The 115,343-nt window shown below is 45.1% G+C and carries 87 protein-coding genes and 1 riboswitch (1 of these 88 running past the window's edge); of the genes, 42 read left to right on the forward strand and 45 right to left on the reverse strand.

Annotated elements, in window-relative coordinates; translation table 11 throughout:
- Positions 1 to 196: 196 nt before the first annotated feature.
- Both FW774_RS15175 and FW774_RS15180 read right to left on the reverse strand, forming a co-directional pair.
- The gene (locus FW774_RS15175; protein WP_149349062.1) at positions 197 to 1,681 is read right to left on the reverse strand and encodes a DUF4270 domain-containing protein; all 1,485 of its coding nucleotides are present in this window, start codon (positions 1,679 to 1,681) and stop codon (positions 197 to 199) included.
- A 15-nt stretch (positions 1,682 to 1,696) separates the two neighbouring features.
- Positions 1,697 to 2,524 (reverse strand): glycogen/starch synthase, encoded by an 828-nt coding sequence (locus FW774_RS15180; protein ID WP_149349063.1) that lies wholly within the window; start codon positions 2,522 to 2,524, stop codon positions 1,697 to 1,699.
- 148 nt (positions 2,525 to 2,672) lie between these two features.
- Here FW774_RS15180 and panC point away from each other — a divergent pair, with 148 nt between their 5' ends.
- From panC to rfaE2, 3 genes are read left to right on the forward strand one after another with little or no spacing between them, the layout of a single operon-like run.
- On the forward strand, positions 2,673 to 3,515 hold the full coding sequence (gene panC, locus FW774_RS15185) for a pantoate--beta-alanine ligase (RefSeq protein ID WP_149349064.1): 843 nt from the start codon (positions 2,673 to 2,675) through the stop codon (positions 3,513 to 3,515).
- Positions 3,516 to 3,565: 50 nt separating this feature from the next.
- Entirely contained in the window at positions 3,566 to 3,916 is a 351-nt protein-coding gene (gene panD / locus FW774_RS15190) for an aspartate 1-decarboxylase (protein ID WP_149349065.1), read from the forward strand.
- A gap of 36 nt (positions 3,917 to 3,952) precedes the next feature.
- Positions 3,953 to 4,453: a D-glycero-beta-D-manno-heptose 1-phosphate adenylyltransferase gene (rfaE2, locus tag FW774_RS15195; protein WP_149349066.1), complete on the forward strand. Its 501-nt coding sequence runs from the start codon at positions 3,953 to 3,955 to the stop codon at positions 4,451 to 4,453.
- A gap of 147 nt (positions 4,454 to 4,600) precedes the next feature.
- Here rfaE2 and FW774_RS15200 read toward each other — a convergent pair whose 3' ends face one another.
- Positions 4,601 to 5,110: a hypothetical protein gene (locus FW774_RS15200; protein ID WP_149349067.1), complete on the reverse strand. Its 510-nt coding sequence runs from the start codon at positions 5,108 to 5,110 to the stop codon at positions 4,601 to 4,603.
- A 141-nt stretch (positions 5,111 to 5,251) separates the two neighbouring features.
- Between FW774_RS15200 and FW774_RS15205 the strand changes: the two genes are divergently transcribed.
- Positions 5,252 to 6,031 carry an SDR family NAD(P)-dependent oxidoreductase gene (locus tag FW774_RS15205; RefSeq protein WP_149349068.1) on the forward strand — a complete coding sequence of 260 codons (780 nt, stop codon included), beginning with the start codon at positions 5,252 to 5,254 and terminating at the stop codon, positions 6,029 to 6,031.
- A 7-nt stretch (positions 6,032 to 6,038) separates the two neighbouring features.
- Here the strand turns inward: FW774_RS15205 and FW774_RS15210 are convergent, their stop codons facing one another.
- The 6 genes from FW774_RS15210 to FW774_RS15235 all read right to left on the reverse strand — a co-directional run bounded on the left by FW774_RS15210 (position 6,039) and on the right by FW774_RS15235 (position 12,915).
- A complete protein-coding gene (locus FW774_RS15210) occupies positions 6,039 to 6,533 on the reverse strand; it encodes a GNAT family N-acetyltransferase (RefSeq protein ID WP_149349069.1) in 495 nt (164 codons plus the stop codon).
- A gap of 2 nt (positions 6,534 to 6,535) precedes the next feature.
- On the reverse strand, positions 6,536 to 7,102 hold the full coding sequence (locus FW774_RS15215) for a thiamine pyrophosphokinase (protein ID WP_149349070.1): 567 nt from the start codon (positions 7,100 to 7,102) through the stop codon (positions 6,536 to 6,538).
- A 177-nt stretch (positions 7,103 to 7,279) separates the two neighbouring features.
- Complete coding sequence (locus FW774_RS15220; protein ID WP_149349071.1) at positions 7,280 to 8,386, reverse strand: acyl-CoA dehydrogenase; 1,107 nt, start codon at positions 8,384 to 8,386, stop codon at positions 7,280 to 7,282.
- A 94-nt stretch (positions 8,387 to 8,480) separates the two neighbouring features.
- On the reverse strand, positions 8,481 to 9,095 hold the full coding sequence (gene pnuC, locus FW774_RS15225) for a nicotinamide riboside transporter PnuC (RefSeq protein ID WP_149349072.1): 615 nt from the start codon (positions 9,093 to 9,095) through the stop codon (positions 8,481 to 8,483).
- Positions 9,096 to 9,097: 2 nt separating this feature from the next.
- Positions 9,098 to 11,560, reverse strand: a complete 2,463-nt coding sequence (locus tag FW774_RS15230) for a TonB-dependent receptor (protein ID WP_317132766.1) — start codon at positions 11,558 to 11,560, stop codon at positions 9,098 to 9,100.
- 49 nt (positions 11,561 to 11,609) lie between these two features.
- A riboswitch (TPP riboswitch) is annotated at positions 11,610 to 11,806 on the reverse strand.
- A gap of 233 nt (positions 11,807 to 12,039) precedes the next feature.
- On the reverse strand, positions 12,040 to 12,915 hold the full coding sequence (locus FW774_RS15235; protein WP_149349073.1) for a DUF4886 domain-containing protein: 876 nt from the start codon (positions 12,913 to 12,915) through the stop codon (positions 12,040 to 12,042).
- 239 nt (positions 12,916 to 13,154) lie between these two features.
- Here FW774_RS15235 and FW774_RS15240 point away from each other — a divergent pair, with 239 nt between their 5' ends.
- The 5 genes from FW774_RS15240 to FW774_RS15260 all read left to right on the forward strand — a co-directional run bounded on the left by FW774_RS15240 (position 13,155) and on the right by FW774_RS15260 (position 17,538).
- Complete coding sequence (locus tag FW774_RS15240) at positions 13,155 to 13,694, forward strand: AAA family ATPase (protein ID WP_149349074.1); 540 nt, start codon at positions 13,155 to 13,157, stop codon at positions 13,692 to 13,694.
- A 69-nt stretch (positions 13,695 to 13,763) separates the two neighbouring features.
- Positions 13,764 to 15,065, forward strand: a complete 1,302-nt coding sequence (locus tag FW774_RS15245) for a UDP-N-acetylmuramoyl-tripeptide--D-alanyl-D-alanine ligase (protein ID WP_149349075.1) — start codon at positions 13,764 to 13,766, stop codon at positions 15,063 to 15,065.
- 60 nt (positions 15,066 to 15,125) lie between these two features.
- The gene (gene rlmD / locus FW774_RS15250; protein ID WP_149349076.1) at positions 15,126 to 16,547 is read left to right on the forward strand and encodes a 23S rRNA (uracil(1939)-C(5))-methyltransferase RlmD; all 1,422 of its coding nucleotides are present in this window, start codon (positions 15,126 to 15,128) and stop codon (positions 16,545 to 16,547) included.
- A gap of 1 nt (position 16,548) precedes the next feature.
- On the forward strand, positions 16,549 to 16,944 hold the full coding sequence (locus tag FW774_RS15255; RefSeq protein ID WP_149349343.1) for a hypothetical protein: 396 nt from the start codon (positions 16,549 to 16,551) through the stop codon (positions 16,942 to 16,944).
- 84 nt (positions 16,945 to 17,028) lie between these two features.
- Positions 17,029 to 17,538: a phosphoribosyltransferase family protein gene (locus tag FW774_RS15260; RefSeq protein ID WP_149349077.1), complete on the forward strand. Its 510-nt coding sequence runs from the start codon at positions 17,029 to 17,031 to the stop codon at positions 17,536 to 17,538.
- A gap of 21 nt (positions 17,539 to 17,559) precedes the next feature.
- Here FW774_RS15260 and FW774_RS15265 read toward each other — a convergent pair whose 3' ends face one another.
- Entirely contained in the window at positions 17,560 to 20,142 is a 2,583-nt protein-coding gene (locus tag FW774_RS15265) for an NACHT domain-containing protein (protein ID WP_149349078.1), read from the reverse strand.
- A 410-nt stretch (positions 20,143 to 20,552) separates the two neighbouring features.
- On the opposite strand from FW774_RS15265, the gene FW774_RS15270 reads away from it, so the two are divergent.
- From FW774_RS15270 to FW774_RS15310, 10 genes are all read left to right on the forward strand, one after another.
- Positions 20,553 to 25,685 carry a gliding motility-associated C-terminal domain-containing protein gene (locus FW774_RS15270; protein WP_187774917.1) on the forward strand — a complete coding sequence of 1,711 codons (5,133 nt, stop codon included), beginning with the start codon at positions 20,553 to 20,555 and terminating at the stop codon, positions 25,683 to 25,685.
- Between the two features lie 195 nt (positions 25,686 to 25,880).
- The gene (locus FW774_RS15275; protein WP_149349080.1) at positions 25,881 to 26,873 is read left to right on the forward strand and encodes a PorP/SprF family type IX secretion system membrane protein; all 993 of its coding nucleotides are present in this window, start codon (positions 25,881 to 25,883) and stop codon (positions 26,871 to 26,873) included.
- Between the two features lie 69 nt (positions 26,874 to 26,942).
- On the forward strand, positions 26,943 to 28,943 hold the full coding sequence (locus FW774_RS15280; protein ID WP_149349081.1) for an OmpA family protein: 2,001 nt from the start codon (positions 26,943 to 26,945) through the stop codon (positions 28,941 to 28,943).
- Positions 28,944 to 28,946: 3 nt separating this feature from the next.
- Complete coding sequence (locus FW774_RS20460; protein ID WP_187774918.1) at positions 28,947 to 29,096, forward strand: hypothetical protein; 150 nt, start codon at positions 28,947 to 28,949, stop codon at positions 29,094 to 29,096.
- Entirely contained in the window at positions 29,097 to 29,426 is a 330-nt protein-coding gene (locus FW774_RS15285) for a hypothetical protein (RefSeq protein ID WP_149349082.1), read from the forward strand.
- Positions 29,426 to 31,273, forward strand: a complete 1,848-nt coding sequence (locus FW774_RS15290) for a hypothetical protein (RefSeq protein ID WP_149349083.1) — start codon at positions 29,426 to 29,428, stop codon at positions 31,271 to 31,273. The genes FW774_RS15285 and FW774_RS15290 overlap by 1 nt, the downstream gene beginning before the upstream one ends.
- Positions 31,274 to 31,290: 17 nt before the next feature.
- On the forward strand, positions 31,291 to 32,034 hold the full coding sequence (locus tag FW774_RS15295; RefSeq protein ID WP_149349084.1) for a hypothetical protein: 744 nt from the start codon (positions 31,291 to 31,293) through the stop codon (positions 32,032 to 32,034).
- Between the two features lie 98 nt (positions 32,035 to 32,132).
- Complete coding sequence (locus FW774_RS15300) at positions 32,133 to 33,002, forward strand: gliding motility-associated C-terminal domain-containing protein (protein ID WP_242457854.1); 870 nt, start codon at positions 32,133 to 32,135, stop codon at positions 33,000 to 33,002.
- Between the two features lie 11 nt (positions 33,003 to 33,013).
- A complete protein-coding gene (locus FW774_RS15305; protein WP_149349086.1) occupies positions 33,014 to 33,985 on the forward strand; it encodes a type IX secretion system membrane protein PorP/SprF in 972 nt (323 codons plus the stop codon).
- A gap of 61 nt (positions 33,986 to 34,046) precedes the next feature.
- A complete protein-coding gene (locus tag FW774_RS15310) occupies positions 34,047 to 37,310 on the forward strand; it encodes a UvrD-helicase domain-containing protein (RefSeq protein ID WP_149349087.1) in 3,264 nt (1,087 codons plus the stop codon).
- 166 nt (positions 37,311 to 37,476) lie between these two features.
- Here the strand turns inward: FW774_RS15310 and FW774_RS15315 are convergent, their stop codons facing one another.
- From FW774_RS15315 to FW774_RS15355, 9 genes are all read right to left on the reverse strand, one after another.
- Positions 37,477 to 38,574: a mandelate racemase/muconate lactonizing enzyme family protein gene (locus FW774_RS15315; RefSeq protein WP_149349088.1), complete on the reverse strand. Its 1,098-nt coding sequence runs from the start codon at positions 38,572 to 38,574 to the stop codon at positions 37,477 to 37,479.
- A 297-nt stretch (positions 38,575 to 38,871) separates the two neighbouring features.
- Entirely contained in the window at positions 38,872 to 39,840 is a 969-nt protein-coding gene (locus FW774_RS15320; RefSeq protein ID WP_149349344.1) for a type IX secretion system membrane protein PorP/SprF, read from the reverse strand.
- Between the two features lie 4 nt (positions 39,841 to 39,844).
- Complete coding sequence (locus FW774_RS15325; protein WP_149349089.1) at positions 39,845 to 45,691, reverse strand: PKD domain-containing protein; 5,847 nt, start codon at positions 45,689 to 45,691, stop codon at positions 39,845 to 39,847.
- A gap of 123 nt (positions 45,692 to 45,814) precedes the next feature.
- Positions 45,815 to 47,779, reverse strand: a complete 1,965-nt coding sequence (locus FW774_RS15330; RefSeq protein WP_187774919.1) for an OmpA family protein — start codon at positions 47,777 to 47,779, stop codon at positions 45,815 to 45,817.
- Between the two features lie 31 nt (positions 47,780 to 47,810).
- Positions 47,811 to 48,809, reverse strand: a complete 999-nt coding sequence (locus tag FW774_RS15335) for a PorP/SprF family type IX secretion system membrane protein (protein ID WP_149349091.1) — start codon at positions 48,807 to 48,809, stop codon at positions 47,811 to 47,813.
- 3 nt (positions 48,810 to 48,812) lie between these two features.
- Positions 48,813 to 53,465 carry a PKD domain-containing protein gene (locus FW774_RS20465; protein ID WP_187774920.1) on the reverse strand — a complete coding sequence of 1,551 codons (4,653 nt, stop codon included), beginning with the start codon at positions 53,463 to 53,465 and terminating at the stop codon, positions 48,813 to 48,815.
- 330 nt (positions 53,466 to 53,795) lie between these two features.
- Positions 53,796 to 55,076 carry a T9SS type A sorting domain-containing protein gene (locus FW774_RS15345; RefSeq protein WP_149349092.1) on the reverse strand — a complete coding sequence of 427 codons (1,281 nt, stop codon included), beginning with the start codon at positions 55,074 to 55,076 and terminating at the stop codon, positions 53,796 to 53,798.
- Between the two features lie 82 nt (positions 55,077 to 55,158).
- The gene (locus FW774_RS15350) at positions 55,159 to 56,241 is read right to left on the reverse strand and encodes a T9SS type A sorting domain-containing protein (protein WP_149349093.1); all 1,083 of its coding nucleotides are present in this window, start codon (positions 56,239 to 56,241) and stop codon (positions 55,159 to 55,161) included.
- A 19-nt stretch (positions 56,242 to 56,260) separates the two neighbouring features.
- The gene (locus FW774_RS15355; RefSeq protein ID WP_149349094.1) at positions 56,261 to 58,207 is read right to left on the reverse strand and encodes a T9SS type A sorting domain-containing protein; all 1,947 of its coding nucleotides are present in this window, start codon (positions 58,205 to 58,207) and stop codon (positions 56,261 to 56,263) included.
- 668 nt (positions 58,208 to 58,875) lie between these two features.
- On the opposite strand from FW774_RS15355, the gene purH reads away from it, so the two are divergent.
- The 7 genes from purH to FW774_RS15390 all read left to right on the forward strand — a co-directional run bounded on the left by purH (position 58,876) and on the right by FW774_RS15390 (position 67,513).
- Positions 58,876 to 60,402, forward strand: a complete 1,527-nt coding sequence (gene purH / locus FW774_RS15360) for a bifunctional phosphoribosylaminoimidazolecarboxamide formyltransferase/IMP cyclohydrolase (protein ID WP_149349095.1) — start codon at positions 58,876 to 58,878, stop codon at positions 60,400 to 60,402.
- A 105-nt stretch (positions 60,403 to 60,507) separates the two neighbouring features.
- The gene (locus FW774_RS15365) at positions 60,508 to 61,530 is read left to right on the forward strand and encodes a rod shape-determining protein (RefSeq protein ID WP_149349096.1); all 1,023 of its coding nucleotides are present in this window, start codon (positions 60,508 to 60,510) and stop codon (positions 61,528 to 61,530) included.
- Between the two features lie 89 nt (positions 61,531 to 61,619).
- Positions 61,620 to 62,456 (forward strand): rod shape-determining protein MreC, encoded by an 837-nt coding sequence (mreC, locus tag FW774_RS15370; RefSeq protein WP_149349097.1) that lies wholly within the window; start codon positions 61,620 to 61,622, stop codon positions 62,454 to 62,456.
- Complete coding sequence (locus tag FW774_RS15375; protein ID WP_149349098.1) at positions 62,449 to 62,964, forward strand: rod shape-determining protein MreD; 516 nt, start codon at positions 62,449 to 62,451, stop codon at positions 62,962 to 62,964. The genes mreC and FW774_RS15375 overlap by 8 nt, the downstream gene beginning before the upstream one ends.
- Positions 62,965 to 62,970: 6 nt before the next feature.
- Entirely contained in the window at positions 62,971 to 64,908 is a 1,938-nt protein-coding gene (mrdA, locus tag FW774_RS15380; RefSeq protein ID WP_149349099.1) for a penicillin-binding protein 2, read from the forward strand.
- Positions 64,905 to 66,164 (forward strand): rod shape-determining protein RodA, encoded by a 1,260-nt coding sequence (gene rodA / locus FW774_RS15385; protein ID WP_149349100.1) that lies wholly within the window; start codon positions 64,905 to 64,907, stop codon positions 66,162 to 66,164. The genes mrdA and rodA overlap by 4 nt, the downstream gene beginning before the upstream one ends.
- A gap of 128 nt (positions 66,165 to 66,292) precedes the next feature.
- Positions 66,293 to 67,513: a serpin family protein gene (locus FW774_RS15390; protein ID WP_149349101.1), complete on the forward strand. Its 1,221-nt coding sequence runs from the start codon at positions 66,293 to 66,295 to the stop codon at positions 67,511 to 67,513.
- Between the two features lie 148 nt (positions 67,514 to 67,661).
- On the opposite strand, the gene FW774_RS15395 is transcribed toward FW774_RS15390, so the two are convergent.
- The 4 genes from FW774_RS15395 to FW774_RS15410 form a co-directional block, all read right to left on the reverse strand.
- Positions 67,662 to 67,862 (reverse strand): hypothetical protein, encoded by a 201-nt coding sequence (locus tag FW774_RS15395; protein WP_149349102.1) that lies wholly within the window; start codon positions 67,860 to 67,862, stop codon positions 67,662 to 67,664.
- 9 nt (positions 67,863 to 67,871) lie between these two features.
- Complete coding sequence (locus FW774_RS15400; protein ID WP_149349103.1) at positions 67,872 to 68,744, reverse strand: SDH family Clp fold serine proteinase; 873 nt, start codon at positions 68,742 to 68,744, stop codon at positions 67,872 to 67,874.
- Positions 68,745 to 68,893: 149 nt separating this feature from the next.
- Complete coding sequence (locus FW774_RS15405) at positions 68,894 to 70,432, reverse strand: YifB family Mg chelatase-like AAA ATPase (protein ID WP_149349104.1); 1,539 nt, start codon at positions 70,430 to 70,432, stop codon at positions 68,894 to 68,896.
- A gap of 44 nt (positions 70,433 to 70,476) precedes the next feature.
- On the reverse strand, positions 70,477 to 71,250 hold the full coding sequence (locus tag FW774_RS15410) for a hypothetical protein (RefSeq protein ID WP_149349105.1): 774 nt from the start codon (positions 71,248 to 71,250) through the stop codon (positions 70,477 to 70,479).
- Between the two features lie 347 nt (positions 71,251 to 71,597).
- Between FW774_RS15410 and carB the strand changes: the two genes are divergently transcribed.
- From carB to FW774_RS15425, 3 genes are all read left to right on the forward strand, one after another.
- Positions 71,598 to 74,414, forward strand: coding sequence for a carbamoyl-phosphate synthase large subunit (gene carB / locus FW774_RS15415; RefSeq protein WP_149349106.1), 2,817 nt, complete (start codon positions 71,598 to 71,600; stop codon positions 74,412 to 74,414).
- 294 nt (positions 74,415 to 74,708) lie between these two features.
- Positions 74,709 to 75,182, forward strand: a complete 474-nt coding sequence (greA, locus tag FW774_RS15420) for a transcription elongation factor GreA (protein WP_149349107.1) — start codon at positions 74,709 to 74,711, stop codon at positions 75,180 to 75,182.
- 202 nt (positions 75,183 to 75,384) lie between these two features.
- Positions 75,385 to 75,663: a (2Fe-2S) ferredoxin domain-containing protein gene (locus FW774_RS15425; protein WP_149349108.1), complete on the forward strand. Its 279-nt coding sequence runs from the start codon at positions 75,385 to 75,387 to the stop codon at positions 75,661 to 75,663.
- A 40-nt stretch (positions 75,664 to 75,703) separates the two neighbouring features.
- On the opposite strand, the gene FW774_RS15430 is transcribed toward FW774_RS15425, so the two are convergent.
- Positions 75,704 to 77,596: a chloride channel protein gene (locus FW774_RS15430; RefSeq protein ID WP_242457855.1), complete on the reverse strand. Its 1,893-nt coding sequence runs from the start codon at positions 77,594 to 77,596 to the stop codon at positions 75,704 to 75,706.
- Between the two features lie 289 nt (positions 77,597 to 77,885).
- On the opposite strand from FW774_RS15430, the gene FW774_RS15435 reads away from it, so the two are divergent.
- Positions 77,886 to 78,581 carry a Crp/Fnr family transcriptional regulator gene (locus tag FW774_RS15435; RefSeq protein ID WP_149349109.1) on the forward strand — a complete coding sequence of 232 codons (696 nt, stop codon included), beginning with the start codon at positions 77,886 to 77,888 and terminating at the stop codon, positions 78,579 to 78,581.
- Between the two features lie 104 nt (positions 78,582 to 78,685).
- Positions 78,686 to 78,886 carry a YwbE family protein gene (locus FW774_RS15440; protein WP_149349110.1) on the forward strand — a complete coding sequence of 67 codons (201 nt, stop codon included), beginning with the start codon at positions 78,686 to 78,688 and terminating at the stop codon, positions 78,884 to 78,886.
- Positions 78,887 to 79,324: 438 nt separating this feature from the next.
- Here FW774_RS15440 and FW774_RS15445 read toward each other — a convergent pair whose 3' ends face one another.
- The 3 genes from FW774_RS15445 to FW774_RS15455 all read right to left on the reverse strand — a co-directional run bounded on the left by FW774_RS15445 (position 79,325) and on the right by FW774_RS15455 (position 80,423).
- Positions 79,325 to 79,540 (reverse strand): helix-turn-helix domain-containing protein, encoded by a 216-nt coding sequence (locus tag FW774_RS15445; protein ID WP_149349111.1) that lies wholly within the window; start codon positions 79,538 to 79,540, stop codon positions 79,325 to 79,327.
- Between the two features lie 3 nt (positions 79,541 to 79,543).
- A complete protein-coding gene (locus FW774_RS15450) occupies positions 79,544 to 80,023 on the reverse strand; it encodes a DUF2975 domain-containing protein (RefSeq protein WP_149349112.1) in 480 nt (159 codons plus the stop codon).
- Between the two features lie 118 nt (positions 80,024 to 80,141).
- Complete coding sequence (locus tag FW774_RS15455; protein WP_242457863.1) at positions 80,142 to 80,423, reverse strand: helix-turn-helix domain-containing protein; 282 nt, start codon at positions 80,421 to 80,423, stop codon at positions 80,142 to 80,144.
- Here FW774_RS15455 and FW774_RS15460 point away from each other — a divergent pair.
- The 3 genes from FW774_RS15460 to FW774_RS15470 all read left to right on the forward strand — a co-directional run bounded on the left by FW774_RS15460 (position 80,383) and on the right by FW774_RS15470 (position 84,510).
- Entirely contained in the window at positions 80,383 to 80,571 is a 189-nt protein-coding gene (locus FW774_RS15460) for a glycoside hydrolase domain-containing protein (RefSeq protein WP_149349114.1), read from the forward strand. The genes FW774_RS15455 and FW774_RS15460 overlap by 41 nt on opposite strands.
- A 55-nt stretch (positions 80,572 to 80,626) precedes the next feature.
- Positions 80,627 to 82,708, forward strand: coding sequence for a T9SS type A sorting domain-containing protein (locus FW774_RS15465; RefSeq protein ID WP_149349115.1), 2,082 nt, complete (start codon positions 80,627 to 80,629; stop codon positions 82,706 to 82,708).
- Between the two features lie 284 nt (positions 82,709 to 82,992).
- Positions 82,993 to 84,510 carry a glycoside hydrolase family 32 protein gene (locus FW774_RS15470; protein WP_149349116.1) on the forward strand — a complete coding sequence of 506 codons (1,518 nt, stop codon included), beginning with the start codon at positions 82,993 to 82,995 and terminating at the stop codon, positions 84,508 to 84,510.
- Between the two features lie 55 nt (positions 84,511 to 84,565).
- Here FW774_RS15470 and FW774_RS15475 read toward each other — a convergent pair whose 3' ends face one another.
- On the reverse strand, positions 84,566 to 84,880 hold the full coding sequence (locus FW774_RS15475) for a DUF3175 domain-containing protein (protein WP_149349117.1): 315 nt from the start codon (positions 84,878 to 84,880) through the stop codon (positions 84,566 to 84,568).
- 158 nt (positions 84,881 to 85,038) lie between these two features.
- Positions 85,039 to 85,680, reverse strand: a complete 642-nt coding sequence (locus FW774_RS15480; protein WP_149349118.1) for a porin family protein — start codon at positions 85,678 to 85,680, stop codon at positions 85,039 to 85,041.
- Between the two features lie 213 nt (positions 85,681 to 85,893).
- On the opposite strand from FW774_RS15480, the gene FW774_RS15485 reads away from it, so the two are divergent.
- Positions 85,894 to 86,916 (forward strand): aldose epimerase family protein, encoded by a 1,023-nt coding sequence (locus FW774_RS15485; protein ID WP_149349119.1) that lies wholly within the window; start codon positions 85,894 to 85,896, stop codon positions 86,914 to 86,916.
- 92 nt (positions 86,917 to 87,008) lie between these two features.
- On the opposite strand, the gene FW774_RS15490 is transcribed toward FW774_RS15485, so the two are convergent.
- The 3 genes from FW774_RS15490 to FW774_RS15500 form a co-directional block, all read right to left on the reverse strand.
- Positions 87,009 to 90,458 carry a hypothetical protein gene (locus FW774_RS15490; protein ID WP_149349120.1) on the reverse strand — a complete coding sequence of 1,150 codons (3,450 nt, stop codon included), beginning with the start codon at positions 90,456 to 90,458 and terminating at the stop codon, positions 87,009 to 87,011.
- A complete protein-coding gene (locus FW774_RS15495; protein WP_149349121.1) occupies positions 90,458 to 94,159 on the reverse strand; it encodes a sensor histidine kinase in 3,702 nt (1,233 codons plus the stop codon). The genes FW774_RS15490 and FW774_RS15495 overlap by 1 nt, the downstream gene beginning before the upstream one ends.
- Positions 94,160 to 94,373: 214 nt before the next feature.
- On the reverse strand, positions 94,374 to 95,099 hold the full coding sequence (locus FW774_RS15500) for a pyridoxine 5'-phosphate synthase (protein WP_149349122.1): 726 nt from the start codon (positions 95,097 to 95,099) through the stop codon (positions 94,374 to 94,376).
- A gap of 142 nt (positions 95,100 to 95,241) precedes the next feature.
- Here FW774_RS15500 and FW774_RS15505 point away from each other — a divergent pair, with 142 nt between their 5' ends.
- From FW774_RS15505 to FW774_RS15515, 3 genes are read left to right on the forward strand one after another with little or no spacing between them, the layout of a single operon-like run.
- Positions 95,242 to 96,720, forward strand: coding sequence for a glycine--tRNA ligase (locus FW774_RS15505; RefSeq protein WP_149349123.1), 1,479 nt, complete (start codon positions 95,242 to 95,244; stop codon positions 96,718 to 96,720).
- 33 nt (positions 96,721 to 96,753) lie between these two features.
- Positions 96,754 to 97,326, forward strand: coding sequence for a nicotinate (nicotinamide) nucleotide adenylyltransferase (gene nadD / locus FW774_RS15510; protein WP_149349124.1), 573 nt, complete (start codon positions 96,754 to 96,756; stop codon positions 97,324 to 97,326).
- Between the two features lie 18 nt (positions 97,327 to 97,344).
- Positions 97,345 to 97,944, forward strand: coding sequence for a tRNA-(ms[2]io[6]A)-hydroxylase (locus FW774_RS15515; RefSeq protein WP_242457856.1), 600 nt, complete (start codon positions 97,345 to 97,347; stop codon positions 97,942 to 97,944).
- A 327-nt stretch (positions 97,945 to 98,271) separates the two neighbouring features.
- On the opposite strand, the gene FW774_RS15520 is transcribed toward FW774_RS15515, so the two are convergent.
- Positions 98,272 to 98,979: an SAM-dependent methyltransferase gene (locus FW774_RS15520; protein ID WP_149349125.1), complete on the reverse strand. Its 708-nt coding sequence runs from the start codon at positions 98,977 to 98,979 to the stop codon at positions 98,272 to 98,274.
- Between the two features lie 212 nt (positions 98,980 to 99,191).
- Here FW774_RS15520 and FW774_RS15525 point away from each other — a divergent pair, with 212 nt between their 5' ends.
- Complete coding sequence (locus tag FW774_RS15525) at positions 99,192 to 100,610, forward strand: T9SS type A sorting domain-containing protein (protein ID WP_149349126.1); 1,419 nt, start codon at positions 99,192 to 99,194, stop codon at positions 100,608 to 100,610.
- Between the two features lie 48 nt (positions 100,611 to 100,658).
- Here the strand turns inward: FW774_RS15525 and FW774_RS15530 are convergent, their stop codons facing one another.
- Both FW774_RS15530 and FW774_RS15535 read right to left on the reverse strand, forming a co-directional pair.
- Positions 100,659 to 101,168 (reverse strand): glutathione peroxidase, encoded by a 510-nt coding sequence (locus FW774_RS15530; protein ID WP_149349127.1) that lies wholly within the window; start codon positions 101,166 to 101,168, stop codon positions 100,659 to 100,661.
- 14 nt (positions 101,169 to 101,182) lie between these two features.
- Entirely contained in the window at positions 101,183 to 102,571 is a 1,389-nt protein-coding gene (locus FW774_RS15535; RefSeq protein ID WP_149349128.1) for a LutB/LldF family L-lactate oxidation iron-sulfur protein, read from the reverse strand.
- A gap of 283 nt (positions 102,572 to 102,854) precedes the next feature.
- Between FW774_RS15535 and FW774_RS15540 the strand changes: the two genes are divergently transcribed.
- The 3 genes from FW774_RS15540 to ybeY are packed head-to-tail and all read left to right on the forward strand — an operon-like array spanning position 102,855 to position 107,049.
- On the forward strand, positions 102,855 to 106,181 hold the full coding sequence (locus FW774_RS15540; RefSeq protein WP_149349129.1) for a hypothetical protein: 3,327 nt from the start codon (positions 102,855 to 102,857) through the stop codon (positions 106,179 to 106,181).
- A gap of 2 nt (positions 106,182 to 106,183) precedes the next feature.
- The gene (locus tag FW774_RS15545) at positions 106,184 to 106,618 is read left to right on the forward strand and encodes an ATP-binding protein (protein ID WP_149349130.1); all 435 of its coding nucleotides are present in this window, start codon (positions 106,184 to 106,186) and stop codon (positions 106,616 to 106,618) included.
- Positions 106,618 to 107,049: an rRNA maturation RNase YbeY gene (gene ybeY, locus FW774_RS15550; protein WP_149349131.1), complete on the forward strand. Its 432-nt coding sequence runs from the start codon at positions 106,618 to 106,620 to the stop codon at positions 107,047 to 107,049. The genes FW774_RS15545 and ybeY overlap by 1 nt, the downstream gene beginning before the upstream one ends.
- A gap of 101 nt (positions 107,050 to 107,150) precedes the next feature.
- Here the strand turns inward: ybeY and FW774_RS15555 are convergent, their stop codons facing one another.
- The 10 genes from FW774_RS15555 to hemC all read right to left on the reverse strand — a co-directional run.
- Positions 107,151 to 108,071 (reverse strand): lysylphosphatidylglycerol synthase transmembrane domain-containing protein, encoded by a 921-nt coding sequence (locus tag FW774_RS15555; protein WP_149349132.1) that lies wholly within the window; start codon positions 108,069 to 108,071, stop codon positions 107,151 to 107,153.
- Between the two features lie 124 nt (positions 108,072 to 108,195).
- Positions 108,196 to 108,738 carry a protoporphyrinogen oxidase HemJ gene (gene hemJ, locus FW774_RS15560; protein WP_149349133.1) on the reverse strand — a complete coding sequence of 181 codons (543 nt, stop codon included), beginning with the start codon at positions 108,736 to 108,738 and terminating at the stop codon, positions 108,196 to 108,198.
- Positions 108,739 to 109,003: 265 nt separating this feature from the next.
- A complete protein-coding gene (locus FW774_RS15565; RefSeq protein WP_149349134.1) occupies positions 109,004 to 109,186 on the reverse strand; it encodes a hypothetical protein in 183 nt (60 codons plus the stop codon).
- Between the two features lie 219 nt (positions 109,187 to 109,405).
- A complete protein-coding gene (gene hemE, locus FW774_RS15570) occupies positions 109,406 to 110,476 on the reverse strand; it encodes a uroporphyrinogen decarboxylase (RefSeq protein ID WP_149349135.1) in 1,071 nt (356 codons plus the stop codon).
- Positions 110,473 to 110,985: a hypothetical protein gene (locus FW774_RS15575; RefSeq protein ID WP_149349136.1), complete on the reverse strand. Its 513-nt coding sequence runs from the start codon at positions 110,983 to 110,985 to the stop codon at positions 110,473 to 110,475. The genes hemE and FW774_RS15575 overlap by 4 nt, the downstream gene beginning before the upstream one ends.
- A gap of 12 nt (positions 110,986 to 110,997) precedes the next feature.
- Positions 110,998 to 111,702 carry a response regulator transcription factor gene (locus tag FW774_RS15580; RefSeq protein ID WP_149349137.1) on the reverse strand — a complete coding sequence of 235 codons (705 nt, stop codon included), beginning with the start codon at positions 111,700 to 111,702 and terminating at the stop codon, positions 110,998 to 111,000.
- Positions 111,671 to 112,570, reverse strand: a complete 900-nt coding sequence (locus FW774_RS15585) for a sensor histidine kinase (protein WP_149349138.1) — start codon at positions 112,568 to 112,570, stop codon at positions 111,671 to 111,673. Before FW774_RS15585 ends, FW774_RS15580 begins: the two co-directional genes overlap by 32 nt.
- Positions 112,571 to 112,576: 6 nt before the next feature.
- Positions 112,577 to 113,947, reverse strand: coding sequence for a glutamate-1-semialdehyde 2,1-aminomutase (gene hemL / locus FW774_RS15590; protein WP_149349139.1), 1,371 nt, complete (start codon positions 113,945 to 113,947; stop codon positions 112,577 to 112,579).
- An 89-nt stretch (positions 113,948 to 114,036) separates the two neighbouring features.
- A complete protein-coding gene (hemB, locus tag FW774_RS15595) occupies positions 114,037 to 115,005 on the reverse strand; it encodes a porphobilinogen synthase (RefSeq protein WP_149349140.1) in 969 nt (322 codons plus the stop codon).
- A gap of 109 nt (positions 115,006 to 115,114) precedes the next feature.
- Positions 115,115 to 115,343, reverse strand: partial view of a hydroxymethylbilane synthase gene (gene hemC / locus FW774_RS15600; RefSeq protein ID WP_149349141.1) — the 3' portion only. It continues 1,370 nt past the right edge of the window; only the last 229 of its 1,599 coding nucleotides appear in the window; its start codon lies beyond the right edge, outside the window; the stop codon is at positions 115,115 to 115,117.

A 115,343-nucleotide genomic window follows, 5' to 3' on the forward strand; every position in this document is an offset into this window, starting at 1 on the left:
TTGATAACTACTTCCCAGGCATTACGGTTTCCTATATAGCCTACTATTCCACACATAGTGTTAAGTCAAAATTAAAAATTCAAAACGACTAACGTACTAAAAACCACCAACATAAAAACATATTATAAAGACAATCTATAATTGACCTGACAGTAGTTTGGTTGGTTTTTGCAGGCTAAATTAGCAAAAGCTACGGTTAATTCAACTTGGTATAGATAATATTAAGCCGTATTTTATAATTACCGCTGTTGCCACCCAGTATAGCAGGAGCTGCTGTTGTTACTGATGGAAGTATATCTGTTTTGGAGCCGGCAGAACGCAAAAGTCCGCTTTTTACAGGGGCTATGTACGCGTTATACTGCGTTGATCTTCCGTCAAGCAGATCCTGCAGATAAGATGTAATGATAAATACATAGCGCTGATGCGTAAAATCGCCCGCATCTTTTTTATACGATTGCAACAATCCGCCGTAAGAGCCATCCGGCAACGCTCGTATATCGCCATAAGAATTGGTCTGACCGCCGTTGTTGTCAGGTATGGGTTGACGCTGTCCGGCAATATCGGTACAATAAAAACCGAGTCGTGGCGCCGGTTTAAGCGATGTAGGGATATCCTGGTTTATTTCTACTACCAGCTCGGCTTTATTGATGGTGAAATTTCCAAGTTCTTTTAATTTCTTAATGTATGGGAAGTTTACCAAGGTCCGCAAACCACCCAGAGGCTGTACATATAAAGTATCGTGCAATGGCAAAGGTGGATTCGTTGGAAAAACACCGTTCTTAATACTCTTATTCGCTTGAACCTGCTCTTGGATTTTGGGGCCTAACTGTGTCGAATAATCATGTTTAATGCTGGCCGCTGCATTTGAGCTGCTCAGGCTAAATGTGGTCATGATGGTATCTTTTGTGGTACCATCATCTGTACGGTAATAGATCTCTAAACGGCTGCTGTCGGCAGTGGCCAGGTCAAAAAATACAACACCTCCCTTACCCGAAGACTGTGATTTATTGATGGTCAGGTACAGTCCTTTAATAAAATTATTGAAAGCGGTAGTTGTAGCAAATTTATCTGAACCGGCATTCAGGAAATTGTTATTGATAAAGCTGCTGCTGATAGGAATACGCAGTTGCGGGTACCGCACACGGGCAGTATCAGGCTTACCGGATACGATATCGGTAATCAGCACGCTGTCCTGCAATGCGAAGTTATTTACCGTTTTGCTGCCAATAACGGTAGAATTATAATTCCATTGTTTGGTATTGTAATAATTGGCGGTTAGGTTAAACGTTTCGTTTAGCTGATGGACATTAACGGCATAGGTGGAATTATCCGCATCGCCGTAAAATGTATCACCATATTTTAGCACCAGCACCGCCGAGTCTAAAACCGGTGAAGTGCCGAAGGTTAATCCGGTTTGAGGCAGGGTGAGTGCCATTGCGAGATTGGCTTCGGTGGTGCCGAATTCGTCCTGCAGGTAACCCAGGGGCGACTGGCTTTGTCCACGGGTGATTACCGAATCTTCTTTTACGGTATAGGCTCGTACGGTTACCGTATCCGTGGCACTTGCATCAATTTGTTTATCCGGCGATATTTCTAAGCCAATACCATCTGGTTTTTTACAGGCATTTAAAAGAAAAAGACTTATCAACAGGGTTAATAAGTCTAATTTTATGTATCTCATTCTGATAATTCCTTATTAAGCTAAAGAAACGATTTCTTCGTTTGCAATTTCTTCGTAAAGGTTATAATAATTTTCGAAATCTGAAGCGGAATCTAATTCCAATATGTGTTTATTGGCGTTTTTAACATAATTTAACACATCAGCGCTAACGTTATCTTCGGCTGAATAAACAACTGCATCCGAAAAATTAATAGCTCCGAAATGCAGCGCATCGCATGTTCCGGGCGTAAATACTTCGGTGTGCTCTTTGTTAATACCATTTAAAGTGGCTTTGCGGGCAAAATCATCATTAAGTGTTTCGCTGAATCCATCTTCGTACAAAGAATATACAACCTTGGAATTTTTAAAGGTCGGGTCATCCTTATATATGGTTTTTAAATAAGCCGGTACCAATGCGCTCATCCATCCGTGGCAGTGTACCACATCGGGCGCCCATCCTAATTTTTTTACGGTCTCTAACGCACCTTTGCAGAAAAAGATCATGCGTTCATCGTTGTCTTCGTAAAACTTGTCATTAGCATCCCTGAATACGTGCTTGCGATGAAAATATTCGTCGTTATCCAGAAAATATACCTGCATACGTGCTGCGGGGATAGATGCAACCTTAATGATCAACGGATTATCATTATCATCAATAATAATATTCATTCCCGAGAGCCGTATCACTTCGTGTAAGCGATTACGCCGTTCATTGATATTGCCAAACCTGGGCATCAGAATACGAATTTCAAAGCCCTTATCCTGCATGGCCTGGGGAAGTTGACGGGTTATTTCAGAAATTTTTGTTAACTCGAGGAAAGGCGACATCTCGTGGGTAATATACAATAGCTTCGTTTTTGCCATCTCCAACTTTTAAATTTTTTGATTTAAGAATAGAAATTCGGAATGCAAATATAAGCATTATCTTAGGATATATCAACCAATTATGCAAATAAGGCTTGCTATTTCTTAAACAAATGCCAACCTTTGCCGGTTAAAATCCAACCGGAACTTGAATATAGCTACTACTAAGGCGGCCTTGCGGGATCATCTGGAGCCGCTGAGACAACAGCATAAAAGCATTGGTTTTGTTCCTACGATGGGTGCTTTGCACCAGGGGCATATCGCCCTGATTGAAAGATCACAGGAGCAGGCCGATGTAACTGTATGCAGCATTTTTGTAAATCCTACCCAGTTTAATGATCCGGAAGATTTGAAAAAATACCCGAAACCGGTAGCGCAGGATATTCACAAATTAGAGCAGGCCGGTTGCGATGTGCTTTTTTTACCCTCGGTAGAAGAGATGTACCCGCCGGGCGAACCGGACTGGCATATTGATCTGGGCGATCTGGAAACCCGTTTGGAGGGCGCTTTCAGACCCGGGCATTACCAGGGAGTTACCCAGATTGTAAAGAAGTTGTTTGATGTAGTACAGCCGGATATGGCTTTTTTCGGGCAAAAAGATTATCAGCAGATACTGGTTGTAGCTGAAATGGTTAAACAGTTCGGTATTCCCGTAACCATTGTTACCTGTCCGACTGTGCGGGAAGACAACGGCCTGGCTATGAGTTCGCGAAATGCCCGCCTGTCGGATGAAGAAAAGCAACACGCCCTGGTATTGTCAAGAGCCTTGTTTGAACTAAGGAAGGATTTTGGCCATAAACCGCTGGAGTGGCTTAAACAACGTGCGGTAGCTACCATTAACCATACAACGGGCGTAAATCTTGAGTATTTTGAGATATGCGATGGCACGACACTAAAGCCGGTAAAAACTGAAAACCATGAGCGTATTGTAGCTCTTACCGCTGCTTTTGTGGGCTCTACCCGCCTGATTGATAATATAATTCTGAAGTAATATTGTTTAACCGGAACTTGCGTTTTTAAAGTTTTAACTAACTTTGCACTATGATTATTGAGGTTCTCAAATCAAAAATCCATCGTGTTAGGGTAACGCAGGCGGAGCTGAATTATGTGGGCAGTATCACGATAGATGAAGATCTGATAGACGCTGCCAACATGATACCGAACGAGAAGGTTCAGGTAGTGAATAACAATAATGGCGCCCGTTTTGAAACTTATATTATTAAAGGCGAGCGTGGCTCAGGTATGATTTGTCTTAACGGTTCGTGTGCCAGGTTAGCCCAGGTAGGTGATATTCTTATTATCATGTCGTATGCGCACATGCCTATGGATGAAGCACGGGCTTATGAACCTATATTGGTTTTCCCGGATGATAATAACCGGTTGCTGAAATAATGAAATAAGTCAAAACCCAAAAAAGCAAACGGAGTAATGCACAAGCTGGAAGTTATAGAAAAGAAAATTATGACGGTGGAACAACTGGTTCCGCAGCTTAATATCTGGCGATTTCTGGGCAAAAAAATTGTGTTTACCAACGGTTGTTTTGACCTGCTGCATCTGGGGCATATCGATTACCTGGCTAAGGCGGCAGATATGGGCGATTGCCTGGTTGTCGGGTTAAATTCCGATAGTTCCACATCTGCTCTTAAAGGCCCCAACCGGCCCATAACCGATCAAAAATCGCGATCGCATATACTGGCTTCACTGTTTTTTGTAAGCGCTGTTGTTTTGTTCGATGAAAGTACTCCTTATGAATTGATTAAGGCCGTTAAGCCGGATGTGCTGGTTAAAGGCGCCGATTACACCATTGACCAGATTGTAGGTGCGGATATCGTGCAGGCCAACGGTGGTTCTGTACAAACCATTCAGTATATTGACGGGTATTCTACCTCTGCCATCGAAGCAAAAATCAGGAAGTCCGATCAAATTTGACAACTTTCTAAAAGTTGTCAAATTTTAGAAAGAATTAATCATCCTCAATTAAAAGCTTATTGTTGAAGTAATATTTATTATTCATTTGATCATGAAAATGGATATAGGCTTCAGTATTACCAAACCAGTTTATTACTTCTTCTCTCATTAGCTTACTAGCTGGATTATAAAGAATACGGTTGAACTCCAGTGCCATTCTCTAAAATTACCTATTAAGCCGTGTTTCTGTGGATTAGCATGTATATAATAAACCAGTTGAGTGAAATAATATTCATCGCTTATTAAAGCTCGTTTAAACGGTGTTTGGAATAGTGTTCCAACACGATTTTGCTGCTTATTGAAAGCCATTGCATACGATTGAAAAAATTTGCGAAACTGGCGACTGATGATTTCATGGGTTGATTGCGGATTGGTTGACCTTCTAAATGCTTTTAAGTCTAAATCTGATTTTACCCGAATCAATAAATGAAAATGATTATTCAATAAGCAATATGTATAGGTGTTAATAACGGGTGAAAGGTATTTATCGTATTTTTTCAAAAAGAACGAATAATTATTATCAGTGCGGAATAAGAGCTCTTGATTGACAGTACGATTATATACATGATAATATTGGCCTTCCTCAAACTTAGTATAATAATGTGCTGTGTGAGCCATAATCAAATATATCGATTTTAGCCGGCAATGATGAGAAAGTTATTTTTGACAACTTTTTAAAAGTTGTCAAAAATAAAATCTTAAAGTTGCTAAAGTAGAACAAGCCTGCAAACATTTATATGCAGAGGCTGTTCTAAAACCGTGCATGTATTAAAAGGAAAAACAGCGCTCATTACCGGTTCTGATTCCGGCATTGGTCACGCAATTGCGATAGCATTTGCAAAAGAAGGCGCCAATATTGTTGTTTGTTATCATAGTAATAAGCAAAAAGCCGAAGAAACTGCCGCTGAAATTAAGTCCGCCGGGCAACATGTATTAACCGTACAAGTTGATGTAAGTTCTGAAAACGATGTGAAGCAATTGTTCGAGCGTGCAATTGGCGCTTTTAAAAAGATAGATATACTGGTTAATAGTGCGGCGGTAAATACCGCACACATAAACCTGGAAGATATGCCAACAGCAGTTTTTGACCGCACAATGCGTACAAACCTGTACAGTGTGTTTTTCTGTTGCCGCGAATTTCTTAATCTGCTGAAAGAAGAAAAGGTTTCTAATGCCAGAATCATCAATATCAGCTCTATTCACGAAGATGTTGTTGCGCCGGGCGGGGCTGGTTATAATGCTTCGAAGGGAGCTATTAAAAATTTAACCCGCACGCTGGCTCTCGAGGTGGCTAACCGTGGAATAACGGTAAATAACATTGCCCCGGGAATGATTCTTACACCAATGAACCAGCAGGCTATTGATAACAAATCGGTAAGAGATGAGGCCAGCAGTCATATTCCGTTACACCGGCCCGGAAATGCAGAAGAAGTTGCCAGAGTTGCTGTATTCCTGGCTTCGCCACAATCTGGTTATATAACGGGTTCTACCTATTTTATTGATGGAGGACTGTCTATTAACCTGGGTCAGGGAGCTTAGTGGATTTCTATTTCAAAAGGCTCATTTCCATCACATAATCGTTCATAAAAAACCGGTAATAAGGAATATCAACTTCAGCAACTATGTTAAAGCCTTGCTTTTGATAAAAGCTTAGCGCCGGATTATTGCGGTTTACATTTAGTTGAAGCGCAAGTCCATCCTGTTGCTTACAATGTTCTGCAATGTAAGTAATCAATGCTTTACCCGTACCCTTGCCCTGCTGCGAGGGAAGTACATATAATTTATGGATTTTGTACAGCTTGCGTTTGGGATCTATTAATGAAAATCCGGCGAACCCTACAGCGCTATTATTTTCTTCGGCTAATAAGAAGGTAATGCCTTCAAGCAATTGTTCTTTCAACGCTTCAACCGTATACATATTTTGCAGCATAAGCGCTATCTGTTCATCGGGAATAATATCCCGGTAGGAAGGCCACCAAATGGCTTCGGCCAGGCTACTGATAACGTCAACGTCGTTTAAGGTAGCTATGCGTATCGGCATGATTAAATGCTTTCGGCGATAAAGATAAATTCCTGCGAGAAGCACAGGCTGTAAAATCCGTCCTTAACAGTTTTATAGCAATGTCCGTCAATATGTTCTAATCCTGAAGTTTGTAAATGTGCCGGTTCGATGATAATTTCAATCGACTCGCCGGCTGTTTTCCATTTACTGAAACCGGAGCGTACCGGGAATATCTTTTTATGCGGTGTATAAACCACCAGATCGATATCGTGAACAAATAAAGCGTAATCCTTTACAGCGAATGTATTTGTAATAATATTAACCGAGGGATATTGTTCGCCAACAAAATATTTCAACCCGTCCGATAGCGGGTCGTCTTCGGTTGGCAAAACGAGGGTATGCGCCTGTGCAGGAAAGTGCTCATCAGGCGTAAGTACAGCATCGATTTTAACACCCAGCGAATCGGCATGTTCATACGCCTGATAAGATACCATAACGGTTGGGCTCCATTCCAGTAGCTGACCCAGATGCTCGTGGTTAAAATCCTCCAGGTCAATAATCAGCAAGGCTGGTTCCTGCTTTTCGCGTACAATGTGATGTGACGACATGCGATGCCAAAGTTAAACGTTATAGGTTGTAAGTTATAGGTTTTAGGTAAAAGGTTGGAAGGCGGAAGGCAATTAGTGATAAGTTTTAGGTTATACGTAGTACGTTTTAAGCTATAATAAAGACAAGAAGCACAGTCTTGCTCCCCTTTCCCTTGGAGAGGGGTTGGGGGTGAGGCTTCACTCTGAAAAAGTGAGCAGGCTATGCTGGCTGGCTGTATGAATATCCCGCCATACCCGGTTTATTTCGGATGCCGGGTTAGCAGCTATCAGTCCGCAAAAGGGATAAAGCTCGTCGGTACAGGTGATGGCATATCTTGCCAAAGCACGACTGCTCACACTGGTTGCCTGTAGTATTTGCTGAGGGATAGACTCGTTTTTGTTGCAAAACTGCCAGGAACGCTCAATATACTGGTAAAAGGAAACACGTAATTCGCTGATATGGTCTTTAACCTGGCGAAGTTTGCCGTTCAGCAGTTGTTTTTGCTTGTCGGTGAGTTTTTTGCTGTGCATACGTTGTTCAAAAAACTGTTCGCACAAATCCATAAAATGGATGGCCATACCGCTAATGTTTGCAGCCAGCGTAGTTTCAGCCAGCTGCAAAAACGGGTAACGATGAACAGGATTGTCTATTACTGTATTCTCCGCATCAATTTTAAAGCACCTGCTTGTGGGTACATGCAGTTTTTTTATAGCAAATGAATGACTGCCGGTTGCTACCATCCCGATGCTGCTCCAAGCAGGCACTAATTCTACTTCATCTTTTTTAAAAATGAATGATAAAATCAGCGGGCTGCCATCGGCATTGAGCACGGGCGTATTCTCTTCGGTAATTACACAGTTTGCCGTAAACCATGTGGTGTGTGGGGCTCCGGTGGCATATTTCCATTGTCCGTTAATCTCATATCCAGTGGAGGTAATGTTAGCCGTGCCGGTGGGCGCTCCGCTGCCTCCCAGGCATACATCGCGGTCGGCAAAAATCTTTTCGGCGATATCCGGCGATAAGAAACCTCCGAACCAGCCGGCCCCGCAGCATAAGGTTACCGTCCAGCCAAAGCTACCATCGGCCCAGCTCATACCTTCTTCCAGTTTAATGGCATCGGGTAAATTAAATTGCAGCCCACCATATACGTTGGGTACAAACAATTTAAACCATTGCTGCCGGTAAATCAATTCCAATTGTTTAGAATGCAGACTTCCGCGTTGCTCGGCCTGAGCCGCATACTGACGGATAATTGCTGTCCATTCAGTATTCAGAAAAGATGAAGGGTGCGGTGTTTGATGCATAGTGTTGCGGGTTACCTGTTATGAGTTGTGTGTTACCGTTACCTTATGAGCTGTACAAAATTTTCTCCGTAACAGGTAACCCACAACACGTAACTCATATTGTGCGTTCCTGCCGGTATAATTTCTTCCATTCACGATATCCTAAAATAGCTATAATGAACAGGAAAATAGTTAATAAAGCGAAAAGCGGCAACTTTTTATGAAACAGCAGCGGCACGGCAAAAAAGTTGGATATATTCAGTAAAATCCAGTTTTCCATTTTACGCCGGGCCAGCAGCCACATACCTGCCCATGCGGCTGATGATACCCAGGCATCTATCAGCGGCACATCAGAATCGGTAAAATGTTTCAATGCCAGGTACAAGATGACCCATCCGCCAAAAACAATAGCCAGCGTAATTAACCATTCCTGCCGGGTGGAGTAACTTATTTTTACCGGCGGCTCATTTTTTTTGCGATACCAGTATATCCAGCCGTAAACGCTCATCACCACATAGTACACATTCAGCAGGCATTCGGCGTACAGGCGGGCCTCAACCAGCAAAACCATAGAAAGCAGGATGCCGGCTATCCCGGTAGGGTATAGCCAAACATTATTCACCCGGGCCAGCAGTACTTCGGCCACGCCTAAAGAAACAGCTATCCATTGCAGGATAGTTGTTTCTTTAAGCTGTTCGGCCAGCAAATGATACCAGTTTTGCCACTCCATACTTAAAATTTTACGTTCAGCGCCAGCAGGAAATTGCGTGTTGCCTGCGGGAAGTAGAAGTTCTCGGTAATCATGCGATGGTCTACAACCGAGCTGTAGGTATAACCATTGCTTTCATACCGCTCGCTGAACAGGTTATTTACCATCAGGGTTAGCCCGATATTTTTAATCCCCGTGAAAGCGGTTTGATAATGCAGGCGTAAGTCATTTACAAAAAACGGGTCGAGCTGCCGTTTGCCGTTGGATGTGTTATCCAGGTATTGCCGTCCCACATACTTAGATAACAAGGCAATTTCAGCATTTTTTACCGGCTGCCAGCTCAGCTCGCTGGATGCGATAAAGTTTGGTGAAAAGGCAATATCCGGTTTGTCGTAACTGTTAACGATGGTATTGACCAGGTCATAATTGGCATCGTACTCATAAATCACTTCGTCAAACTGTTTGATTTTGTTGCGGCTTAATGTTGCCGTTAATCCCCAGGTTAATGAGGGCACCAGCTTTGTCCGGGCATCCAGCTCCAGGCCCATACGTGAACTTATCGGCACATTTTGCCGGATGGATTCGCCGACATCATTTACAGCGCCGGTTAAAATCAGCTGGTCTTTATAAAACATGCCGTAGGCGTTCAGCCCGATATTAAACCCGGAAGTGGCGATACGGTAGCCGGCTTCCACATCCTGCAGGTTTTCTGATTTCGGACGGGTTGCCGGTGTGGAGTTTACATAATCGTCGCGGTTAGGCTCTTTGTTAGCCACAGCATACGAAATATAAATATTGCTGTTGTCTGTAAGCTGATGCATGATGCCCACTTTCGGGTTAAAAAAGTTGAGCCTATCATGCTGGTCCAGCGGACTGCGGTTTTTGTCTGTTCCGCTGATGGTGTAATCAATATTACGGTATTGTAAATCGCCATACAAACTGGTTTTACCCAACTGATAAGTGGCTTTTAGATACGTGTTAAAATCTTTTTTAACGCCTTTGCCATCGTAATAATGCTGATGAATATCGCCATCCGATGCATACTGCGCCCAGATTACCTCGCCAAAATGACGTCCATCGTATTCGTTATAAGCGCCGCCCCAGGTAAGATTGAACTTTAGCGATGGTTTATAGTCCAGCGAATAGGTGAGGCCGTAGAAATCATTATCCAGCCAGCGGCGGCGAACAAGGTCGGTTTTGCTTATGGTTTCTGAACCAATCAGGACATTATCTAACCCGTAATTGGCCAGCTTCTGGCTGTATTTGTACTCCTCGTAATACCCACGGCCATACGTATAATGCAAGGCGCCGTTAAATGTCAGCTGGTTTGAAAAATGGTGCGAATACAGCAGTTGGTAATGGTCTTGTGTATAATTATCCGTCTGGTCAGGATACAGGAACTGGCTGTATTTGCGGTTGTCTGCATTAAACAAATTGAGCGAATCGGCGGTGGTATTGTACAGGTAACCTACGTTATCGTAATAATGGCGGTACAGGCTGTCCATATTTCCGGTAAGCTTAGCTTCGGGCACACCATTCCACACCTGGAACGTGGTTTCCTTGCCGGACAGCACATTTACACGAAGCAAATCTTTTTTGCCGTAATATGCGCCGCTCAGGAAGAACGATTTTAAATCGGATGAGCCTCTATCCACATAACCGTTGGATTTAATCCGCGATAAGCGGCCATCAAAAGTAAATTTACCGTTAATGAGACCTGTGCCAACGTTTACGGTGTTTTTCCAGGTATTGTACGAACCGAATGTATTGTTCAGCTCGGCATAAGCGGAATCACGGCGGGTATTGGTCTGGATGTTCAGGCTGGCGCCAAACGCCCCGGCGCCGTTGGTTGAAGTGCCCACGCCACGCTGTACCTGGATATTGTCTACCGATGAGGCGAAATCAGGAAGGTCGATGAAAAAGCTGCCCTGGCTTTCCGCGTCGTTCAGCGGGATTCCGTTAATGGTTACGTTGGTCCGGGTCGGGTCGCTGCCGCGGATGCGGATTCCGGTGTAACCAATTCCTGCCCCGGCATCGGAGGAAACCACTACCGAAGGCGTTTGATTAAGCAGGTAAGGCAAATCCTGGCCTAAATTGTTTTTCTCGATTTCGGCTTTACTGATATTGCGGTACGTAGCGCCGGTATTGCTGGTGGCACGGGTAGCGCTTACCAATACCTCGTCAACAAGCTGGCTGACCGGAGCCAAAGTAATATTGTACGTTTGGTTGCCGGTAACCCGGATGGTGCGGCTTTGGGTTTGATAACCCAGAAAAGAAACCCGGATTAGGTGTTCTCCAGCTGTTACATCGTTAAATTGATACGTTCCGTCTGAACCGGACTGAGTAACCCGGTTGCCCAGGTAAACACTGGCTCCCGGCAAAGATTCGCCGGTAGAATTGCTGATTTTTCCGTTTACCACAAACTGCGCCATAGCTAACGCAGGCAACAGGATAACTGCCAGGGCAGTTAAAAAATGTTTTTTCACGTTTCTGAATAATTTTTAGTTAAACAATGCTGCATGCAGGGGAACGTGCAGATACGTTAACTTACCTCCCTACGCCGGCATTACCCGGATCAGGTGCTTGAAAAAGTGAGGCTATGGCGCTGACACATTTCAGCGTTAACCTTCAGCTTTTTCAATGGGTATAATCTCAGCCTGTTTTTGTGTTTGAGCGTGGTTTAGCTAGCATGTTGCCACATCATCACAAACAAGGCACCCCTATTAATGAGGCAAAGGTATAAAAATTGTTTGGTTTGGTAGGACAAACGCATCTAAAAAAATGGTGGCGTCATTGTCCCCAGGTTTCGGGAAAGGGCGGGATTGCGGGTAGAGTGAAGCAATCTCGTTGTTAATTGCAAGATTGCTTCGGCTCACACGGCCCCACGCAGCCTCGCAATGACGTGAACGTCTTGATGTATTTGCCCTGAGTTGTTTAGTTGTTGGGCTCTTATAATTACCTATGACTATGGTTTCTTGCCGGTATTGATTTTAGTTACTTTAAACGGATGCCGTATAGCGGCGTGTGCGGCTTGTTTGGCTACTTCGGCAGCTTCCGGGCTTACTTTTTCAGGACGATAACGTTCGGTGGGGGCTTCTTCACCAAACAAGGCCTCAAACCAGGTGCAGGCCGCGATAAACCGGCCAATATATAAATCTAAATGATGACCGTCACGGGTGAGGTTATTACCCAAAAAGGTGTTGCGGGCATTCTGAATGGCGGTGCCCGATGGTACGATCAGGTCAAAATGGAATTTTTTCCTGGCCTTGGCAGACGCTTCCATAATTTTACTGTACATCTGTAATTGGTTACTTCCGTAATCAGCATAACCTGCATGGGTAGAGTTGGGTGCGTAAGCCCAGGTTTGGTGCCAGATATATTTCACATGAGGGTCATTCACACTGTCTAAAAAATGTTTTATCCCTATGAGCGGTTCAATATACGTTTCAAACTTGCCTGATAATACGCTGGCCTGCTGGATGGAAACATAATCCCACGGCTCGTTCTTCAGGGCGGTGAGAATGCTCACATCGGCGGTTGTTGTTTTATGTCCGTCTGCGAAAATTTTCCGGTAGCTGTAGGCACTTTTATTACCCTGAATGTTTTGCCAGTGAAGCGATAGCGGTGCGCCGCCAATATACAGGTTCCCGATAACGATATGTTTGCCTGCCGCATCTGCCAATTCATGCAGGTACTGTTCTACAGCATCCTGAGAAAAACTGTTGCCGATAGCCAATACCCGGAGTGTATCGTTATTAGCCGGTTGGCCAAACATCACAGCTGGTGATGTAATCAATAATAGAATGAAAAATAACCGGGATATTTTCTTTGACAGGATCATTGGTTTCAAAATTATCTGATAGTTTGACTTCAAACTTAAGTAAAATGCCTGAAAGGAGAAAGGTTAAGGGTTGGATAAATACCCACGGAAGAAAATATTGCCGGAATAAATCAAAGGATCGTATATCTTCTGATTTTATCCTGTAAATTGCTTTTTACCTGTTCAGAGGTGTTTGCCCTGTGTAACTTGCGCTCATTTTAAGACTATAAGCAATAGTTTTAACTATCTTAGCCTCAAAAATGGATAGCCAGGAGGTCATTAAAATAGCCGTTGTAGGCCCTGAATCAACCGGTAAATCAACGCTTTCGGAGCAGCTGGCAGCACATTATCGTACCGTTTGGGTGCCCGAATATTCCCGCGAATATTGCAGTCGTTTAACGGGCGATTGCACCTGGGAAGATGAGATCAATATCTTTTACGGGCAGCTGGAATTAGAAAAGCGATGGCTACCCCGGGCCAATAAGTTACTGATATGCGACACTACGTTTATAACCGTTAAAGTCTGGAGCGAGCATGTATTCGGGCGGGCTCCGCAACAGGTGCTGGATGAGCTGCCCCGTCACCTTTACGATCTGTACCTGCTTATGGATATCGATCTGCCCTGGCAGGATGACCCTTTACGAAATTTCCCCGGCCTGAGGGCGCACTTTATGAACGTTTGGGAAAGCGAGCTCAGGCAACTCAATGCTTCCTACCAGCTCATATCCGGACTTGAAGAGCAACGTTTTCAGGCGGCTGTGCAAACCATAGATCGTTTCCTGGAGCAGTATGATAAATGACGTCATCCTACTTGTAACTTTCTGCCGTTAACTTTCTACTTTCAACCTGATATCTTTTATTTTCGCAGTATGACAATCGAACAGCTTTACGGCCTGTACACTCAATACCCGGTAATTTGCACCGACACCCGGAAAATTACTGAAGGATGCCTGTTTTTTGCCTTAAAAGGCGAAAATTTTGATGCCAACCAGTTTGCCGGTCAGGCCATAGCGTTGGGGGCAGCTTACGCGATCATTGACCGTGCTGAGTGCCAGGCCGGCGAACGTTTTATCTTAGCAGATGATGTGCTGACTACTTTACAGCAATTAGCACGATACCACCGCGACAGGCTGAATATCCCGGTAATCGGTATCACCGGCACAAATGGGAAAACCACAACCAAAGAGCTGATCAACGCAGTTTTAAGCCAGAAATATACCACCTATGCTACACAGGGCAACCTGAATAACCATATTGGTGTTCCGCTTACCTTGTTAGCTGTTGGCCGGGATATTGAAATAGCTGTTATCGAGATGGGGGCCAATCATCCCGGTGAAATTGAATTTCTTTGCAACATTGCCCGGCCAACACATGGCATTATTACCAATGTTGGCAAGGCGCACCTGGAAGGTTTTGGCGGATATGAAGGCGTGAAACGCACCAAAGGCGAATTATACAGGCATCTTGCCCAAACCCGCGGCATTGCCTTTATTAATCACGATAATACGGAGCTGATAGCCATGAGTAACCTTGCGGCATTGCAGAACAGGATTTACTACGGCACGGGTACGGATAATGTTGTAAGTGGCAGTTTTGATATTATTGATAATTTTCTACGGGTACATTGGAAGCATCCAGATGGTACGTTGCATGAAGCGCAGTCAAACCTTACGGGAACCTATAATTTTGAAAATGTGCTTGCCGCCATTTGCATCGGCAGTTTTTTTGAGCTTCCACCTGAGCAGGTTAACCGGGGAGTAGCGGCCTACCGGCCAACCAATAATCGCTCGCAGATTACCCAAACCGGGCATAATGTGTTGGTTTGCGACTATTACAACGCCAATCCCAGCAGCATGGCTGTAGCTCTGGAAAACCTGGCTGCCTTGAAGGCAGAACATAAGGCCGTAATTTTAGGCGATATGTTTGAGCTGGGCGCTGAGGCAGCGCAGGAGCACCAGGCTGTAGTGCAACGTGCGGCAAGCCTGGACTTAGATAAGCGCATTTTTGTTGGTAAGGAGTTTTATGAGCTACGCCATCGCTTTGCAGGAGATTTTTACCTGACCACGGCCGATGCTTATGCAGCCCTGAAGCAACATCCACTGGAAAATTACACCATTCTCTTAAAAGGTTCGCGAAGTATGAAGCTTGAGCAATTGGTTGAACTGCTGTAAAAAGGCAAGCCTTTAAAGCCAGTTTATAAATTCCCTAAAATTGGCGTATTTTTGCCATCCATGAGAAGAAACTGCGGTTCCGAAACGCTTATTCCTGACGTAGAGATTATTGATATTGCCGAAGAAGGTAAGGGCGTAGGTAAAGCCAGCGACCTGGTGCTGTTTATTGATAAGGGTGTTCCCGGCGATATGGTTGATGTATCGGTATATCGCAAGAAGAAGAACTTCGCGGAAGCAAAAATTACAGGCTTCAAACGATTATCGTCACACCGTACAGAGCCCTTTTGCCAGCATTTTGGCGTATGCGGTGGCTGCAAATGGCAGCACATGACTTACGGTGCACAGTTACAGTACAAGCAGAAAAGCGTAACCGATGCCTTGACCCGTTTAGCCAAAACAGACCTTACCGGGCTTGAACCGATTCTGCCGTCTGCCGAAACGCAATTCTATCGTAATAAGCTCGAATTTACATTCTCGAATAAGCGCTGGCTAACCGGTGCCGATGATATAACTCCGGATAGTATCGATATGAATGCGCTCGGTTTTCATGTGCCGCTGCGGTTCGATAAAATACTCGATATTGAGAAATGCTGGCTGCAGGCTGACCCTTCAAACGAAATCCGTAATAAAATAAGGCAATATGCGTTGGTTAATCAACTTTCGTTTTACGATTTGCGTAATCACGAAGGTGCGCTTCGCAACCTGATCATCCGCACCAGCTCAACCGGTGAGCTTATGGTGATCGTGGTTTTCGCTTATGCGGATGATGAACTGATCAACGACTTGATGGAGTATGTAAAACAGGAGTTTCCGCAAATTACCTCGTTGCTCTACATCTGCAACCAGAAAAAGAACGACACCATTTTTGACCAGGAAATTCATGTATATGCCGGTCGCGATCATATTTTTGAAGAAATGCAGGGGCTGCGGTTTAAGATCGGGCCTAAGTCATTTTATCAAACCAATTCCCGGCAGGCGCATGAGCTGTACAAAATAGCCCATGATTTTGCCGGCTTTACCGGTAACGAACTGGTCTATGATTTGTACACCGGAGCCGGAACCATTGCCAACTTTGTAGCCCGGTCGGTAAAGAAAGTAATTGGGGTAGAGTACGTTCCAAGCGCTATCGAAGACGCCAAAATCAACTCGACTATTAATCATATCGACAATACCGAATTTTATGCCGGGGATATGAAAGATGTGCTTACCGCCGGGTTTATGAATCAGCACGGTAAACCCGACGTAGTTATTACCGACCCGCCGCGGGCCGGTATGCATGCCGATGTGGTTAGCCGTTTGCTGGAAATGGAAGCGCCAAAGATAGTTTACGTAAGTTGCAATGCTGCTACGCAGGCCCGCGATATTGCGTTGCTGAAAGAAAAATACGACGTAAAACGCATTCGCCCTGTAGATATGTTTCCGCATACCCAGCACGTAGAAAATGTAGTATTGTTAACTTTGCGGATGGTTGAACAGAATTGAAATGGACTTACAGGATTTATTAAACCAGGAAAACAGCGGTGACGGACAACAGAAAGCAAGTCCGTTAAAAAGCCTTGAAACAGACCTGAAATTTTACAGCGACTCTATGAAAGAAGTGGCCGTAGAAATTATGGTCGAAGGCATTTCGGCATATCCCATTTTCATTGCTCACCAGCATGAAGTAAATATCGGTGAAGTTATTCTGGACAGAAACGAACTGAACACCGAGTGGACCATCCAGGTTTCAACCCTGGAGGAATTTGTAGAGCGCAATATTATACACGAGGATAAAAAAGAGCTCTTTATTAAACATTACAAAAGCGCCCACAAATACATGTGCCTATTTGTAATTGTACCCGAAGGCGCTAATTTTGTGTTTTACCCGTATACAGGTTAAAGTAAAAAGTCAAAATTAAAAATTAAAAAGCTGCAAAGCGCTCACCTTTTAAGGCTGACTTTGAATTAACAGTAATTTAGTAACATGGCCGATAAAAACGTACTCATACTCAATAACAAGCAGGTGCAGCAGCGTATAGACCGCATGGCCTACCAGATTTGGGAAGATAATCTTACTGAAAAAGAGCTGGTCATGGCCGGCATTGCCGATTGCGGTTATGTGCTGGCACAGCGGGTAACGCAGGTGCTCGAAAAAATTTCGGGTATCAGGGTTATCCTGATGAAAATAGAGCTTGATAAAGACAGTACTCATCTAAAGGCTAAAACAGATATTGATATTGAGCAATGCGCCAATAAGGTAGTGGTGCTGGCTGATGATGTGCTGAACAGCGGTCGTACGCTGGCTTACGGATTGGGCGTTTTCCTGGATATACCACTTAAAAAGCTGCGCACTATGGTTATGGTAGACCGTAGCCACCGTGTTTTCCCGGTAACCACCGATTTTACTGGTATTGCGCTGGCTACCGTTTTAAAAGAGCACGTGGATGTTTCGTTAGGAACAAAAACAGGTAAGGACTTTGTTTCGCTGCGGTAGACCCGTTAATCTTCCGTACAGTCACAAATTGGTATATATTTCTTTCTTTGTTCCCCGGTATGCAGGCGAAATAAGATAGTCCAGCGAGATATTTTCTTCTTCTGCCAGAAGCTGTAGCTGATACCGGCTTTCAGCCAGTTTATCATTATCGCCCAGCATGGTATAAATATCAATTAGCAGGTAATAGAGTATGATCTGGTTGAGAACAATCCCGTTTTCCTTAAAAATTTTAATACCCTCCAGCGCATCCTGAATGCTTTGGGTAAAGTTTTCCTTGTTCTTATTCAGTTCGGCCTTTAGTATCAGTAACATGGCTTTGGCATAATTGGTAAATGTGTACCCTTCGTAGTTGGTTCTGATGGCTGTAAGCGTTTTTGCAATTTTTTCGGCAGATTCATTCTGGTTAAGACGGGCGCATGCTATCCCCAGCAGGGTAAGCATATAAATAGAAAAGCTTGAACGCTTATAAAAAAGCTGCGGGTGAATCTCACGTATCGCCATGATAATATTTAATGCTGATGCTTTGTCTCCATAAAATATATTCACAAGTGTTATGAATACATAAGTAATAATCTGTTCAGGCGCAATATTATCGGTTGTCCGGGATGTAAATAATCCGGAAAATTCTTTTAATGTTTTGATGCTATCCGTTAATTCCCTATTAGAAACAGGTATATCAGAAATCTTGCGATAGATCAAACAAAGTGCTTTAAGCGGATAAGCCAGCCAGCTATCCTGAGGAGGTTTAACCTTGCTTAAATACTCAAATTCTGTTTCAATTTGCTTTTTATCGCATTCCAGAGTGGCAATGATCACCAAAATAAAATGGTAAATGATGGCTTCATCCTCATGTTCTGTAAGGCTGAGCAGCGAGTAAATGGCCTCTTTATAACAGGGATCCATAAAATCAAAGTGCACCAGCTCATTGATAAAAGCCTGATGTAACTGCCGTATGGTTGCTACCATTTCCGGCTTTTGCTTTATTTTATTGCTTTTCAGGGTTTCTGCAATAAAAAGTATGATGTAATTTTTTTCGTTCAGGGTAATATGAAGATTTAAGATCCCGGTAAGCGGTTTTAAATCATTATTCATTACCGTGTACCTGATGGCCCATTGCAGCAGATGGAGCCGTACCTGCGCCATCTCATATTCCATATTGATATAGTTAAATAATTGCGCATTAACCCTGCGGTCGAATTTTTCTAATATTTCTATGAACAAAAAATACTCGAATATATTGGGATGAATAAAGCGGATGATCTCCCGTGGGTGCGTGCTTTCAAAATGCTTTTCTTCCAGCAGGATGCCATCTACCAGCAACTGCTCATAAGCATTTTTCAGCATGGTTATTTCCTGCAAAATAGATTCCTTGTATATCAGGTTACCTTTTTTAGCATAGTCTGTGATCTGGATGATCCGCTTTAGCAGGATGAGCTTTTCAGTATAATTTTTAGACAGGTAGATTTTCTGTCGCACAAACCGTGATATGAGCTCATAATAGCTCAGATTTGCGTGGTAATCAAAATCGCGGTTCTCTTCTTTTAGCTGGTAATAAAGCTGGATATAAAAAGGATATTTAAACTGCGACCAAAGCTTGGGATTGATCTTATCCAATTCCACATGGTCAATTTTGGTAACGATCTGGGTGATCTCTTTATCTGTAAGAGGCGGAACGTTTGAAAAATCATCCAGCTGGAAGTAATTACCGCAAAACCACTGCGATTTTAGGTAGGCCGAATGCCGTATACGGTCGTAAAACGTTATCCAGGTAATAGACCGCATGCTCAGTATTATTTTTAACCATTTGTTACTATCGTTAGCGCAGATAAAATTGGTTAAGCTATCAAAAAGATGGCTGATCTGGTCTTTCCTGAACAAAATCTCATCAAACCCATCCATAATAAGTACAATTTTTCCGCGACATTCATCAGGATGCTGATTGAAATAATCGATAAAGCTTTGGTTTATGCTGAACCCGAGCTGTTCATTAATCCAGCTTTCAATATCCAGGGTTACATTATCGGCATTTGAAAGCATATTGGCATTTACAAACAGGATAATGGAATTTGCATGGGGAGCATCGTTGCCCCGAAACAGGTTTTCTACCAAATGGCTTAACAGGATGGTTTTTCCATAGCCCGGTTGTGATATAAAGCAGGTAAAACTATAGTTACTCTTTAAAAAATAATCGATATCACGTTCGGCAAACTGCCTGCTAACCGTTAAATTGTAAGGAATTCCCGAACGGTTCTGAATAGTTTTCAGGGTAAAATCAGTAATAGATTGCGCCCGTTGCTGTACCGCCTCCCATTTGCCAGGCTGTATGCTTACCGATGCTAAAGTTTCTGTTGTACAAAATTCTTCCCAGCTTTCCACATCTATAAATTCACATAGCACGGATATGGTAAAAACCGAGAACTGATGCTTTGCATCGGCAAAACCATACAGGCGTTTTATAGTGGTTTCGCTGATGCTCTTATGAACCTTTCTGCTTATTTCCATGGCGATGGTTTTGCAGTCGGCAGGTGTGACTATCTTAATTCCGGCTTTAAATTGTACTAATTTCTTTAATTGATCTAAGTGTGAAGGGCTAAGTTTCGGCATGGTAATTAACTATTAGGTCACTCGGTTTATTTTTTAAGGAAAATACGAATTAATAATACGGTAATGGCAATGAAAGGTTATGCAATGAACAAAATGAATAAACTGAACATGAAATAATAGATGGATTGACTAATTGGTTGTTAGGGTTTTATTTATATCGGTTGTTCACATAATAGGTTTTATGATAAACTCTTTAAATTAATTTTTGAATAAAATGAATGAAAAGTTGGACGGACACGTGCAACTGAATAAGTTGAATAACGTTTGAAGAAATACATATTAATAATATTGAGCAATAATTGTCTTTTAAGCTCAATTTATTTAATATGACATTAACCTATACTCCTGCGGAAAAACAAAAACGATGCCCCATTTTTAGTTTTAACTTATTACTATTAGCATTAACGTTTTTGTGTTTAACATCGTATGCGCAGCAACCTGTGCAACGCGTTTATGCCAATTCTGCCCAAAAAAGCGCAGACGATTATCTTCTGATCATTAAAGCCGGGTATGTTGAAAATGAAGGACAGGCCGTGGATGGTAATCCCCAAAATGCCGCTACGCTTAATTCAACGGTTGTAAATGTGCTCGGTGCAAATATTGGAGGTCAGGCAGCCCTACGTTTACGCTTTACCGGTGCCGATAAACCTTCGGCAGGTGTTCCACTTACCATAAAGCTGGGTATAGGCGGCAACGTGCTGTCAGCATTAGACGGTTTAACGGTGCAGGCCGTGAACGGCGCCGCTACCAGCAATAATGGCAATGGTAATGAGGTTGGGCCGGTTTACAAAGCATCCAGCCTGGTAAACCTGCTGGGCGGTGAAAACCAGGTAGAGTTTACCATTACGCCAACTGTTGCTTACGATGGTGTAAAAATAAAGCTCGGTGGAACCGGGGATATTTTATCCGCGGGAGTATTAGCATCAGCAAAAGTATACCATGCTTATTTTACCAAACCCGCTACCGGCGTGGTATGTAATGCCCCCATTGACCTGTTGTATGGCTCTACCGGTAACCTTGCCGGCAGCCTTAACCCGGTAGAAAATCCGGGTAATGCCATTGATGGAAATGAAAATTCTTCGGCATTGCTTCGTGCCAATGTCAGCGCTTTAAATAAAACCTTTCTTACAGCCGTATATCCCTCATTATCAAAAGCCGGCGATTCTATACGGTTGGTTATTCAGCCGCAAGGCACCGGTTTATTAGATGCTACCTTATTAGCCTCTAATTTTACCGTACGTACCTATAAAGACAATACCGATAACGGCGCCCTTGCATTGCAATCCTCATTTCTCCATTTAAGCCTGTTAGGCGGTTCGGGCAATAAATATGTATTGACCTATCCGGTAAATAAAGCCTTTAACAGGATACAACTATCGTTGGGCGAAGGCCTGGTCAATGCATTGAGCGGGTTATACGTGTACGAGATGGGCCGGATTGCACCCAGTCCCGTTATACAGGCGCCGGGCCTATCAGGTAATACCTTGACCGTATGCCAGGGTATAGCGCTCGATATATCCATAACCAACCCGGAGACCGACGCTGTCTATAAGTGGTTTGATGCCGAAACCGGTGGCAGTGAAGTAACCAACGGCGTTTCGGCAAATGGCACATTGTTTTCTCCCACCGGGCTGGCGGCAGGAAGTCATGATTTTTATGTTGCCGTATACAGAAACGGATGTACCGATCCCGCATCGGGCCGTACAAAGGTAACCATCATCGTTACCCCGGCAGCTACAGCAGCACAAATAACCGCTCCGGGAACAAGCGTTTGCCCGGGACAGACCGCCACGCTGGCAGCGCCTTCGCTAACAACAGCCGGAAGCATCAGTAATCCAGTATTCACCTGGTATTTTGACCAGGCTAAAACCTTGCCGGTAACCAGCGGCACTACAGACGGGGTAACCTATACCTTAAATGCCGACGGCTCGCTGAATATATCCGGCTTAACCGCCACCAAAAGCTACTATGTGAGCGTACAGGGCACAGGTGTTTGCGAGAATGTTGCCGGCGATCTGAAAGAAGTGACCGTAACGGTAAATACTACACCGCAGCCTGCACTAAACCTTTCGGGAACACAGATCATCGGCACCGGCGGAACCTTGCAGTTAGAGGCAACCTCGGCCGGAGCAACAGCCTTCCAATGGTATAAAGATGGCAATCCGCTTTCGGGCGAAACAGCAGCAACGTTAACCAGGAGTAATGTAACAAGCGCCGACGCCGGCGTATATACGGTAATTGCTTTTGGTGCCGGCGGATGTGCTTCTGTTGTCAGTGTGCCGGTTACCATACAGGTGGCAGGCTTTGGCAGCACCAAAACCGTTAGCGGCTTAAATGCCGATGGCAAGATCGAGGCCGGCTCAACGCTGACGTACACCATAACGGTAAGCAATACCGGTTCAACAACGTTAACGGGCATTACCATCAGCGACCAGATCCCGGCCGGAACCACGTATGTAGCTGCCTCGGCCGATAACGGCGGCGCTTTAACCGGCAGTACATTGAACTGGACGATTGATGTCCCTGCCGGAGATAACAAGGCCGTAAGCTTCCAGGTAAAAGTAACCGATGATCTGACCGGGCTGGCTGCCATTGGCAATACAGCTACCGTAACTAATCCGGCCGATCCCGGCAATCCGCAAAACCCGGAAGTTCCGCCAACGCCGACCGATCAGCAGCGGACATTTACCAGCACCAAAACCGTAAGCGGTTTAGATGCAAACGGTAAGATCACGGCCGGATCCGAATTAACCTATACCATCACCATACAAAATACCGGTAACGTTGCCCTTACGGGGATAACCGTAGCCGACCCGATCCCGGCGAATACTACGTATGTAGATGCATCGGCCGATAATGGCGGCACATTAACGGCCGGTGTGCTGAACTGGACAGTAGATGTTCCCGTAGGGCAGAGCAGATCGGTAAGCTTCCGGGTTACGGTTCCCGGCGATTTAACAGGTATTCCGTCTATCGGGAATAAAGCAACGATAACCGATCCGGCTGATCCGGGCAATCCGCAAAACCCGGAAGTACCGCCAACACCTACCGATCAGCAGCGGACATTTACCAGCACCAAAACCGTAAGCGGTTTGAATACCGATGGTAAGATCGATGCCGGTTCTGAGCTGACCTATACCATCACCATTCAAAATACCGGAAATGTTTCCTTAGCAGGTCTGTCGGTAACCGACCCGATCCCGGCCAACACCATTTATGTGGACGGATCGGCCGATAATGGCGGTGTGCTTACAGCCGGAGTTCTTTCCTGGACAGTGGATGTTCCGGTAGGACAAAGCAAATCGGTAAGTTTCCGGGTAACCGTGCCGGATGATTTAACGGGCATCCCATCCATTGGCAATAAAGCTACTATAACCGATCCGGCTGATCCGGGCAATCCACAGAATCCGGAAGTTCCGCCAACACCAACCGATCAGCAACGGAAATTTACCAGTACCAAAACCGTAAGTGGTTTGAATACCGATGGTAAGATTGAGGCCGGATCCGAACTAACCTACACCATTACAATACAAAATACGGGTAATGTTGCGCTTACCGGTATCGCTATCAGCGATCAGATACCGGCCGGAACTACATATATAGATGCCAGCGCCAATAACGGCGGGACATTAACTGCCGGAGTATTGAACTGGACGGTAGATGTTCCGGTAGGGCAAAGTCTGCCGGTAAGCTTCCGGGTTAAAGTAGCTGATGACCTGACTAATTTTGCTTCCATTGGCAATAAAGCTACCGTAACCGATCCGGACGATCCGGGCCATCCGCAGAATCCGGAAGTGCCGCCAACGCCAACCGATCAGAGATCTGATTTTACGGTAACCAGTTCGGTTGCATCAACCAACCCCGATGGTAAAGCACACCCGGATGATGTATTAACCTACACTATTACGGTAACCAATGCAGGAAATATGCAGCTTAGCAACATCAGTGTAACCGATCCTGTTCCTGCCAAAACCACCTTTGCGTCGGCAGAAAATGGCGGCTCGCTTGATGCCGGAACCAATACGGTGAACTTTACCATTCCATCGTTGGCGGTGGGAGCTTCCGCAACGGTAAGTTTTAAAGTTACTGTTCAGCATAACCTGGGCGGTACGTCGGTTATTTCCAACACGGCAACAATTACCTATAATACCATTCAAAAAACCACCCAGGCCGATATTGCCGTAGGCTGCGATGTAACCACAGTAGCCGATCTGATGGTGAACGGTGGCCCTGGCGGAGATATTTGCGTATCGTCAACCAGCGTACAGATCAGCACATCAGCAGCCGGGTTAACTAACCCGATATTTTACCTGTATAACGGAACCAACCTGGTTTCAAGCAATACAACAGGCGTATTTACGGTGGCTACCATTGCGGGTAACACCTACACCTATTCCGTAGGTGTAAGCGCCGATGGTTACTGCGAAACTCCCGAAGCAAACCGGAAAACCATCACATTTAAAGTAAACACGATACCTGGTACGCCGGCAGTTACCGCAGCATCTGTAGACGTGTGTTCCGGGTCGCAGGCAACATTGTCTGTGGCAAATCCGCAAAGCGATGTTACCTACAAATGGTACACCGTTGCTTCGGGTGGCACACCGGCAGGTGCAGGGGCAAGCTTTACAACCACGCCGGTTACGGCCAATACCTCCTTCTTTGTAGAAGCTGTTTCTGCATCATCATGCGTGAGCGGCAGAACAGAAGTAAAAGTTAATGTATTGGCTCCGCCGGTTGCGCCCGCTTCCGTTACCGTTGCAGACATTCCGTTATGCGGGGGAAGCAAAGCAACCTTATCGGTAGATAATCCCGGTGCATCGCTAACCTACCGCTGGTATGATGTTTCTTCGGGCGGTACGGCACTTGGCGAAGGCCCTGTATTTACTTCGGAAGCATTGCAGGCAACCACTACCTTCTACGTAGAAAGTGTATCGAAAACCGGGGGCTGCATCAGCGTTGCACGTACAGCCGCAACAGTTACCGTATTGCCGGAACTTGCTGCACCGGTAGTTACTGTACAAAGCGTAACGGCAGGCAGTGTAACCTTTGCATGGAATGCCATTGCCGGTGCAACAGCTTATGAGATCTCCATCGATAACGGCACAACCTGGCAGCAGCCGGATAGCGGGCCGGCCGGTTTATCTCACACGGTGAGTGGCTTAAAGCCCGATGTTGATGTGACCATACTGGTACGGGCCAAGGGACAGCTTGCCTGCCAAACCAGCCCGGCTTCTGCACCTGTAAAAGGTACATCGGCAAATCCGTTAGGTAACCAAATATTTGTTCCGAACACGTTTACGCCGAATAACGATGGAAAGAACGATATCCTGTATGTGTATGGCAATACCATTGCAAAGCAACGGTTCAGGATCTATAACCAGTGGGGACAATTGATCTACGAATCGCTGTCACAAGCCGATGGCTGGGATGGTACTTTCAAAGGTCAGGTACAACCCACCGGCGTGTATGTGTACTATGTTGAGGTAACCTTTAAGGATGGAACCAGCGGACTGAAAAAAGGTACAGTTACATTGATCCGCTAAAGCGAAGGAATAAACAAAAATGGCTCAGGAGAAGGTGTCTAAAAAGTCAGCAGCACTAGCAATTTATAGTCACGCTGACCCCGAATTCCCGGGGGAAGCGTTGTAGCCACAATGAACTAATCCTTCGACAGGCTCAGGATGACTATAGTAGACTTTTTAGATACCCTCATATAAAAAAACAAAAAAATTATACCAATGAAAATAGTCAGGATACTTATTGCGGCGATTGTTGTTCAGTGCATAGCCGTTCAGGTTAAGGCGCAGGTTGATCCGCATTTCTCACAATATTATGCTTACCCGATGTGGTTAAACCCTGCCCTTACCGGCGTTATCGATGGCGATTACCGCATTGCCGTGAATGCCAAGCAGCAATGGGGAACGGTAAATAATTCATATTTAACCGGAGGTGCATCATTTGATATGGCGCCCGTAAAGCAATTTGCATTTGGTGTTACCGTGCTTGACCAAACCGCCGGCGATGTGGATTACAATTACCTGAACGCTTTATTGTCGGGAGCCTACCGCATACGTTTTGGTAAGCAGGGATTGAATATGATCAACTTCGGTGTGCAGGCCGGCATACTGAATAAAAGTTTTGATGCCTCTAAAATCACCCTGGGCAGCCAGTATGATCCCGTTTCGGGCATTAATTCAGGATTGCCTATGGATGAAACGTTTGAATCGACATCCGCACTAATGCCCGATGTCGGAGCCGGTATCATGTACTTTGACGGAAATCCCGACCAGCGGGTTAACGCCTTTGCCGGTGTCAGCGCATCGCACCTTACGCGGCCGGTTGATAAATTTTTAGGTAATAACCAGCATACGCCCATACGCTACGCGGCACACGGCGGCGCCCGCGTACGTGTTTCGGATGTGCTTGATCTTACACCCAACGCCTTGTACCTGCGCCAGGGCAATGCCCATGAAGTAGCTGCGGGCGTGTACGCACAACTGATGCTTAATACAGAATCAGACTTGCTGTTTGGCTCGAATTACCGTTTTGACGATGCAGCCATCGCGTTTCTGGGCGTACATATCAAAAGCCTGGTAATTGGTTTAAGCTACGATGTAAACACATCATCCATACAACGTATCTCCAATAATAAGGGCGGGTTTGAATTATCGTTAACATTTACCAGCCGTCGCGGACTTATTGGCCCTAACTTTTTCTGCCCCAGGTTGTAAATGCTGGCAGGATTAGCCTTGCTTACGGAGATTATTCACAAGAACAGTTTTACAGACGACATAAACAGCATGAAAGCACTTAATATCTTCAGTATTTTAATATGTACCGCGGTAATGGCCAAGGCGCAATATGTGCCCAATTATAAACGTGCGGCCGATGTGTATTTTCAGAATAAGGAATATTATGCTGCCGCAGATTACTATAAAAAGGCATTGCAAATCTCCCCGGACAGCGTGGGCTTTGTTGTGCCTTATGGCTTTGAAAAGAGGCTCGGTGAGGATAAAAAAAACAGCGAAGACCGCAAGTACCTCGTGTTCCGGCTGGCTGAATCGCTGCGTTTATACCGCGATTTCCCCGATGCCGAAAAATGGTATGCCATAGCAAAGGATTTCCCTGAAAAGGAATATGCGCTGGCGCCTTTCTGGTATGCAGAAAGCCTGCGTGCAAACCAGAAATTTGAAGAAGCTATAACGGCTTTTACTGCTTTTATTGAAAAATATCGGGAACAGGATGAATACATGAAACAAGCCAGACAGGATAGGGAATCATGCCGTTTTGCGTTGAGAGAAATGCGGTATCCGCGTTTGGTTTTGTTAAGCAAGCTGCCAAAGGATGTTAACCTGGCAGGCTCAAACTATGCGTCGGTGCAAAGCAACGATGCCTTTTACTTTACATCGTCAAGGCCGGTTCCGGTTAGCGGTAAGAAATATGTGTTAGAAGGCAAGAACACCAATTACAAGGTAGCTCAGAAAGAAACGCCGTACGTCAACTCTATTTACTCCATAACAGGCGATCCGCTTTCTGAAAAGCATGAGTTGAAACGCATCAGCTTTGATAAGAATATGCAAACGGCTGCTCCGGCCATATCGGCATCCGGAAACACCATTTACTTTACAGGATGGACAGGCAAAGGCGATGAAAAGAACTACGCTATCTACTCGGCATCAAAAACGCAGGATGGCTGGTCTGAGCCCCAAATGCTGGGTATGCAGGTAAATATTAAAGGGTTTAACGCCATGCAGCCCAGTGTTTCCACCGATGGCCGGTACCTCATATTTTCATCCGACAGGCCGGGCGGTTTAGGTAAATTTGATCTCTGGTATTGCCCCATACGCAGCGACGGAACCGTAGGACAGGCGGTAAACATGGGTTCGGTAATTAATACACCTGCCGATGAGGAAGCCGCATTTTACAACAGCACGACCAAAAAGCTGTTGTTTAGTAGTAACGGTAGGGTTGGCCTTGGCGGATTTGATTTCTTTGAAAGCGAAGGCGATATGGCCGAATGGAGCGAGCCGCAAAATTTAGGATATCCGTTCAATTCATCACGTGACGATCTGTATTTTTCGCCGTTAAACAATGCCGCTTCGGAAGGTTACATCAGTTCAGACCGCGAATCGGCATGCTGCCTGGAGCTGTTCTATCTTAAAAAGGAATATATCCACATTAAAGGCACATTGATAGATTGCAATACGCACGAGCCGCTGAATGGCGCTACGATAACCCTGAGCGATTCATTGCATACCGAAAAGCAGGTAATTGATGCCAGCGGAGAATATCATTTCAAATTAACATCACGGCGGCCGGTAACCATCACGGCAGAGAAAGATAACTATTTTACAAAAGTTGTTCGCTACACTACAGAGCAGCTTACCAAAAGCGATACCCTGTTAAACCCTAACCTGTGCCTGGTAGCCTTTAAAATTGATAAGCCGATAGTAATTGAAGACATTTTTTACGATTACGACAGCGCAAACCTGAGAGATTCATCGAAGCTCGTTCTGGACGGTCTGGTTACCCTGATGAATGACAACCCGGCTATAGAAATTGAGCTTGGCGCACACACAGACAGTAAAGGAACGGAGGCGTATAATCTTGATCTGTCGCAGCGGCGGGCGCAAGCCTGTGTAGATTACCTGGTTTCAAAAGGTATTTCGCCGGCACGGTTAACCAGCAAAGGATATGGCGAAAGCCGCCCCATTGCCCCGAATACCCTGCCGAACGGTAAAGATAATCCCGAAGGCAGGCAGAAGAACAGGCGTACAGAATTTAAAGTGACTAAAAAATAACGAATGATAACCTGGCTGTTCTGGAAATATGCGGTAAGTCATCGCTGGCAACAAAAGGTCATCTGGGAATCAGTGTACATTAACCTGCTGATAGATGGCCTGGTGCTTATTGTCATTGCATCCAGGTTAGGCATTTTTCAGCTTGTTCAATAAATGATCAGGAATAATGCGATGATGGAGAATACAACTGTTCAGCAGGTATGTCGGTCACGCCGGTTTTCAGGTTTGTATATCGATATATTCCAGGAGATCATCCAATCGGCCAAAACCAATCGCGAAATAAGTGCAGCATTTGGGTACAGTGAAAAATCCGATGCTATTATCAGCCATTCCCGTAAGGTAATGCGTAAGCTGTTGTACCTTGAAAACTTACCGGTGCGCCAATACCAGCAACGTATTATTTACCCGCGGCAATACCGGTTCTGGTGGGCAGAGCTGTTTAATAAACATAAACCTTCCCTGTTGCTTTTTTGCCAGCATTAATGGAGCATGGATGTAACTATATTGGCTATTCAGGAGGCCGGTTAAAGGCTGTTTTTTCAGTTATTCTATTGCAGGATGAACGTTTGAAGCGCTTAAGGGAAATGCAGATGTTTCGTTTTGGGTATTATGTAATTGGGATAATTATGCTGGTTATCCCGGAAGGGATGTACGCACAGTGCATTAGCCGGTCACGTACCTATGCCAGCTTTCAGGGAGTATATCGTACAGGACTTGGTGCATTAGGGAAACCGGTATTTGGTGGTTCAATAACCCATGCTGAAAATGCGGTTAATAAAGATCCGGAGAACGCATCAACATTGACTGTTAATTTAGGCCTGGCAGGTTTGGCTTCCGTAACCCAATTCCTTGAATTTACCACCGATGGTACGCATGCTAACAAACGGCTTATTGCGGCTAACACACCGGTTACCGTGAAAATGTCGCTTCCGGTTAGTGCGTTAGATCTATTAGGTGGAATAGAGATTGGTACATTCACTAACCTAACATCCGTATCTGAAAGCTGGCCCTGGCTTCCGGGCAGCGGAAATTATTCAGGCTATAATTCGGGCAATAAAACGGTAGCCTATACCGGAACCAGCCTGGCCAGTGTATTAAATGGCGCCGGCGAAGCGGAGATCACCTTTACCCCGGCACAGGCTTACAACGGGGTTTATATAAAACTATCGGGCAATGCATTAAGTGTAGCATTGTCTGCCAGTATTTTTCATGCGTATATCCTGGAAGATAACCCTGATCCGGTAAGCTGCGGCGAAGCAATCGATGTTTTGAGCGGAGTAAAGGCGGGAGCTGTTGCCATTGCAAATGCAACCGGTTCGGTCACCAATCCGTGGAATGCTGTAGATGCAGATCCGTCAAATACTACGTTTGCACTGTTAAGTACCGGGGCACAGGTGCTCAGCAAAGTATATGAAACGGTGTTGTTCAGTAATTCATCCCAACCCGGCGATTCGGTGCGTATTGTATTGCAGGATCCGGGAGCGTCATTGCTTGATCTGTCGCTTTTAACAGGTTTCACCATACAACCGTATCTCGGGAACACAGCCGTGGGCCCGCCTTTAGACAAGAACAGTATTGGCCTGAACCTGCGTTTGCTGGCCGGCGCCGGGAATAAGTATGTGCTTGCAGCGCCGGTTACGGGGGCTTTTGACCGGGTTGAAATAGCTATGGGTGGGATCACCAACGCATTATCCGGGTTGCGCATCTACAATGTAAAACGGGTAATTCCCGATCCGGTTACCGGTATAAATGGTGTTGTCGCTACTGCTAAAGCTATCTGCGAGGGCGCTTCTGTAGCATTATCAGTAACAGGTACTCAAAGCTGTACCACTTACAGCTGGTACGATGCGGAGACGGGCGGAAATCTGCTGGCTACTACAACCACATACAATCCCGGCATACTAACTTCCGGCACTCATATTTTCTATGTTCAGGCTCAGCGGCAGAACTGTACAGATGCTGTCTCGGTTCGCACACCGGTGACTATCACGGTAGACCCATTGCCGGCAGTAGCATTAGCTGCCAATCCGGAAGTTTGCAGCGGAGCTACAGCAGCCACAATTTCCTATACAGGTGAGAGCGGATCACCTGTTACATACTCCATTAGCTGGGATCCGGCAGCGCAAGCGGCAGGGCTTAACGCGGTGAATGAAGCGGTTCTGACTGCCGGGGACATCGATATAATTATTCCTCCCGAAACACCATCCGGCAGCTATAGCGGAATATTAACTGTAAAAAATGCGGCTGGCTGCACAAGCCCGGGACAGCCTTTTACAATAACCGTAAATCCCAGGCCTACATCGCCTCACATCAGTTTAGCAACAAATTAAAATCCTAAATAAAAATCATGAAAAGAACAATTACAACATCGGTATTAGGCGTAATAGCTATTATGCTTTATTTTACAAATTTTGTTTCCGCCGCTATCTACCCGGTTTACGTATGTGGCGATGCAACAGTAACCTTAAAACCTGCATTTGCCGAAACGCTGGCGCCAGGCGATAAAGTGATCTGGTCTGAGGTTGGTGGCTCGGCTGTTGAAAAAACAAGCGCCGACCCGAACTTTACCACACCGGATAACCTGAGCGCCGGGGTTCATCAATATACCGTGCACGTTATTTCAGCCAGTCCCGCCGAATGTAAGGGCGATGTTTCAGACGTATATGAAATATACAAACTGCCGGAAACAACGTTGGCATTATCAAATCCCTCCAATGCAAAATATTGCGAGGAAAATTCCGGCAGCGGGTCTGCACCCGTAACCAGTTCGGTTATTACGGCAACAGCTACACCGGCCCAGGCACTGCCCGAAGGCGTAGGTTATATCTATACCTGGGCAGTTACGAAAGACGGATCTGCTGCTGCGATAGCGGGCGTAGGCGCTGACGATAGCGGTACAGGCACTACCAATGTATTCACCATGAATGCAACCGCTAAAGGCGTGTATGCATTTACCGCGAGCGCAAAATATTCAGTTCCTTCAGGATCGGTGCTTAAATCGGCTTCCGGCTCAGGATGCGAGGCAATATCCGGCTCAAAAACGGTAGAAGTTACACCTAAGCCAGGCAAACCGACCATTGCAATTGAGTAAAAAAGCCGGCTCTTTTTCGGTGGATGAAGGCTAAATGGCTCATCGTGCTAAGCCCCTTATTGTTTTTAATGATAAGGGGATCTTCTCAGACTCAAACAATGCCGCAGGTAACGATCCGGCAGGGCACTTCGGTAGTGCTTACTGCAAAATCAGGTAATGCAGTTGCTTTTCAATGGTTCAGGGATGGGAAACCTATTGACCAGGCTACCGGGCTGAAATATACTGCTCGTGCAGCCGGAGTTTACCAGGTAATATCATTCAATGATGAAGGATGCGATTCGGAGATATCCGATGGCGTGACTGTTGTGGTTGAACCCGTATTATCAGCAAGTGCAGATATTGAGGTTCAGAAACGATCAGAAACACGTCCGGTAGGCCTGTTTGAAACCTTTGAATACCTGCTAACCGTGCGTAATAAAGGTGCTGATAATGCTACTTCGGTCGTAGTAACCGATAGCCTGCCCGCCAGTCTTGAGCTCATTGAGGTGGTTAACCCGGTACAGGGTAGCGCCGTCTACAATGCTGCTACACGTATGGTTATATGGCAATTACCCACGCTGGATAACGGGCAGCAGGCCGGTCTGCGTGTTAAGGTAAAAGCTACATCAGCAGGTGTGATTACAAATTCGGCAACGGCTACTGCATTTGAAACCGACCCTGAGCCCGGCAATAATATTTCGGTAGATAAAAAAGAGATAGGCAATTTGCAGATCCCCAATGTGTTTACGCCTAATGGCGATGGTAAAAACGATGCTTTTGTCATTCCCGGGCTGGAGAATTATCCTGAAAATGAGCTTACCATTATTAACCGTTGGGGGAATCACGTTTACGAGCAGAAGAATTATCAGAATAGGTGGACAGGCGAAGGGTTAAACGAAGGGACATATTTCTATGTGTTGCGGGTAAAAGATACATCGGATAACTGGCAGGCATACAAAGGTTATGTCACGTTGCTGCGATCAAAATAATGGAGCGGATTATGAAGAAGATAATTTTGATAACCGGTTTGCTGATAGGCTCATTCAGGTTAGCGGCACAGCAGGATGCGCATTTCAGCCAGTACATATTTAACCTGATCTATGTAAACCCGGCCTATGCCGGATACAAGGAAGAGTGGTATTTACAAAGCTTTTACCGGTCGCAGTGGAGCGCTGTTCCGGGAGCGCCGCAAAGCTTTTCGGCCGCGGCAGATGGCACGGTGAATCATGATAATGTCGGCTTAGCCTTATTGCTGAGCCATGATAAGATCGGTGCGCAAAGTAACCTGGCAGGTTATGTCAATTATGCCTATAGAATACAAACCGGCGACTCTGAAAGCTCACGGCTGGCATTTGGTTTAGGTGTTGGATGCGTACAGTTGGGTATAGATGGCGATAAGCTGAATGCTGTTGATGCCGGCGATGCCTATGTCCCGGCAGGCAAACAAAGTACACTGTTGCCCGATGCCCGTGCCGGAATTTTTTACTCGGATGAACATGCTTTTGCCGGTTTCTCTGCCGATAACCTGCTTACCGGTTACATGGCAAAAAATAAAGACCATACGTTGATCACGGCTATCCCCAAACCTCATTTTTACCTGGCGGGCGGCGCCGTATTTCCGGTAAGCGACGGCGTAAAGCTAAAACCGACTTTTCTGCTCAAAGATGACCTGGCCGGCCCAACCAATCTCGACATCAACGGCTTTGTACTGTTAAATGAACGCTTATGGATCGGTGGCTTTTATCGCACAGCCGTTAAACTGTACCCTAAAAATAACCTCCAGCCGGATCTGCACCAACCCAGCGCTGCCGGCATTATCGCTGAGATCTTTGCCACTCCCTCCATCCGTATCGGCTATGCTTTCGATTACTCCTTAAACAAGCTCCGCGATTATAATTACGGTTCGCATGAGTTCTCTTTAGGTTTCTATCTTCACAAAGATAAGCGGGGCGAATTGAGGTGTTATTTCTAAGTTCGCTATGTTTTTGCGTTGGGTTTAATGTAACTTTGATACCACTCAAATCATGGTTAACATGCCAAACAAACCACTCAAATTGCTTCAGGCATCGGCGGGTTCCGGTAAAACGTTTAGTCTTACGGCACATTACCTTACGTTGCTGTTTTCGGGCGAGACCAAATACCGCGAAATTCTGGCGGTAACCTTTACCAACAAGGCTACCGAGGAAATGAAAACCCGCATCCTGGAAGTACTGAAAGAGCTGGCCAAAGGTAATGCCACCGATGGACTAATCAACGAAATGCGAAGGATTATCCTGGAAGCGCATCCCGAATTAAACCCGCAAACACTGCAATTACAGGCCGACAGGATCTATCGTCGTATTCTGCACGATTATGGTCGTTTTTCGGTAAGCACCATCGACGGTTTTGTACAGAAAGTAATACGGAGCTTCGCGTTTGAGCTGGGTTTGGATACCGGTTATGCGCTCGAAATGAACTTCGACAAAGTAAAAAACGAGTTGGCCGACCGGCTGGACAAGCAACTGGACACTAATCCCGGTTTATTGCAATGGATCATTAATCTGGCACAGGATCGCATACAAAATGATAAAAGCTGGAATTATCGCAGAGAGCTTACAGATCTTGCCGGCGAGATCTTTAAGGAGCGTTATCAGCCTTTTGAAAAGGCCATGGAACCCCTGATGAAAGCCGGGAAAATGGATGAGCTGTTCACCACGTACAGCGATCTGACCCGTCAGGCTATCCGGGAGTTCGAAGAGCAGGTACATCGTCTGGCTGTAGACGCCGCTAAAACCGCTGAGCTGGCAACCGCTAACATCGATTCACTGAAAGGCAAATCCCGGTCGCCATTGTTTAACCTGCAGAAAATTGCCGATGGCGATTTAGCCAAAACAGAAAGTCTCAGCCGCTTAATTGACCAGCCCGACGAATGGTTTAAGCCTGGAAGCGATACATCGGTATACGATACGCTGAACCCGCAGCTAAAGCAGCTGTATGAATATTACACCCAAAATCTTGCCGATTACCTGCTGGCCGTATCGGTTAACGAAAACCTGTATTTTTTACGGCTGATGCAGGAAATGGCGCACCTACTGGAAAGTTACCGTAAAGAAAGCGGAACCCTGCTTATCAGCGATGCGCAACGCATGCTGCAGGAAATCACCGCTTCGGAAGAAGGTAGTGGAAACCCCTCGTTTGTGTGGGAAAAAACCGGGAGCCGCTACCAGCATTTTTTATTCGATGAGTTTCAGGATACCTCTACCAGTCAGTGGGGAAACTTCAGGCCGCTGCTGCAAAATGCCATTGCATCGGCAAATGGCAAGCTCACCGACCACCTGGTGGTAGGCGATGTGAAGCAATCGATATATCGCTGGCGCAATGGCGACTGGAATATCCTGCACCAGAAAATAAAGGCCGATGTGGGCGAGGAGTACATTGTTGAAGAAAACCTGGAAGCCAATTATCGTAGCGCCGAAAATATCATCAACTTTAATAACCTGTTATTTCAATATGCGCCGCAGGCATTGCAAGATCAGCTGAACGCTATTATTGCGTCTGAGGCTGGCGAAGCGGCGGCAAAATGGTGGTATGAAAAAGGTTATCACGAGATCATTACCAATGTTTACCGGCATGCCCCGCAGCTCACGCATCCGCAAACCGCTAAAGGCGGACACGTTCATATTTCGGTTTTAACCGAGGATGAGACCGGTAAAAGCCTGCGAAATGAATCGTTCCGGCGGGTATCCGTTCAGAAAATGATAGCCGAAATACAGCTGATTACCGGCGAAAAGGGGTACAAGCCCGGCGATATCTGTGTGCTGGTACGCTCTAATAAAGAAGCTGTAACGGTTGTGGAAGCGCTCATGGAGCGGCATATTCCGGTAATTTCCGGCGAAGCCCTGATGATTGCCAATAACAATGCTGTAAAGCTGCTGGTCAATACCCTCAGGGTGCTTGCCGGCCCGGCCAACCAGACAGCGCTGTACAAAGCGAACTGCATCAGCCTGTACGCAAGCCTGCGACACAAAACGGTTCTGCCGCAGGAATGGTTTTACCTGCAAGGCAAAGACCTGAGTCGATTAAAGCAGGTATTGCCCGAAAGTCTTTGTAACAACTGGCGTACCTGGATGCAATTGCCGCTTACCGGATTGATAGAAGAGCTGATTGGCGCTTATGGGCTTAACCACGAAAATGACGGCAGCGGACATTTACCCTTTTTACTGGCTTTCAGGGATATGGTGGGCAGCTTTTCTGCCCATGGCGATAAAGGGATTCATGCCTTTTTGCAATGGTGGGATGAGGAGGGAAACACGAAAGCCCTGCCATCGGCCGAAGGCGTGGAAGCCGTTCAGGTAATTACCATCCATAAATCCAAAGGATTAGCCTTTAAAGCGGTGCTGATACCTTTCTGTAATTGGGATGTAGGTGGTATGCCGAACAGTATTTTCTGGGTGTCGAGCAATGAAACGGCCTATAAAAGCCTGCAAAGCATTCCCGTGAAATACAAAAAAAGTCTCGGTAAATCGGCTATAGCGCCCGCGTATTACGAGGAGCTGCTGAATAATAATATGGATGCGCTGAACATGTTATATGTTGCCACTACCCGTAGCCGCGAGTACCTTTCCATAACCGTTCTGGGTAAAAATAACCCAACCGATAAAATTACGCACACCGGCGACCTGATGGCGAATGTTATCGACAAATTTGAAGGTTTTGATACAGGCAGAAACGGATTGTATATCGATGAGCCTGTAATAAAAACGCAGAAAGAAATCACAGAAGAAATCCTACCCGAAAAGCTGGAGCTAACAAAATATCCTTTGTCAGAACGCTTGTCGGCTGTTTTTGACAGGGCGCTTCTGCATCCTGAATTTGAGCTTTTTGCCGGTGGAGAAGCCGGAAGGGAAGGCGCTATCCTGCATGCGGCGCTGGCAAAAATAAGTGAAATCGCTGCGGTTGACAAGGTGTTAAACGAGATGCTTTTACAGGGATATTTCAAAAATGACGAACTGGAGGCCATCAAATTACAGATAAGCCAGGTATTGCGGCATCCGCAATTGCAAAACCTGTTAAGCGGCAATTATGAGATTTTAAACGAGAGAAGCATCATTGCCGCCGACGGGAAAAGCTACCGGCCGGATAAAGTGCTGGTAAAGAACCAGGAAGCCATTGTGCTGGATTACAAATTTACGCACAGCGAGGAAGAACAGCATGTTCAGCAGGTAAGACGTTATAAAAGCCTGCTGCTCGATATGGGATATACTCAAGCTAAAGCATATTTGTTTTATGCCCAAAGCGGGGCATTGAAGCTGGTGTAAAGATGGTATGCCGGCCTGTCAGGGGACAGGCCGGGGGAAATATGTCTCCTATCCATACACGGTATTTCCACTACATCACAAAATTAGCAGCCTGCGGTTTTGAAACGGATTATAGAAATTGACGCATTCTTATCAAAAATTATCCAGTATCAAAAAGACGAAACCGCTAAATAGTCCATTTATCGCATTTTGCTAAAAAATCCTCGTCTATATCGGCCCCGATACCCGGTAAATCGGCAATATCCAGAAGATATCCCTTATAGGCTGCTCCATTTATAACCGGGTCTTCGAGGTGACCAAGCAGGCAGGTATCCAGATCATAAAATTGAACGTTGGGCGAGGCATACGCAAAATGCAGCTTGGCGCTTAATGCGAGACGACTTTCAAGCATACCGCCTATCATGCAGGGTATATTTTTAGACCGGGCAAGGTCATGTATTTGTATGGCTTCGGCTATTCCGCCGGATTTTACCAGCTTAATATTAATATAATCGCAGGCTCTGGCATTAATGAGCTTCCGTGCATCGTGATGACTGTAACAGCTTTCGTCGGCCATGATCTTTACGGGTGATTGCAGGCATAATGCGGGAAGCAGATCATCATACCAGGAACGCATGGGCTGTTCGCAAAACTGTATGTTCAAATCCTTCATGCCGTTCAGGGCCAGCAAGGCATCATCAAAGCTCCAGCCCTGGTTGGCATCAATACGTATCAGCATGTCTTCACCAGCTACTTCGCGTATTTTTTCTATCCGTTTTACATCCTCAGGGGCATTTTTACCGAGCTTCACCTTCAGCATTCTTGCTCCGCTGCTTTTATATTGCTGTGCTTTTTCGGCCATCTTCTCAACCGTATCTATGCCGATCGTAATATCAGTTTCTACCGTTCTTTTTTCTCCGCCGAGATACTGGTATAAGGGAAGCCCGGCATGTTTAGCAGCAATATCATAAAGCGCCATATCAAAAGCGCTTTTTATGGTGGTATTACCGGCAATGGATGTATTGATATCCTGCAAGCGTCCTGCTGTATCCAGGGCATCTTTCCTTTTAATTAACGCTGCAAAATCACGACCTACGCTGAGGCAGGTTTCCTGGGTTTCGCCAACAATGACCGGGAATGCAGAACATTCTCCCACGCCATAAATACCGGCGTCGGTATGTATCCGGATAAATACATTCTGTGCATAATGCATGGTCCCGGTAGCAATGGTAAAGGGCTCCATTTTAATGCTGAGCCGGTAAACATCGGTATGTGTAATCTTCATCTATGGTTAAGTAAAAAGTAAAAATTCAAAAGTAAAAATATATAACTTGCTAAAAATCAATTCTTATAATTACATACTCACAGATTTGATCTATAGTCAACTTAACAATATTGTTTCTGCGCTAAGGCTGATTCTATCAGGGCGGTATATACTTCGCTTAGCGATATCCCGGCAGCTTTTACCTGGGCCGGAATAAAGCAAAGAAAAGGATTTTGCTCTTGTCTTGGTTCCTGATCCGTTGCTCTTGTTTCTACCTCCGATCTTTCCCTACTTCCGGACTATATGCTAAACATCCAATCACCAGTTTTTTTGCGGGCAGGTAACCCGGTAACGATTGTTCAGCAACAAGCCTAGCACAATTTCATGCGTTCCATTGCTTACCGAACGCAGAGCAGAAGTTGTAAAATCGTACGAATAGCTCAGGTTAAATAAGGAGCTGATGTTAAACCCCGCCATGGCGGCAATGGCATCATCCTGCCGGTAGCTTCCACCTATCCAGAATTTATCCTTAAATGCCAGCTTCAGGTTTACATCAACAGATGTAGGCAAAGAAATCAGGTATTTAACCATAAACGACGGAATTGCCGCAACATTTTCGGCGAGAAATACTTTATACCCTGCTGTAGCAAACAAGTGTGCCACCTGCTGATCGCCCATTAAAGACTGGGCAGAAATACCTGCAAAATAGGTTGGCCCGTAAAGCCAGACACCGGCTCCCAGGTCAGGCTGAAACTGGCTCTTCTGGCTGGCTATAACGGGGTCGTTGCTATTCTGCACCGTTACTTTTGAAAGATCAACGCTTGTTCTCGAAAAACCGGCCGCAACACCCAGGCTCAGATTCAGCCGCTCAGTAATTCCTAAGTGATAAGCATACGTAACATCCACATCGCTGGTAGATATGGGTCCCGTTTTATCCATAACAGCATGAAAGCCAATGCCATGATGAGGCTCTGACGCCTGGTATGTTTGCACATAGCTGCGGTTCATCGGGTTATCTCCTGCTTCAGAAAACGAATTGGCATTACTGTACAGGTAATTTTTCCCGATAGGCGCATGCAAGGAAATAAACGAGGTTACAGGGGCTCCCTCCAGGCCCTGCCACTGCTTACGGTAGCCGGCTTTGACATCAATGTAATTTTCTATACCCGATATAGCCGGATTTAACAGGTAATTATTAAAAATATACTGTGTATATTGAGGCTTCTGCTGGGCAAAAACTCCGGTCACACACCCCACCAGGATCATTAAAAACACACACTTCCTCATACACTTATCGTAATATCGTAACAGACCCTGAAATAATGGCATGGCCGTTTTTAGGGTCGATCATATAGTAATACGTGCCGGCAGGCAGATCCTCACCATTATATTTGCCATCCCACTTTACAACGCCTGAGGAACTGAGCACTTTTTTCCCATACCGGTTAAATATTTCTACCGTTGCGCCGGGATAAGTATCCAGGTATTTTATCTCCCATAGATCGTTGATACCGTCGCCGTTCGGAGTAAACGTATTAGGCACTACCAGCTCACGTAAAATATTGACATTAAGCGTACTGCTTGCGTTGCACCCATTTTTTGTTTTTACGGTTAAGGTGTACGTCATATCATTACCCAGCCGGCATACGGGGTTTGGCGAATCCGGGTTATCCAGGTATGTTGCCGGCGACCAGGAATAGCTCAGATCATCGCCGGTAACGGCAGAGGCTTTCAATTGGGCTGATTTTCCTTCCGCGATATAAATGGTGCTTTGCGCAAATGTTACGGAAGGAGTGGGATAAACCACAATATCCTGTTCTTCATAACTCTGGCAACCGCTTGCCGTGGTGTACGTGTACCGGATGCGGTGTGTACCCGGACCGGCCAACTGCGGCGAAAATTGTGGACTTACTGTAATACCAGTACCGCTATAAACGCCATTTCCGGGAAGCGATAAGATAATACCACCTTGTGTTAAATTAAAAGGATCTGCTTCCTGGCAGACAGCCGGCAATGGAGCCAGGTGAGCTACCGGCATGGCATTCAGGGTAATTACTTTGGAAAAATCAGTATAGCAGCCGTTCTCATTATACGCCCGCAGCATAATGGTATAAGTGCGGGTCGCCGGACTTTCAAACGCCGGATACGAATGGGGATATGTACCGCCTGGGACAGGAGAATCATACGTTTCAGCCTCAGTCGGATTGTTCACATAATCCCAATAAACCGCTACTTTTTTTACCGAGCCAAAGCCGTTCACTACAGACTGGTCAGTAAGTGAAACCGGATCGCTGCTGCATAGCTTGTTTTCATTGGCAATACTGAATGATGCTGAAGGCGTATTGTAAATAGTTACCGGCTTACTCACCGAATCCATACAACCCTTATCGGTAACAGCAATTAGTTTTACTGTGTAAGTTCCCCCGGTGGTGTACTGGTGAACGGGCTGCTGGCCTGTACCCTGGCTGCCATCACCAAAATCCCATAACCATTGCGAAACTGTAGCCGCCGTGCTGCTGGCTGTAAACTGCGCTTTTCCATCCGGGATACACACATCCGGCACGGTAAAACCGGGTTTGGGAAGCGGATTAATGGTGATATCCTTCGATGCCGTATTGCTTATACAACCGGTGCTGCTTTTAACCCAAAGCCTGATCGTGTATGTCCCGCCGGATGTGTAAGTATGGTTTACCGGGTCGCCGGTGGTTTGAACCAGTGGGGCCGAACCATCACCGAAATCCCAGTTCCACTCCACCAGGCTGGCGTCGGGCGCATTAATAGCCGATGCATCTGTAAACGTAATGCTGTTGTTCTGGCAGGTAGTGGCAGGAAGGCTAAAATCTGCCGTTGGCAAGGGGTCAAGGATAATATCGTGTGTTGCCGTATTGGTAGCGCTGCAACCACCCGCTGATGTAGCTAACAGTGTGACCGTGTGTTTACCCGGCGTGAGCCATTTATGTTTGGGGTTTTGCAGGTTACTGGTCGTACCGTCGTCAAACGTCCAAAGCCACTGGCTGATAGTTCCGACACTAATGGTGCTGGCATCTTTATACGTTATGCTATCGCCGTCAAAACATACCCGTGCAGGGGCATCAATAGCCGATACCGGTGCAGCGTCTACCACAACGGTATCTGTGTAAGGATTCTGGCAGCCTGACGTAGTTTCCAGGATAAGCTTTACCGCATATTTGCCCGGTTTGGTATAGGTGTGCGATTGCGGCGGACAGGTGCTGCCATCTATCACTACGTTATCGCCTTCGCCAAAATTCCATATCCATTTAGCCGGTGTGCCGGATGTGGTTCCGGTTACCGAGGAGGCCGAAGGGTCAAAGCTGAGTGTTTCGCCGGCACAAATAGTATCTTTCGGCGCTATGCTGAACCGGGCATCTATTCCACCCGAAAAATCAACTTTTACACTATCTGTGGTTATTACACCCACACTATTGGTGGTTGTCAGCTTCACCATGTACACGGAACCTCCGCTTACATCATACGTATGAGGAGGCGGATCTTGTACCTCGGTGCTCGTGCCGTCGCCAAAATCCCAGGCCCATTTGGTTATGGTAGTGCCTGGCATGGCCGTGGTATGGTTGTCAAAGCTTACGGTTGGATTGCCGCAACTGGTGGTAAAATCGAAGTTGACATTGTCACGCCCGATAAGCACCAATATCTTTTCAATGTCTTCACCGCCACACTCGCTTGAAAACGTACCGGTTGCCTTGGCCGAGATCCGGTAAATACCATCCTGGCTAAAAGTATATTGAACCGGCGATGTATAGATATAAAAAGTGCGTCCCTCTACCTCTATCGTGCCATCGTACTTTGCCTTACCTGTTGTGGTATCTATTTCACCATTTTTTATACCGGCCGGGCTTACCCTGGTATCTGTGCCGGGATCCCAGGCAATATTATCTACCTGGAACGGATTGTAAGGCAACGCTATTTTCAGGGTAACCGGGTTATTTTTACCACCTTTTACCGATGTACTGGATGTATCTGATCCCGCCGGATTAACGGTCATTTTTATGGATGACAGGTTTTTAATGGCCGTACCGGCATTATAGCCGTAGCTTTCACCGTCGCCCATCCCATAAGCAATGGCATTAAAGGCATAGTCTGATGAAATCGTATGCGCCATTCCGGGGGCAACCTTAAAAACAGCATAATAATAGTTAGGGTCCAGAGGATGTACCTTAAAGGCATCCTTCATTAATACCAGAGAGGAACTATAAGCAGCGGTACCACCCACATCTACTTTTGTTGTGCTGTTAAAATCAATATTATCCAGCTTAAAGCTTTGCTTGTCTATCGCCCCTTTTTCAATAATTACATTTATATAATGGCCATTTGCACCGCCACCTGATTTTTTAATGGTTGCTGAATATACCGTTGCTTTATTAATGGCTTGCTGTACGGGGCTTAAAATGATCATTTCCGGATCGCCATCGCCGCCGCCACCGCATTTGCCTACCACTATAAACTGAATAACATTGATAGGCTTATCGCTCTCAATAACCATTGGCTGATTAGATTCTACTTCGTAATACAGGTTATTTACCAGCGTTGAGGGATTCAGTACCGTTCCATTCTTTTTTACAACAGTAGTTGGATCTTCAACAACTATACGAAACAGGTTATTGGGCATATTTTTAGTTGGAGCCGTTAAATAACGGGTGCCCCATGCTACGATGGGAAACATCTGCTGGATCAGGTGATCTGAACCTTCGGTATCTGAACAGCTTAATGTATTGACCAGCACACGACCGTTACCGCCAAATACGGCTATTTTTTTGTCGCAGGTGGTTTTTACTACCGTTCCTGTGAGATCCAACCCGTTAGCTGAATTCTTTCCTGAACCACTGATAAAACCCATCGCGTTAAATACCTGTCCCTTGTTTAGCGTAATTTTATAGGTAACCCCTTTTTTGTACAGCACATTTGCAGCTGTGTGACCGTCTGAAAAAATGGAGCTTTGATCGGCATTTACAATATCATTGGTTGGCGTAAATTCCACTTCGGTATTATCTTCACCGGCAATTACAAAAAAGAATGAATTGGGAATACCGGTATTGGTTTTACCTCCATAAGACTGTACCACGTATTGAGAGCTCCAGGTATTGGTTGGAAACAACATAGCGCCGGCAGCAGAATTGTTATCGGCATACGTATGCATCCAGACTGCAATTGGAGTTCCGTTTGTACTATATACATGTATGCCCTTATTACTGATACCGGTTGAATACAAACGTGTATCAGGGTAGCCCGCTGTATTATAATTGGTAGAATTATTGGGATCGCCGGTAGGGAAACCGGTTACTTCCACTACACTATTAGCTGCTACATTAATGGTTTTTGGAAAACCGGATGCTCCGGGAATACCGGGCAGATCTACTATTACCTGTGCAGGCTGGTCTGTAGCCGAAATGTAAACAGACAATTTAGCTTCCCCGGAATCTCCTGCCTTGGTCTTCATTTTTTCCTGATAGCCAAAGCCCAGCCAGAAATCTGTACCACGGTTGGTTACTTCGTCCGGAGATGAAACAATCGTTCCGGAAACTTTCACCACATCGGCATCAGCGGCAGCTACCCCGCCGCCACTCTGGATAACATTGCCTGAAAACGACCCATACGTAGTAACGGGTAACTGCACATATACCGGCGTGCCACTTATGGCGCCACCTGTATAGGGAACTGTTATCGAGGATGCAAAGCCATTGTTACCATTCAGGGATACCAGGAAACCGGCCGGAGCAGTAACGGTTATAGTACCTGCCGCCGGTGAAAGATTTTCGCCGGAGAGCGTATAGCTAATGGTTAAGGGAGTAGTGTTATAATAATTTTCGCCAAAATCAATGCTGCCGGGTACAGCCACCAGTACCGGCGCAGGTGCAGCCGTGGTAAATTCTACCTGATCTCCATAGGCGGTGCCCAGGGAATTAATGGCATAAGCTTTTACATAATATTTGGTATTGGGTGTTAAGCCTTTTATAAAATCGCTGAAAGACTGTGCACCGCTGCCTGCTACCCATTTACCGGTATTTGAGCTGGTGTTAGGATTCCCGGTGGTGTTCCATACCAGGCCTTTTTCGGTAATGGCCACGCCGCCGCTATCTGTAACTATTCCCCCTCCTGTAGCTTTATTTGAAAGTATGTTGGTAACGGGGTTAGTGGTGACTTCAGCAAGTGAAGCCGGATCAGTAGTAAAACTCATCTCGGCGCCGTAAAGGGTATCTAACTGGGTAATGATGTATGCTTTTGCATAATAGGTTGTGTTTACTGTCAGGCCGGTAAGCGTACTGCTGATGGTTCCGTTAGTTCCATCGGTAGTATATAATGCTGATCTGATGAATGGGTCAGGCGACTTACTCCACACCACGCCGCTCTGTTTTACCTGCTGATAACCCGAACCAAAGTCATAGGATCCTGTTACAATGCCGGCGTATTTTGGAGTCATGGGCGATTTAGTTGCCGAGAGCGTTTTCACTCCCGGTGCAACAGTAGGAGGTGAAGATGTTGTACCGGAGAATACCAGGTTGATAATCCGGAAGTTATCATTTTTATCGTTATTTACCGAACCATACAGGTAAAACCGTATGATATACGTATGCCCGCTAAAAAATGATTCGTCAATACCGTTAAACTGTACCGTAGTAGTGGTGCTGGAAACAGGCTGAGCCGGGGTTAAAGGGATCCATTGTCCATTATTATCGATCTGGATATAAGGCGCTATATAAATAATTGTCGAATTATCTTTATAAGACAGACTGTTAACATCTACCTGTATTTTGGTTAATTTCAAATCAAACCCATTTTTGGGCGATAGCGGAATATCAAATGAATAGTCATCGGTTGGCTGTGTTGGCCAGGTAACACTTTGCGTTTTTACCCGGTAACCTGAACTGTTGTGTGCGCCAGAGCCTGTTTGTACATTTATCCCGTATCCCATCGTACCTGCATTAACATTCGGACTTGTAGCTGCTGGTTGTGCTGTTCCGGCAGGAGGATTACCGCTGCCTGTGCGCAACGGATAGGTTGCCAGCGTTTGGCTGAATGTAACCTGTATAGCGCTGGCCAATAGTAAAATTAATACGATTCCCTTCTTAAATACAGGGCATTGCTGTATATCCCTTCTTTTCATAAATAATCACAGCTTATTATCGCATGTTATCCTTTTGTAACTGATGCCGGATTTTAAATCCGGAGTGATAGCCACCGGGATTTGTAATCCCGGTGAGCGGAGCTGAATAGGCTGACCTGTATCCTATTTATTTTTCAATAACAATATCCTGAACTCGACCCTTCTGTCTTTCGCATCATCACCCGTGGTACAACATTTACCTTTCCCTGTTGCCTGAAGCCGTGCCGCGGATATTCCTTTTTGAAGGAGATAGTCCTTACAGGCTTCTGCACGCTCTCCACTTAGCTTCAGGTTATATTTTACGCTTCCTGTTTTATCGGTATATCCGGTTATTTCCAGTCCCAGCATACGTTCACGGTTTAACAATGCCGCAATAGAATCCAACGCATCAACCGTTTCAGGAAGCAATTGGTATTTATTAAAATCAAAGTACACTTTCAGCTCTTCCGGGTTACCTGCGGACGGTTCGGCTAATACCAGGCTCAACGTACCGGCATAAAGCGTATCAGCCTCTGTATCTAATGGTTTGTTGATGCTTAATGTGCCTGTACGGTACGCATCTTTGGAAGCGCTTAACTGCAACGGTATGAACTCCTCCAATTCAAACAGGTATTTGCCGTCAGCACCGGTCCGCTTCGCGGTGCCGGGATTGCCGTTTCCGGTTAATTGAATCGATACGCCCTCCAGGGGCTGCTGTGTCCGGCTATCGGCGATAATGCCGGTTATGTATTTTTTCTCCTGTTTGCTCACAGAGAACAGCTCCAGGCAGCAGGCTGATGACCGGTCTGAACTGATCACCGCATCCTTCAGCAACGCCCTGTCTTCACTGTTGAAAAAGTACAGATCGTCCTTACTGGAGTTAACGGGGTAACCCAGGTTCTGAGGTTCCTGCCAGCCTGAATCAAAAGCGCCTTTGCTGCTGTAAAGATCGAAGCCGCCCATGCCTACCCGGCCGTTCGAGGCAAAAACCAGCGTGCCGGTTTTCTGCTGATAAAACGGCGATTGCTCATCTTCTGAGCTGTTGACATAACCGCCAAAATTTACAGCTTCTCCTGGTTCGCCACCGGCCGTTAACGGCACATACCACAGATCAAGCTTTCCCTTCCCTCCGGGCCTGTCAGACGAAAACAGCAGGTACTTTCCGTCATTTGTGATAAAAGGCTGCTGCGAGCTGTAGCCCTCAACATTTACCTGTTCGTTCAATTTCACAGGTTCTGTCCAGCTACTTTCTTTCTTTTCGCTGACGTAGATTGCCGCCAGATTATGTCCTTCTTTTTTTACCCAGCGGGTCAGGTATAGCCTGTTGCCATCGGCACTGATACAGGCTACGCCCTGTTCTGCCCCGGCAGCTGCCGGGATATCCAGTTTTTCAGGCTTACCGGGCATTTCACCGGTTTGTGCCGTATACAGTGCATTGCGAAAAGGGTTCGAGTTCTTACCGGATAAGCTATCGGGACGTGTTGATGTAAATAGCCAGGCATTATTATTCCATGAGGCAGCATAGCTTGCCCCCTCAGCATTTACCGGCGCAGGCATACGGCTTACCGTGTACAGGCGGGCATCACTACGCTTTAACTGCTGCATAATGAACCGGCAGTTATTCAACTCTTTTTCTGCCTGGGCCGCATACTGGCTTTTACCGGATTTCAGGTATTTTTCAAACTGCTGCTGTGCTACGGCATATTTGCCATTAGCACGTAGTGATACACCATACCAGTAAAGTGCATCGGGATACTCGTCTGCCCCTGTTTTCAATACTTCGGCATACCATTTCTCTGCATTCGGATAATCATTGAGCAAACGGTAGCATTCTGCCAGGCGATACGTAATTGCCAACGATGATTGCTGCGCTTTTTTTCCGGTTTCTTTCTGCACCACGTAGGGCTTCGCTGTGCGTCCCTGCAAAGGCTGATCTTTTCCGAGATATTTCTCATAATATGCCGCCGCAGAATAATAATCGCCTTTGGTAAAATAATTATCGGCGCTCTTTTTATAATCATACACATACTGTCCGTATGATGCTGTAGCGCTTATCATACAAATCAGGACGGTTAATAAGCTAATGTGATTAAAAGATAAGTTTCTCATGTTAAATTCGTTAATGTGTGCGCTCATCCTGTTAAAGTCTCGGACATATAAAATGCTTCTCGCCAAGTGTTTTTGACCGCCTGATGATGTACGATAATGACACTTCCATGCTGTTGGCATTCGAAATGTATTTTCTCAGATCTGAGTTATTGACATCATAGCTTACACCAATAACCAGGTTTTTGATGTTCAGTCCGGCAAATGGCACAATAGCGTCCTGGAAACGGTAGTTCGCTCCTAACAATATGTCGGTGTTGGCTGGTCCGTTCATTTCCACATAGCCTCCCACCATCTTTTCTTCGGCATTGCCCTGGCGCAGGTAGAGCGCATTGGGAACTATGCTTATAAATCCGGACAGATTCAGCTTTACCCCGCCATGCAACGTGTATCGTATGGGAAGCTTCTGTTTCGATGAACCGCTTGTAAAGCTGTCTTCGGGGCGGGTTAAGTGCGATGCTGAAAAGCCCAGGAACACATTGGCTTTTTTACCGGGATCAGCATCGTAATACACGGCGCCTGCACCAATATCCAGCATAGACGATGACAGATCCTGAAAACCATCCAGCGAGCCTGTAGTCGGATCATAACCAACGGCTGAATTCCACTGATCGCCGAACTGGAATTTGGATGAATCGAATTTACGGCTGATCACGCCGGCCTGGATTCCGAAAACCAGCCGTTTATACCCTTCGGCATCAAATTTTAAACCGGAATAGGATGCCGATGCGTTGGCGGTTAAGTAACGGTAACCTGTACCGGAGGTCTGCTGCATCACACCTACGCCAAAATTCAGGTTTTTGCTGGTTACCATATCGGCCGAAAGGCCTGCTGTTGAAAAACCGTCGGCAATGTTGTTCCACTGGTTACGGTACACGCCTGAAATACGGAAATCGCCATCGAAAGCACCCGTGAGTGCCGGGTTAAGCCACGAGGGATAAATGTAATATTGCGACAGGTGCGGGTCTATCTGTGCCGTTGCAGAAAAAATGCCGGCTACAAGAAAAACAATAATATAAGTGATCTTCTTCATGATTTAACGGATTAGGTTGACTGCGCCTTTTTTAGTGATTGTTTTTCCATCCTGCAGGGTTACCGACACTACGTAGATATATACTCCCACAGGCTGTTGCTCGCCCTTGTAGGTTCCATCCCATCCTTTATCTTTTTCGGTAGTGCTGAATATCATTTGTCCCCACTGGTTAAATACTTTCATGCTGATGCTTTGTATGTAATTGCTGTAAACTTTTAGCTCATCGTTTTTACCATCGCCATTGGGAGTAAAGGTGTTAGGCACATAGACATCCAGTTCGGGCAGGTCGGTTTTAGCCGTCAGCGGTTCTGACAAGCTTTGACACACGCCTTCGCCTGTAGCCTTCACGATCAGCGTTACTACCTGGTTGGTATTCAGTCCGGTTATGGTATGGGTGGTTGATGCCGGCCCTGAGCTTGGGTCTGTAAAGGTTACTCCATTATCGGTTGATACCTGGTAGCTGTTTGCTCCTGGCACAGCGTCCCACTTAAAGGTGATACTGTTGATGGTAGCTTCTGATGTAACTACCGGGGTTGGCAACACAGAAACAAGAATATGATCGGTAAACGTGCTCTGGCAGCCGGATGCGGTTTCGAGCGTGAGTTTAACTTCATAATTACCGGGCGTATTGTAAATATGCGATTGTACCGGACTGCTACTGCCGGTAATTATTACATCGTCGCCTTCGCCAAAATTCCAGGTCCATTTAACCGGTGCGCCTGCAGTAACGTTGGTTACTCTTGACGGTGATGCATTGAAGTTAACCGTTCCGCCAAAGCAGATAGCCTTACCCGGAGCATCAACGGCATATTCTGCCGTAACCTCGCCGGAGAAATCTACCTGTATACTTTTTGAAGAAACGATACCCGCACTGTTGGTGGTAGTTAACTTAACGGTATATACAGACCCGTTGCTTTTGTTGTAGGTATGTGCGGGCGGATTCTGCAGATCGGATGTGCTGTTATCGCCAAAATCCCATGCCCACTTTACAATGGAGGTGCCTGCCATAGCCTGCGTGGTGTTGGCAAAGTTTACAACAGGGTTGCCGCAGTTGGTGGCATAATCTAACTTGATATCGTCATGTCCGGCTACAATGGTTATTTTTTGCAGGTCTTCACCGGTACAGTCCCCGGCAAAGGTTCCTACCGCCTTGGCATTGATGGTATAGTTACCATCTTCGCTAAAAGTATATTTCACCGGCGAATTGTATACGTAAAATGTACGGCCGTCAATAACAACAGTTCCCTCGTATTTGGCTTTACCGGTGCCGTTGTCTATAGCACCGTTCTGAGCGCCTGCGGGACTGATTCGGGCATCGTTACCGGTATCCCAAACAATATTATCTACTAAAAACGGGTTATACGGAAGTGCTATCCGTAAGGTGGTCGGCGTACCCTTGGCCGCTTTTACTGATGCGCTCGAGGTATCGGACGCGGCAGCGTTAACCGCCATTTTTACCGACGACAGGTTTTTAATGGTTGTACCAGCATTGTAACCATAGCTTTCACCATCGCCTACGCCATATGCGATGGCATTAAATCCAACTGTTGATGACAGGGTGTGCTGTGCCCCGGTTTCTACCCAAAAGGTGGCAACTGCGTAACTGGCATCCTGCGGATGCGGCTTGAACGCCTCGCTCATGGGTATTAGGGTAGTGCTGGCAGAAAATGCGATACAATCGCGGTTACTACCATCCTGGGGACAGATATCGGTGCTTATAATACCAATATCGGCCACATCCTTACCGTCTAATTTAAAGCTGGCGACTCCCTCCTTGGGAATAACTACATTAATAAAACTGGCACAATTGCCTATAGTTCCGTCAGGCAGGGCAGGTTTTACTTTTGGCGAAGCGCTGGTACCTCTAAAACTGGCCGAATAAACGGTAGCATCGGTAATGGATTGCTGTACCGGGCTCAGGATGATCATTTCAGGATCGCCGTTGCCTACACTGCCCTGGGCTGTAGCACAGCTTGCCGCCGTGATAAACTGGCTCACATTGATCGGGCGGTCACTTTCAATCAGCAAGGGATCTTTTGATGAGTATTCGTAGTACAGGTTATTTACCAGCGTACCGGCATCCAATACGGTTCCGTTTACTTTTACCTGGGTAGCAGCATCCTGTATGTAAATGCGGAAATAATTATACTCCATGGTGCGGGTGGGCGCAGTAAGGTATTTTGTGCCCCAGGCCACCGACGGGAACATCTGCTGAATCAGGTGGTCTGAACCGGAGGAGGCGCTGCACCCTTCAGAGTTGACCAACACACGCCCGTTACCGCCAAATACGGCTATTTTTTTATCGCAGGTGGTTTTTACCACTGTGCCGCTCAGATCAAGCCCAAACTTACCCGGCCCATATCCTCCCATTGCATTGAATACCTCACCTTTATTCAGCATAACACTGTAGGTTCCGCCGGCAGTATAAGCCGTATTGGTTGAAGTGGTTGTATTTGAATTAAACAACGAAGCGCTGCTGGCATCCAGGATAGGCTGGGTGGGTGTAAAGGTTACCAGCGTATTATCTTCATTGGCAATAACAAAGAAAAATGAATTGGGATTACTGTTATTACTTGTACCGCCATAAGCCTGCACGGTATAGCTGGAACTCCAGGTATTGGTTGGAAAGATCATGGCTCCGGCAGCTGAGTTGGAGTTGGTATAGGTATGCAGGAAAACACTTACCGGGACCTCATTATCGCTGTATACATGAACAGCTTTTTTACTTACTCCTGTAGAGAACAGCCGTGAGTCGGGCATATTGGAAGGATTGGTGTTATTGGAAGGATCGCCTGTTGGGAAATCGGTAAATTCATGTACACTGTTTGCCGGAATGGTCACCGTTTGTGAATATCCTCCATTGGGCAGCTCGACATGAACGGTTGCTTCCTGGGCGCCTGTAGTTACATAAACCGACATTTTTGCCTCGCCGGAAGCACCTGCCTTCTCATTCATTTTTTCCTGGTAACCAAAGCCCAGCCAGAAATCAGTTCCTTTGTTTGAAAGCTCACTCTGCACCACACGCCCCAATAGCTTTATCTTATCTGCATCATCAGCGGCAACGCCTCCGCCTGTGTATGTTATTTCACCTGAAAACGCACCATACCTGCCGGTGGGTAACTGTACATAAACGGGTACATCCTCCACCTTACCGTTGGTGTAGGAAAGAGTTACAGACGGCGCAAAACCGCTATTAGGATCAGTTGATACTAAAAAGCCGCCTGATGCATTCACTGTAATCGTACCCGCAGCCGGCGAAAGGTTCAATCCTGCAGATGACAACGTATAGCTCATTACGGCCGGTTCAGCATTGTAATAATTTTCGCCAAAATCAAGGGTATCTTTGCTTACAAGCAAGATCGGAGCAGGGATTGCCGTAGTAAATTCTACCTCATTTCCATAGCTCGTACCGGTTGAGTTAATGGCGTAGGCCCTAACATAATATCTGGTATCGGGACTTAGACCGTTCATTAAACCGCTAAAGGATAGTAAATCATCATTTATAATGAGCTTACCGGTATTAGAACCCAGGCTGGGACTTCCAACCGTATTCCACACCAGGCCCTTTTCAGTTATCGGTAAACCGCCATCATCTGTTACGGTACCGCCACCGGTAGCTTTGGTCGAACGGATGTTGCTTATTGCCTGTGTAGTAATGGTTGGTTCGGCAAGCGCCTGTGTGGTTTGTGTATTGGGATTATTTGCAGCTGTTGATGTCAAAAACGAGGATTGATTATCAGGGCCATTGTATTCAAAAACCTGCACAGTATAGGTGGCAGATGGATTTAGATTAGTAAGTGTTACTGAATTGCCGGAACCTTTATACACACAATAATAACCGGATGTACCCAGTTGGGTTCCTGCAGGATTACCATTATTCCAATCGGCACTGGCGGTATACATTTCATTATCTGCAGGCCCGGTAGTTGTGCCTGTACCCTGTTTAACAAACACCGCCCGGTTACTGCCATTACCGTTCACCCAGTTTACCGTTAAGCCATACCGGCCCACATTGGTAAAGCTGACGTTGCTGGCTTGTATCGTTGGTACCGGATATACTGCCGGAGTTAATACAATAGAGGTAACATTAATATTTCCCGAAAACGTTAACCGCATATATGTTCCGGCCGATACAATAGCGGCCGGAGTTACAACTATTGCTCCACAATTGGCAGCGCCACCTGTACCTATACCTCCGGTAGCTGTGTAAGCCGCACTGGCATAACTTCCGTTAAGATTAGCAGAGGTGTTAATAGCAAATGCCGAGAATGTCCGGTTACTGCCTGTACCATTACCCCGTACGGTAATGGTTGCAATATCCATGTCGGCCTTAAAAATAAAAAGGCTGCTGCCCGTACCTGCCGATACATTAAATCCGTCACAATTGGCACTCCCGGTATCAAACGTCATAGTAGAACCGCTTGTACTCCGGTAATATGTTCCAATACCTGTTTTAGTATATCCTGTACCTGAAGGGGTTGCCGGTACTGCACTGACCCCGGAAAAATCAAAGGTGACCTGTGCCCATACCGGTTGGATAACCATACAGGCAACTATACTTAATACGAACCGGTATGGACGCTTTGTTGGCGCTTTGTAAATGGCAAACCTTCCGGAAAAAGATTTGAAAAAACAGCTTAAACGTTTCATTCTCATTTTTTTATGTATCCCTTAACGGATACGTTATTCTGCTTGTCGTAACTGGTATAAAAACATTGTTCAATTGACCCATTGAAATTCCATCCCGGCCGAAAGCTCCCCCACAGGCCGGCGCATTCAGTCCTGATACATTTCCCCTTGTTTCAGAAACCATGATGAAGACTAACCAATTTCTAAAGAATCATCATTTGTTCTGCGACAGCCAAAAGCTCCCGGTTTACGGGATGGAAGTTTCAATAGTTGAGAGCAGGCAACATGCCCGTCCCTGTATTGCTGCATTCGCTCAACTTAGTGCAGCAATTATTCCGTTCTGTTTATTGCGGCATATTATTTTTTATAAAACTTAACTGATGACTTTTCCCCGTTATTTTCAAACCGTACCAGGTACATACCGGGGTTTAAGGCTGTAATATCCAAAGCTGATTCGCTGGTTCCGGACTCAACTGCTGCTTTTAAAACCGTTGCCCCTTTCAGGCTGATAACCTTTAACACCGACCCGGCCGTTGCTGCAGCATGGCTTACCGTTAATTTACCCGAAGCTGGATTAGGATAGACTGTTAGTTGTGCCGCAGCCGATAGATTGTATTTTACCGGCACTGCGTTACTGTACTCCACGCTACCATCGGCATCAACCATTTTTAAACGGTAGTAATAGGTACCGTTTGCGGTTACGCCGTTATCTGTAGCCATATAGTTTAGAGTTTTGCTGCTATTGCCGGCAGCTTTTACTTCGCTTATTTTAACAAATGCACTGTTCTCTTCCCGGCGTTCTATCTCAAACCTGTCGGTATTTACTTCTGATGCCGTTGACCAGGCCAAACGAACACCTTGCGCCTGTGCTGAACCGGTAAAGGAGAGGAGCTTGATGGGAAGGGGATCACCATCATCAGGTGGCGGTGTGATCCAGGCGGCCATAGATGCTACCCTTAATGTCTGGCCAAGCCCCAATTGAACCCTGCCAGTTGATGATCCACTAGCTTCATCTGCTTTATTATTAGCCGCCCAATAATAAATCCTTCTGTACATTCTGAGGGACTTTGTTCCGGAAGGAGGCGTAAGATGAAGTTTTGTCCAGTTGCCATTAGTTGCAGGAAAAAAATCTGTTTCTTCTCCACCTATTACGCTGTTTAGATCAAACGGAAGCTTATCTGAATATACCACTCCCCCTTTTGCGGCATTAGCAGTCGTACTATTTGAGCTACCGGTAAACTCAATTTCAAGTGTGCCGCCTACACTATTATTTGTTAAATCAATTTCAATATATTTACCCGTACCACCTAATTCATAATGTGATATTTTGTTGTTAGAAGGGCTACAAATCTGCGCTTGCTTAGCAGCATCTCCATTATTTAGAAATATTACTTCTTTTGTTGTTCCGGAATTAAAAGTTGTAGCTGTTGTGGCCCATGCAAGAGGATAAGTATCAGTTTCATAATTATACCCCATAAAAGCATCCTGTGCATAAGCCGAGAGCATACACATAAGTAATCCACAACAATAAAACAGAAAGCATAACATCTTTTTTCCAATGCACATGTAGGTCAATAACTGTTTGTGCAGGTACACTTTTGCTTCAAAAGCACCAACATCGAGTAACATTCTTTTCATAATTTATTCGTTTTAGGTTACACAATTGGGTTAACAGGCAGACGAATAAGAGGGGCGCCGCACCACAGCGCCCGCTCAGGAACTACTGTTTGAGGAATTTAACAGAAGATTTTCCGTTGCCATTATCAAATACCAGCAGGTAATATCCCGGCGTCAGTCCCGCGGTACTTGTGGTTGCCTGGGCCGAGCCTTGCGCTACATTCAGCGTTGATACTGTTTTACCGTTTAAGGTAAGTACTTTCAGTTCGGCACCGGCGTTAGCTGTTGGATAGTTTACGGTGATATTTTCGCCGGCAGGGTTAGGATATACGGCCAGGCTGGCATCCGCCACATTATTTACCGACCTTATCTCCTTATAGTAGATATAGGCCCCGTCTTTATCGGTTTGTTTCAACCGGTAATAATTAACCCCCGCAGCCGGATTATTATCGGTATAGCTATATGTATGTATACCACTTGTATTTTGCGCAGGTACACTACCTGTAGCAGCAAAGCTTTTACCATCCAGGCTGCGTTCTATGGTAAAGTCTTTGGTATTTACCTCGTTGGTGGTAGACCAGCTCAATTTTACCTGTTTGGCAAAACCGGCGGTTAAAGCAGCATTGAATGACAGGAAGTCGAGGGGAAGCGGCGTCATACTGGTAACGCTCACATTATCAAGATAACCATCCGAAGTATGATCCATGGTTATTTTTATACGCTTTACGCTGGCGTTGTTAATAGCAACAGTTACTGTATTACCTGATGTTCCACAAGCTCCGGTTGATACCTGAGGAGTAGCCACCCAACTTGCGTCGCTGGCATCGGTAACATCCGATGTGGAGTAATATACTGTAAACTTCCTAGTTTGCCCCTTACCTTCAGTAAAGGTAACCGATGCAACTCCGTTTGAAAAATAGGGCAAAATAACATAACTACCTACTCCTTGCAACATCTTCAAAGCTTTAGGGTTAGTTGCTGCATCCGGACACGTAGCCCCTTGCCGGGACAATTGATAAACTATCCATGTTCCAGAGCTTGTTATATTCACCGGCGTCGCACTTGTATAAGTAGAACTACTAACATCGCTAGTGCCAAAATCTTCTGTAAAATAAGTGTCCTGTGCTTTTAGTTCCGTAATAAGACCTATTACAAGGGCTGCACAAAAAAGTAATTTAGTTTTCATAACATTTAATTTTAGGGGGTTAATTAATTTGTTGTTTTATAAATTGTATGGTTTGTTTTTCTGTTCCGGTGTACACCTGTAGGATATAGGTTCCGGCCGCCAGGGCAGAAACATCTATACTGGTTTGATGAGTACCCGCTGCAAGCGGTTGTACCCGTTGCACGCTACCGTTTACCGTCCTTATTTTTACAATGGCATTTTTACCTGCAATTGGGTAGTTTATGGTTAGCTGCCCGTTTACAGGATTTGGATAAACCAACAGCAGTGCTTTATTTTTAACGTTTGCCTCGATCACTTTACCGTAAATAAAGCTGCCATCGGTATCGGTTATTTTCAGGCGGTAATAGGCTGTTCCTGCCACCGGGTGACTATCGGTAAACTGGTAATGGTTTGTTCCTGCTGTATTTTGAGCCTGGATTTGTCCTATAGAAGTAAATTCCTTTCCATCGGCACTGCGTTCAACAGTAAAACGTTGTGTGTTACGTTCGGCGGCGGTGATCCATTTCAACGTAACGGCATCCTGCAAACCGTTGTTTACCGCAGCAGTAAACGAAACCAGGTTTAACGGAAGAATAGTATTATTGGGACCAATGGCATTCAGGTAAACTTCCAGCATGGTATAGCCGTCGACATTAATGGTATTCCGGTCGGCGGCATCATTGGGGTTTAAACCGTGGCTGATCTCCCAGTCATCGGGCATACCGTCATTATCGGTATCGGCCGGCGCCGCAGTACTGTTTAAAACCGGCCAGCCGCCCACATCGGTCTGACTGTCTATAAGGCCGGGTCTACCGGTAAGAGATCCATTAACGGTTACTGTTCCCGTTTCTACTTCGTTCATGATACGGGTATCCACGGCATCCCGTTTCGGATAAATGGCTCCGGCATTGGCCAATACCGAGGCATAAGCGTCCTGTGCTGTCTGAAGAGTTATGCCATCATTGGTAAAGGCGGTGTTAACTTTTACCTGGGCTTCGGTTGCACCGGTTTTATAGCTTACGCCTGCCCAGTTATTAGCTGTTACGGTTGTGCTTCCATCGATATAATTGCCGGCAATATAAAACTGCCCATACCCTGGCGCTGCCAGGCTATTATCAAAATAAACTTCCAGCAGACGTGATCTTTTACTGGAGGCTGTTCCCGGGCCGGCCTTGTAATAGTTATTCACCATATCGTAGTGCCCGTTTTCGCCGCCATAGCTACTGTTATCGCCCCAATTGTACACTACATTGTTGCTGTAATTAAGCAAATCGGCTCCAAAACCACTGGCTTCTATACCAGCCCGCGGGCCGCCATTAAACCGGGGCGACCTGCTTAGGTGACAGGCTAACAGATTATGGTGAAATGTTGCATTAGTACCGCCCCAGATAGCTCCGTAACCATGAATGCCTTTATCGTGGCCGGAATCGTTCAGGCTTTCGGCAAGTATGCACCACTGCATGGTAAAATTCTTGTTATTGTAAAATGATGATGTTTCATCTATAGACCAGCTCATAGAGCAATGATCAATAATGATATTCTGATGATCCCTGCCCCATAATGCATCTGATTGGTCATCATATTTGTCTCCAAGGCGAAAACGCATGTACCGGATAATGACATTATCGGCGGCTATATTCATTTCATAATCCTGGATACAGATGCCATCGCCGGGCGCTGTCTGACCTGCTATGGTCACGTTTCCATTCTTAATCTGAAGCTTTTTGGTTAATTTTATATTACCTGAAACCTCGAAAACAATGGTGCGTGTCCCGGTAGCCTCTATAGCTTTACGTAAGCTGCCATCGCCCGAATCGTTCAGGTTAGTTACTTTAATTACTGTTCCACCCCGGCCTCCGGTGGTGTTCTTTCCGAACCCTTCAGCTCCGGGAAAGGCAAGCTGCTGAGCTTTGCCGTTCAGACCCGGAATTAAGAGTAAGAACAGGGAAAGACTTCTCCTAATATAAAGCGTATAATTTCCAATCATACGATTGTGATCTATTTCGGATATAGGTATATTATACCTGACCCAGGTTTATAATTATTTTTTTTCCTGCCAGCACAAAGACATGTGGGGAAATCGTCTATGCAACAAGCAGGTTTTATCCGTATGGTTAGTCTAATCTTTAACCAATGTTATATAGTTTTTTATTAAAATTCCAGCATTTGCCCATATTTTTTTGTGCAATCGATGCCGGGAACGATTGCATAGAAACTATTACGGGAATAAAGTTTTTACCCACGCTCATTTTACCGTCATTGGCGACTGAATAATAAACTTACCAGGCATTTACGCAATCGATGCCGGGAACGATTGCGTGATTTTTTACAGGCTCAAAAAAGCCGACCTGGTGAAACCTCGATATTAAAATCTGAATTACTCAATTTGCTTCCGTCTTTGTTATTTGCTTTAAACCTTCTACTTTCCGCCTTTCCTGTTTCCAGCATCTGTGTTCCTGCTTGGCCACCCTCCAAAAGCGTCCCTCACCCAAAGGCAAAGGGTAGGATTTTGCTCTTGTCTTGGTTCCTGATCCGTTGCTCTTGTTTCTACTTCCGGTCTTTCCCCGCTTCCGGACTATACCTGTGAACTATCAACTATAAGCTAACAAACTTTTCCAAAAAACTGCTATCTTTGCGGCTTCAAAAATAAAATCCATGAGCCATCCCGTAAAGATAAAAAACGCCTTAATTTCAGTCTATTATAAAGACAACCTGGAACCACTAATTCATCAGTTGAACAGCCTCGGAGTTACTTTTTACTCTACCGGAGGAACAGAAAAGTTTATCCGCGAATTAGGTTATGAAGTTGTGGCCGTAGAAGACCTTACGGGATATCCCTCTATTTTGGGCGGCAGGGTAAAAACATTGCATCCCAAAGTATTCGGCGGTATTCTGTCACGCCGGGAACTGGCAGGCGATAAAGAGCAGACCGAACAGTACGAAATTCCCGAAATCGATTTGGTTATTGTGGATCTATACCCGTTTGAGGAAACCGTAAAATCTGGAGCCGGCGAAGCCGACATTATTGAGAAAATAGATATTGGCGGTATCTCCCTGATTCGTGCCGCAGCCAAAAACTTTAACGATGTGGTCATTGTCGCATCCAAAGATGATTATACCACGCTGCTGGATATCCTGAAAGAAAATTCAGGCTATACAACGCTGGATCAGCGCAGGGATTTTGCCCGCAAAGCTTTCAACATTTCATCACATTACGATACGGCCATCTTTAATTACTTTAACCAGGACGATGCCCTGCCGGTGTTCAAACAAAGCCAGCAACAGGTGCAGCCTTTACGTTATGGCGAAAATCCACACCAGAAAGGCTTTTTCTACGGCGATCTGGATAATATGTTTACCAAGCTGAACGGTAAAGAGCTCTCTTACAATAACCTGGTAGATGTTGATGCCGCCGTGGCGCTGATCGATGAGTTTACCGAACCAACGTTTGCTATACTGAAACATACCAATGCCTGTGGTGTGGCATCACGTACAAATTTATTGCAGGCATGGACAGATGCCCTGTCCTGCGACCCGGTTTCGGCTTTTGGCGGTGTAATTATCTGCAACGGCGAAATTGACGCCGCTACAGCAGCCGAGATCAACAAGCTGTTTTTTGAAGTGCTGATTGCACCATCATACTCGCAGGAAGCGCTCAGCATACTTACCGAAAAGAAAAACCGTATTATCCTGGTTCGCAAAGACGTAGAGCTGCCTAAAAAGCAATTCAAAACCCTGTTAAACGGCGTTATTGAGCAGGATAAAGACCATACTATCGAAGGTCCGGAACAAATGTCGGCAGTTACCAACCGCAAGCCCGATGAGCAGGAACTGGCCGATTTATACTTTGCCAATAAAATTGTAAAGCATACCAAATCAAACACCATCGTGCTGGTAAAAGGCGGTCAGCTGCTGGCCAGCGGAGTAGGGCAAACCTCGCGTGTTGACGCGTTGAAGCAAGCCATTATCAAGGCCAAAGAATTTGGTTTCAGCCTGCACGGTTCGGTCATGGCTTCCGATGCCTTTTTCCCGTTCCCCGATTGTGTTGAGATTGCAGCCGGGGCCGGTATTACAGCCGTATTGCAGCCGGGTGGCTCTATCAAAGACCAGCTTTCAATTGATAAGGCCAATGAAAAGGGCATCAGCATGGTAATGACGGGCGTGAGGCATTTTAAACATTAACAGATAGCGTCAAAAAATAAATACATTAAAGTTTTTCAGGCAGTAATACTATTGAAAAAAAGGCGTTAACTTTGCATACTTTTTAAAACACTTAATCACATTTTAATGGGTTTATTTAACTGGTTTACACAGGAAATAGCAATAGATTTGGGTACCGCAAACACCCTCATTATACATAACGATAAAGTAGTAGTTGACGAACCTTCGATAGTAGCCTTTGACCGTACCACCAACAAAGTAATTGCTATTGGCCGGCAAGCCATGCAGATGGAAGGCAAAACACACGAGAACATTCGTACCGTACGTCCGCTGAAAGACGGCGTAATTGCCGATTTTAATGCTGCCGAGCACATGATACGCGGCATGATCAAAATGATCAATAACGGTAAAGGCTGGTTTTTCCCATCGTTGCGGATGGTGATCTGCATACCGTCGGGCATTACCGAGGTTGAAAAACGTGCCGTACGCGATTCGGCCGAAATTGCCGGAGCCAAAGAAGTTTACCTGATCCATGAGCCGATGGCCGCCGCTGTAGGTATCGGTATAGATGTGGAAGAACCGATGGGTAACATGATCATCGATATCGGTGGCGGTACCACCGAAATTGCGGTTATCGCCTTGTCCGGTATCGTGTGTGATCAGTCTATCCGGGTTGCCGGCGATAACTTTGACAGCGATATTGTACAATATATCCGCCGTCAGCACAACATCATGATCGGTGAGCGTACCGCCGAAAAGATCAAAATTGAAGTAGGTGCGGCCCTGCCCGAACTTACCGATCCTCCGGCAGATTTTGCGGTTCAGGGACGGGATTTAATGACCGGTGTGCCTAAACAAATTACCGTATCGTACACAGAAATTGCCCATTGCCTGGATAAATCCATCTCAAAAATTGAAGAAGCTATTTTAAAGGCGCTGGAAATTACGCCTCCGGAGCTTTCGGCAGATATTTATCAAACCGGTATTTATTTAACCGGCGGCGGCGCCCTGTTACGCGGACTGGATAAACGGGTGGCAGCTAAAACAAAACTGCCGGTACACGTAGCCGAAGACCCGTTGCGGGCCGTGGTACGCGGAACTGGTATAGCCCTTAAAAATATAGGGAATTATAAATTTTTAATGCAGTAATTCAGGTGTTAGATATTAGATATCAGACATGAGATAATACTTATGAAGTCTCATATCTTACATCTTACATCTCATATCTCTCAAGAAATATGCGCAACCTATGGATATTCATCAGTAAGTACAACGCATTTTTTCTTTTTGTGATATTCTTTGTCACGGCGCTCATCCTCACCATAAAAAATAATTCATACCAGCGGGCAAGTGTTTTAAACTCATCCAACCAGGTTATCGGCGAAGCATACCGGAATGTGAATGCCTTTAAAAGCTATTTGAGGCTTGGTGCTGTTAACGATAGCCTGGCACGCGAAAATGCCCGGCTGCGCAACCAGCTAAAAAGCTCGTTTTATAACGATAGCATTGCCGGTAACAGCGTAAAAGACACCTTATACAAGCAGCAATACACCTACATTGTTGCCCGTGTGGTTAACAATTCCATTCACCAGAAAAATAATTACATTACTATTAACCGGGGCAAGCGGCAGGGCGTACAAAAAGGGATGGGTGTGATCTGTGGCACGGGCGTGGTTGGAATTGTGCTGAATGTATCCGATAATTTCGCGTCGGTGCGTACCATTTTGCACAGCGAAACAAAGATCAGCGCCAGCATTGCCGGTACGGGAGCTTTTGGTTCCCTGGTGTGGGGCGATAATAATTATGACCCGCAAAAAGCCGTTTTAGAAGATATCCCCAATCATATTACGGTAAAGCCCGGCGCTCAGATAGTAACGTCAGGATATTCGCTCTTCCCGGCGGGATTGCCCATTGGTAAAGTGATAAAAACCGGTGTAATTGGCGGTAATAATTTCCTGAATATCGAAGTAAAGCTCAGTACCGATTTTGCTACGCTGGAGTACGTGTATGTGGTTAATAATTTATTTTCTACTGAACAGGCTCAGTTAGAAGAAAGCAATAAAAAAGATGAGTAGAGTTATTTTAGCTAACCTGGTACGATTCTTCCTGTTGGTGTTCATACAGGTTTTCCTGCTCAAAAATATCGGGTATTACAACCTTGCTACTCCGTTTATATACATCTTGTTTATTATGCGGCTGCCGTTTGATACGCCGAACTGGCTGCTGTTTTTGCTGGCCTTTTGTACCGGGCTTACCGTCGACGCTTTTTACGATACAACCGGTATTAATGCGGCAGCCTGCTCTGTGCTGGCCTGGGTAAGGGTAATGTTTATCAGCGTAACCGTTCAGCGTGACGGCTTTGACAATGAGCCGGAGCCCAGCCTGGGCATTATGGGTTTCCGCTGGTTTTTTCTTTACACCATCATATTAGCGCTTTTTCATCATATAACCTTATTTTTATTAGAAACATTTCATGTTGATGAAATACAATACACACTCATGCGTATTCTGTTTAGCTGGTTGCTAACCGTGTTTTTAATAATGGTGTATGAATTTATATTTTATAAAAAGAAAGAGCGTTAACCGGATATGAATAGTTTTTTTGCCAGAAGATACGTTATCCAGGGAATTTTCATAGCTGTTGCGTTGGTTTTGCTGGCCCGTTTATTCTATATCCAGGTAGTTGACGACCGCTACTATCTTTCTGCCGAAAATAACGTACTTCGCCGCTTAATAATTTACCCTGCCCGCGGGCCAATTGTTGACCGTCACGGTAAAATACTGGTACAGAACGAGCCGGTTTACGATATTATGGTAATTCCGCGTGAAGTAAAACCCTTTGATACGCTGGAATTTTGCAACCTGTTAGGGATAGATAAAGCCGGCTTTGATAAGCGTTTCCATAAGGCGATGGTATATTCGCCCTACCGGGCATCTATTTTTGAAAAGCAGCTTTCGGCACGGATGTATGCCCGTTTACAGGAAAAGCTGTTTGAGTTTCCCGGTTTTTTCGTGCAGAACCGTACCGTACGTTCCTATCCCGATTCTACAGCCGCCCAGTTCTTAGGTTATATCGGCGAGGTTAACGATAAAATGATAGAAGAATCGGACGGGTATTACAAAGCCGGCGATTACATCGGGATTTCGGGTGTGGAAAAATCGTACGAAGAAGTATTGCGGGGACGTCGTGGCGTTCAGAACCTGATGGTAGATGCATTCAATCGCCCGAAAGGGCATTTTGCCGATGGTAAATACGATACCCTGGCCATAGCCGGCGAAAAGCTCGTTTCATCGTTAGACATGCGCATACAGAAGCTGGGCGAAAAGCTGATGAAAAATAAAGTGGGCAGTATTGTGGCTATTGAGCCGTCCAGCGGAGAAATACTGGCATTTGTAAGCAGTCCTACTTATGACCCTAACCTGATGGTTGGCCGGCAACGCGGTAATAACGTGGCCGCCATGTACAAAGATCCGTACAAACCATTCCTGATCAGGCCGATACAAGCCTATTATTCGCCGGGCTCATCGTTCAAGCCGGTTGATGCTTTGGTGGCCTTGCAGGAAAATTTAATTGCCCCCAATACCATATTTTACTGTCCCGGCGGATACCAGGCCGGTAATCATTGGGTGCGTTGTGAGCACGTAGATGGCCCTACCGATCTCACGAAAGCGATACGCATGTCGTGCAATACGTATTTTTGTTACACGTTCGATAAGCTGATCAGCAAAAGCGGGCCCAAATATACTACGGTGTCATTCAATGATTGGCGGCAGCATATCGGCTTGTTTGGCTTTGGAAACCGGCTGCATATCGATTTACCTAACGAGCGTCCCGGAAATGTGCCTACGCAAACACATTACGATAAGATCTTTGGTAAAAATCGCTGGCGCAGCAGCACCATTATCTCGCTGGCCATTGGGCAGGGTGAACTGCTGGCAACGCCTCTGCAACTGGCTAATATCGAATGTATCATAGCAAACCGGGGCTATTATTATACACCGCATCTCATCAAGGCTGTGGGTGAAAAGCAGGTGGTTAAGCCCGAGTTTAAGGTGCAGCACCGGGTTGGCGTTGACCCGAAATATTTTGAGCCCGTTATAGACGGCATGCAGCAGGTTGTTGAATATGGTACGGCCGCCGGAGCCCGCATTCCGGGTATTGTAATGTGCGGAAAAACCGGAACGGTACAAAATCCGCATGGTAAAAACCACTCGGTATTTGTAGCTTTTGCGCCCCGCGAAAATCCCAAGATCGCCATAGCGGTAGTGGTGGAAAATGCAGGCTACGGTTCATCGTGGGCTGCGCCGATAGCCAGCTACATGGTAGAAAAATATCTTACCGATTCTATCAGCCGGCCTAAGGCCCAGGTTGATTATATCATGAACGCCAACTTGCTGCCGGAACTTAATAAGCCCGCCAAAAAGGTGGTGCCCAAAACGGATTCGGTGAAAAAGGATTCGGCCGTATTGAAGCGTGCCGCGATAAGAAAAGAACAGTTGAACGCTAATAAATTGGCAGAACGATGAACCAGAGAAGCCTGTTTTTCAATGTGGACTGGGTGACCATTTTTATTTACCTGGCGCTGTGTATCATTGGTTGGTTTAACATTCACGCCGCTGTGTTTGATGTTAACCACGAGAGTATCCTGGATATGAGCACTAACTACGGAAAGCAATTCGTATTTATTGTCTCGGGTGTTATTCTGGGCATTGTTATTTTGCTGCTGGATTCCAAGTTCTTCAGCGCTTTTTCGCCTGTATTTTATGGAATAACCGTTTTACTGCTGGTGCTGGTGCTGCTTATTGGTCGTAATGTAGGCGGAAACCAGGCCTGGATTCCTATTGGCAGCTTCAGGCTTCAGCCGTCAGAATTTGCCAAATTTTCTACCTGTTTGCTGCTGGCACGCTACCTGAGCGCAACAACTACCAAGCTGCATGAGCTGCGAACTCAGCTTGCCTGTGCCGTTATTATACTGATACCCGTAGCCCTCATTATGCTGCAGCCTGATACCGGCTCGGCGATGACGTTTGTCTCGCTGGTATTTGTGCTGTACCGCGAGGGATTATCCGGTTATTTCCTGATTATCGGTGCTATTTTGATCACCCTGTTCGTACTGTCGTTATTGGTTAATAAATACCTGCTTATTGTAGGATTGGTAGCGATCTGCGGCCTGTTAATTTACCTGTTCAAGCGAAACAAGTCGCTTATTGCTACATTTTTAAGCGGATTGGTCATTTCGGTGGTTTTTGTATTTTCTGTTGATTTTGCGTATAACCATGTACTGAAATTGCACCAGCGTAATCGTATCGATGTGTTACTGGGCAAGGTACACGACCCACGCGGACAGGGATACAACGTAAATCAGTCCAAAATAGCTATAGGTTCCGGGAGATTGTGGGGAAAGGGCTATCTGCAGGGAACGCAAACCAAGTACAATTTTGTGCCCGAACAAAGCACCGATTTTATTTTCTGCACCGTTGGCGAGGAGTGGGGCTTTGCCGGTAGCTTTGTGGTGGTTGGTTTATATGTTTTCCTGCTGCTGCGTATCATCTTCCTGGCCGAGCGGCAGCGATCGTCGTTTACCCGTATTTATGGGTATGGTGTGGCGTCCATTATCTTCTTTCACTTCATGATCAATATCGGCATGACCATCGGCCTGGTTCCGGTTATTGGTATTCCATTGCCGTTTATCAGCTATGGCGGTTCCTCGCTGTGGAGCTTTACCATCTTACTGTTTATCCTGCTACGCCTGGATGCTAACCGTATGGGGTTTGTGGGATGATTTGTGTGGGTATTGCGAATATGGATTAAGCGAAGCGCTGGCTTTTAATTGAGACCTGCAATAGTGATATTTAGTGTAGCGTATTGCCCATATAATTCGTTACTTTATTAAACCAATTATTTTGAAGTATGAAAACGTTTTTAGTTGCTCTTGCTGTTTGTGTTGTTTTTGTTTCGTGCAAAAAGAGCAAAGAACCGTCGCCAGAGGGCAAGGATCTGGAGCTGACAGCCGCCGAAAAGCAAAATGTGAAAATTAATAACGAATTTACATTTAAGTTATTCGCTGATATTCTAAAAAACGAACCGGGAGATAAAAATCTCTTTACTTCGCCATTAAGTGCAGGTATTGTTCTCGGAATGACAAGTAACGGGAGTAATGGCACTACGTTAAACGCCATGCGTTCCACTTTAGGCTTTACCGATGTGGCAGAGCCTGATATGAACAGTTATTACAAAAAGCTGTCTGCCGGCCTTCCGCTGGTAGATCCCAAAGTATCATTAGATATTGCTAATTCTGTCTGGTACCGTAAGGGATTTGAGGTTTTACCCGAATTTAAGAATACAAACGCTACCTATTATCAGGCTGCTATTGAGGCATTGGATTTTAGCAGCCCGTCAGCAAGAGAAACCATTAACTCCTGGGTTAAAGAAAAAACTAAGAATAAGATACCATCTATTATTGACAGCCCTATCCCGGGTGATGTTGTGATGTACCTGATCAATGCCATTTATTTTAAGGGACAATGGAAGTATCAGTTTGATAAAAGCAAAACTAAAAAAGCACCCTTTTATGTCGATGAAGATCATCCGGTTCAGGCCGATTTTATGACCACTGATGCGGTTGTGAAAACCAGCACTATCGGCAATATCCGTACTGTGGAAATCCCTTATGGTAATGGCAAATTCAGTATGGTGATCCTGCAGTCATCGGGCAACATTAACCTGGCTAACTTTGCCTCGGATTTAAGCTCATCAGTGTGGGATGAAGCTGTTATGAATGCACACGAAACCAAAACTACCGTAATATTGCCTAAGTTTAAATTTGATTATGAAAAAGTGCTGAATCCTGAGCTGGCACAATTGGGAATGGGAATAGCGTTTAATGATGGTGCTGATTTTGCCCGGATAAACCCGGTTATTCAGCTAAAGATCAGTGTAGTGAAACAAAAGGCATTTGTAGAAGTAAATGAAGAGGGTACTGAAGCTGCTGCCGCTACATCTGTTGAGATAGTACCTACATCGATGCCATCAGACCCAACAATAACTATCAACCGCCCTTTTCTCTTTGTTATAAAAGAAAATAATACCGGGTTGATACTTTTTATGGGTAAGGTGAATAATCCTGTTTAAAATTGTTGAGCAAAAAAGGTTGGGCAGGGTTTCGGTTTCATTTGGTGGCTTTGTAGCCGCTGTTGATACAGCTTAAAGTTCTCGTTTCTATTCCCTATTGAGGAAATAGGATTTCGAAACACATACTTTAGTGTAGTATGACGATCTGTTATTTGCGTTTATTAATCGAAGAATAATAAGTCTTTCCTATGGTATCAACCTGGGGGAGATTGTAAACAGGATCTTTAATTAAACCAGCCTTTTTCATATCATTTAAGAGTTTGTCAAATTCTTTCTGTTGTTGTGCAGTAGAAGGCTTAGACAATTCTTTTGAAATTACCTGGGTAAGTTTTTTGGCTAATAATTTCATACAACAATATTAGATAAATTTTCTAGAATGTAAAAAAACTTCTGAACCACTTCTGAGGATATATTGACAAATCAGGTCATTGTATTGTCTTATTAAAGGCTTTAATACAGCGTCATTAGAGTAGTCTTCTATTTCCAGTTTTAAGATATTTGTTAATGCAAAGATGCCTATTGAACGACCATGAGAATGCCATATCTTATTATTTCCTAAATCTCTTGCAATTTCAGTTGCTCTATCTTCCTTTTCTTGTTGGGTAACAGGTTGCCCAATTTTAGTTGGGTTTGTACGATGTCTATCCCAATTTTTGAACTTATATTTTACCAACCATTCTTTTAATAAAGCAATTGTTAGATCTCTTGCCTGCTCATGTCGCCTTAACATTGCCAGGTCTTGTTGGGTTAGCATAACTAGTTCTGCTTGCGATAAACTTCCTTTCAGTGACTTATCAATAAGTTCTTCTACTTTATCAAGATAACCTAATGCAGGAACCCAATTACTGCCATTATAAACCTGGGGGTCAATGGGCCCAAGCGACGATGAATAATCCATGAAAATTTTGTCTCCGGACATGCAAAATATTGTTCCAGCAGAATATGCAGAATCAGGAACAATGAAATATACCTCCTTATAATGATGCCTGGTAATTTTGACCAGTTTCTCTACAGTCTCTGCACTTCCACCAGGAGTATTTAGAAAGATGCAAAGAGTTTCATTTTTTAAAGCATCCGATTTCAGATCTTCTATAAAGTCACGAAAAGGCTTCTCTAACGAGTCTGCTATTGGGCCATAATAAAAAATTACATCGGCATTAAAATGTTTTTCCAGTTTGTCTAACCTTTCGTTTAAAATATCATGTAAGGTTGAGTCGAAGATTGGTTTCATGGATTTTTATTGCGTAGTTTTAAGCGACTCCAGATCTTTTAAAAGAGCCAACGCCTTGTCATTTAACACATCAATTGTTAATGTTGTCATATTCACAAATATACTAAATGTCACCCACAATACTTAGTGCCAATAGTGCTTAGCTAAGTCTATCCCGCCCAGCCTTCTCTATCCAAGCTGCGGTAATGTATGGCTTCGGCCAGGTGTTCGGTCTGGATGTTTTCGCTTCCGGCCAGATCGGCAATGGTACGGGCAACTTTCAGGATACGGTCGTAAGCACGGGCCGATAACCCCAATTTTTCCATTGCTTTTTTCAATAATGCCTGCCCGGCCTCATTGATCTGGCAAACTTCGCGTACCATTTTTACACTCATTTGCGCATTACAGTATAGATCGGGTTTATGCTCAAAACGCTTGTCTTGTATTTCGCGGGCACGTGTTACCCGTTGCCGGATGTCGGCGCTTTTTTCGGCCACGCGGTCTGAGGCCAGCTCGTTAAAATCTACCGGTGTTACCTCCACATGCAGGTCAATACGATCTAACAACGGGCCGGATATTTTGCCCAGGTATTTTTGTACTGCGCCGGGTGGACAGATGCATTCCTTTTCGGGATGGTTGTAAAAGCCGCAGGGACAGGGGTTCATGGAAGCCACCAGCATAAAGCTGGCGGGATAATCTACCGTAAAGCGTGCCCGTGAAATGGTGATACGCCGCTCTTCGAGCGGCTGGCGCATTACTTCAAGCACCGTCCGTTTAAATTCGGGCAGCTCATCCAAAAACAATACGCCGTTGTGTGATAACGAAATTTCACCGGGCTGCGGATTGGCGCCACCGCCAACCAAAGCCACGTCGCTTACAGTATGGTGCGGCGAACGGAAAGGCCGTACAGTCATCAGCGAATCGCTGGCAGCAAGCTTACCGGCAACAGAATGTATTTTAGTGGTTTCTAAGGCTTCGTGCAGGTTTAGCGGCGGCAGAATGGTGGGCAACCGACGGGCAAGCATGGTTTTACCGGCGCCGGGCGGCCCGATCAGGATAACGTTATGCCCGCCGGCCGCGGCAATTTCAAGGGCCCGTTTGATATTTTCCTGGCCTTTTACATCCGAGAAATCGCTCTCGTAATTGTTGATGTTATTTAAAAATTCCTGCCGGGTATCTACGATGGTTGTTTCAAGGGTGCGTGTGCCGTTCAGAAAATGGATAACATCGGCAATATTATCAATGCCGTACACTTCCAGATCGCTTACAATGGCAGCTTCGCGGGCATTGGCTTTTGGCAAAATAACTCCCTGAAATTTTTCTTTTCGTGCCTGAATGGCTATGGGCAGGGCGCCTTTTATGGGTTGCAGTCCGCCATCCAGCGAAAGCTCGCCCATGATCAGGTATTGGTCTAATTTCCCGTCGCTGATCTGGCCGGAGGCTGCCAGAATACCGATGGCAATGGCCAGATCGTATGCCGAGCCTTCTTTGCGGATATCGGCTGGAGCCATGTTGACCACAATTTTTTGCCGGGGCATACGGTAGCCTGCGGCATGTATGGCACTTTCTACCCGCTGTAAACTTTCTTTTACGGCGTTATCGGGCAGGCCGACAATGTAATATTTTGTGCCGCCGCTAATGTTAACTTCTACGGTTATGGTTGTAGCTTCGATGCCGTAAACGGCGCTGCTATACGTTTTTACCAGCATAGCATAAAAATACTAAGGTGGTACAGCATTTACAAATGGAAGTGTTACAAGGGTTTATAGCTCATGTGCAGCTCGGCATACGCTGCCGTTTTGTCGCCGGAGCCGTCATTGTATTTTACACCGTTTGCTTTAGCGTAAATTGATAAAATAGTGCCGCTTTTCGTGTTTATTTCTATATTAAAAAAATCTCCGATAGTATAATTGAAATAATCCTTATCCGCATCTCTATTAATAGGCATCCTTATTCCCCCTATGACTATTGCTCTAATCCCCAGGTTAGTAGTTACTCCATTAAAATCTGTTTGCGATAGCCGATAATAATTGCCACCCAAACAAGGGTAAGAATCATAAAAAGTGTAAGCATGTATTACATCAGAATTTCCATTACCCATAATTTCGCCTATGGTAACAAAGTCTTTTCCATCACTGGAGCGTTCTATTGTAAAATGAGAATTAACAGCCTCGGATGACGTAGCCCAGTTTATTTCAACTCTTGAATTTTTTATTACCGCTGTAAAAGCTGTCAGGTTTACAGGAAGTGTATGTGTATCTTCACCGGAAACACCGGCAAGCGTTTTACCCGGTTTGATGTTGTCCATCGAAATCGTTAAGGAATCATCCTGTAGTTTTAGGTATTGGTAATTATTGTAAACCAAGGGTTTATCGCTGTACAGCTTCTTCCCCGAAGCATCAAAATATGCTACCTGGTATGAATCCAGTTGCCAGGTTCCATTAAGTCCTGAAAGATTTTTATCGTTGTCTTTTTTGCAGCCGGTCAATACAAAAAGCAGGCAAATAAGTAAAACGGTATTTCTCAAAGCGATATATTTTTTATAAAGGTATATTTTTATAGAAATAAGCGCAAGATGAGTCCATGCTAAGGGCATTAAGAACCGCTGAATTGTTGTATTGCTGAATTGTTAAATTGTTCTCTGCGGGCTTTGCGTGGAATTTCGTGAACTTAGCGTGAACATTCACGCTAAGAGCGCCAGGAACTTCTCTGCGGGCTTGGTGGGGAAACCCTTAAGAATTTCAGTTAAAGTTATTCGCAAAATGCTTTTTTAATTACTATCTTTGCATCCCGACAAACAAATCGGGGATTTTACTCCCGGCAGTTGTGAAGTCACTAAATTCTTGACTTTTAACTTTTTTGACGCAGTCAAATATGCCTAAAAACACTTCCATTCACTCCGTATTAATTATTGGTTCAGGTCCCATTATCATTGGTCAGGCCTGCGAATTTGATTACTCAGGCTCACAGGCAGCCCTTTCATTGAAAGATGAAGGCATTGAAGTATCGATCATCAACTCTAATCCGGCAACCATCATGACCGATAAGGTTATTGCCGATCATGTTTACCTGTTACCCTTAACCTGCGACAGCATTGAGCAGATACTACAGGAACAAAAAATTGACGCGGTGCTGCCAACCATGGGCGGCCAAACCGCTCTGAATCTCTGTAAAGAGGCCGAAGAGCGTGGTATCTGGGAAAAATATAATGTAAAGGTAATTGGCGTTGACGTTGCTGCCATTGAAAAAACAGAGAACCGGGAGGAATTCAGGAAACTGATGGTGGATATTGGCGTGGGCGTGGCGCCTTCGAAAATTGCCAACTCCTTCCTGGAAGGCAAAGAGGCTGCACAGGAGATCGGCTTTCCGCTGGTTATCCGGCCATCGTACACGCTTGGCGGTACCGGAGGTGGTTTTGTGCATAAAAAAGAAGATTTTGATGCAGCGCTAAGCCGTGGCTTGCAGGCATCGCCTACCCACGAGGTGCTGGTTGAGCAGGCCGTTTTGGGCTGGAAGGAATATGAGCTGGAGCTGCTTCGCGATAATAAAGATAACGTGATCATCATCTGCTCCATTGAGAACTTTGATCCAATGGGCATTCACACGGGCGATTCTATTACCGTAGCGCCGGCTATGACCCTGAGCGACCGCTGTTACCAGGAAATGCGTAACCAGGCCATCCGCATGATGCGTGCCATCGGTAATTTTGCCGGAGGCTGTAACGTGCAGTTCTCGGTAGACCCGGCAACAGAAAATATCATCGCCATAGAAATCAATCCGCGGGTTTCGCGTTCATCGGCCCTGGCCTCAAAAGCAACCGGGTATCCCATTGCTAAAATTGCCGCCAAGCTGGCCATAGGCTATAACCTGGATGAAATTGAGAACCAGATCACCAAAACCACATCGGCATATTTTGAGCCCACGCTGGATTATGTGATCGTAAAAGTGCCCCGCTGGAATTTTGACAAATTTAAAGGCGCTAACCGCGAGCTTGGTTTGCAGATGAAATCGGTAGGAGAGGTGATGGCTATCGGCCGTACCTTTATCGAAGCATTGCAAAAAGCCTGTCAGAGCCTTGAGATCGGGCGGCTGGGTCTGGGCGCTGATGGTCGCCAGAGCCGTAATCTCGAAGCTATTATGCACAGCCTGGAGCATCCAAGCTGGGACAGGTTATTCCATATTAAAGATGCCATGAGCCTGGGCGTGCCCATAGAATCCATTCGCAAGGCAACCAAAATTGATAAGTGGTTCTTATTGCAGATACAGGAGCTGGTTAACCTGGAAGTTGAGCTGAAACGCTACTCGCTTAACAACATACCGCATGATTTCTTTGTTACGCTGAAGCAAAAGGGATTTTCGGATGCGCAGATCGCCTGGCTGTTAGGCAACGTTACCGAAGATGATGTTTATAACCGCCGCAAAGAGCTTGGCATAAAACGGGTGTACAAAATGGTAGATACCTGTGCCGCCGAGTTCCCTGCACAAACGCCGTATTATTACTCTACCTTTGAAGATGAGAACGAATCGATTGTAAGCGACCGGAAAAAGATCATTGTACTGGGTTCAGGGCCAAACCGTATCGGGCAGGGAATAGAGTTCGACTATTCATGCGTACACGGATTGCTTGCCGCTAAAGAGACCGGCTTTGAAGCCATCATGATAAACTGTAATCCTGAAACAGTGTCTACCGACTTTAACATGGCCGATAAGCTGTACTTTGAACCCGTTTTCTGGGAGCATGTGCGTGAAATTATCGATTTGGAAAAGCCGGAAGGTGTTATTGTGCAGCTGGGTGGGCAGACAGCCCTGAAGATGGCTGAGAAATTGAGCCAGAACGGCATTAAGATCATCGGTACTTCTTTCGAAAACATGGATATTGCCGAAGACCGCGGCCGTTTTTCAGACCTGCTGAAAGAGCTGGATATTCCGTATCCGAAATATGGTGTAGCCGAAACAGCCGAAGAAGCGCTTGAGGTTGCCCATGAGGTAGGTTACCCGGTGCTGGTTCGCCCGAGCTATGTATTGGGTGGCCAGGGAATGAGCATTGTGATCAACGATGAAGACCTGGAAAAAGCGGTGGTAAAGCTGCTGGGCGATCTTCCGGGCAACCGTGTATTGATCGACCACTTCCTTGACCGTGCCGAAGAAGCCGAATCAGATTCTATCTGCGATGGCGAGGATGTTCATATTATCGGTATGATGGAACATATTGAGCCTGCCGGTATCCACTCGGGCGATTCGAGTGCGGTATTGCCGCCATTTAACCTGCCCAAAAGCGTAACCGACCAAATGGAAGCATATACCATCAAACTGGCTAAGGCGCTTAATGTTCGTGGCCTGCTAAATATCCAGTTTGCTATAAAAGACGGAAAAGTATATGTTATTGAGGCCAATCCACGGGCATCGCGTACGGTTCCGTTCATTGCCAAGGCGTATGATGTGCCTTATATTAACATAGCAACTAAAATTATGCTGGGTGTAAATAAATTAAAAGACTTTACCATCGAGCGTAAGCTTAAAGGATATGCTATTAAAGAGCCGGTATTTTCTTATGATAAATTCCCGGAAATTGATAAGGAGCTTGGCCCCGAGATGAAATCGACCGGCGAAGCTATCCGCTTTATCAAAGACCTGAACGATCCTTATTTCGTGAAGCTTTATAAAGAAAAATCCATGTATCTGAGCAAATAAGGCTCAAAGCTTATTTCATTATTCCGGCCCCTTTTAAGTACCCGGGGGCCGGAATGTTTTTCTTCAGTTTATCCTTGTTTTCTTAATATCTTTCTCTGCCCGCAATCCAAACGCTAATACGACGTCTCGGGACAATGACGCCACATTTTTTTAGATGCGTTTGCCCTGAACTTTAATCCAAAAAATTTGCAAATCACAAAACAGGCTTATATCTTCGTGTTTTAAGGCAAGACTATATCTGTACATGCAGGCATAGTCTTGCTTGTTTTTTATAGATATACAAAAAAGTGAGTTATGGCAGATGTAACCTATTACACCAAAGAAGGATTAGAAAAGTTAAAAGAAGAATTGCATTACCTGAAAACTCAGGGGCGGGCTAACATAGCAAAAGCTATAGCCGAAGCCCGCGATAAAGGCGACTTATCTGAAAATGCGGAATACGATGCTGCTAAAGAGGCGCAGGGGCTGCATGAATCGAAAATTGCCAAGCTGGAAGAAACACTGGCTAATGCCCGCTTAATTGATGAATCGAAGCTGGATACGTCTAAAGTACTTGCACTGTCTATTGTGAAGATCAGGAATGTTAAGAATGGGGCCACAATGAGCTATCAGCTGGTTTCTGAAACTGAAGCCGATCTAAAGGCCGGTAAAATTTCAGTAAAATCGCCTATTGCCAAAGGCTTATTAGGCAAATCGGTAGGCGAACTGGCAGAAATTGAGGTTCCCGCCGGTAAGCTGGAATTTGAAATACTGGAGATCAGCCGGTAAAAACGGTTTTCTTGCCAAATATATCTGGCGCTGCTGCACAATAGGCAACAGCGCTTTTTTATTGCAGTACAGGTATGCTTACAATAAAACCATTTAACCGTAAATGCTATTTTAATAGTAACTTAGTATCGGGTTTGCTTAAGTGGGTTTGTTTATCTTCCTGGTTTGAGCTACTGATCTGACTTTACATAAAAGCAGCATAATGGGTAAATTCAGCACACCTGAAGAAATTATTTATGTTTGTACCGGGAGCAAATGCGGTAAAAAGGGTGGTAAAGCTATGTATAAACTGCTCAGATCCTATCTGAAGCATGCTAAAACGATTGAAGTTATCCGCACCGACTGTACAGACCGCTGTAAATTTGCACCGGTGCTTTGTTTCCAGCCACAAAATATATGGCTTAAAGAATATTCAGAACGCGAAGTGCTGCAACTGCTGGAAAAGCTTGTGCAAAAGGAGGAATCGCAGGGTTATGATTGATCATCCTCTCTGCAGGTTTAAATCCCGCTGGTTACGGATCTTACATCTTGATCAGCCTGCGCCCTTTGATCAGCATTTTAATGCGCTGTCTTTTCAGTGAAAAATTAGCTGTAGCAGCGTTTTCTTCCAGCAAGCGGTATTTATAGGCGTTTACAATATCCCGTGAGGTAAGGACTCCCACAACCGTTTTCCCATCAGGTGAAATTACGGGAACAGTGTCCTCGTTCTGTTCTGACATGAGCTCTACCACATCGCCCAGGTTATCTTCGGTTTTTACCGAAAACGTGCTTTGCCGGGCAAGAACAGAAACAGGTTTTTCGCTGTCCTGCCGGCTGGTGTAAACATCCCGTAGATTTAAGATACCGTTAAAAGCACCTTTAGCATCGGTTATTACAAAATAATTTTCGGATGGGGGCGTAGCTGCAAAGAAATCCTTCACCTGCTGAATGGTATTATCGGCATTGATAACCAGAAGGTCATTTTTCAGTATCTGCGATACGCGGAGCTTTCTCAGGAAATCAGGTTGATATGAATCAGGCGTATAGATCCCGCGACGGGCGATCTTCTCGGTCATGATGGTGTTTTCCATGAAGAAGAACGAGATGAGATACGATGCCGTACAGGCGCCCAGCAAAGGCAATAACGCATGCGACTGCATGGTTGCTTCCAACGCGAAGGTAATGCTGGTAAGGTATGCCCGTGAGGCGCCGGCAAACATAGACGACATGCCAATTAATGCAGCAAGCGGCAGGTTTATCCCCGATTGGGGGAACAGCTGAAGAATAACAGTACCTAAAATAGCGCCGGTTGCACCGCCAATGGTCATTACCGGTGCCAGTGTTCCGCCGGATGTTCCGCTGCCTAAGGCGACAGCCCATGAAAGAAACTTATAAAAGCACAGGCTCAACACTAAAGCAAAAGGCAGCTTTCCGGATAATAAACCGATGATATTATCGTATCCCACGCCCAATGTATGTGGGGCAAAGTAGCCGATAATGCCTACAACCAGGCCACCAATGGCCGGCCACCACATCCAGTGTATGGGCAGCTTTTCAAAAGCATCTTCAATAAAGTAAACAATTTTGGTAATACCTAAGGATAAAATACCACTGATAATGCCGATAAAGCTGTAAACTCCCAAGGCCAGATTGGAAGGTACGGCGATATCAGGCATGGGGAAAACCGGGCCCGATTCAAACAGCAGGTGATGGCCTGCTGCACCGGTAATGCAGGCAAGTGCAACCGGGAGAATAGCTTTCGGCGAAAATTCGAATAAAAGCAGCTCGACGGCTAAAAATACAGCGGCTATGGGCGTACCGAATATGGCCGACATACCTGCCGTAGCGCCGGCTGCCAGGATGATCTTACGTTCGTTAGAGGTAATTTTGAACAGTTGGCCCAGCGTAGAGCCTAACGCCCCGCCTGTGGCGATAATGGGGCCTTCGGCGCCAAAAGGGCCGCCCGTTCCAATGGCTATGGCCGATGAAATGGGTTTTAAGAATGTAATGGATGGTTTTATGCGGCTCTGGTTCACCAGTATTTGTTCCATGGCTTCGGGAATGCCATGTCCGCGTATGGCTTTAGAGCCATACAGCGCCATCAGGCCTACCAGGATTCCGCCAATTGCGGGTATAATAATTACCCAGGCTCCCAGGTGGTTATCTGCCGGGCTATGGAATGCTAAATCAAACGAGCCGTAAAAAGAGATATTGGTGATCAGGTTAATCAGGCTAACCAGGAATTTGGCAATGAGGCTGATAGCTGCGGCCACAACCACGCACATAAATGAAATCTGTACAAGTCTTTTTTTCAGGAAAAAGCTTTTCCTGGAATCGTCCGGGGTATCCGGCATAGCATTTAATGTAGGCGAAATGGGAATACCATTGGTATATAACTCTTTTTTCATATCTGCTTGTGGGTCGTCGTTACTCATTGTTGTTGCTAAACTGTTACATGCAGCGGGCTATTTGTTGTAGGGTGTAAGTATTCACTGCTGAATAACACATTTTGCTTATCTGAAGAGCTTCTGAAAATTTTTGCAAAGGTACATAAAGTCTTTGTTTTATAAAATTATAAATATGTAATGTGCAATATTTTATTTTAAACAGATGCTGAATATTAATGCTATTATATTGCTTATACAATATTTTAACTGATATGCTTTTGCAGAATTGGTGACTTGTTAAAGATTATGGGTAATATTGCAGGGCTTTAGCGATATTATGAAAGAACACCTTGCTGAATGTGACCTGAAGCGTTGCTTTTTATGTAAGCATGCTTTGCCGGATTGGCTTCCGGCCATAGGGGCGCATAAAAAAAGCTTTGATATCAAAAAGGGGCAGCAGTTATTTAAGGAAGGCGACCCGGTAACAGGGATCTACTTTGTGTATTCGGGAAGCCTTAAAGTGCACAAGCGTTGGGATAAAGAAAAAGAGCTGATCACCCGTTTCGCTAAGGAAGGCGATATTCTGGGACACATGGGTTTGGGCGATGAAGCCTTTTATCCGGTGTCAGCAACGGCTTTAGAACCATCGGTAGTGTGTTTTATCGGGATGGATTTTTTCGAGTCGACCTTGCGGGTAAATACGGAGCTTACCTACAGGCTGATGCGTTTTTTTGCCAGCGAGCTGCAAAAATCCGAAAAACGGATGCGCAACCTGGCCCACATGTCGGTTAAAGCACGTATAGCGCAATCGTTCATAACTTTAAAGAATCAGTTCGGACTGGATGAAGACGGTTACATCCGTATTGAACTAACCCGGCAGGATATTGCCTCTTTTGCCGGGGCATCGTACGAAACACTGTTTAAAGTGATTAACGAGCTTACCGCTTCGGGTATAATCGGCATAACCGGGAAAAAGATAGTGCTTCTTAATGAAGCCCAATTGCTTAGATTGGTGGAAGAAGATAATTTGTAGGTAAGTGCGGGTTAAAAGTAGCAAAACGAAATAGAGGCAGTGTTCAATCAGGATATGTGAAAAAAGAAAGTTGTTGTTTTTAACGATTGTGATAAATTTTCAATATGGACGGACAAAACAGAAAAGATATCTATCCAGGCTTACAAGTAGGAATTATCCTTAAAAAAGACCAAAGAACCGGAAAGGTTACCTACGGTGTAGTAAAGAATTTGTTGACTTCGGCGGCTTTCCATTCCAGAGGGATCAAAGTGCGTTTAGAAGATGGACAAATAGGCAGGGTTTGTGAAATTGTGGATGAAGAGTGATTGGGAAAGAGCACTGTTTTGATCGAACTAAACCCGGTTGAGACCTATATGTACCCACACTTAACAATAGGCCTGTTAACTTTTAAAGCCTTTATCTGCACTGCATGTTGACTTAACATCAGGAGAACGCATGTGCCGTAGCCCCAACCGCTTTGCAAAAAATATCAGCAAATATATTTGCCTTGTAAGGGCAACCCATTGATAATAAAATTTGCTTTATATGAATGGGGTTTAAGCGGTTTACCTGATTGCCATTTAAAGGTAGTGTACCTACGGCACACTTGCCACATGCTCATATTGTTTACAAAGCGGTTGTCCCCTGGGACGAAAAGGATTCCCTGATTTGTCCCCTTGACAGACTAATAGCTCTTCTATAATTCCAGGCTGTTGGAAGACAGGCCGGAGAGTACTGCCGCCAAATCGTTTGTTAACAGTCCGTTACTCTTTTTTGTCATTTACATATTCTAAAATATCACCCGGTTGGCAGTCTAATGCTTTACAAATGGCGTCTAAGGTGCTAAAACGAATTGCTTTCGCCTTTCCTGTCTTTAAGATAGAAAGGTTAGATAATGTCAAATCAACTCTTTCAGAAAGTTCGTTCAGAGAAATTTTTCGCTTTGCCATCATCACGTCTAAGTTTACAATAATTGGCATAGCTTAAATTGTTAAGTCATTTTCAGATTTCATATCTACGGCATTTTGTAATATTTTTTCAAATATGGCCGCAGCAGTTGCAACTACGATAGAAACAAAAGTAGTTACCATACAAATGGCAAGAAAACCCGCAGGGTCATCCTCTTTATTATGGGACATCCTGATGTATAATCCGGCCAACATAATTAAAACACTTAGCACAATTGCACAATACTTTATACTCCTTAAAGCCTTAACAGCGTTTGATGAGAATACGTTATTCTGTCCGATGTACCCAAGTAATCTGAATGCCTTATACAGTGCAACAAAAAAAGCGATTGATGCCGCGTATCCATATAAAATGAACGGGTCAAAGTAAATGCTAAACAAGTCCAGGTTTGTGGCTCGTCCTTCAGTTAAGGGAAACCAAATCAGAATGGCAAGTGCTACAATGCCGATAAGCACAATGACTGCCTGAAGGAATACTATTGAAATTCTTTTCATAATGATTATGAATGTTATATTACTCCACAATTATAATAAATATTTATTGAGAAACAATAAATATTTGTTGTTTTATAAAAAATACAAATAATGAATGTTTTTATCTTGCCTTTAGCAATCAAACCGAATCTTTCGTCGCGTTCTTTTTATATGCAGTAGGAGTGCAGTCATAACGGGCTTTAAAAACGGTAGCAAAATAAGTAGGCGAGGAAAATCCTACCTGGTAAGTGACTTCTGCTATGGAAAGGTCTTCGTTCAATAGTAAATACTTTGCCTTTTGCAGCCGGCGGTTAAGGATATAATCGGTAATGCTGCAATCTAACAGGGCCTTAACCTTGCGATAAAGCTGTACACGTGAAATGCCGATACTTTTACAAATGTCGTCTACGCTGAATGATATTGTTGCAGATGGCTCGGTATGCGTAGTGTATGTTGACGGGAAAGTGGCATTAAGCAACCGCATTTACGGTTTACAGGACAAACAGTGGGGGATTATAGCTGATGGTACAAACGCCACATTCAGCGATATGGAATTGCTTAGTCCCTGACGGGGTGAATAATCTGACAGATAAAATAATTGATTAACCATAAAACTTTAACAATATGAACAAAATCTACATGTTAATGCTCTCAGGCATAGTATGTCCGATAGCGTTACGGGCTCAGCAGCCCACAGTCATTAACCTGAATTTTCCGATTCAGCATGCCGATGCTTCGGTAATTGATTTCGATAACGACGGCAAGTTAGACATTCTTATCAGTGGCGAGAATGATTCGGGCAAAGCCCTGCAAGCGTTTAAAAATAATGGCGACGGTACGTTTACCACCGTTTCGGTACCTTTTGCCCCGGTTACACGGGCATCTATCGACTGGAACGATATTGACCAGGATGGAAAACCCGATGTAATACTTTCGGGGTCTATAGACTACAACGGTACAACCGATAAAAGCGTCGAGATCTATACTTCAGACGGTGCAGGTAATTTCTCGTCAAAAGCCATTTCCGGACTTACGGCAGTAGCCCCGGGCTGTGGCTTTGCCGATTTAAATAACGATGGATATGTTGACTTTTACGTTTTCGGTAACATATTCCAGGGCGAATCTGGATTTTATATCAACAACAAGGCCGGCGGTTTTACCAAGACAGAATTTACCGATTATGATTTGGTTGACCCTGATGTTACTCCCGTTGACTTTGATAACGATGGCGATTTAGACCTCTTCCTGATGGGTAAAGATAATACCACCTCAACGTATGTATCGGTAATGCTGGTTAACACCAATGGAGTATTCGCAGCGCAGAGCCTGGGCATCACCCCAAGAGGCGATGGCTCGGCAGTTTGGGGCGATGTTGACGGCGATGGCCGGCTCGATTTGCTGATTAATGGCAATGGAGATTGGGACGGAACAGAAACCACCGGCGATGTTGTTCGTTTGTATCGCAACAATGCAGGCACATTTACCAAAGTAGCCACATTTCAACAATACGGGCAAGGAAGCACCGGCGACGGCCTCCGTTTTGCCGATTGGAATAACGATGGCAAATTAGATGTCATCGTGAGCGGTTGGAGTGCTAATCAAAACCGTCAGGCAGCAGATATTTACCTCAATAATGGCGACCTCACCTTTACGCCATACGCCTACAATAATAACATTCCCGGCGTTGGCGAAAGCTCTATAGAAGTCGGTGATATTAATAACGATGGCAAAATAGATTTGGTAGTTACCGGTACTTCATATAACAACTATGGCCCCGGCGACCTTGGCGGTAAAGCATCGGCAGTAGTGCTTAACCCCACAACTACTGCAAATGCTGCTCCAACTGCGCCGGCCGGGCTTAGCGTAGCCAGCAATAATCCATCAGAAATTACTTTAAGCTGGAACGCTGCTACAGATGATTCCACCCCGGCAAACTCGCTCAGCTACAATATCTTTGTTAAAGATGCCAATGGCGTATATTATTACTATCCCTTAGCTGATGAAAGCACGGGCCGTTTGCTTTTACCAAGAATGGGGAATGTTCAGTTCAATAAAAGCTGGACGATTAAAAACCTGCCCGATGGAGCTTATACCTGGGGCGTACAGGCAGTAGACAACAGTTTTGCGGCATCAACATTTGCTACCGGTACATTTACCATTAATGGTGGCGTTTTGCCTGTTACCTTGCAGCAATTCAGCACCGGTAAAGAAAATAACAGGGTTAAATTGCAATGGGTTACCGCTGCCGAAAGCAATAACTCGCATTTTGAGGTGGAAAAATCGGCAGATGGCAAAAACTTTGCATACCTGCAAAGCGTAGCGGCACAGCACCAGGCAAACACGTATACGGTTTACGATGAACAGCCGTACAACGGTGTAAACTATTACCGGTTAAAACAAGTTGATACAGATGGTAAAGAAACCGTGTTAGGTGTGAAGGCAGTAGATTTTGGTATAGCCGTAGCTGTAACAGCAACGGTTTATCCTAACCCGGCAGTACAGGATATCCGGGTAAAACTGAGCCGCTATACAGGTTCAGCACTTGCTGTTAACCTGATAGATATCAGCGGTAAGGTAATCTACCGTCAGGCAGTTAATAGCGGAGTAATTGATTTTGCTGTGAATTATCAGCCGGCTCCCGGTTTATACCTGCTTCAGCTAACCGGCGAAGGATTGAATCAGCAACTAAAGCTGCTGGTAAAGTAGCCTGATGGTGCTGGCAAGGAAGTATTGTAGGGGCTGACCAAAAAGTTCTCGTCATCCCGATCCCCTCCCGTACATACAGGATCGGGAGAGGGATCTCCGCCAGAAGTGCTTAGGAAAGAGATATTGCTTCGCAGCTACTTCGTGGTCTCCTCTCCCGAGACTTCGGGATCGAAATGACGCTACTTTTTTACTTTTTGGTCAGCCCCTGACCTTTAAGCGTATGATGGTTAAGCTACCCGGTGGCTTTCGCTACGCTCAACGTTCAACTTTTAACTTTGAAATATATGATAAAGGCAGCAGGTTTAACATTTATTGTAGCCGTAATGGCGGCATGCAGCAGCTTGAAAAACAACAGGCAGGAGTATAAGGAACCATATCGTCTGCAATTCCACTTTTCGCCCAAAGCAAAATGGGTGAACGACCCTAACGGGATGGTTTACCTTAACGGGAAGTATCATTTATTCTTTCAGTATTATCCTGATAGTACAGTATGGGGGCCTATGCATTGGGCACATGCGGTAAGCAAAGACCTGATGCACTGGGAGCAATTACCCATTGCCTTATATCCCGATAGCCTGGGCTGGATATTTTCGGGAAGCGCTGTTTACGATAAAGATAATACATCCGGTTTCGCCAAAGATGGTAAAATGCCGTTAGTGGCAATCTTTACGCACCATAACCCTAAGCTGGAGAAAGCCGGACGAAAAGATTTCCAGTATCAAAGTATAGCTTACAGTCTGGATGAAGGTACAACCTGGACAAAATATGCCGGAAACCCGGTGCTGAAAAATCCCGGCATTACCGATTTTCGTGACCCTAAAGTGATATGGTATGCACCCGGGAAAAAATGGGTAATGACCCTGGCTACAAAAGACCATGTCACGTTTTATTCATCGCCCGATTTAAAAAACTGGACAAAAGAAAGCGAGTTTGGGCAGCAATCGGGTGCCCATGGCGGGGTATGGGAATGCCCGGATTTGTTTAGCATAAAAGCCGGTGGAAAAGAGCACTGGGTGCTACTGGTAAGCGTTAATCCAGGGGCGCCTAATGGAGGCTCGGGTACACAATATTTTATAGGCAATTTTGATGGTCATACATTTACCAGCACATCCGCAACAACAAAATGGCTGGATTACGGAACAGATAATTATGCCGGTGTTACGTGGTCAAATACCGGCGATAACCGGATATTTATTGGCTGGATGAATAACTGGCAATATGCCAACCGCGTGCCTACACAGGTTTGGCGTGGCGCAACAACGCTTCCGCGTACATTAGAGCTTAGGGAAGTTGACGGAGCGTATTTTCTCAGTGCGATGCCGGTTAATACATTCAACACGCTCAGGCAAAAAGAGGTCCGCTGGCAGAACATCCGGGTAAACGACAGCCTTGATATTTCTGCCAAAGTGAAAAACTTTAAGGATAAATTTGTACTTCAGTTTAAAACCACTACGCTGGCAGACTTTGCGATAAAGCTTTCTAATACAACTGGGGAACAATTAATAGTTGGGTACGATAAACAAACTAACAGTTATTATATTGACCGTACCAAATCAGGTGAAACCAGCTTCGAAACCGGTTTTGCTAAAAAAATTGTTGCTCCACGTATCTCCCAATCAGGAAATATAACGGGTAAGCTGGTAATCGATGCCGCTTCTGCCGAGCTTTTTGCCGATGATGGCCTGACAAACCAGACCGCTGTGTTCTTTCCGGGTAAACCATATACAGCGTTAACCCTTTTGGCCGGTAACCTGAATATGGAAACGCTTAGCTATGCCCCGATAAACTCTATTTGGCCATGATATGATATCTGAAAAGCACGCATAACTGCTGCTTTTCAGATAGTCATACTTCTTATCACTTTTCTTCCCTGCCATATAGTTTTCGCGGCTTGTTTTTCGCTTTTTCTATCGGTTCTTTTTCCTTGCGGGACAGGTTTTTCCCGGCACGGTTCAGGTAAAAATTCAGCATAGACATAGCCGACTGAAACGGGCCTGCTTTCCGGCGTTTGCTGGTTTCTGCCGAATGCTTTACGGATCTGGCAATTTTTTCAGGATTACCGGATTTAAAAATATCTTTTTCCAAATCCATGGCATTGCTGGTGCTGGTTACCTTAGCCGACCATTTCTTTTTGCTTCCGGTGCGTCTGCCGCGATGCGATGATTTTTTCATACAGATAGATGTAAATGGTGCTATAATAAATAAGCTGTACCGGCTGTGAATGTTTTAAAAATGAGCAATTAGGAGCCGATGTTAAAATACAAAGGCGGATGCACGAAAGTTGACTTTCGTGCATCCGCCTTAACTTAAAAGGGATAGTGGTGTGGAGATTAAAAAGTATAACCTAAGGTAAGCGCAAAGCCGCTGCTTTTTGCTTTATCCTGGTTTTGGTCATCGTTCATGCCGCCCTGGAAATCCATCATATAGCGGGCCTTAATATTCAGGTTAGGATTAATGTCGTAACCTAAACCTACAGTACCACCGGCCAGTGCTTTCCGCATGTTATCGGTATCAGTATTGGAAGTTTCGGCGCTGCCATCGTCACCGGAAGCGGAAAGCGTAGTTTTTTGTGATAATAAAAACGCTACCTGTGGGCCAAGGAAAATGCTAAATACCGGAGATGGTCTGTAAGCGAAAGTCAGCGGAACATCCAGGTAGTTTATCCGGGATTCAAGCTTACCGGTGGCCCCGCCAATTGTTTCGGTTATTTTACCACCCTTTTGGCTGAATAATACTTCGGGAACAAATTCAAACTGACCTCCTAAGGGTAGTATAGCATATACACCGCCGGTAAAGCCGGCTTTATAGTCATAATCATGGTAATTGCTGCCATCGTACAATTTTCCAAGTGTGGTAAGGTTAGCTCCTGCACGTATACCAAAACGAACAGGGTTTGTTGATGTATTCATTTGTGCTTTTGTGGTTAAGCCGGCAAATAATAAACCTGCACTTAACATCATTAACTTTTTCATAAAATAAAAATTAGTTTGCCCATACTCTTAGAAATTCCGTGCCAGAATGGGCAGATAATGCCTGGTTAAAAGTAGAACCAATGCAATGTTAAATGGATTAATTCCCTGTTCTGGCGCTCAAAAATGCAAGTTGGACGGTGGATGGCCTTTTTCCTTTTTCCTTTTTAATTTTAACTTGTCACTGTATATTGTAGCGGTCGGTTTTGTACGGATATGCTTACAAACCTGACATTAAAAATAACTATGTACACTAAAACCGAGCAGACAGACCATTACAAAGGAGAAGATATTTTTAACATATCGCTGCATAACGATGCGGGTATGATAGTAACCATTTTAAACTTTGGGGCTATTATCAAAGAAATTCTTTTTCCATACGGAAACGGCTCCCGCCGGAATATGGTTTTATCCTATCCTGACGACCGGCAGTATTATACTGACCCGCATTATATAGGCTGTGTGGTTGGCCGTTATGCTAATCGCATAGCAGGTGGCAAGCTTATATTAGGAGATGAAATGTACCAGTTAAGCCTGAATGAGAATGGAAATAGTCATTTGCATGGCGGTTTCACGGGGTTTAACAAAAAGGTATGGCACATTGCCGGTACATTTACAGATAATGATAGCGCATCTGTAACCTTAACAGCCACAAGTCCGCATTTAGAAGAAGGTTATCCCGGATATTTAACCGTTGAAATCACGTATACGCTTACCCGCAGCAACGAACTGCAAATTCACTACCGGGCTGTTACCGATAAACCTACCATTGTCAACCTCACCAACCATACCTATTTTAATTTATCGGGAGGTGAACGGGATATTTCTAATAATACGCTAAGTGTAAATGCCGATGCCTACACTCCGGCAAATGATCAATACATCCCGACCGGAAATATTGAAGGTGTAGAGCATTCCGGGTTTGATTTACGTACACCGGTAAAAGTGAGTGAGATAATGCATCGTATGCCGACCATAAACTATTGTTTATCACATAACGATAGTCCGGCTGCCATATTAATTGATTCGGAAAGCGGATGCCGGTTGGAGGTGCGCACTACCAAACCCGGCCTGCAATTGTATTTTGCAAACTACCTGGATAAACCATTTACTCCGTTTGCTGGAATTTGCCTGGAACCGCAATTCTATCCCGATTCCCCCAATCATCCGTTATTTCCTTCCACATTGCTCGTACCCGGTCAGACGTATGAGCATAGCACGTGGTATCGGTTTTTTTAATTGAGCTGCGGATTGCAGATCCGGGGTGATAGGCATCGGGATTGCAAATCCCGATGAGCGAACTTCGGGGTTTCGCTTCGCTCAATTTCCACTCAAAAGAACGCTCTGACCTGCACGCCACCGGTATGAATAACATTCACACCCGGCGATTTCCTTCCCTCATAAGTAACGCTCAGCTGGATGCCATTAGCTACCGAACGTTGCAAGCCGGCATTCCAAACCATATTATTGCCCGGCTGTAAGCCATCTAATAATTCATACGATACCGGCGAGTTGGTAGTGCCCGTATATCTGTTTTTGACCATGTTGAGCTGGGCGGTCAGCACACCTTTTTTAAGAATATTATATCGCGTTTCAGCACCGATACGCAGGTTGTTATTCTTTTCTCCTCCAAGCAGTGCGCTGTTTTGCTGCCGTCCGTATGTTCCCGAAAAGGTTAGCCGGAAGTTGGTATTAAACAGGTAGCTTAATTCCGGCTTTAGCTCATTAAACCGGATGGCATAATTGTTTTGAGTAAATAATTCAGAATCATAGCGTTTATTGCCGCGATTAAAGCTCACGGTCAGGCTGGTTTTTTGCACCAGGTTCCAGCGTAAGCGCAGGCCGGCTTCGGTACGTTTACGGGTATCAAAACCATTGGTTAACAGCGCCTTACTGCCATTTTGCTGCACATTGATATCAATACCATACACCGGGTCATTCCGGTTAAAGAACAACGTATTTCTGAAATAAGAATTCAGTGAGATTAAATCAGCAGCGTCAATATGCGTATCTATCGGATTATAAGCGGCAAAACCGTTTTCGCCGGTAAACTTACGGTCTATTTTAAGCTCGGTCTGGCTGGAGAATTTTGCCACCAGCTTGCCCATTCCCTGCTTGCTTTTAATAACAGCCGAAGGCTGTAAGCGCAACGTCTGGTTAACCGATGTGTATCGGGTGCTGATAAACTCGTTGGTTACCTGGTAAATGCGGATGTACCGGGCCTGGTCAGGATAGCGGGCAATTTCAAACTCGTTCAGCTCCTTAATACCATTCTGGTTATAATCTACCCAGGCATACACACCCTGGCCTGCCTGAACTTCCAGGTAAGTAAATTCGCGTTTCGGCTCCTGGCCGGTTCCCAGCTCATAAAACGTGTAGCTGTTTATCAATCCCTTAAAGGCATTGAGGGTATATTCAGCCCGGCCCAGCAGGGTACTTTCGTTCTGTTTGGCAACAAACTGCCGGTAATCTACATTGCGGTACGTAGCCGAGACCGATAATATAGAGTTGGGATTTTTATTCAGCTCCAGTCCGCTTTCTATCACATCGGCTACCGATGAACGCAGCAAGGCATCGTCGGAAGGCAATTTATCATAACGCCGGCTATATTCCAACCGGAATTTAGCGCCCTTACCAATACTGTTGTTGGTATAAAGCTTATATTGTGTAAAGGCGAAGCTGCTTAAATCCAGCAGGTTAGTTGTTTTACTCTCGCTGCGGTTATTTTCCTGCTGCAGGTTAACGCCGATGACCCAGCTATCTAATTTACGGCTTACATCGGCAGTTTGCCTGAAAAACCGGGCATTATTTAAAATTGATGATGAATGGAGCAGGTTCCCGGTATAGCTTACGCGATAATTCCCCACGCTGTACATCCCGGTAACCGCATGCTGCAAACCCGAATAAACCTCGCTGCGGTTAAATGAGGTAAGCTGGTAGTTGATTTGCCGGGTCTCGCTTTTAACCAAACCCACGCTGAAACTTCCCAAACGTTCGGCAACGGCGCTGGTATCCAAGCCATATAAGTTAAAATCACGCTCAAACTCTACCGGACGGTAACGCTCTATCGCTTTAAAATTCGCACCGGTAAGCTCTATATTCAGCTTGGTTTTCAGCTTTAGCCCGGTGCTGTCAGAACCGGAAAGCCGGCTTTCATTCTCGCCATATACCCGGTAAGCTATACCGTGGTTTTGCTGATTGCCGGTGGTTGAAAACAGGTTTACATCGTTATTGCTGAATGCAATTTCATGACTTAACAAGGTATGTTTGTTTGGCCGGTAATCGTTAGCCAGTGTTATTAATTGCTGTTTTTTAGGAGTAACCAGCAAAGTCACCGGCTCATAATCGCCTTGTTTTACGCCACCCACAGGCGCTACAAATTCAAATACCCGTCCATTGGCTGCCGACGACGTATTTAAACGGTAATTTCCGTTGCCGGAACCTACGTACGAGAACCCCAGGCGGTATTTTGCCAGTTGCGGGTCGGTGGAATAGACATACACATTCTGGTTGCCCAGCGTATCAATTTTTTTGTACAGAATTTCATTGGTATTAAAGGGCACGCTATCGGCATTGAGATAATACGCCTGGCTGATGTTATTGCCGATGCCTTTTAAAAACTGCTTTTCATTGTCAGAAAGTGTTTGCAGAAATGGCTGATTAGGGTTATCCTGCTCGTTGTAATAATTGAGTCTGAATGCCAGCTTTCGGCCTTTGGCTTCCTGGTTAAAATAGGTCAGCGTGCGGGCATAATTCTTATCCGAATACTCAAATTCAACAATAATGCGGCTGTTTTGCGTAATAATGCGTTTGGGTGTAAACGTTAATTCCGAAGTATTGTAGTCAATCACGTAATCATTCTCCTGACCGCGAACAAGCAGTTGTCCGTCTAAATACACACGCTCCGAACCGGAAAGAATAATGATGTACTGCTCGCCATTATTTCCGCTTAAGCGATACGGCCCCTGGTTGCTTTCGACGCCGTTAATCGAATTTCGAGCCCATCGACCCTTGGCGACTGCGGCGGCCAGCGTGGTTTTAAAATCCCAGCCTTTCACTTTATATGCTGTGCTTATTTCGCCGCCCTGGGTACGTTTAAAGAAATTCATGAAATAACTGTCCGGTCGCCGCAGCTCATAATCGCCGGCTATTAACGAGGTGGAGCGTCGCTTAAGCTGGATAAAAACCTTATCAAAATCATTGATTTGCTGGGTATTGCCTTCGGGCTGTATCGGGATATTATCATCCGAAATGGCTGCCAGTATCTCGATATCGTTAGACAGCTTGCCCGATAATTGCAGCACCATGTTCGAGTTAACCGAAAGGTCCTGGTTATTGCCAAAGCCAATGCTTCGCGATAAGCTGCCGCTCTTAGACAAATTCCCAAGATTGAACAAGGTGTTTTCCGGTTTACTAACCTTATACACGTATTGGTCGCGGTTATCAATAACACTTTCGCTGATGATGGCCGGGTCTTTATTAAAATACTTCCGCGAAAAAAGGAAAGGGAACGTACGGTATTCAATCCATACGCTTTGAAGCTGGGGCTTTACCTTCCAGATGAGCAGGGCCTTTTCGGGCACAAGCCGGTAGATTGCCGTATCAATTTGTACGCTGTCTGCACTTTTTACGGTAACCGAGCCTGGAACGAGGCTCAGCGTATCAATTACAATAGAATCGGTTTGTACCGTAATCCGTTTTTTACGCCACGATGTTTGCCCCCGTGCCGGCGCACTGAACATCCACAAGGCAAGCACCAACAAAATAAAGCGTACATACATCAGGAAGCCAGAACAAGAGTAATAAAAAATGTAGTGCCTTTACCCGCTTCGGTTTTAAAGTGCACACTGCCCTGCATGTTTTCTATAGCTTGTTTTACAAATGCCAGTCCGAGGCCTGTGCCCGAAGTTTTGGTAGTAAAGTTAGGCGTGAATATCCGCTCACGCAATCCTTCGGGTATGCCGTTTCCGTTATCGTGGATGGCTATTTTTGCCAGGTTTTTGTCTTCAACAATATCAATACGGATGCTGCCTTCGCGACCTTCGGGTATGGCTTCTATACCGTTTTTTATCAGGTTGTTAAAGCACCGTAAAAGCTGGTCTTTATCGCCCTTAACCATTAAATCCTGCTTTTTATGGGCGTTAAGCGTAATGTTAACATGCTCAACCTGCTGGTAAACGGCCAGCGATTTTTCTATGATGGCGTTCAGGTCAACTTCCTCAAGCGATGTTTCGGGCATCTTGGCAAAATTTGAGAACTCGGAGGCAATATGCGACAGGCTTTCTATCTGCTCAATAAATGATTTGCTGAACTTCTCGAATTTCTTATTGAAGTTAGGGTCATTCTCTTTATAGGATTTTTCGAGCAGCTGCACACCTAATTTTAAGGGCGTTAACGGATTTTTAATTTCGTGTGCTACCTGCTTGGCCATCTCTTTCCAGGCAATTTCCCGTTCAGACCGGGCCAGCTTTTGAGCGCTTTCTTCCAGCGCCTCTATCATGTTGTTGTATTCCTGTATCAGGCTGCCGATCTCGTCGTTCCGGTGCCAGGTAAGCGGTTCGTTTTTGCGGCCTATCCGGGTACGGTTAAGGCTTTGCTCTATCAGCGTTAGCGGATAGGTGATCTGGTTGGCCATAAACACCGCGAAAAAGCCAATGGCTACAAATACCAGCGCATATACGTTAATAATGGTGTTCAGAAACTGCCCGATACGGCTTTCGTATTCGTCAATATTAGAGTAATAAGGCAGGCCGAGGTATGCCACGGTTTCGTTGAACTTATTCCGGATGGGTTTGTATGCCGCCAGGTAATACATGCTGCCGATATGCTGGTAATTGACGTACTCAGATTGCTGGAATTTGGCCAGGTGAATATAAGTTAACGCGTCCATGCGTGGCGATATCAGGCTGTACTCGTAAATTTTGGGTTGTGTGGTGTACAGCAGCCGCCCCTCGGTATCGTAATATTCCAGGTCTACGGCATTGCCATCTGCGAAAGCGTTAAAGATCTGCTCGTTAATGGCCAGCTCGCCATTGCTGAACAATTGCTTTTCAAAGCCGGCCACTATTTTATTGATGCTGCCCAGCAATGCTTCTTCCTGCTGGTCGCGGTACTGAATGCTGATGCTGACGTAGGTGATGACGCCAACCAGCAGCAGTGTAGCCACCACGACCATAACCATAGATGCCTGTATGCGGGTTTTGTACAGGATGCGGGTTTGCGAGAGAAGATCTTTCCAGGTAAAGGTGTGCCTGATGAAATTAAAATCCCGCAAATGGTTCCACAGCCAGGTGATGCTGACGATGATGCCTGCGAAAAACAGCAGCACCAGGAAGAAGAACGATACCGATGCAATCTGCATCAGCCAGTTAATGTTGGCATGGCTAACCACAATCAGCTTGCGGCCGCTGGTTTGGTACAGCAGGTGGCTGTAGCCATTGCTGTCTGTAAAAACAAATTCTTTCAGCTTGCCCGGAAAATCGGTATTGACCAGGCTGTACACGTATTTCCCATACTGATTAACCAGCTTGCCGTCATCATAAAAGGCATACGAATAATTTCGCATGATGTCGTTATCATCAATTTTGCCGTCTATCAATACTTTCGGAAATGAGTTCGGGTCGTCAAAGGCTTTTGATTTGAGCTCAATAACCAGGGTTCCTAACGACCGTCCGCCCTGCTGGATGGGTAACAAGGCGAAGTAGTTCTGGATGCCGAAAGTGTTGTTTACACGATAAAAATATTCGGAAACTTTTATTGAACCCGTAAATACCAGATTTTTAAAGTGTGATAACAGTGTTGAGCCGTTATTGAGGCTGTTGCCGTCGGCATCGTATTCAAAGGTTTTAAAATCATACCGCGACAGGTAGCCGTCGAAGTAAAAGCGTTGCAGCTTATTGCTTAACAGGCCGTTATCCTGCGAGTGCTGGTTGAAAAAATCAATGATCAGGTCGTCTTTCAGGATCTCTTTTTCCAGGTTGAAAAACAGCAATACGGTATTCGGGTCATCAGACGATTCCAGCTTCTGGGCGATTATTTTCCGCGATTCGCGTTCTTTCTGGTATTGAAATACCGATAGCTTCAGCGACGATATAATGGCGAATATCAGTACGGTAAAAACAAATATCCCTAAATTAAATGAGGGTGTGGTTTTGAACATGTACCATCCCCTGATAAAAATGATAAGGAAAAACAGCAGGTAAAAGAAGTTAAAATCGCGTAAGCCGATACGAACAATGGTGATAAGTAAAATGCCCGACAGGAAAATAATAACCCGTTGTTTATTGGTCAGGTTGAGCCGGCGGCTTATTACCAGCACAATTTCTACAATGAGGTATAAATTAAGCACAGTGATACATAGCAGCACCACGCCAAGCCAGCTGAACCAGTTGAGATTTAGAATATTGCTTAAATCAAAGTTGATGTTTGAATTGGTAATAAGCCCGTAAAAGATGTCGTTTACCTGTACCGCCACCAGCGAGATAAATATGCCCATCAGTAAAAATATGGCGGCACTTACCCAGGTGTTCAGCGGCCATTTAGATAATTTGATCTGGAACCGGTAGGTGTAAACAAACGATAAAAACCAGGTGGAGGCAATCAGGTTGAGCAGGAAATCGCCAATGGACGGAAAGAAGAAGTTATCTGCAAAATACCTGGGGTCAAAAATGGTAATATCAAAGTATGTACTGAACCAGTTAAACTGCAGGCTCACCAGTCGCAGCGTTAAGAAATATGCAAACAATATGAGTATTGCCGTCTTCGGATGGCCTTTTGACACAATCCACGTGCATAAATAATTCATAAATATGCATGCGAACAACACGGCCATGCACCACATCCAGAGTTCCAGCTTGGAGTAGAACGTAGTGGTAATGGCCGATTTCAGCTTTACGGAAAACAGGTACTTGCCCTCTGCATTCCGGATATTATACACCTGCTTATCGGTAAGATTGGCAATGTCGAGGTTGCTGGTAGAAATGAGCCGGGATGAGAACTTATTGACCAAACCATACTGGTTCTGAAACGGGTAGCTGGATTTAATAGGGATATAACACACTGCCGAAAAAGCACCGTCGGAACGCTTAATGGCCTCATACCAGCCGTTTTGCCATTTGGTCAGGCTTACGCCTTCTTTCAGGCCGGCGTCGGTTTCGGGCACAATGCGGGTTTCGCCCCAAAATTCCAGCCGGCCATTACGGTAGGTGTATAAAAAAATGGATTGCTCTTTGCATAATTTGTTGATATTATGAATAGCAGCTTCGCCATTTCTATCCAGCGATTTCAGGCTTTGAAAATACTGCGGATCTGTAAGCAACGACTTGACGTAATTCTCTTTCTGCTGAAGCCTTTTCTCAATAATGCGGGCATCGCGTTCAAGAATTTCTTCCTTGTGAAACGTTAAGCTGATAGTAATAGCCGTTGCTGCAAAACTCAGCGTAAGCAGAAATAACAATAACCGTATTTTAAAGGGTGTACTCACAAGCGCTTTTGTAAAAATATCAATAAAACAGCAGAGGCTCAAAACCCGAGGTGTAAATATCGTATATTTTAGGCTGAAAGCGATAGGGAAGCAGGACAGGTTTTACGTTGCAAGTTTATGTTGCGGGCAGGCATGAAGCAACAAAGAACCAACAAAGCATAGAACGGGTCAGTTCCTTTCTTCTGCCAGCCGGCGAAAGAAAGGAATGAGGGCTTTACTTCGTAGCAGCCAGCTGCCGTAAATACATCTGGATGGTATTTTCAAGGCCCAGGTAAAGTGCGTCGCAGATCAACGCATGGCCAATACTTACCTCAAGCAAACCGGGAATATTTTCTGCAAAATAGTTCAGGTTATGCAGGTCGAGATCGTGACCGGCATTTAGTTCCAGGCCTAAGTTATTTGCCCGTTTTGCTGCCGCGATATAAGGCGCAATAGCTTGTTCCCTGTTTTGATGATAGCCTGAAGCATAGGCTTCGGTATAAAGCTCAATACGGTCTGTACCCGTTTCGGCAGCGCCCTCTACCATTTCCGGTACCGGATCAACAAAAATGGAGACGCGGATACCGGCACCCCGGAAAACGGCAACCATTTCTTTCAGGTAATCTTTATGCTTAACCGTATCCCAGCCATGATTAGAGGTTATCTGGCCTTCGGCATCCGGAACAAGCGTAACCTGGGCCGGCGTATTAGCCAAAACCAGGTCTACAAATTTTTGCTCACGGCAATTGCCTTCAATATTAAGCTCGGTGCTGATATTTGCTTTCAGATCATACACATCCCGGTAACGGATATGGCGCTCGTCTGGCCGCGGATGCACCGTTATGCCTTGCGCACCGAAGCGCTCGCAATCTAAGGCTGTTTTTAACAGATCAGGATTATTACCACCACGGCTGTTGCGCAAAGTGGCTATTTTATTAATATTTACAGAAAGTTTTGTCATCGTTTGCCGAATTGTTTCCTGCAAAGTACGTACTTTAAGCAGAGTACTGCAAAACTAAACGACGGTGCTGCATGCTGTCCTAATCCGGGGCTGTATCTCTGGAACTAAACGGCATTGAATTTTATATTATATTTGCCCCGTTATGAGTAAAAACACCGACGAACTATTTAAAAACGTCATTTCACACGCCAAAGAATACGGCTTTGTATTTCAGTCAAGCGAAATTTACGACGGCCTGAGCGCCGTTTACGATTACGGACAGAACGGCTCAGAGCTAAAAAATAACATAAAAACCTATTGGTGGAAAAGCATGGTGCAAATGCATCAGAATATTGTTGGCATTGATGCCGCTATATTTATGCACCCAACCACCTGGAAAGCATCGGGACACGTTGACGGGTTTAACGACCCGATGATTGATAATAAGGATTCAAAAAAACGTTACCGGGCAGACCAGCTGCTGGAAGACCGGATTGCCAAATACCAGAACCAGGGTAAAACGGATAAAGCAGAACAGCTACAAGCGGCAATGGATGCCGCGTTAAAAACGGATAACCTTACCGCTTTACGCGATCTGATCATCGGGCACGAAATTGCATGCCCCATTTCAGGAACCCGCAACTGGACGGATGTACGGCAGTTTAACCTGATGTTCTCTACCCAGTTTGGCGCCATGGCCGACGATGCCGAGGTGATTTACCTGCGTCCCGAGACCGCACAGGGTATCTTCGTCAACTTTTTGAATGTGCAGAAAACCGGCCGGATGAAAATTCCGTTTGGTATTGCGCAAATCGGGAAAGCCTTCCGTAACGAGGTAATAGCCCGCCAGTTTATTATGCGGATGCGTGAGTTTGAGCAAATGGAAATGCAGTTTTTTGTACGTCCCGGTACAGAGATGGAATGGTACAACTACTGGAAGCAAACCCGCCTGAAATGGCACAAAGCGTTAGGCACAAACCCCGAAAAATACCGTTTTCACGATCATACCAAGCTGGCGCATTACGCCAATGCCGCCGTGGATATTGAGTTTGAATTTCCGTTCGGCTTTAAAGAGGTAGAAGGCATACACAGCCGTACTGATTTTGACCTGAGCCAGCATCAGAAATACTCAGGAAAAAAAATGCAGTATTTTGATAACGATCTGAACGAAGAAGGTAAGCCTTACGGTAATTACGTGCCTTACGTTATTGAAACGTCCATCGGCTTAGACCGCATGTTCCTGCTTACGCTGGTTAATGCTTACGAGGAGCAGGATCTGAGCGAAGGCGATAAAAAAGACAGCCGTGTGGTGCTGAAATTGCATCCTTGCCTGGCGCCTGTAAAAGCCGCTGTGTTCCCGCTTCTGAAGAAAGACGGCCTTCCGGAAAAAGCCCGTGAAATTGTAAGTCGCTTACAATTAGATCATAACGTGGCTTATGAGGAAAAAGATGCTATCGGCAAACGTTATCGCCGGCAGGATGCTATTGGAACGCCGTTCTGCATTACGGTAGACCACCAGACACTGGAAGACAACACCGTTACCATCCGCTACCGCGATAGCATGCAGCAGGAACGCGTTCCGGTTGATAACCTCGACCGCATGATCAGCGACCTGGTTAGCTGGAAAAACCTGCTGGCTTAGTGTATTGATTTCAAGCTATGTGAAGCTGCTGCAATGAAAGTAGGCCTGTTTTTCGGTTCGTTTAATCCTGTTCATTCCGGGCATTTAATCATAGCCGGGTACATGGCCAACTTCACCCTGCTGGATCAGGTATGGTTTGTGGTTTCGCCCCACAATCCCCTGAAAACCAAAAGCGGCCTGGCCAATATGTACGACCGCCTCGAAATGGTGCGGCTTGCAACCGAAGAAAGTACCAACATCCGCGTAAGCGATATTGAATTTCGGTTACCGCAGCCCTCGTATACTATTGACACACTTACTCACTTACGTGAGAAATACCCGGAACATGAGTTTCACCTGATCATGGGTTCGGATAACCTGGCTTCGCTCAAAAAATGGAAAAACGCCGAGCTGATCTTACGTGACTATAAACTGATGGTTTATCCGCGGCCGGGTTATTCAGCTGCCGAATTTGCGGAACATCCTTCGGTAACATTTACACAAACTCCACTCATGGAGCTATCGGCAACCTTCATACGCAACGCCATACACGAAGGTAAAAGTGTCCGCTTTTTTGTCCCCGATAAGGTGCTCGAGTTTATAGAGAGCAAGAGTTTATACCGTTAATTTCAATAGATTTGTGCTGTGAACGAGCGAACTATCCTGAAACTTCAGCTCCCTACAGACCCTTTGTGGGTAAAAAATGTGGTGGAAAGCAATATCGAAGAAATTTTAACCGACCACGCTTTCTGCGAACAGAAGGCGGCCAGCAATGCTATTACCCTCATTGTACAAAATCCTAATCTTTCTGACCTGGTGCAGGAAATGGCCCAGCTGGTTCAGGAGGAAATGGATCATTTTAAACGGGTGCATGATATTATCCTGGAACGCGGCTATACATTAGGCCGGGAGCGTAAGGATGATTATGTGAACGAACTGGCAAAATTTATCATTAAGGGAGGAACCCGTAATCAGCAACTGATAGACCGGTTGCTTTTTGCCGCTATGATAGAGGCCCGCAGCTGCGAACGGTTTAAGGTATTATCCGAACATATTAACGATGAGCAGCTTGCCGCCTTTTATCATGAGCTGATGATTAGCGAAGCTACCCATTACACTTTATTTCTGCGGTTAGCCCGCCAGTATGCCGAAGGCATTGATGTAGATAAACGCTGGCAGGAGTTTTTAGCTTACGAGGCCGGAGTGATACAACGTTACGGCAAAAAAGAAACCATACACGGGTAGAACTAAGGCAAAAGTCAAAATTAAAAATCAAAAAGGCCAAACGGTTAGCACGTTAAAATTAATACTGTAAAAAACAAATTAACGCGATGACTATAATTTGCTTGACTTTAACCCCGCAGAATTTACTGTTTTTGACAATTGATCATTATCCATTGTCCGTTGTCAACTGTCAATTAACTCTTTAGTTCGGCAGGATTTATGCTCAGAAGCCATTTGGAAATTTGATCATTGCCATTCTCCACTGTCCACTTTCAACTGTCCATTCTCCACTTTCAACTGTCCTCTATCCATTGTCCATTGTCCATTATCCACTGTCCACTGTTAACCTTAGCGATATAGTAGAAAAATAGCCGCTTGTTTATGTAAATCGGCTTTTTTATGCTTCCATCCGGCAATGGTGTCTGATAGAATGTGCTCATCTTCTCCCGTCAGGTTCCAGGCCACACATAAACGGGTTTGAGGCTTACAGGTACGTAACAGTTCATCAAGCATCTGGTTATTGCGGAACGGCGTTTCAATAAAAATCTGGGTTTGGTTCAGGCGAACCGAATTACTTTCCAGATCGCGGATAACTTTTGTCCGCTGCGCTTTGTCAATAGGCAAATAACCGTGAAAGGTGAATGATTGTCCGTTGAATCCCGAAGCCATTAAAGCCAGCAAAATAGAGCTCGGCCCCACCAAAGGCACCACTTTTATTCCCCTGCGATGGGCCTCGGCAACAATTTCAGAGCCGGGATCGGCAATAGCCGGACACCCCGCTTCGCTCATCAGGCCGACATCTTCGCCTCGTTCAAGCTCTTTAAAATAACCGGACAGTTCGGTTTTATCAGCGTGTTTCCCGTAAGAATAAAGTGTTAAATCGCTTTGTGGAACAATAAAGTCCATGGCTTTGAGCCAATGCCGGGCGGTCTTCTCATTTTCAACGATGTACGTTTTCAAGGTATTGATAAGCTGGTGATGCAACGGCGTTACCGAACGGCCGACGGCTTGTTCGGCTAAAGGAACGGGGATAAGATATAATACTCCTTTCGGCATACTGCAAAGGTGTGTGTTTTTGAGGAGTTTTAGCTAATCCAACTGTGAAATATGTAAAGCCCTGACAAGCAAATCAATATCTCCACAAAATTATTTGGATAGTTCAATATTTTGCCTATATTTGGTTAACCAATTTTAGGTGAACCAATTTTATTTTCTTTAACAACGCTTTTATAAACTATACATAGTACAAAACCAATAACTAATTAAACATGATGAAAAAGTTACTTTTAACATTAGGGTTCGCCTGCTTATCGGTATATATTCAGGCTCAAACCGCTTGGAACTATGACTTTGCGAATGCAAGTGGTTCCTTAACAACCGGCAGCAGCACCACAAATTCCGGCGATGCCTCTCCGGCTTTTTTACCCGCTCCCGGAGCTAATCCAACTTCCTCTACACCACAAACGGCAAGGGTCCGGCTTGCCAGCGATGGAACCAGCAAGTTTGAATTTGTTAATTCAGGAGTCACTTTAGGGTCAGGTTCGAGATTATTAATTACGGGTGGTACTTCTACCAGTAAGTTTTCCATTTATAATATAGAAGGCACACTATCCGGCAGTGTGAGCTTTAAAGTTAGATTTAAACCGACAACATCGGGACAATGGATATTTGCTTATGGAAAAAATAATGGCGTTAATAATACTTATTCCGGAAATGCGGCTCTGCCAACGACAGAGAATGAAGTATTTGCCGGTCTAAGGTGGGTTCCTCAATCTGATGGAAGTATCAAATTCTATACCCGTGCTGATGGTTCAACATGGTCGACTAATAACAAATTTACTTTTGAAGCGGATGTTGACTATGCCATAGAAGTTTTATGTAATAACTCATCATCTTCAGTAAATTACACTAAAAACAGCACATCTTACACTATTGCAGCTAATGCTTATCATGTTTGGGTAAACGGCACACAGGTAGAAGCGTCAACCGGCAATTATGATTTTGCTCATGGAGGTTTGGCCGGAAATACCCTATTAACAGATTTTCTCTTTTATGGCGTTTATAGTTCTTCGGCTTCCACCATATTTCCTCAAGCTTACGTAGATGATTTTAATTACGCTAATTATATTGAACCAAACTTATTACCCGTAACCCTCGTTTCTTTCACCGCACAAAAACAAGGCCCGGCAGCACAATTAAGCTGGACAACAGCATCTGAGCAAAATAATTTACGTTTTGATATTGAACGTTCAACAGACGGAAAGATTTTTACCGTGATAGGCAGCAGAGATGGAGCCGGAAACAGTACGGTTGATCAGCATTATGCTTATACCGATTATCAGCCTGAGCAAGGTGTGAACTATTATCGCTTAGTGCAATACGATTATAACGGCAAGGCGACCGTGTTTGACCCTAAAGCGGTTGATTTTGGTATCGGCGGATCTTCGCTAAAAGTACTTTCAAGTCCGGGCTCATCCGAATTACAGGTTAGCATCAGCGCAGAAAAAGCATCTTCGGGTAAGCTGTATGTTTACAGCGTACAAGGAAAAAAGCTCGTTGAGCAGACCGCCCTGCTCAATAAAGGTGCTAATATGTTAACAGTAGATGCCTCAGGTTTGCAGCCGGGCATATACGTGATTGCCTATAATGGCACCGGTCAGGTTATTACCGGGAAGTTTGTAAGGTAATGGTATAAAGACTTCCGAAGTTTTCAAAACTTCGGAAGTCTGGCTTGCTTACAAATACTTTGTTATTTCTTCCGAAAGTGGCGTAACCTTCGAGCGGAAGCGGTGGATCAGCTTGCCGTTCTCATCTATCAGGAATTTCTCAAAATTCCACTTGATCTCGCCGGTGAAATCAGGATTATCAGCCGTGGTCAGGTATTTGAATAAAGGATCAATATCATCGCCTTTTACGCTGATCTTCTGGCTAAGCGGAAAGGTTACACCATAGTTTTTCTGACAGAACTCCTTAATAGTTAAATTTTCACCCGGTTCCTGTCCGCCAAAGTTGTTAGCGGGGAAACCAATAACTACCACCTTATCCTTGTACTGCTGGGCCAGCTTCTCCAATTCGGCATACTGCTTGGTAAACCCGCATTTCGATGCCGTGTTTACAATCAATATCTTTTTGCCCTTGTACTTTGACAGGTTAATTTTGTCGCCATCAATTGAGGTAACTTTAAAATGATAAATTGCCGCTGCGGGCATTAGCATCATTGCTAAAAACAAAGCCATTATTTTCATATCTGCCTCCTTTTTTAAAGATTATTAGTTTGTTGTTGATTTTGCCATTGTTTACTGAACGACTGGCTGGCTACTTCGGGCAGATCCCGGTGTTTGCCCCAGCTTTTTTTGAAGAACGTTCTCATCAAGCGGTTCTTCCATTTGCCGCTTACGAAATCCATCAGGCCGCGTTTTAACATCGCTTTGCGCCATAAACGCCAGCCCATATTTTCGGTAGCTGTGCTTAGGCCTTCTTTTACCGCATCGCGACGGTTAAGCAGCAACATTTTATGAATATCAATCTTTACGGGACATACTTCCGAACATTTTCCGCACAGGCTTGACGCATAGCTCAGGTGCTTGAAATCTTCCATCCCACGCAGGTGTGGTGTGATAATAGAGCCAATGGGGCCGCTGTACGTGGTATCGTAACTGTGGCCACCAATATTTTTATAAATGGGACAGGCGTTAAGGCAGGCGCCGCAGCGGATGCAGTACAAACCCTGCCGCTGTTCTTTCTGAGCCAGCAGATTGGTGCGGCCATTGTCCAGCAGGATCACATACATTTCTTCGGGGCCATCAGTCTCATGCTCCTGCCGCGGGCCTCCGATAATGGAATTATAAACGGTCAGGTTTTGTCCCGTGCCATGCGTTGCCAGCAAAGGCCAGAACAAGTCCAGATCAGCTATCGAGGGGATAATTTTTTCTATTCCCGCTATAGCGATGTGAATTTTCGGAAAGGTAACACTTAGCCGGGCATTGCCTTCGTTTTCGGTTAAAGCGATACTGCCGGTGTCGGCCAGCAAAAAGTTTGCTCCGGTAATACCCACATCGGCGGTAGTATATTTTTCACGAAGCAACTCGCGGGCTTTGAGCGTTAGTTGTTCAGGCGTGGCATTAATATCTGTGCCAAATTTCTCATGAAACAGGCGGGCAATATCTTCCTTGCTCAGGTGCATGGCGGGTGTAACAATGTGATAGGGTTTTTGTCCCAGCAACTGCACAATGTATTCGCCCAGATCGCTTTCTATCGCTTCAATGTGATTTTCTTCGAGAAATTCATTTAAATGAATTTCCTCGGTGGTCATTGATTTGGATTTAATGACGGTTTTAGCACCCGTACGTTGGATAATATTTAAAATTTCCCGCTGTGCTTCTTCCGCATCGTTTGCCCAAATTACCTTACCGCCTTTACGCTGAAAGTTTGACTCAAATTCCGGCAGCAGCTTATCCAGGTTCTCCATTACCCGCCATTTTATGGTGTGGGCCTTGCGTTTAGCGTGTTCAAGATTTGTTAAACGGGATAATCCTCTCTCTACAGCTGCATTATAGCGTCCGATATTAAAGTTGATGATCCGGCGATGATCCGGGTCGAAAGCCTTGGTGTCGGAAGCCAGCAAAAAATCCTCGGCAAACTTCGTCATACTGCAAAGCTAAGCAATTAGTTTTTTAGTTGTTAGCTGCTTGGTGATTAGTTGGTTGGTTTGTTGGTTTGTTGGTTTGTTGGATGTTTGGTTTTTTAGTTTTTTAGTTTGTTTGTTCTTTGAGGGTGTTGTATGATCCGGTTTCTATCATACTTGTTTAAACTGGTGTAAAACCGTATAAAAGTGGTATGATATTAAGTGCCCGGAATAGTACTGCCCCGGATGAATTTGGTAAAGTGCACACTAACATTCTGCTAAAATTCGTTAATTTCACAGTTCATTTATGCAGGATATGGTTCAGGGAACGGAGTACGATCTTTTACTGCAAAAGGTCGATGCATTTATCCGTAAATATTATCTCAATAAAGTGGTCAGGGGATGTTTGTACCTAGCTGCTACCCTGTTTGCCAGCTATGTGCTGGTAACCCTGGCCGAGTTTTACGGTAATTTCAGCATCACCATACGCACGGTGCTGTTCTACAGTTTTATATTGCTTAACCTGTTTATCCTGGTGCGGTATGTCGCTTTGCCGCTTTCATCTTATTTTAAACTGGGAAAAATCATCAGCCATGAGCAGGCATCCGCTATTATCGGGCAGCATTTCAGCAATGTGCAGGATAAGCTGCTGAATACCATACAGCTCAAAAAGCTGGCAACCGAAAATCCGCAGCAGCGGGAGCTCATTGAAGCATCCATCAGCCAGAAAACGGCACAGCTGCGTCCTATTCCGTTTACTTCGGCCATTAATATACAGGCATATAATAAGCCCTACCTCAAATATGCGCTGGCTCCGTTGCTGGTGCTGCTGCTTATTGCTTTTACAGCTCCGGCCATTTTCAGCGAGGGAACCAAACGCCTGCTCAAGCACGACCAGGTTTTTGTGAAACGGGCGCCCTTTGAAATAGAAGTTTTAACGGCCAGCCTCAAAGCCATACAAGGCGATGACCTTACCGTTAAGATCAAGCTGAAAGGGAATGAAATCCCACAGGAAGTTTACCTTATTGATGGAGACAACAGCTTTAAGCTGGAACAGGAAAATATCATCCGCTTTAATTATACCTTCAGGAATGTACAGCAAAGCAAAGATTTTTATTTGCAGGCGGGCGATTACTCTTTCGGGCCTTACCGGCTTACCGTAAGGCAAAAGCCAACCCTGCTGAGCATGAACGCCTATTTGCAATATCCCGGGTATCTCGGCAGGAAAAATGAGCGTATTGAAAATGTAACCGACCTGACCGTTCCGGCAGGGACACATGTCTTATGGCAATTTAAAGCTCAACATACCGATGTGCTCAGACTGACCCTGGGAAAAACACCGGTAAATTTACAGGCCGTGGATAACGTATTTCACTATACGTACCGGGCCATGCAGGATATAAGCTACACTTTGCTGCCGGTAAACGGCAATGTAACCCCGCACGATTCCTTAAGCTACAAATTAACGGTTATTCCCGATGCTTATCCAACCATTACCGTAGATGAACGTGCCGATTCCGTGAACCGTAAAATGCTTTATTTCATGGGCCGGCTGGGCGATGACCACGGTCTTTCCAAACTGGTTTTTCATTATAAGGTATCCGGTAATCCGGATGTGGTAAAGGTTATCCCCTTCGACCGGACAAATAACCAGGGCACGTTCCTGTACAGTTGGGATGTGCAGCAGATACAGGCTAAACCTGGCGACGTGATTGAGTACTTTTTTGAAGTATATGATAACGATGCCGTTAACGGGCCTAAAGCCAGTCGTTCGGAAGCAAAAACCTATAAGCTGCTAACCGGGCAGGAAACCGAAAAGAAGATTGAGGCGACTTCGCAGGCGGTAAAGCAGAAAATGGGTAAAGCCATCAGCCTGGCGGCACAAATTGAAAACCAGGGCAAACGGCTTAACCAGGATCTGCTGAATAAAAAAGAGCTGTCGTACGAGGATAAAAAGCAGGTTGAGCAGCTTTTAAACAAGCAAAAGGAATTGGAGCAGCTGGTTAACGATATCCGCAAGGATAATAAACAAAACCTGCTGGATAAGCAGCAAAGCCAGGAACAGCGTAAAGAGATACTGGAAAAGCAAAAGCAGATTGAAGACCTGTTTAATAATGTGCTGGATGATAAAACCAAAGCCTTGCTCAAAAAATTACAGGAGCTGATAGACCAGAACAACAAGGAGCAAACCCGCGATGAATTGCAGAACATGCAGATGGAAAGCAAAACCCTCCAGAAAGAGCTGGATCGCATTCTCGACCTATACAAAAAGCTGGAGTTTGACCAGAAATTAACAGAAGCCATTGATAAGCTGAAAGACCTGGCTGGTAAGCAGCAGCAGCTAAGCAAACAGTCTGAACAGAAAAGCAGCAAAGCTGATGATCTGCAACAGCAGCAGAAAAACCTGAATGAGGATTTTAACCGCGTTGCTGAAAAGCTGGATGAGCTTGGCAAAAAAAATGAAGAGCTTGCCGAAAAAACGAACTACAAAAATCCCGAACAGCAGCAACAGCAAATCCGGCAGCAGCAGCAACAGAGCCTCAAAAGTCTGAATAACCGCGATATGAAAAAGGCAGCGCAATCACAGCAAAACGCTGCCGAGCAGATGCAGCAGCTGAGCAGCCAGCTTGAGGACATGCAGCAAAGCGGGGAGGAGGAAGAGAATAGTCTGAACTTACAGGATCTGCGCCGCATACTGCACCGCCTGGTCAGCGCCTCTTTTGAACAGGAAAAGCTGATGCAGCAGCTGCGAAACACCAATCCGAACGATCCGCAGTACAGGCAGCTTACCGTCCGGCAAAAGGATATAAAAGATAACCTGAAAACCGTTCAGGATAGTTTGTACGCGTTGAGCAAGCGTGTACCGCAAATAGCATCGGTTGTAAATAAGGAAATACGCGACATCAATTCAAACATTGATCTGGCGGTAGATTTTATGGCTAATCGCAATACGTTTGCTGCTAATAACAACCAGCAGTACGCCATGACGGCTATTAACAACCTGGCATTGATGTTGAGCGAGGTAGAGCAGAAGCTGCAGCAAGCCATGAAAAATGCCAAAGGCGGTGGCCAGGGGAAACAGAAAAGCCTTTCGCAGCTTAGTAAAATGCAGGACGAGCTGAATAAAAATATGCAAAAAGCCCGACAGCAAATGCAGGGGCAACAGGGGCAGCCGCAAAAGCCGGGACAGAACGGCCGGTCTATGAGCGAGCAGTTTGCCAAAATGGCCCGTGAGCAGCAGTTGATCAGGCAGGCATTACAACAGCTTAACCAGGATTTGAACAAAGACGGACGGGGAAGCTTAGGAAACCTGGATAAATTGGCAAAAGAAATGGAACAAACGGAAACAGATCTCGTAAACAAAAAAATTCAGCAGCAGACGTTATTGCGGCAGCAGGAAATATTATCCAAATTACTGGATGCAGAGAAAGCCGAGAGGGAGCGTGAACAGGATAATAAACGGGAGAGCAAGCAGGGAAAAGACAAGGCGCCAAATTATAACCTCGTGCTTGATGAATATAAAAAAATGCAGCAGCACCAAACAGAATTAATTAAAACGGTACCGCCTGCGCTAAATACATTTTATAAAGTTAAAGTAGATGACTACTTTAGATTATTAAATTCGGTGAAATGATTATGGCTGAAATTAAAACAGAGGACCTGCCCCGTACCGATTTGTATACACTCCAACTGCCTTCGAAGCTGGAGAGCATAACCCGGGTTGAAAACCTGGTGGATGAGCTTGCGCAAAAATATCCGATAGCAGAAGATACGTATGCCAATATGTTAACCTGCTTAAACGAAGCAACTATCAATGCCATTGTACATGGTAATCGCGAAAGCGAGCACAAAAAAGTGTACATCAACCTGGAGGTTGTGGATGGTCGTAAATTTATATTTACAGTGGCCGATGAAGGTGAAGGCTTTGCTTACAGCGATCTGGCCGATCCTACATCGCCCGAAAATATTGAAGCCTTAACCGGAAGAGGCGTATTTATTATGAAGCACCTGGCAGATCAGTGTATCTTTAACTCAAAAGGCAACGAAATTGAGTTGCATTTTAAGATCTGATGAGCCAGCCTGCCATTCATTTTTTTTCCGAGGATATTGATTTTACTTTACGTAAAAAGCTACAGGTACGCCAGTGGATCAGGAAAACCATACTTTCTGAAGGTAAACGTTTAGGCGAGCTTAACTTTATTTTTTGCAGCGATGGTTACCTGCTGGAGATCAACAAACAATACCTCGATCACGACACTTACACCGATATTGTAACCTTTGATAACAGCGCTGAACCGGGCAAAATTACAGGTGATATTTTTATCAGTATAGACCGCATCCGCGAGAATGCCCAGAACTTTAAAGTATCCGAAACCGATGAGCTGCACCGGGTTATCATTCATGGTGTGCTGCACCTGCTGGGGTATAAAGATAAATCCAAACCCGATAAATTATTGATGACCCAAAAGGAAGATGAATACCTGGCGATTCGGGAGTTTTAGCATTTGTTATACCTCATTCAGTAAGGTTGGCCTCTGTAAGAGATTCAACTCAGGCAGCTTTGTTGAAGCCGTATTAACCGAATGTCTGACACCTGCAAACCTTACTCAATACGTTCGTCCGCTTCCTTTTCAAACACTTCTGCCTCGTGCTGCGATGGGGCCGGTTCAAATTCTTTAGAGCGGTAAACAAACCAGATTCCCGTTAGTGCCGCGAACGTTGAGACCAGGAAAAATGCCATGGAAAGAAAGACGGCCAGATCCTGATTCATGCCGAAGTAACTGGAGGCATGGGTCATTACATATTCCCGGGCGCCAACACCGGCAAAGCTCACCGGAACATTGGCCGCCAATGTAGACACCAGGAAACTGAACAAATAAGGAGAGAACTTGCCCGAAAAATCCTGTGAAAGTAGTATCGCAATCACACTAAACAATTGAAGCAGTTGCACTGCTCCTGCTTTGACATGCACCTGGATAAATTTCCGGGAATAATCGGGAAAAAACTTTTTCATCACCAGGTAATAGATGCCTGTTCCTGCTATCAGCGCAATAATAGGCCATGTTTGCGGAATGTCGATTTTCGGGATCAGGATGATGAGCGAGACAGCCAACAGGCCGATAGCCCATAAGCCGCTTAAGCGGTCGAACAACATGGCCAGAAAAATACGTTTAGTAGGAAGCTTGTATTTCTTGCGAAGGATATAAATTTTATAGCCATCGCCGCCCACGCCGCCGGGCAACGTAATGTTATAAAACATGCCCAGCAGGTACAGCCTGAAATTAAAGCCGAACGGTAAATCGAGTCCGATTGCTTTTAACAGGCTGAGACATCGCCATGAGGCCAGAATTTGTGAAATATAGTAGAAAACAAAGGCCAGGAAAATATAGAACGGATCGCTTTTAATAAACCGTTCTTTTACTTCTTTAAAATCTATTTTTAGGGATACCAGGTATAGCAGTACGCCTGTGAATAATATTTTGAGTACTACTTTAAGAATGCTCCAGAGTTTCTGCCTGTCCATTAAACGATGATTAAGATAATAAAAAAGACAGGTAAGATACGCTGCATCAGGTAAGATCCCTTTTTGGGATGCCGGGCTATAAGCTGATAAAATCGCGACATGGGACTACAAAGATATAAACTGCTTAGTTTTTATCTTTCAGGCGATAATATTTATAAATTTTTACTGCCGACATAATGATAACGCTGAACAGAATTAAACCAATAAGGCCATATATCCAGTCCACCGCGTTTTTCAGGATAACCACAAATACAATTGCGACCAGGAATATAGTAGCAACTTCATTCCATACCCTAAGCCGGGTAGAACTCCATTTAAAAATCCCCTGCGAAAGCTGCTTAATGATCTGCTGACATTTAAAATGATAAGCCAGTAATCCGACTACAAAGCAAAGCTTTACGTGCATCCAGGGCATCTTTAACAATGCTGGGTTAACGTACAACATGCTAATACCGGCCAAAACGGTTAATATCATGGCCGGTGTGGTAATAATGTTCCACAACTTTTTCTCCATTATCCCGAACTGGCGTTGTAAGATTAGCCGTTCCTGTTCTGGCCGCTCATTGGCTTCGGTATGGTAAATGAACAGGCGCACAATATAAAACAGCCCGGCCATCCAGCTTACTACAAAAATAATATGTATGGATTTGAGATAGAGATACAGCATGCTAAGTTAAAAGTCAAAAGTTAAAAGTAAAAAAAGGAACGGCACACTACAACTGCAATCTCCCGAAGATAGTTTATAATCTATTTTAATTATTATTGGGTTGATTATTAATAGATTGCTCATTCTAACTCACGTTTTCAGCCCTTTCCCAAAGTCTCGGGACAATGACGAAAATAAGGCGCCATTGCGAGGCGGAACGACGAAGCAATCTTCTTTGAACCTGCTTTTTTAGTAAGATATTAATCAAATTCGGATTTATAGGCATTTATTCAACTATAAAGATTTCCAGCTTCTTTTTAGCCTTCTCTTCTGTATAAATTTTATTATCGTCTGCTTGCTGAATACCCACATCTATTTTTTGCAGGACGATAAATCGTTCGATCAGATCTTCAATTGAGAACTCATCCGGAAGATCCTGTATCGTTTCTAAAACCTGTGACTTTTTCATACGCTTATATCGAATGATTAAATATACAAAATTTATTCAAGCTTTATAAAGAGTGCATTGAGATATGAGACGTGAGATTATTTTCCCCGAAGTCTCAGGATTTCGCTTCGCTCAAAATTGTTGTATTGTTACCTGTTATGAGTTACGTGTTACGGGCTTCATAACCCACAATAGGTAACACACTTCTACTTCCGGACTTTCCCGACTTTCGGACTATAATCAATACCTGAACTCTTTCACCACTTCAACCGCATATTTCACGTTATCGAACGGGATATCAGGCATGATTCCATGTCCCAGGTTAAAGATGAAGCCATTTTGTCCACGCATGCGCTCAAATAAACGGTGAATACGTTCTTTAATTACCTTCTTATCAGCGTATAAAATGTGCGGATCAAGATTTCCCTGCACGGCAATAGTCGCAGGTAGCTGTTTTTTAATGTTCAGCAAATCGGGGTTCCAGTCAATGGAGATTACATCGGGCTTAGCTTGCGCCATTAGCGGAGCGAACACGGAGCTGCCTTTACAAAAAGAAATTACAGGGATATCCTTCCGGTTCAGGTTAGCGATGATTCCGGTAATATAACGGTGCGAAAATTCCGCGTAATCGTCCCAGCTTAGCGCCTGCGCCCAGCTATCGAAGATCTGTATGGCATTTACACCGGCTTCAATCTGCATGTTCAAATAGCCGGCTGTGACTTTCGCGATTTTTGCCAGCAGGTTATGTGCCAATTCCGGCTCATTATGCAGCATGAGCTTGGTGAGTTTAAAGTCACGCGATGAGCCACCTTCTACCAGATAGCTCATCACGGTAAACGGTGCTCCGGCAAAACCGATAAGCGGAATGGAGCCATTTAAACGCTGTTGTATCACCTTAATAGCATCGGCTACATACTGTAACTTCCAGATTACTTCGGTATCTAAACGGTCAACATCAGCCTGTGTGCGAATTGGATTAGCGAATCTGGGCCCTACACCTTGCGTAAAGCTTAATTCTTCGCCCATCGCCTCGGCGGTAACCAGTATATCAGAAAATAATATAGCTGCGTCAATACCCAGTAAATCAACCGGCAGCATGGTTACATCGGCAGCTATTTCGGGTGTTTTACACATTTCAAGGAACGAATACCGGTTTTTAATATCCCAATACTCCTTCATAAAACGTCCCGCCTGACGCATCATCCATACCGGAGGCCGTTCTGTTGGCTTTGAAAATGCCGCCTGGATAAACAATGAGTTTGCTGTTGAGGTTAATTGGCCGGAAGCCGCATAAGTTTGTTGTTCGGTCACGATGCTGGTATTTCTTTTTCTATTTTTTGAATGATATGTTGTACCCGGGCACTGATTTTTAGTTCGCCGGCTTTCTGAATATAGGCTCTTACCCGCTCGTATTCTTTTCGCCGTAAGGCCAGGTTAGCTAACTGAACCAATATTAACGCTTTATCGTTCTGGTTACGTAATGGGAACCGGCTTGCAATCTGGAAATGACGTTCGGCGGTGTCGTATTCATCCCGTTTTAATGCGATACCGCCCAGCATAAACTCATAAAAACCACGCCGGTTACGACTTAGGCGGTCGGGATTTTGAATTTCTTTTAACAAGCTTTCCGCCTTATCGAAATCCTGCTGATGATAAGCTCTTGCCGCAAGCGCCACGGTTCCCTGCCTGTAATGGCTCCACGCCAGAAATAACATGGCGAGCGCTACTACCGCCGAAAGCTCGTAAGCCTGCTGGTATAGCGTAAGTAAAAGAACGAGTATCGCTACGGCGAAAACGATATACCGGATCTTCCGGGTCATTTAATGTTGCAGTTAGTGATTATCGGTGAACTTATACCCTACACCCCGGATAGAATGGAAATAGACCGGGTTTTTCTGATCGGGCTCAAAATACTTCCGGAAAGTAAGTATAAAGTTATCAATAGTACGTGTTGACGGATAAACATCATAATTCCATACCGTTTCCAAAATCTGCTCCCGCGATACGGCTTCATTTCTACGCTCAATAAGCAGCTTTAGCAGCATGGTTTCCTTTTTAGTGAGCGGAGTAATGGTTCCATCATCGTTTTTAAGCTCGAACGAGTTGAAATAAATGGTCTTATCACCGATACGGTATGAGTTAAGCTCTTTCAATTCATCGCCTTTCAGGCTGCGTTTCACCAGGTTGTTTACCCGCAAAATGAGCTCTTCGAGGTTAAACGGTTTGGTGAGGTAATCGTCGGCCCCTTTTTTCAGGCCGGTAACCCGGTCTTCACTGGTATTTTTGGCCGTGAGGAACATAATGGGTACTTCAGAATTTTCAAGCCTGATAGTTTCGGCTACCTGGAAGCCATCAATTTCGGGCAACATTACATCCAGGATAACAAGGTTAAAACGTTCTTCCTTGAAAATCCGTAATGCTTTTTTACCATCGGTGGCGGTTGATACCTTGTAACCCTCGAGCTCGAGGTTAAGCTTTATGGCTTCGAGCAAATGCTCTTCATCTTCAACCAGTAGTATGCGTTGTTTTGCTGACATTGGTATTAAAAATTACTTCAAAAATAGTCCCGGTAGGACGGTTATTTTTCACTTTAATTTGTGCCTGATGATTATTAAGCACCTGCTTTACAATGAATAAGCCCAGACCTGTGCCTTTTGTTTTACGGGTATTTTCACTACCAACCCGGTAAAACTTATCAAATATGCGAAGTTTTTCGTCATCATTTATCCCAATACCCTGGTCTGCCACTTCTAATATGACGTTGTCATTACTTTTATAGAGCTTTACTTCAATTTGCGCACATGGCGGCGAATATTTTACCGCATTTTCGATCAGGTTGGTCACCACCGACGTTAACGCGAACTTATCGCCGCAGAGCATAATGCCAGGTTCTACCTTAGATTTAATGGTTTGGGTATTGCAGGTATGCACCTGCAAGCGTTCGGAAACCCGTTCAACCATCTCCGAAAAATTAAAATTTTCTTTGGGAAAGGTGTATGATTTGTTTTCAATTTTTGACGCGATCAGCATATTTTCCACCAAATCGTCCAGTCGTTCAATATCCTTTAATGAATTGGTTAAAAAACCTTTGCGTTGCGATTCGTCCAGATCACGTTTCAGGATGGTTTGAAGGTATAATTTAATGGATGCCAGCGGCGATTTCAGTTCGTGTGTTACTGATAATAAAAAATTGCGCTGCTGCTGATGCAGTTTACGCTCTTTACGCAGGGCTTTTTGCAGTTGATAGGCACCTATAAAAAACAGGAATAAAAAGACCGCTCCTTCGCCCAATATCATTCCCGTTCTGTCGGGACGTACTTTAATGATCAGGTAACCCCACCAAACAAGCTCGGCAAGCGCATAGCATATCAGGAAGTAAAATATAAGCAATGGTTTACGCGTCATGGCCGGTTATTTTGTTCTGAAAACAATATCCAGACTATCAAAGATAGCACGTTTTGCCTTTTCAAGCTCTACTTTTGTGTGAGCGGCTGAAACAAAACCTACTTCATAACCCGAAGGTCCCATGTAAATACCGCGGTTCAGCAATTCACGATGCAGTATTTTGAATTTCTCCATGCTTTGCGGGTCGATATCGGCGGCAGCACGAATATCTTTATCGGTAAAGGCGAACCAGAAAACAGAACCTACAGAAAATACCCTGAACTTATAATTGCGGGCACTGGCAAAACGCTGCAAGGCTTCTACAAATTCTTCGGTTTTTTTATTTAAATCTTTGTAGAAGCCTGATTTCGCCAGCTCGGTTAGCTGGGCAATTCCGGCAGCCATGGCTACCGGGTTTCCGGATAACGTACCAGCCTGGTAAACAGAGCCGTCGGGTGAAATATGACCCATAATTTCTGCGGAAGCGCCATAAGCGCCAACCGGAAGGCCCCCCCCGATGATTTTACCGTAGGTAATAATATCGGGCTGAATTTCATAGTGTTTTGCCGCACCTTCAAAGCCCAGGCGGAAGCCGGTGATAACTTCATCAAAAATCAGCAACGAACCATGTTGCGTAGTAATATCACGCAGGAATTGGATAAATTCCTTATCCTGTACCAGCAAACCGTTATTTGCGGGAACACCTTCTATAATGACGGCCGCTATCTGGTCTTTAAACTGGCTGAAAGCTTCTTCTACGGCTTCGCGATTGTTTAACGGAACTACAATAGTTTCGGCGGCAAAAGATTGCGGTACACCTGCCGAAGATGTTTCGCCAAAGGTTACCAGACCCGAACCGGCTTTTACCAATAATGAATCAACATGCCCGTGATAGCAGCCTTCAAATTTCAGGATCTTATCGCGTTTGGTATAGCCGCGTGCCAACCGTATGGCCGACATTACGGCCTCAGTTCCCGAACTTACAAAACGTATTTTTTCAATCAGCTTGTTGTGCTGAAGGATAAGCTCGGCAAGCTCATTTTCCAACGCTGTAGGAGCGCCGAAGCTCATGCCGTTTTGCATTACCTCGGTAACTTTTTCGCGTATTTTTGGATGGTTATGACCTAAGATCAGTGGGCCCCAGGAGCAACAAAAATCAATAAACTGGTTATCGTCGGCATCCCAGATAAAGCAGCCGTCGCCTTTTTTGATAAACAGCGGCGTGCCGTAAACGGATTTAAATGCCCTTACCGGCGAATTTACACCGCCCGGGAAATAGCGTTTGGCTTTCTCATACAATTCTGCTGATTTCTCCCTGCTGATATCCGGTTTTGAGGTAGTTGAAACCGGCATTTCTTCATCGGATCCTGAAAAGATTTTTTTGATTGAGTCTAACATGTTTTGAAAGGTAAAAGGTAAAAGGTGTAGGGTTTAAGGTGTGTACTGTCTAAAGCCTTACACCTTTTACCTTACACCTTACACCTCTCTTAAAGCCATTTATTTTCTAAAATATCTTTAATATGATAGGTTGTGATAATACTTGCTCCGGCACGGGCAAAGGCGTACATGGTTTCCATTACTACTTTTTGCTCGTCAATCCAGCCTTTTTGTGCGGCGGCTTTAATCATAGAATACTCGCCCGATACGTTATAACATGCAACAGGCAGGCTGGTATGTTGTTTCAGGTCGCGGATAATATCCAGGTAAGCCAATCCCGGTTTTACCATCAGCACGTCGGCGCCTTCCTGCTCATCAAGCAGGGCCTCGCGTAACGCTTCGCGGCTGTTCCTGAAATCCATCTGGTAAGCCTTACGGTCGCCTTTATTCGGTGCACAATCCGCCGCTTCCCTGAACGGGCCGTAATACGAAGACGCGAATTTGGTAGCGTGCGACATGATAGCTGTATTGGTAAATCCGTTCGCCTCAAGCGTATTGCGTATGGCCAGTATACGACCATCCATCATATCTGACGGGGCCAGCATATCAGCGCCAGCTTGCGCATGGGTAAGCGCCATTTTAGCAATCAGTTCAACCGTAGCGTCATTCTGCACGTAATCATCATGTAAAATGCCGCAATGTCCGTGGGTGGTGTATGAGCATACGCATACATCGGTTACAATGTATAAGTCATCACCAAACTGCTTTTTCAACTCCCGAACCGTTACCGGAACCAGCGAAGCATCGTTATAAGCCGAGTGCGCATCATCGCTTTTTTCATCGCCAACGCCAAACAGCATAATTTTATTCAACCCTGTTTTTAATCCTTTTTCTATATCCTTAAGTAAGGTATCGGTAGAAAAATGATTAACGCCGGGCATAGCGTCTATAGCATGCACCACGTTTTTTCCCGGCACTACAAAATAGGGATAAACGAACATATCTTTAGTCAGGCGGGTTTCGGCCACCATCTCACGCACCAGCGGCGTTTTTCTTAATCTTCGGGGTCTTGCTAACATGGTTATTTCTCTAAGCTGAATTTTGGATAAAGCCTCGGGGCCTATACCCGTGACAAAAGTACCCAATGAGCGTATTATTCAGGTCAGGTTGTTGTCAGTTAGGTTAATTTTACAATCCAAATACAGCTTCTGCCAAACCAATTTCGTCGGGCGAGTACGGTAATTTGTAAGGCACGCCCATTTCTTCAAATTTACCGGCGGTTGATTTGCCTATGCAAATTACTTTTTGCTCAGGCTCTAACAGGTTATCTGCAAAGTAAGCGTCAACGTTAGAGGGACTGGTGAAAATAAGTACTTCGGCAAACGATTTTTCTACTACCGGTTCGGTTACTGTTTCG

The organism is Pedobacter sp. BS3 (genome assembly GCF_008274585.1).
Taxonomy (GTDB): domain Bacteria; phylum Bacteroidota; class Bacteroidia; order Sphingobacteriales; family Sphingobacteriaceae; genus Hufsiella_A.

Bases quoted from the DNA above. Each gene is read 5' to 3' on its own strand.
- FW774_RS15400 (WP_149349103.1), bottom strand. From the start codon at position 68,744: ATGAAACCAATCTTCGACTCAACCTTACATGATATTTTAAACGAAAGG.
- FW774_RS15530 (WP_149349127.1), bottom strand. From the start codon at position 101,168: ATGAAAATAATGGCTTTGTTTTTAGCAATGATGCTAATGCCCGCAGCG.
- hemJ (WP_149349133.1), bottom strand. From the start codon at position 108,738: ATGCTGTATCTCTATCTCAAATCCATACATATTATTTTTGTAGTAAGC.
- FW774_RS15320 (WP_149349344.1), bottom strand. From the start codon at position 39,840: ATGAGGAAGTGTGTGTTTTTAATGATCCTGGTGGGGTGTGTGACCGGA.
- FW774_RS15475 (WP_149349117.1), bottom strand. From the start codon at position 84,880: ATGAAAAAATCATCGCATCGCGGCAGACGCACCGGAAGCAAAAAGAAA.
- FW774_RS15200 (WP_149349067.1), bottom strand. From the start codon at position 5,110: ATGGCTCACACAGCACATTATTATACTAAGTTTGAGGAAGGCCAATAT.
- FW774_RS15460 (WP_149349114.1), top strand. From the start codon at position 80,383: ATGCCGATACTTTTACAAATGTCGTCTACGCTGAATGATATTGTTGCA.
- FW774_RS15520 (WP_149349125.1), bottom strand. From the start codon at position 98,979: ATGCCGAAAGGAGTATTATATCTTATCCCCGTTCCTTTAGCCGAACAA.
- FW774_RS15540 (WP_149349129.1), top strand. From the start codon at position 102,855: ATGCAGGATATGGTTCAGGGAACGGAGTACGATCTTTTACTGCAAAAG.
- FW774_RS15565 (WP_149349134.1), bottom strand. From the start codon at position 109,186: ATGAAAAAGTCACAGGTTTTAGAAACGATACAGGATCTTCCGGATGAG.
- FW774_RS15285 (WP_149349082.1), top strand. From the start codon at position 29,097: ATGATCAGGAATAATGCGATGATGGAGAATACAACTGTTCAGCAGGTA.
- FW774_RS15535 (WP_149349128.1), bottom strand. From the start codon at position 102,571: ATGACGAAGTTTGCCGAGGATTTTTTGCTGGCTTCCGACACCAAGGCT.
- FW774_RS15180 (WP_149349063.1), bottom strand. From the start codon at position 2,524: ATGGCAAAAACGAAGCTATTGTATATTACCCACGAGATGTCGCCTTTC.
- FW774_RS15295 (WP_149349084.1), top strand. From the start codon at position 31,291: ATGAAAAGAACAATTACAACATCGGTATTAGGCGTAATAGCTATTATG.
- FW774_RS15315 (WP_149349088.1), bottom strand. From the start codon at position 38,574: ATGAAGATTACACATACCGATGTTTACCGGCTCAGCATTAAAATGGAG.
- FW774_RS15240 (WP_149349074.1), top strand. From the start codon at position 13,155: ATGGATAGCCAGGAGGTCATTAAAATAGCCGTTGTAGGCCCTGAATCA.
- greA (WP_149349107.1), top strand. From the start codon at position 74,709: ATGGCAGATGTAACCTATTACACCAAAGAAGGATTAGAAAAGTTAAAA.
- FW774_RS15280 (WP_149349081.1), top strand. From the start codon at position 26,943: ATGAAAGCACTTAATATCTTCAGTATTTTAATATGTACCGCGGTAATG.
- FW774_RS15390 (WP_149349101.1), top strand. From the start codon at position 66,293: ATGAAAACGTTTTTAGTTGCTCTTGCTGTTTGTGTTGTTTTTGTTTCG.
- FW774_RS15325 (WP_149349089.1), bottom strand. From the start codon at position 45,691: ATGAAAAGAAGGGATATACAGCAATGCCCTGTATTTAAGAAGGGAATC.
- FW774_RS15585 (WP_149349138.1), bottom strand. From the start codon at position 112,570: ATGACGCGTAAACCATTGCTTATATTTTACTTCCTGATATGCTATGCG.
- FW774_RS15405 (WP_149349104.1), bottom strand. From the start codon at position 70,432: ATGCTGGTAAAAACGTATAGCAGCGCCGTTTACGGCATCGAAGCTACA.
- FW774_RS15525 (WP_149349126.1), top strand. From the start codon at position 99,192: ATGATGAAAAAGTTACTTTTAACATTAGGGTTCGCCTGCTTATCGGTA.
- pnuC (WP_149349072.1), bottom strand. From the start codon at position 9,095: ATGGAGTGGCAAAACTGGTATCATTTGCTGGCCGAACAGCTTAAAGAA.
- FW774_RS15425 (WP_149349108.1), top strand. From the start codon at position 75,385: ATGGGTAAATTCAGCACACCTGAAGAAATTATTTATGTTTGTACCGGG.
- FW774_RS15395 (WP_149349102.1), bottom strand. From the start codon at position 67,862: ATGAAATTATTAGCCAAAAAACTTACCCAGGTAATTTCAAAAGAATTG.
- mrdA (WP_149349099.1), top strand. From the start codon at position 62,971: ATGAATAGTTTTTTTGCCAGAAGATACGTTATCCAGGGAATTTTCATA.
- FW774_RS15355 (WP_149349094.1), bottom strand. From the start codon at position 58,207: ATGATTGGAAATTATACGCTTTATATTAGGAGAAGTCTTTCCCTGTTC.
- ybeY (WP_149349131.1), top strand. From the start codon at position 106,618: ATGAGCCAGCCTGCCATTCATTTTTTTTCCGAGGATATTGATTTTACT.
- FW774_RS15505 (WP_149349123.1), top strand. From the start codon at position 95,242: ATGAGTAAAAACACCGACGAACTATTTAAAAACGTCATTTCACACGCC.
- FW774_RS15265 (WP_149349078.1), bottom strand. From the start codon at position 20,142: ATGCCGAAACTTAGCCCTTCACACTTAGATCAATTAAAGAAATTAGTA.
- panD (WP_149349065.1), top strand. From the start codon at position 3,566: ATGATTATTGAGGTTCTCAAATCAAAAATCCATCGTGTTAGGGTAACG.
- FW774_RS15290 (WP_149349083.1), top strand. From the start codon at position 29,426: ATGGAGCATGGATGTAACTATATTGGCTATTCAGGAGGCCGGTTAAAG.
- FW774_RS15430 (WP_242457855.1), bottom strand. From the start codon at position 77,596: ATGAGTAACGACGACCCACAAGCAGATATGAAAAAAGAGTTATATACC.
- FW774_RS15310 (WP_149349087.1), top strand. From the start codon at position 34,047: ATGCCAAACAAACCACTCAAATTGCTTCAGGCATCGGCGGGTTCCGGT.
- FW774_RS15440 (WP_149349110.1), top strand. From the start codon at position 78,686: ATGGACGGACAAAACAGAAAAGATATCTATCCAGGCTTACAAGTAGGA.
- hemB (WP_149349140.1), bottom strand. From the start codon at position 115,005: ATGTTAGCAAGACCCCGAAGATTAAGAAAAACGCCGCTGGTGCGTGAG.
- FW774_RS15275 (WP_149349080.1), top strand. From the start codon at position 25,881: ATGAAAATAGTCAGGATACTTATTGCGGCGATTGTTGTTCAGTGCATA.
- FW774_RS15350 (WP_149349093.1), bottom strand. From the start codon at position 56,241: ATGAAAACTAAATTACTTTTTTGTGCAGCCCTTGTAATAGGTCTTATT.
- FW774_RS15300 (WP_242457854.1), top strand. From the start codon at position 32,133: ATGCCGCAGGTAACGATCCGGCAGGGCACTTCGGTAGTGCTTACTGCA.
- FW774_RS15480 (WP_149349118.1), bottom strand. From the start codon at position 85,680: ATGAAAAAGTTAATGATGTTAAGTGCAGGTTTATTATTTGCCGGCTTA.
- FW774_RS15580 (WP_149349137.1), bottom strand. From the start codon at position 111,702: ATGTCAGCAAAACAACGCATACTACTGGTTGAAGATGAAGAGCATTTG.
- FW774_RS15210 (WP_149349069.1), bottom strand. From the start codon at position 6,533: ATGCCGATACGCATAGCTACCTTAAACGACGTTGACGTTATCAGTAGC.
- FW774_RS15500 (WP_149349122.1), bottom strand. From the start codon at position 95,099: ATGACAAAACTTTCTGTAAATATTAATAAAATAGCCACTTTGCGCAAC.
- FW774_RS15450 (WP_149349112.1), bottom strand. From the start codon at position 80,023: ATGAAAAGAATTTCAATAGTATTCCTTCAGGCAGTCATTGTGCTTATC.
- FW774_RS15305 (WP_149349086.1), top strand. From the start codon at position 33,014: ATGAAGAAGATAATTTTGATAACCGGTTTGCTGATAGGCTCATTCAGG.
- mreC (WP_149349097.1), top strand. From the start codon at position 61,620: ATGCGCAACCTATGGATATTCATCAGTAAGTACAACGCATTTTTTCTT.
- FW774_RS15220 (WP_149349071.1), bottom strand. From the start codon at position 8,386: ATGCATCAAACACCGCACCCTTCATCTTTTCTGAATACTGAATGGACA.
- FW774_RS15375 (WP_149349098.1), top strand. From the start codon at position 62,449: ATGAGTAGAGTTATTTTAGCTAACCTGGTACGATTCTTCCTGTTGGTG.
- FW774_RS15555 (WP_149349132.1), bottom strand. From the start codon at position 108,071: ATGGACAGGCAGAAACTCTGGAGCATTCTTAAAGTAGTACTCAAAATA.
- FW774_RS15345 (WP_149349092.1), bottom strand. From the start codon at position 55,076: ATGAAAAGAATGTTACTCGATGTTGGTGCTTTTGAAGCAAAAGTGTAC.
- carB (WP_149349106.1), top strand. From the start codon at position 71,598: ATGCCTAAAAACACTTCCATTCACTCCGTATTAATTATTGGTTCAGGT.
- FW774_RS15365 (WP_149349096.1), top strand. From the start codon at position 60,508: ATGGGTTTATTTAACTGGTTTACACAGGAAATAGCAATAGATTTGGGT.
- FW774_RS15175 (WP_149349062.1), bottom strand. From the start codon at position 1,681: ATGAGATACATAAAATTAGACTTATTAACCCTGTTGATAAGTCTTTTT.
- FW774_RS15245 (WP_149349075.1), top strand. From the start codon at position 13,764: ATGACAATCGAACAGCTTTACGGCCTGTACACTCAATACCCGGTAATT.
- FW774_RS15330 (WP_187774919.1), bottom strand. From the start codon at position 47,779: ATGAGAAACTTATCTTTTAATCACATTAGCTTATTAACCGTCCTGATT.
- FW774_RS15215 (WP_149349070.1), bottom strand. From the start codon at position 7,102: ATGTCGTCACATCACATTGTACGCGAAAAGCAGGAACCAGCCTTGCTG.
- FW774_RS15335 (WP_149349091.1), bottom strand. From the start codon at position 48,809: ATGAAGAAGATCACTTATATTATTGTTTTTCTTGTAGCCGGCATTTTT.
- FW774_RS20460 (WP_187774918.1), top strand. From the start codon at position 28,947: ATGATAACCTGGCTGTTCTGGAAATATGCGGTAAGTCATCGCTGGCAA.
- purH (WP_149349095.1), top strand. From the start codon at position 58,876: ATGAGCCATCCCGTAAAGATAAAAAACGCCTTAATTTCAGTCTATTAT.
- hemL (WP_149349139.1), bottom strand. From the start codon at position 113,947: ATGTTAGACTCAATCAAAAAAATCTTTTCAGGATCCGATGAAGAAATG.
- rodA (WP_149349100.1), top strand. From the start codon at position 64,905: ATGAACCAGAGAAGCCTGTTTTTCAATGTGGACTGGGTGACCATTTTT.
- FW774_RS20465 (WP_187774920.1), bottom strand. From the start codon at position 53,465: ATGAGAATGAAACGTTTAAGCTGTTTTTTCAAATCTTTTTCCGGAAGG.
- FW774_RS15255 (WP_149349343.1), top strand. From the start codon at position 16,549: ATGGACTTACAGGATTTATTAAACCAGGAAAACAGCGGTGACGGACAA.
- FW774_RS15260 (WP_149349077.1), top strand. From the start codon at position 17,029: ATGGCCGATAAAAACGTACTCATACTCAATAACAAGCAGGTGCAGCAG.
- FW774_RS15545 (WP_149349130.1), top strand. From the start codon at position 106,184: ATGGCTGAAATTAAAACAGAGGACCTGCCCCGTACCGATTTGTATACA.
- FW774_RS15235 (WP_149349073.1), bottom strand. From the start codon at position 12,915: ATGATCCTGTCAAAGAAAATATCCCGGTTATTTTTCATTCTATTATTG.
- nadD (WP_149349124.1), top strand. From the start codon at position 96,754: ATGAAAGTAGGCCTGTTTTTCGGTTCGTTTAATCCTGTTCATTCCGGG.
- rfaE2 (WP_149349066.1), top strand. From the start codon at position 3,953: ATGCACAAGCTGGAAGTTATAGAAAAGAAAATTATGACGGTGGAACAA.
- FW774_RS15435 (WP_149349109.1), top strand. From the start codon at position 77,886: ATGAAAGAACACCTTGCTGAATGTGACCTGAAGCGTTGCTTTTTATGT.
- FW774_RS15465 (WP_149349115.1), top strand. From the start codon at position 80,627: ATGAACAAAATCTACATGTTAATGCTCTCAGGCATAGTATGTCCGATA.
- FW774_RS15575 (WP_149349136.1), bottom strand. From the start codon at position 110,985: ATGACCCGGAAGATCCGGTATATCGTTTTCGCCGTAGCGATACTCGTT.
- FW774_RS15470 (WP_149349116.1), top strand. From the start codon at position 82,993: ATGATAAAGGCAGCAGGTTTAACATTTATTGTAGCCGTAATGGCGGCA.
- FW774_RS15485 (WP_149349119.1), top strand. From the start codon at position 85,894: ATGCTTACAAACCTGACATTAAAAATAACTATGTACACTAAAACCGAG.
- FW774_RS15490 (WP_149349120.1), bottom strand. From the start codon at position 90,458: ATGTATGTACGCTTTATTTTGTTGGTGCTTGCCTTGTGGATGTTCAGT.
- FW774_RS15445 (WP_149349111.1), bottom strand. From the start codon at position 79,540: ATGCCAATTATTGTAAACTTAGACGTGATGATGGCAAAGCGAAAAATT.
- rlmD (WP_149349076.1), top strand. From the start codon at position 15,126: ATGAGAAGAAACTGCGGTTCCGAAACGCTTATTCCTGACGTAGAGATT.